Origin of the sequence: Streptomyces sp. NPDC093094 (genome assembly GCF_044754345.1) — a bacterium.
Lineage (GTDB): Bacteria > Actinomycetota > Actinomycetes > Streptomycetales > Streptomycetaceae > Streptomyces.
This window is the reverse complement of record NZ_JBIVOX010000007.1, coordinates 359,659-462,711: the sequence shown is the minus strand read 5'-3', so window position 1 is coordinate 462,711 and position 103,053 is coordinate 359,659. Positions and strand designations below refer to the sequence as shown.

Below are 103,053 nucleotides of genomic sequence, written 5' to 3'. Positions count from 1 at the left end.
GCTGCTTCTCCACCGCGCGCGCGGAACCGGCATGGGTCGCCTCCTCGATCCGGCGCTGGAGATCCGCGAGCTTGCCCGCGGTGGTGTGGATGTCGATCTCTTCCGGCTCGGACATCGGGATGCGGCTCCCTGCCTGCTCAAAAGGGGGGACGATTACTCATCCGTAGCGTAGTGGCGGCCCTACCGATCGGCAGTGCGGCGTACAACACACCTAGGGTGGCTTGCATGACGCCGCGAGATGCCTCAGACGACCGCTGGTCCGACCTCGACCGCCCGCCGCTGAACGGCGACGCCCTGCGCCGGGGACTCGTGAGAGAAGGAGGTCTGTGGCGCGGCATCGACGTGGTGCGCGCCACCGGGTCCACCAACTCCGACCTCGTCGCGCTCGCCGTCGCGGGCAAGGCGCAGGAGGGCGCCGTCCTCGTCGCCGAGGAGCAGAGCTCAGGGCGCGGCCGTCTGGACCGCCTGTGGACCGCGCCGCCCCGCTCCGGTCTGTTCTTCTCCGTGCTGCTGCGCCCCGCCGGGATCCCGGTGGCCCGCTGGGGCTGGCTGCCGCTGCTGACCGGAGTCGCCGTGGCGACGGGCCTGTCGCGGGCCGCCGGGGTCGACACGGCACTCAAGTGGCCCAACGACCTCCTGGTCACCGTCGGTGGTGAGGAGCGCAAGGCCGGCGGCATCCTCGCCGAGCGCGCGGGCGAGGACATGGTCGTCGTCGGCGTGGGCATCAACGTCACCCTGCGCCAGGACGAACTTCCCGTCCCCCAGGCGGGATCGCTCGCCCTGGCGGGCGCCACGTCCACCGACCGCGACCCGCTGCTGCGGGCCGTGCTGCGCTCCCTGGAGGAGTGGTACGGCCGCTGGCGCGAGGCCGGCGGCGATCCGGTGGCGTCCGGCCTCCAGGAGACGTACGCGGCGGGATGCGCCACGCTGGGACGAGCGGTCAGGGCCGAGCTCCCGGGCGACCGTTCGATCGTCGGTGAGGCAGTGGCGATCGACGGCGACGGCCGCCTCGTCCTGGCGACGGAGAACGGCGTACAGGAACCGGTGGGAGCAGGAGACATCGTGCACTTGAGGCCGGCCTGAGGGCAGGCACCCGAGGGCCGCGGGGCCGCGGCGACGTGCGGCCCCGCCGTGTGGGCGCGACCGGCCGCGCGCACCCCGCGGCCGACGGCCGGGGACGCGGCACGGCGAGGCCCCGCCCGGCCCGACCTGACGGAGTGGCGTGGCACACACCTGCCGTACAGTTGAGGCCGGTCGATACCTGACCGCGGCAGATCGGAAGGGCAGCAGGCGTGACCGTCGACGACACGGGCTCCGGTATGGGTGACCCAGCGCCCGACGGCATCGACAACGGCGAGGACCCGCTCGCGCTCCGCCTGGAAGGGCTCATCCTCGGCGCCGAGCGCCGCTACACCCCCTTCCAGGCCGCCCGCAGCGCCGGTGTCTCCATGGAACTGGCCTCCCGCTTCTGGCGGGCGATGGGCTTCGCGGACATCGGCCAGGCCAAGGCGCTCACCGAGGCGGACGTGCTGGCCCTGCGCCGGCTGGCGGGCCTCGTCGAGGCGGGCCTGCTCAGCGAGGCCATGGCCGTGCAGGTGGCCCGCTCCACCGGACAGACCACCGCCCGGCTGGCCGAGTGGCAGATCGACTCCTTCCTGGAGGGCCTCACCGAGCCGCCCGAGCCGGGCATGACCCGTACCGAGGTCACCTATCCCCTGGTCGAGCTGCTCCTGCCGGAGCTGGAGGAGTTCCTCGTCTACGTCTGGCGCCGTCAGCTCGCCGCCGCGACGGGCCGGGTCGTGCAGGCCGCCGACGACGAGGAGATGGTCGACCGCCGCCTCGCGGTCGGCTTCGCCGACCTGGTCGGCTTCACCCGGCTCACCCGCAGGCTGGAGGAGGAGGAGCTCGGCGAGCTGGTCGAGGCGTTCGAGACGACCGCCGCCGACCTGGTCGCCGCGCGCGGCGGACGGCTGATCAAGACCCTCGGCGACGAGGTCCTCTACGCCGCCGACGACGCGGGCACGGCCGCCGAGATCGCCCTGCGCCTGATCGAGACGATGGCCAACGACGAGACGATGCCGGAACTGCGGGTGGGCATCGCCTTCGGCACGGTCACCACTCGTATGGGCGATGTGTTCGGCACGACGGTCAACCTCGCCTCCCGGCTCACCTCCATAGCCCCCCGCGACGCCGTGCTCGTCGACAGTGCCTTCGCCGAGGAGCTGATCCGCACCGCCGAGGCCCCCGCCTCCGAGACGGAGGCCGCGGAGGCGGCGGCCGCCGCGGAGAAGGAGGGCGAGGAACCGCCCGTCTACCGCTTCGCCCTCCAGCCGATGTGGCAGCGCCCGGTCCGCGGCCTCGGCGTCGTGGAACCGTGGCTCCTCAACCGCCGGGACGGCATCCAGAACCCCTAGGAGTCCTGGGGTCCGTAGGTCCCTTAGGTCCCTTAGGTCCCTTAGGACCCGTAGGACCCGTAGAACTCCTAGGACCCGTAGAACTCCTAGGACCCGTAGGGCCGGCCCCTGGATCCGTCCGACGGATCCGAGTCCGAATCAGGTGTCCGGTGTCTGGTGTCCGGTGTCCGGTCCTAGTGTCTTCCGGACGCCCGCCCGCCCGGCTGGTCGTCCAGGACGCACAGGCCGATCACCGGCACGCACAGCCAGGGCGGTGGAGCCGGCCGGTCCGTGGCCGCGGGCGGCGCGGAGGGCTGGGGCGGTGCCGTGGTCGGGGCCGGCCGCGGGTCCGGTGCGCGCGGGCTCGGCGGCGGCGCCGGGGTCGTCTCCGTGCCGCGGGGCGCAGGCGAGTCCGGCGTCTGCGGGATGCCGGTGGCCGTCGGTGGTGCGGCTCCGGTCGCCGAGGCCGCCGGAACAGCCGCAGGGACGGACGGCGCGGGGACCGCGGACGTCGGCACCGGTGAGGCGTTCACCCCGCCGAGCGAGGCGCTCGTCCCGTCGAGCGGGGCACCCGCCTCGCCGAGCGGGGCGGTCGCCGAAGGGCCCGGCCGCGGGGAGCCGTCCACGGAGGCGGCCGGGTCGGTGGCCGGGTCGGTGCCGCGGTACGGGGTGATCCGCGGCTCCGCCTCCGCGGTGCCGATGCCGCCGATGCCCGATTCCGGCGTCAGCCGTACGAGGCTCAGCGCGCCGGCGGCCAGGGCGAGACCGCCCGCGGCGAGCAGCAGCCTGCGCGGGCGCGGACGCCGGTGCCGGCCCCGTGCGCGGATGCTTCTGCCCGTGCCGTCCGTCGTGCCGGTCGTCATCATGATCGCCTCCCCGATGTGCGCTCCCCCCCCCCGTGCGCCGTGGCGGGCACGCTATGCGCTTCGTCCGAGCCGGGTGGGGCAGTCGGGCGAACGTCACTCGAACGGGTGTCGGGGGTCAGGGGGTGATCATGCGGCGCCCCTTTTTTTCCGTCCGGGTCTGCTGCGATGATCGGGGCACTGTTGTTAACCCGCGTTAACCGGAGGGCGTTGCATGAGCGAGGAGCGGTACGGGGAGTTCGTGGCGGTACGGCGGCACGGGGACGGGGGGCATGTGGCCGAGCTGGCCCTGGACCGGCCCAAGGCCATGAACGCCGTGTCGACCGAGATGGCCCGCTCCGTCGCCGAGGCGTGCACGGCGCTGGGTGCGGACCGCGACGTCAGGACCGTCGTGCTGACCTCCACGCACGAGCGGGCCTTCTGCGTCGGGGCCGACCTGAAGGAGCGCAACTCCTTCACCGACGCCGAGCTGGTGCGCCAGCGTCCGGTCGCGCGCGGTGCCTACACCGGCGTCCTGGAGCTGCCGGTGCCGACGATCGCCGCGGTGCACGGCTTCGCCCTCGGCGGCGGCTTCGAACTGGCCCTGTCCTGCGATGTGATCGTGGCCGACGGCACGGCCGTGGTGGGACTGCCGGAGGTGTCCGTGGGGGTGATCCCCGGCGGTGGCGGCACCCAGCTGCTGCCCCGTCGCGTCGGTGCCGCCCGTGCCGCCGAGCTGATCTTCACGGCCCGTCGCGTCGAGGCGCCCGAGGCCAGGGAACTCGGCCTGATCGACGTCCTCGTCGACGAGGGCCGGGACCGCGAGGAGGCCCTCGCCCTCGCCTCCCGCATGGCCGCCAACTCCCCGGTCGGCCTCCGCGCGGCCAAGCGTGCCCTGCGCCTCGGGCACGGGCTGGACCTGAGGGCCGGCCTGGAGGTGGAGGACGCCGCCTGGCGCTCGGTGGCCTTCTCGGGGGACAGGGCGGAGGGCGTCCGGGCCTTCAACGAGAAGCGCAGGCCGCTGTGGCCGGGTGAGTGAGCGGGAGCCCGCAGGGGCCGGACATCTCCCACCTGTTCGCCACGCAAAAGCCCCATAACGCATGAAAGCTCCCTAGTCTGGAGCGATGGGCGAGGACGAGCGGCTGTCGGCGGTGGTCGCACTGGCGCAGGGCATGGCGGCGGCGCACACGCCACGCGAATCCTGGCGCGCGGCGGCACAGGGCGCCTGCCGCGCCCTGGACGGCCACTTCGCCGCGCTCTCCGTGTGGGAGCGGGATCTGGGCCGGCTGAAGGTCCTGGTGAACGTGGGGGAACGCGCGGCGGACGAGGCGGAGTTCCCCGGCGACGAGACCTACCCCGTCCACCAGTTCCCCGAGATCACCGAGTTCCTGCACGAGCGCTGGGCGGGCGGCGGTGGACCCAACGCCTGGGTGGAGACCGCGCAGGGCCCCGCCGCGGGCCGCCCCGGGTACGTCCACCAGCGTGTCGCGGCCCTGCGCCGCCGCGGCCGCGGCAGCTGTGTCGTCGCCCCGGTCGTGCTGCACGGGCGGGCGTGGGGCGAGCTGTACGTCGCCCGTGCCGCGGGGGCCGGGGTCTTCGGGCCGGCCGACGCCGAGTTCGCCACCGTGCTCGCGGCGGTCGTCGCCGCGGGCATCGCGCAGACCGAGCGGCTGGAGGAGGCCCGCCGGCTCGCCTTCACCGACGCGCTGACCGGGCTCGCCAACCGCCGGGCCGTCGACATGCGCCTGGACGAGGCGGTCGAGCGCCATCGCGCGGACGGCGTCGCCGTCAGCCTCGTCGTGTGCGACCTCAACGGGCTGAAGCGGGTCAACGACACCCAGGGCCACGCGGTCGGCGACCGTCTGCTGGAACGTTTCGGTTCGGTGCTGTCCCTGTGCGGGGCGATGCTGCCCGGCGCGCTGGCCGCACGGCTCGGCGGGGACGAGTTCTGTCTGCTCGTGGTCGGCCCGCCGGCCGACGACGTGGTCGAGGTCGCCGAGGAGCTGTGCCGCAGGGCCGCCGAGCTGGAGTTGGGCGACGGCGTCGCCTGCGGCGTGGCGTCCACCGCGGACCCCATCGGCCCGGTCCGCTCGGCCCGCCGGCTGTTCCGCCTGGCGGACGCCGCCCAGTACCGCGCCAAGGCGGTACGCGCCGCCAAGCCGGTGGTGGCCGGGCGCGAGGGCCCGGACGATCCCGTCGTACGGCTGGCCGACGAGCCGTCGAAGGAGACCGGCGCCGAACGCCGCCGCTTCCGCGGCCGTCACTGACCCGCGCACGGACCCGGTGTGACGGACTCGGTAAGGGGTGGACCGGGTGCCCACTGGTGACATCTTCGAATTCACTGCGTACGCTCCTGAATATGGATATGCACACTGTGGTGCTGGGGACGACCGGCACGACCGCGTCCGACGTTCTGGCCGTGGCGCGCGGCGGCGCCCGCGTCGAGCTCTCCGCGGAGGCGGTGGCGGCCCTCGCGGCGGCGCGCGAGATCGTGGAGGCGCTGGCCGCCAAGCCGGACCCCGTCTACGGCGTGAGCACCGGCTTCGGCGCCCTGGCCTCCCGGCACATCAGCCAGGAGCTGCGCACCCAGCTCCAGCGCAACATCGTCCGCTCCCACGCCGCCGGCATGGGCCCGCGCGTCGAGCGCGAGGTCGTGCGCGCGCTGATGTTCCTGCGCCTGAAGACCGTCTGCTCCGGTCACACCGGCGTCCGCCCCGAGGTCGCGCAGACCATGGCCGACCTGCTCAACGCCCGGATCACCCCGGTCGTGCACGAGTACGGCTCCCTCGGCTGCTCCGGCGACCTCGCCCCGCTGTCCCACTGCGCCCTGACCCTGATGGGCGAGGGCGACGCCGAGGGCCCGGACGGCACCGTCCGCCCGGCCGGCGAACTGCTCGCCGAGCACGGCATCGCCCCGGTCGAGCTGCGCGAGAAGGAGGGCCTCGCCCTCCTCAACGGCACCGACGGCATGCTCGGCATGCTGATCATGGCCCTCGCCGACCTCGACACCCTCTACAAGACGGCCGACGTCACCGCGGCCCTCTCCCTGGAGGCCCTGCTCGGCACCGACAAGGTCCTCGCGCCCGAGCTGCACGCCATCCGCCCGCACCCCGGCCAGGGCGACTCCGCCGCCAACATGCTGGCCGTGCTGGCGGGCTCCGGCCTCACCGGCCACCACCAGGACGACGCCCCGCGCGTCCAGGACGCCTACTCCGTGCGCTGCGCCCCGCAGGTCGCCGGGGCCGGCCGGGACACCCTCGCGCACGCCCGGCTGGTCGCCGAGCGCGAGCTGGCCTCGGCCGTCGACAACCCGGTGGTGCTGCCCGACGGCCGCGTCGAGTCCAACGGCAACTTCCACGGCGCGCCCGTCGCCTACGTCCTGGACTTCCTCGCCATCGCCGCCGCCGACCTGGCGTCCATCGCCGAGCGGCGCACCGACCGGCTGCTGGACAAGAACCGCAGCCACGGCCTGCCGCCGTTCCTGGCGGACGACGCCGGCGTCGACTCCGGCCTGATGATCGCCCAGTACACGCAGGCCGCGCTGGTCAGCGAGATGAAGCGGCTGGCCGTGCCGGCCTCGGCGGACTCCATCCCGTCCTCGGCGATGCAGGAGGACCATGTCTCCATGGGCTGGTCGGCCGCCCGCAAGCTGCGCACCGCCGTCGGCAACCTCACCCGTGTCCTCGCCGTGGAGCTCTACGCCGCCGCCCGCGCGGTCGAGCTGCGCGAGGGCCTGACCCCGGCGCCGGCGTCCCGCGCCGTCATCGACGCGGCCCGCGCGGCCGGCGTCGGCGGCCCCGGCCCGGACCGCTTCCTCGCGCCCGACCTGGAGGCGGCGCACGCGTTCGTCGCCGGCGGCGCCCTGGTCACGGCGGCGGAGACGGTCACGGGCCCGCTGCGCTAGCCCTGCCCGGACACACAGAAGGGCCCCGTCCGAGTCCTGGACGGGGCCCTTCGCGCAGCCGGTTACTTCAGCTTGCCGGCCTGGGCGTCGACGACCGCCGCGGGGACGGTGTAGTCCTTGCCGGAGATCATCGCGCCGAGGTTCATCGTGAAGTACGAGGCGACGATGTTGCCGTGGCGCACGACCTGGGTGTGGACCGTGGCGGTCTCACCCGTGGACGCGTCCATCTCGCCGGTCGTGGAGAAGGCGACCGCCTCGTCACCGGTGGCGCCGACGGTGTCCTCCGCGGTGACCTTCTTCATCTTGGCCGGCTCCTCGGAACCGTCCGCGATCTCGAAGCCGCCCGCGCAGTTCTCGACCGCGTCGGAGACGGCCTTGAACGCCTCCGTGGCGCCCTCGCCGTCGTACGACGACAGCGCCACCACCGTCACGTCGACGCTCATCGCGTCGGAGAGGGCGTCCGAGGTGTCGCCGCCGGTCAGGTCCTCCAGGGACTTGGAGGCGGTGTCGGTCGGCGACTTCTCCTGCGTGGCCATGGTGTTGGCCTCCGCCGGTGCGTCGGTGGGCGCCAGGCCGCTCATGACGTAGGCGATCGGCAGGCACTTGTCGTCGCCCTTGAGCTTGCTCTTCTCGGCGCCGAGCTCCTTGTCGACCGGCTCGACCTTGTAGCCCTTCACATCGCCCTGGGCGATCAGCAGCTTGCTCAGCTCGGACTTGCCCAGCGCCTTCGCGTCCGACTGCTCCGACGAACCGCCGCCGGACCGCTTCGACTTGCCCGAGCCGCTGTCCGAGCACCCCGTGAGGAGAGCCAGCGACAGAGCGCCCACGACAGCCGTGGCGCACAGCCGCGCCCCCGTTGATCTGTTCATGAGCGGACTATGAGCGTTTCGTCAAAGACACGTCAAGTTTGGGCATCTAGAACCCAAGTCGCTCCCGCCGCACGGAATACACCACGAAACCGGCGCCCAGCGCGAGGCAGAGCGTGCCGCCCGTGACGTACGGCGTGCTGTCGAAACTGCCGGTGTCGGCCAGCTCGGCGCCGTCCGCGGAGGTGCCCTCGGCGCTCGCGGAGACGGTCGCCCTGGCCTGCGTCGTCGAGGTCACCGGCTGCTGCGGTCTCGCCGTGGAGTCCCCGGTCGCGTTGGCGGACGGGACGAACCACAGCGCCCCCAGCAGGGTCGCTGCGGCGGTGGCGGTCAGCAACGGACGGCGAGCGGATGACACGGAATATCGATCCCCTTGAGGCACTGGCGAATTGGCCGTGGGTACCGATGCTAATGAAAGGCGCGGGTCGCGGGAAAGCCGTGGGCGGGCGGAGCCGTACGCTCGCGCCATGAGCACTCCAGAGACATCACGTTTTGTACGGCTTCGGGTGGAGCTCGTCCTTGAGGTGGACGACGCGGAGGCGGTGACCGGGGCGGCGCTGGCCCGCATCGCCGAGGACGACGAGATGCCCGGGACCGAGCGCGCCCACGCGGAGGATGCTGTGACGGAGGACACGGCGGAGGCTCTCGCCTACCTCGTGGACCCCTTCGACCTGGTGGGCGACGTGCCCGGGATCGAGCTCCAGCAGGCGTCCTGGAGCAGCGAGCTGATCGACTACGACCCCGATGCGCCGGACTGGGACCTCGGCGAGGATGATGACGGCGATGACGGCGATGACGGCGAGGACGGCGAGGAATCGCCGGTCCGCTGAGTCGGATCCGGGGAAAACGTGACCCTGGACGGCAACCGCCGTCCGGGGTTTCGTCGTCTCACGGGACGCACGGAACGACAGGAGCACCGGCCACGACCGCTGGACGTGGCGTGTCCCACACATGAGGGGCATGCGGAACGGGACGAACCGGTCGTAGCGTTGAAGGTCATTGGGTGGGAACTCTCGGGGTTCCGGGGATACGGCAACGATGGAGAAGCGTGTGATGACGAACAGTAAGCGGCGCAGGGGCCTGACGGTCGCGTCCGCACTGCTCGGCGGTGTTCTGGTGCTCTCGGCCTGCTCCGGCGGCGACGAGGCCAAGGCCGACGGGGGGAACGACACCTCGCAGGCCAAGGTCGACGAGGCGGCGGCCCAGAAGACGTCCGAGGCGCAGATCAAGATCACACCCAAGGACGGCACGGCCAACGCCTCCATCAACAACTCCGCCGCCGTCACCGTGAGCAAGGGCACGCTCACCGAGGTGGCGATGACCACCGCGGACGGCACGGCCGTCGCCGGCGAGATATCCGCCGACAAGACCAGCTGGAAGCCCAACGGCCAGCTGGAGCGCTCCACCACCTACAAGATCGCGGTGACCGCGAAGGACGCCGACGGCCGCGAGGCCCACGAGAACGCCTCCTTCACCACGGTGTCCCCGGACAACAGCTTCATCGGCTCCTTCACGCCGGAGGACGGCTCCACCGTCGGCGTCGGCATGCCTGTCTCGATCAACTTCGACAAGGCGATCACCAACAAGGCGGACGTCCAGAAGGGCATCACCGTCACCTCCAGCAGCGGCCAGGAGGTCGTCGGCCACTGGTTCAACGCCAACCGCCTCGACTTCCGCCCCGAGAGCTACTGGACGGAGAAGTCCACCGTCACCCTGAAGCTCGCGCTCGACGGTGTCGAGGGCGCCGACGGTGTCTTCGGCGTCCAGCAGAAGACGGTCACCTTCACGATCGGCCGCAACCAGGTGTCCATCGTCGACGCCAACACCAAGCAGATGAAGGTGACGCAGAACGGCAAGGTCGTCAAGACCATCCCGATCTCCGCCGGCTCGCCCGAGAACAAGACCTACGAGGGCCAGATGGTGATCTCCGAGAAGTTCAAGGAGACCCGCATGAACGGCGCCACGGTCGGCTTCACCGACGACGACGGCAAGGGCGAGTACGACATCAAGGACGTGCCGCACGCCATGCGCCTGACCACGTCCGGCACCTTCCTCCACGGCAACTACTGGGGCGACGACTCGGTCTTCGGCAACGTCAACACCAGCCACGGCTGTGTCGGTCTGAACGACACCAAGGGCGCCGACGACCCGAACACCGAGGCCGCGTGGTTCTACGACAACTCGATCGTCGGTGACGTGGTCGTCGTCCAGAACACCGGCGACAAGACCGTCTCGCCGGACAACGGCCTCAACGGCTGGAACCTGAGCTGGGCGGACTGGAAGGCCGGCTCCGCCGTCTGACCCTTCCTCGCGCACCCCGACCGATGCCGCCGCGCCCCGAGGCCCGGCGGCATCGGCGTGTCCGGCGGCATCGGCGTGTCCAGGGGCGTCGAGCGGGGTCCGGGGCCGGGCGCGGCGCGGTGGAGCGGGAGCGGTGCGGTGGAGCGGGGCTGCCGGGGAGCCCGTCCGCGGGAGAGCGCGGCTTCTCATGATCCTCTTATCCGGGCCTTATCCGTCCATCACGGTGCGTGCCTAGCTTGCGGCGCATGTTCTTCACCTACCTGAGGCGCGAGTTGCGCCGCCGCAGAAAGGCGGCCCTCGTCGTCGCCTCCGGCCTCGCGCTGGGCATCGCCCTCGTCATCGTGGTCACCTCCGTGTCGTCCGGCATGAGCAAGGCACAGGACAAGGTCCTCCAGTCGCTGTACGGGCTCGGCACCGACATGACGGTCACCAAGGCCGCCGCGGCCCAGACCGGCGAGCAGGGCGGCGGCCCCCGCTTCCGCTTCGACGCCCGCGACGACGACTCCGGCGAGGAGCAGAGCACCGACCGTGTCATGGTCCAGGGCTTCCAGACCCTCGCCTCCTCCACCGTCGGCAAGGTCGCGGACCAGGACGGCGTCGCGGACGCGGTCGGCGGACTCAGCCTCCAGGTCATCCGGATCAGCGGCGAGTTCACCCGCGGCCAGTTCCAGCAGCAGGAGGGCGGCGGCCAGGGCGGCGGCCCCGGCGCCGGGCAGCAGGCCCCGCAGGGCAGGGTGGAGGGCGGCGGAGCCGACTTCGGCGTCAACAACTTCTCCGTCTACGGCACCGACGTCACCGAGCCCGCCCTGGGCCCGCTGACGTCGTCCGAGATCACCAGCGGCCGCACCTTCAGGACCACCGAGACGAACGCGGCGGTGGCCGTGGCCGACTCGGCGTACGCCAAGGAGAAGAAGTACAAGGTCGGTTCGACCGTCACCGTCAAGGGCGTCAAGTACAAGGTGATCGGCATCGCGACCGCCGACAGCGGCGACGCCGCCGCCAACCTCTACATCCCGCTGAAGCAGGCCCAGACCCTCGCCGGCGCCAAGGACAAGGTCACCACGATCTACGTCAAGGCCACCGACTCCCAGCGGATCGACGCCGTGAAGTCGGCCGTCCGGAAGAACATCCCCGGCACGACGGTGACCACCTCCGCCGACCTCGCCGACACCGTCTCCGGCTCCCTGTCCACCGCCTCCGACCTCGCCACCAAGGTCGGCAGGTGGCTCTCCCTCGCGGTCCTCGTCGCCGCCTTCCTGGTCGCCGGCCTGCTCACCTCCTCCGCCGTCTCCCGCCGGGTCCGCGAGTTCGGCACCCTCAAGGCCCTCGGCTGGCGTTCGGGCCGGGTCACCGGCCAGGTCGTCGGCGAGGCCGTCGTCAACGGCCTCGTGGGCGGCGCGCTCGGCATCGCCCTCGGCCTGGCGGGCGCGTACGCCGTCACGGCCGCGAGTCCCACCCTCGAAGCCCGACTGGGCGGCACCGGCGGCGCGATGAGCGGCCCCGGAGGCGGCGGCCCCGGCTTCGCCGGCCCCGGCCGCCAGGCGGCGTCCAGGACCCTCGACGTGGCCCTCACGGCCCCGGTGAGCCTCACGACGATCGCCCTCGCGGTGGGCCTCGCCGTGGCCGGCGGCCTGGTCGCGGGCGCGTTCGGCGGCTGGCGCGCGTCGAGGCTCCGCCCGGCGGACGCGCTCCGGCGTGTCGAGTAGGGCCCGACCGCACGCAGTCAGGGGCGCGGGGAACTGCGCGACCAGCCACGACGATCCCGCAGACGAAGGAACGAAACGACATGTACGACCTCACAGCGGTGACGAAGCACTACACGCGGGGCAAGGAGACGATCCACGCCCTCAACGGCATCGACCTCACCATCGCCGACGGGGACCGCCTCGTCATCCAGGGCCCCACCGGCGGCGGCAAGTCCACCCTCCTGCAGATGCTCGGCGGCCTCGACCGCCCCAGTTCCGGCCAGGTGCTCCTGGACGGCACCGACCTCGCCGCCCTCCCCGAGGCGCGACTGACCCGCGTACGCAGCGAGAGCATCGGATTCGTCTTCCAGAGCTTCAACCTCATCCCCACCCTCACCGCCCAGGAGAACGTCGAGACGGCCCTCGTGCCGCTCGGCGTCAGGGCGAAGGACCGCCGGGAACGGGCCGCGGAGGCACTGCGGTCGGTCGGCCTCGGCGAGCGCCTCACGCATCTGCCGGCCGAGATGTCCGGAGGACAGCAGCAGCGGGTCGCCATCGCCCGGGCGCTGGTCAAGCGCCCCAAGGTGCTGCTCGCCGACGAACCCACGGGCAACCTCGACGAGTCCATGCGCGACGAGGTCATGGAGGTGCTGGAGACGATGTGGAAGGAGCACGGGCTGACCTTCGTGATGGTCACCCACGACTCGGCGATCGCCCGGCGTGCCCCACGGCTCGCGACCATCCGCAAGGGCGCGATCACGGTCACCGAGCGGGCCGTGTCCTGACATCGTTCCCGCCCGGCGCCTTTATGACGGAGTCGTGACGGAACCCCCGTTGAGACGGCTGATCACCCCCCGGCATACTTCATCCTCCGGGGGGTGTGCGCGCATGTGTGCGGGATGACCCCCGGCCGGGTGAAGCGGGGAATTCGCCCGGCATTCGATCTCCCAGGGGGAGTCTTGCGCAGACAAGTGAAGAAGGTCGGCGCGGCCACTGTCGCCGGCGCCGCAGCTGTGGCGCTGGCCGCGGGCCTGACCAGCCCGGCCTCGGCCGACGCGGAGTCGCAGACGCATGCCGCCGCCGCCAAGCTGACGGACCGTCACCGCATCACTCTGATCACGGGTGACCGCGTCACCGTCGACGCCAAGGGCCGTGTCGTCGGCCTCCAGCGCGCCGAGGGCCGCGAGAACATACCCGTGGCCGTACGCAAGTTCCAGGGCCACACTCTGGTCATCCCGGCCGACGCGGCCCGTCTGGTCGCCACCGGCAAGCTCGACCAGCGGCTGTTCGACGTCACCGAGCTGAACAAGGCCGCGACCCGCAAGTCCCAGAAGAAGGGGCTGAAGGTCATCGTCGGCTACAAGGGAGCCGCCACGGCCGCCAAGGCGGACGTCCGTGACGCAGGCACCCTGCGCCGCACCCTGCCCACGCTGAACGCCGACGCCGTACAGGCCGCCCGGGCCGACACCCCGCAGCTGTGGGACGCGGTCACCAACGGCGACAAGGCCGCCGCGGGCATCGCGCACGTCTGGCTCGACGGCACCCGCCGTGTCACGCTCGACAAGTCCACCAAGCAGATCGGCGCCCCCGTCGCCTGGGCCGCCGGCTACGACGGCAAGGGCGTCAAGATCGCCGTCCTGGACACCGGCGTGGACGCCACCCACCCGGACCTGAAGACCCAGGTGAAGGCGTCGAAGAACTTCACCGCGGCCGCGGACGCGTCCGACAGGTTCGGCCACGGCACGCACGTGGCCTCCATCGCGGCCGGCACCGGCGCCAAGTCGGGCGGCAAGTACAAGGGCGTGGCCCCGGGCGCGACCATCCTCAACGGCAAGGTCCTGGACGACACCGGCTCCGGTGACGACTCCGGCATCCTCGCCGGCATGGAGTGGGCCGCCGCCGAGGGCGCCGACGTCGTCAACCTCAGCCTCGGCGGCCCGGACGGACCCGGTGTCGACCCGCTGGAGGCGGCCGTCGACAAGCTGTCCGCGGAGAAGGGCATCCTCTTCGCGATCGCCGCCGGCAACTCCGGCCCGGAGACCGTCGGCTCGCCCGGTTCCGCGGACGCCGCGCTCACCGTCGGCGCCGTCGACGACACCGACGTGCTCGCCCCGTTCTCCTCGACCGGCCCGCGCGTCGGCGACGGCGCGATCAAGCCGGACGTCACCGCGCCCGGCGTGGACATCACCGCCGCGTCCGCCAAGGGCAGCGTCATCGAGCAGGAGGTCGGCGAGAACCCGGCCGGCTACCTGACCATCTCCGGTACCTCGATGGCCACCCCGCACGTCGCGGGCGCCGCCGCGATCCTGAAGCAGCAGCACCCGGACTGGAAGTACACCGAGATCAAGGGCGCCCTGACCGCCTCCACCAAGGGCGGCAAGTACACGGCGTTCCAGCAGGGCTCGGGCCGGATCCAGATCGACAAGGCCCTCAAGCAGACCGTGATCGCCGACCCGGTGTCGGTGAGCTTCGGCACCCAGAAGTGGCCGCACACCGACGACACGCCGGTCACCAAGCCGCTGACGTACCGCAACCTCGGCGACACCGACGTGACGCTGGCCCTGAAGGCCGTCGGCACCAACCCGGCGGGCGCCGCGGCCCCGGCCGGCTTCTTCAAGCTGGGCGCCACCACGGTGACCGTCCCCGCGCACGGCGAGGCGTCCGTCGACGTCACCGTCGACACCCGGCTGGGCGGCACCGCCGACGGCGCGTACTCCGCGTACGTGACCGCGACCGGTGGCGGCCAGAGCGTCCGTACGGCCGCCGCGGTCAACCGCGAGGTCGAGTCGTACGACGTGACCGTCAAGCACATCGCCAAGGACGGCACGCCGACGGGCTCGTACAGCACCGTCCTGTTCGGCTACGCCGGTCTCGCCGCGGGCCGCATGGTGGACGTCCCGCAGGCCGGGGCCGGTGTCACCACCGTCCGCGTGCCGAAGGGCACCTACGGTCTGGACGCCTGGATCGCCAAGGACTTCGTCACCTTCGAGGGCGGCATCGACTGGCTCGTCCAGCCGAAGCTGAGCGTCACCAGGAACACCACGGTGACGCTCGACGCCCGCACGGCGAAGCCGGCGGACATCACGGTTCCCGACACCGCGGCCAAGCCGCTGTCGGCGTCGGTCAACTACGCCTACGAAACCGGCCGCTTCGGCATCAGCTTCATGGCCCCCTCCTTCGCCGACCTGCGGCTCGCCCACGTGGGCCCGGCCGTCACGGGGCTGACCCAGACCTGGAGCGGCCAGTTCACCAAGGGCACGGCCACCGAGTGGAACGTGGCCCTGACCCAGACGGGCACCCAGATCGTCGGCGCCAAGGTCAAGCACTTCAAGGCCGCGGAACTCGCCACCGTGAAGAACATCCTCGCGGCGGCCACCCCCGGCAAGACCGGCGCGCTCGGCATCTACGGCCTGTTCCCCAGGGACTTCGTCATGGGTCTGCCGGTGGAGCAGAAGCTGCCCGGCACGCGCACCGTGCACCTCTCCACGGCCGGCGGCATCCAGTGGGGCGTCGACTTCGAGCAGTACGGCGGCGCCAAGGACCCCGACGGCTTCCCGATCCCCGAGGCGTTCTACACCTCGGACCTCCTGAAGACCTACCAGGCGGGCAAGTCCTACACGACCACCTTCAACAAGCCGGTCTTCGGCCCGCGCATCACGGCGGACTACGGCCTGTACCGCGACGGCAACAAGATCGGCGGACTGCTGCCGCTGTACGCCGACTCCGCGGGTCACCCCGGTTCCTCGGACTTCCTCTCCGCGGCCACGACCCTGTACCGCAACGGAGTCAAGGTCGGCGCGCACGACGACCCGCTGCTCGGTGAGAAGGAGTTCACGGTCCCGTCCACGGACGCCGAGTACCGCCTGACCACCTCGGTCAAGCGCAGCACCAGGGTCGCCGCCGCCTCCACCCGGATCGACGCCAGCTGGACCTTCCGCTCCAAGAAGCCCGCCGACCAGGTGGCCCTGCCGGCCTCCACCGCCGTGTTCGGCGCCAAGACCGGTTCGGACGGCCGTGTCGCGGCCGGTGTGAAGCAGACCGTCCCGGTCAGCGTCCTGGGCGCGGCGCGCGGCGCCAACCTCAAGTCGCTCGCGGTGTACGTGTCGTACGACTACGGCCAGACCTGGACCAAGGTCACCGTGACGAACGGCAAGATCTCCGTGAAGAACCCGGCGAAGAACAAGGGCATCTCGTTCCACGCCAAGATCACGGACAAGAAGAACAACAAGTCCACGCTGTCGATCTACAACGCGTACTACGGCAAGTGAGCCGGACCACGCGGGTTCTGTGAACCACCGGCTCCCCGAGCCATGAGCGGACGGCCTGCCGGAAGTGCTGCTTCCGGCAGGCCGTCCGTGTTTGTGTGGCCTCATGACCGCAGCCGTGACCGCCATGATCACCGCCGTCGTCGGTGTCCTCGGCACGCTCTTCGCGCCCGTCCTCGGCCAGCGGCTCACCGCCCGCGGGCGGGCCGAGGAGGCCGAACGGGACGCGCGGGAACGCCGGCTGACCGAGCGGCGCGAGGCGTACATCGCGATGAACCGCTCGGCCCGCCAGTTCCACACCCTCCTCAAGGACGCCCTGCACCGCGTCCGCGACGGCGTGTACACCGAGCAGGACCGCGATCATCTGGAGGAGGTCCGCCGCGAATACCGGGACCGGTACGCGGAGGCGCAGATGATCGTGCCCGAGCGGATCCTGGCGGCGTCCCGTGCCGTCAACCGGGTCCTCGCCGGGAGCGACACCGCGGTCAAACGCCTCGACCGGGGCCTGGCCCGGGAGGGCGAGGACCCCGAGAGCGCCCTCGCCGCGCTGAAGGACGCCGAACCGCTGCTCTCGGCGATGCGGCGGCTGATGCGCGAGGACCTGGGCGTGACCGACTGACTCAGCGGGGCGCGGTCGAGCCCCGGCCCGCACGGGTGGCGTCCGTGCCCCAGCTGGCCAGCAGCCGCAGCGCCTCGGCGGAGGCCGTGCCCGGCTCCGCGTGATACGTGACGAGGACCTGCTCCGCGTCGCCCGCGAGCCGGAACGACTCGAACCGCAGCGACAGCTCACCCACCAGCGGGTGCCGCAGCAGCTTCACCCCGTGGCTCTTCTCCTTGACGTCGTGCGTCGCCCACAGCCGCCGGAACTGCTCGCTCTTCACCGACAGCTCGCCCACCAGGGCAGACAGCCGGGGATCGTCCGGATGGCAGCCGGCGTCCATCCGCAGCTGGCACACGATGTCGATCGCCTTCTGCTCCCAGTCGAGGAACAGCTCGTGGTACCCGGGCTGCAGGAACACCAGCCGCGCCCAGTTGCGCTGCCCCGCCGGCAGCTCCGCCCAGTCCCCGAACAGGGCCGCCGCCATCCTGTTCCACGCCAGGACGTCCGTACGCCGCCCCACGACGTACGCCGGGACCGCGTCCAGGGTGTCCAGCAGCTGCTCCAGGGACGCCCGCACCTGCTGGGTGCGTCCCGCCGGCTTCTTCTTGTGCTGCTTGGGCTTGGCGAGATGCGTCAGATGCGCGTGCTCGGCGTCGGTCAGCCGCAGCGCACGCGCGATCGCGTCCAGCACCTCCGCGGACACATTGCGTCCGTTGCCCTGCTCCAGGCGCGTGTAGTACGCCACCGACACCCCGGCCAGCTGCGCCAGCTCCTCCCGCCGCAGCCCGGGCACCCTGCGGTGCCTGCCGTACTCGGGCAGGCCGACGTCCTGCGGCTTCAGCCGCGCGCGCCGGGTGCGGAGGAACTCGCTCAGCTCGGCCCTGCGGTCCAGGGCCGTGCCGGATTCGGGCTGGTCGTCCATGCTTCCAGTATTCCCGGGCGTACGCACACGAGCCTGACCTTGTCAGTGGTAGGCACGGCGGTCGTAGGCAGAGCGGTGGTCTGGGCGGCGGCCCCGGTCCGGGGCAGGCTGGTGCCCGTGCCCGGACGGAAGGCTGCCGGACACGGATCACTCGGCTAGGAGAAACCCGGCATGACCACTGTTGCTGCGTACGCCGCCCCCGCCGCCAAGGCTCCGCTGGAGCGCACCGTCATCGAGCGCCGCGAGGTCGGCGAGCACGACGTCCTGGTCGACATCAAGTACGCCGGCATCTGCCACTCCGACATCCACCAGGCCCGTGAGGGCTGGGGCGAGGCGATCTTCCCGATGGTCCCCGGCCACGAGATCGCGGGCGTCGTCTCCGCCGTCGGCCCGGGCGTGACCAGGTACGCGGTCGGCGACCGGGTGGGCGTCGGCTGCATGGTCGACTCCTGCCGCACGTGCGACAACTGCCGGGCCGGCCTGGAGCAGTACTGCACCGGCGGCGGCATGGTCGGCACGTACAACGCCCTCGACAGGAACGGCGAGCCCACCCTCGGCGGCTACTCCGAGAAGATCGTCGTCGACGAGAACTACGTCGTGCGCATCCCCGACGGGCTGAAGCTCGACGAGGCCGCGCCGCTGCTGTGCGCCGGCATCACCCTGTACTCCCCGCTGCGGCACTGGGGCGCCGGCCCCGGCAAGAAGGTCGCGATCCTCGGCATGGGCGGCCTCGGCCACATGGGCGTCAAGATCGCGCACGCGCTCGGCGCCGAGGTGACCGTGCTGTCGCAGTCGCTGCGCAAGAAGGAGGACGGCCTCAAGCTGGGCGCCGACCACTACTTCGCCACCGGTGACCCGAAGACCTTCGAGGAGCTGGCGGGCACCTTCGACCTGATCGTCTCGACGGTGTCGGCGCCGCTGGACCTCGGTGCCTACCTGGCGCTGCTGAAGACCGACGGCGCCCTGGTGAACGTCGGCGCCCCCGAGGAGCCGATCTCCCTCAACCTGTTCTCGGTCATCGGCAACCGCAAGACCCTCGCCGGCTCCATGATCGGCGGCATCGCCGAGACCCAGGAGATGCTCGACTTCTGCGCGGAGCACGGCTTCGGCGCCGAGATCGAGCTGATCCGTGCGGAGGAGATCAACGAGGCGTACGAGCGGGTGCTGGACAGCGACGTCCGCTACCGGTTCGTGATCGACACGTCGACGATCTGACCGGACGGCCCGGCCGGACGGCGTGATCCGCGGCGCACGGGACGTGATCCGGCGCGTACGACGTGACGAGGGCCCCCGGGCGCGCGGGTACGCGTGCCGGGGGCCTCGTCGTACCCCCCTCGTCGTACGCCGCGGGGAGGCGGCGGTCCTGCGCGCGGGGTAGGTCCCGAGTCGCAGGCGGATCCTCCCGGGGTCCCTGGTACGGGGAGAGGCCGCTGCCTAGCGTGGGAGGTGTCCGGGAGAGGTCCGGACGGCGCGGCTCACGAAGGAGCACGCCCGGGGGACCGGTGGCACGACCACCGAGGAAGGCTCGCAGGAGATGACCGTCCAGCTGAACCACACCATCGTCAGCGCCCGTGACAAGCAGGCGTCGGCCCGCTTCCTGGCCGACCTTCTCGGCCTGGAGGTGAGCCCCCGGTACGGCCCGTTCGTACCGGTCGAGATACCCAACGGCGTGACCCTCGACTACATGGACGTCCCCGGCGACGTCCACCCGCAGCACTACGCGTTCCTGGTGTCCGAGACCGAGTTCGACGCCATCTTCGCCCGCATCCGCAAGGCCGGTCTGACCTACTGGGCCGACCCGTTCCACACCCGCCCCGGCGAGATCAACACCAACGACGGCGGTCGCGGCACGTACTTCGAGGACCCCGACGGCCACAACCTGGAGATCCTCACCCGCCCGTACGGCAGCGGCGCCTGACCCGACGCGGCCGGTGCGGGTCCGGCTGAAGCCGCCGGGGCCCACCACGCGCCGTCGGCGCGTCCGCGCGTCCGCCGGAGGCCGGGCGGCCGTCGGCCCGGCCCCGGCAGGTGACCGGCCGGCCCGGACCGCCCGGCCCGGACCGCCCGGGGAGCCGTCGATCACGTACGTGGCGTCGGTGACAGCCGTGAGGCCGGGACGGCCGCCGCCGGTGAGGCCGCCCGACGGCGATCGGGTCCGCCCGATCGGGTCCGCCAGGGCGTTCCGGCCGCCGGAACCGGCCAGGACGCGCGCGCCGAGGGCAGAGGCGCGGCCCCGGGTGGAGCCGCAGCCTGCCCGTGGCCTTCTCCACCGCGACCGGGCCGGAGCACCACGCTCCCGCGCGCCCCGCGGCCGCTCAGTTCATCAGCGTCGCCGGCGTCCCGCCGTTCGCCTCGTAGCCCGCGACGGCGAGCGCGCGGTACACCGCGAACTCCGCGGCCGGGTCGGCGGACAGCGTCCAGGGCAGGGCGCCGACATGGCCGTCGACATGGACGAGCTGGCTCATCGCCTCGGACCAGCGCTCGGCGCGCACGAGGAAGAGGACGAGCAGGTGGCGGACGTGCGCCAGCATGGGGTCGTCGGCCCGCGCGGAGTGCACCGCGTGCAGGGCGCCGTGCATCGCCCTGGTGACGACCTCGCTCTGGTAGAAACCGGCGACCAGGTTGACCTCGGGCAGGTGCTCGAACACCGCGAACAGCGGCATCGCGGCCAGCAGCGACCCCTGCGGGGCCCGCGCGGCCGCCGCCTCGGCGAAGGAGTACGCCTGCTCGCGCGAACCGTGCCACTTCTCGCACCAGTAGTGCAGGGCCGCCAGGTGTGCGCCCATGTGCGCGGGCGCGCGGTCCAGGATCTTCAGCCAGAGCTGCTCGAACTCCTGCTGCGAGTAGCCGAGCCCGCGGGCCACGGACAGCTCGATGATGTACGGGACCGGGTCACCGGGGGAGAGCAGCGCGGCATCGCCGCAGGCCGCCTTCGCCTCCTCCATGACGATCCGGAAGTCGTCCGTGCCCGGCGTCGACGTACGCCACGCCTGCTGCACCAGGAACTCGGCGTGCACCGCGGCGCCGCCCGCGTCCTTGGGGGCCTCCGCGCGCCACACCCGCAGCCACTGACCGCCGGGGTTCTCACTGACCCCGCCCGGCCGCTGCTGGAGCTCCAGGGCCGCCGCTCCGGCGAACGCCTGCACCCGCTGCCAGCGCCGCTCGCCCTCCGTCTCGGTCCCCGCGAGCAGCTGGGCCGCCGCCCGGTGGTCCTGGGTGCGCTGCACCAGGTCCAGCACGTCCAGCAGGTCCTGGTCCGGGCCGGGCATGCGGACGTCCAGGTCCTCCTGCCGGACGAAGCCGTAGTTCGCGGGATCGGCGGCGTCCGGGTGCTGGGGGGACACCAGCTCGATGCCGCGCCGCCTGCGCATGACGAACGGGCCGAGCACGAAGCCCAGCATGAGCAGCGCCATCAGGACCCAGAGAATCTCCATGCCACAAGCGAACCAGACCGCGCCGACAATTGGCCAACCTGGACCCCGGCCTGTGGAAAACCCGCCCCGCCCGCCTGTGGAGAACCGGGGGTTTCCCCTTCGTCACCGGCGACGACCCCTGACTGCTTCCCTCTCGTCCGGCACCTGCCCGCCGGGCGCACTACGCTCGGTGCACATGAGCGACAGGCACATCAGTCAGCACTTCGAGACGCTCGCGATCCACGCGGGCAACACGGCCGACCCCCTGACCGGCGCGGTCGTCCCGCCGATCTACCAGGTGTCCACCTACAAGCAGGACGGCGTCGGCGGTCTGCGCGGCGGCTACGAGTACAGCCGCAGCGCCAACCCCACCAGGACCGCCCTGGAGGAGAACCTCGCGGCCCTGGAGGGCGGCCGCCGCGGCCTCGCGTTCGCGTCCGGACTGGCGGCCGAGGACTGCCTGTTGCGTACGCTGCTCAGCCCCGGCGACCACGTGGTGATCCCGAACGACGCCTACGGCGGCACGTTCCGGCTCTTCGCCAAGGTCGTCGCCCGCTGGGGCGTGGAGTGGTCGGTCGCCGACACCGGGAACCCGGCCGCCGTGCGCGCCGCGATCACCCCGAAGACCAAGGTCGTCTGGGTGGAGACGCCGTCCAACCCGCTGCTCGGCATCACCGACATCGCCGCCGTGGCGCAGGTCGCCCGGGAGGCCGGGGCGAAGCTCGTCGTCGACAACACCTTCGCCACGCCGTACCTCCAGCAGCCGCTGTCGCTCGGTGCCGACGTGGTGGTGCACTCCCTGACCAAGTACATGGGCGGCCACTCCGACGTGGTCGGCGGCGCCCTGGTCGCGGCCGACGAGGCGCTCGGCGAGGAGCTGGCGTACCACCAGAACGCGATGGGCGCGGTCGCCGGTCCCTTCGACTCCTGGCTGGTGCTGCGCGGCGCCAAGACGCTGTCGGTGCGCATGGACCGGCACAGCGAGAACGCCACCAGGATCGCCGACATGCTCACCCGGCACGCGCGCGTGACGAAGGTGCTCTACCCGGGTCTGCCCGAGCACCCCGGGCACGAGGTCGCGGCCAAGCAGATGCGGGCGTTCGGCGGCATGGTCTCCTTCCAGGTGGAGGGCGGCGAGGAGGCGGCCGTCGAGGTCTGCAACCGCGCCAGGATCTTCACCCTGGGCGAGTCGCTGGGCGGCGTGGAGTCGCTGATCGAGCACCCGGGCCGCATGACGCACGCCTCCGTGGTCGGCTCGGCTCTCGAGGTCCCCGGCGACCTCGTGCGCCTGTCCGTCGGCATCGAGAACGTGGAGGACCTCCTGGAGGACCTCCAGCAGGCGCTCGGCGGCTGACGGCTACCAGCCTGTCAGGGGTGGGGTCGTGTCCGACGGCGGCTCCACCCACGGCCGGGCCACCAGGGCCCAGACGACGAACACGACGGCCGCCGCGCACATCAGCAGCCACATCAGGCGCCGGGCGAGCATCTGCCTGCGCAGCAGACGGCCGCCGTGGCGCACGGCGTCCACGTACAGCTCGGGCGGCACCGGGGGCGGTGTCCGCTCCATGATCCGCCGGGCCGCGGCCTCCCGGTCGGCGCGGCTCATCCCGGTCCCCCCTCGTCCGGTCCTCCCCCGTCCGGTCCCTTCATCGGACCGCTCCTCTCCCGAGCGCCGCTGTCGTGCCGCCGGCCCGTGGCCGTCATGACGTCACCGCCTTCGTGGTGGCGGTGGCCGCCGGCGCGGGACCGCGCGGCGGATGCAGGAGGGTCGCCGTGGCCCGGTCGCAGAGGGCGCGGACGCGTTCCGTCGGCAGGCCCAGCAGGGCGGCGGCCTGTTCCTCCGCCACCCCCTCGTACAGCCGCAGGACGAGGACCAGGCGCTCCTGCGCGGTGAGCACGGCCAGCACGCTGCCGGGGTGCGGGCGGGCCCGGCCGAGGCCGCCGTACCGGTGCCAGGCCGCATGGGCGAAGCGGGTGGCGAGGTACTGGCGGGTGCGGGCGTAGGGGTCCTCTCCGCGCAGCCGGTCCCAGTCCGCGTACGTGTGCGCCAGGGCGTGGGTGAGCAGCCGCCGCGCGCGCGGGTTGTCGTCCGGGGTCTCCGCCGTCAGCAGGGTGGCGGTGTGCAGCAGCCGCCCCGAGGCACCCGCGACGAACGCCGCGAACTCCCTGTCCCGGCGGGCGCCCTGGTCCGCTTGCCGTTCTCGCACCGCGCCTCCCCCTGAGGGCGATCATGAGTATGAGGGCCCCGGCGGTGCGCGGCCGCCGCGAGGCGAACCCGCGTACGACGAGGCCCGGTCTCATATGAGGCCAGGGGTGCCCTTTCGGTCAAGAGCCGCGCAGCAGCCGTGTGGGACGGCCGTGGGGGGAGAGCGCCCCGGTACCCCGCGACCGGGGCCGGACCGGCCCGCGCGACGCGGCACGGCCGGTGGGAACCGGCCAGGTGCCCGGAGCAGGGGAGGACGGCGGGAGGACGCCCGGCGGATCGGGCGCGGCGTCCGGCCGGGAGACCCCGTGAGACCCCGGGGAGACCCCGGGAGCGCCGAGGACGTCGGGCGGTTCCGGGACGCGCCGCGGACGCCCGGCGGGCCCGGGACGCGCTCAGGACGCCGGGGCGGCCTCGGCGCCTGTCACCCCGTGGGCGGACATGCGCGCGGACAGGGCGTCGTTGAAGCGTGTGAGGAGCGTGCAGAACGCCTCGCGCTCCTGCGGGGCCCAGTCGTGCGTCAACTCGTCCATCAACTGACGCCGTGAGGAGCGCACTTCCTCCAGCCGTGACAGCCCGCGCGGGGACAGCTGGAGCACCACGGCCCGCCCGTCCTCGGGATGCGAGGTGCGCTTGACGAGTCCGCTGTCGACGAGCGGAGCCACCTGCCGGGTGACCGTCGACGAGTCGATCCCCATGCTCGCGGCGAGCGCCTTGACGCCCATCGGCCCCTCCTTGTCGAGCCGGTTGAGCAGCAGGTACGCGGCGCGGTCCATGGTGTTGCGCACCTGCCCGACCCCGCCGAGCCGGGTCTGTTCGGCACGGCGGGCGAACACCGCCACCTCGTGCTGCAGAGCATCGAGAAGACCGGTGTCACCGACGGTCGTCATGTCCATCGACATTCCAGGTGTTGTGGGCATGGCCGGAGGCTCACTTCATGAAGGGGCGGCTGAGTTGGGGGACAGAGTACGCGGATGGCGGACGGGCCGTACCGGCGCTGTCCAAACCGGTCTCGATGGTTGGTCACACCCGCTTCCGCGCAGTGTGAACTGCGAGACTTGAGGGATGAACCACCTCAAGGCCGCTCTCCTGCCGCCGGTCACCCTCGACGACGTGCGCGGCGCCCGGAAGATGCTCGCCGGGGTGGCGCGGGTGACCGCGATGGAGGGCAGCCGGCATCTCACACAGCTGGTGGGCGCGCCCGTCCACCTCAAATGCGAGAACCTCCAGCGGACCGGCTCCTTCAAGCTGCGCGGCGCCTACGTCCGCATCGCCGGTCTGCTGCCGGAGGAACGGGCCGCGGGGGTGGTCGCGGCGAGCGCCGGCAACCACGCGCAGGGCGTCGCCCTGGCCTCCTCGCTGCTGGGGGTGCGGTCGACGGTGTTCATGCCCAACGGCGCCCCGCTGCCCAAGATCAGCGCCACCCGGGACTACGGCGCCGAGGTGCGGCTGCACGGCCAGGTGGTCGACGAGACGCTCGCGGCGGCCGAGGAGTACGCCCGCGGGACGGGCGCGGTCTTCATCCACCCCTTCGACCACCCCGACGTCATCGCGGGTCAGGGAACCGTGGGTCTGGAGATCCTGGAACAGTGCCCCGAGGTGCGCACGATCGTCGTCGGGATCGGCGGCGGTGGTCTCGCGGCGGGCATCGGTGTCGCGGTGAAGGCGCTGCGGCCGGACGTGCGGATCGTCGGTGTGCAGGCCGAGGGCGCCGCCGCCTATCCGCCCTCGCTGGCGGCGGGGCGTCCCGTGGCGGTCGCGAGCCCGGCGACGATGGCCGACGGGATCCGGGTCGGGAGACCGGGCGACGTGCCGTTCTCGCTGGTCAGCGAGTATGTGGACGAGGTGCGCACGGTCAGCGAGGACGAGCTCGCCACGGCGCTGCTGCTGTGCCTGGAGCGGGCCAAGCTGGTGGTGGAGCCGGCCGGGGCCAGCCCGGTGGCGGCGCTGCTGGGTGACCCCGGCGCCTTCGAGGGCCCGGTGGTGGCGGTGCTGTCCGGCGGGAACGTCGATCCGGTGCTGCTCCAGCGGGTGCTGCGGCACGGCATGGCCGCACAGGGCCGCTACCTGGCCGTCCGGCTGCGGCTGACGGACCGGCCGGGGGCGCTGGCGACGCTGCTCGGGGTGCTGTCGGTGGCCGACGTCAACGTCCTCGACGTGGGCCACGTACGGACCGATCCGCGGCTCGGGCTCACGGAGGCGGAGGTGGACCTGCACCTGGAGACGAAGGGCCCCGCCCACTGCGCGGAGGTCGACCGCATCCTGCGCGAGGCCGGGTACACGGTCATCGACTGAGGCGTCCACGGGCGTCGGCCGAGGCGTTCACAGGCGTCGGCCGAGGCCGGCAATCCGGTCGTCACCCGTTCGGGGCATGTCCATTGAGAGACGCGATACATCGCGATACGGTGGGGTCGCGGCCGCACTCCGCCGGGCCCGGCGCATCGCCGGGTGCCGGGAGAAGCACGGTCCCAGGCTTCCGAAGAATCCCCGATGACGTGGAGACTCATATGCCAGGCGCCATTCACGCCGAAGGTCTGGTGAAGACCTTCGGCCAGGTAAGGGCACTGGACGGCGTCGACCTCGATGTCCCCGAGGGCACTGTCCTCGGCCTGCTCGGGCCCAACGGCGCGGGCAAGACCACGACGGTCCGCTGTCTGACGACACTGCTCCGCCCCGACAGCGGCCGCGCGGTCGTCGCCGGCCTCGACGTGCTGGAGCATCCCGACGAAGTCCGCCGGTCGATCGGCCTGTCCGGCCAGTTCGCGGCGGTCGACGAACTCCTCACCGGCCGCGAGAACCTCCAGATGGTCGGCCGGCTCTACCAGATGAGGGCCAGGGCCGCGAAGACGCGCGCGGAGGAGCTGCTCGACCAGTTCCACCTCACCGAGGCCGCCGACCGCACCGCCAAGACCTACTCCGGCGGTATGCGCCGCCGGCTCGACCTCGCCGCGGCCCTCGTCGTCTCCCCGCCCGTGATGTTCATGGACGAGCCGACGACCGGACTCGACCCGCGCAACCGCCAGCAGCTGTGGGAGGTCATCAAGCAGCTCGTCTCCGGCGGCACCACCCTGCTGCTGACCACGCAGTACCTGGAGGAGGCCGACCACCTCGCCCATGACATCGCGGTGGTCGACCAGGGCCGGGTCATCGCCCGCGGCACCTCCGACCAGCTCAAGGCCCGCACCGGCGGCGAGCGCGTGGAGGTCGTCGTCCACGACCGCGAGGACATGCCGGCGGCCTCCGAGGTGCTCACCGCCCTCGGCAAGGGAGACACCGACCGCGAGGAGCACACCCGCAGGCTCACCGTGCCCGTCACCGGCGGGGCCAAGCTGCTCGCCGAGATCATCCGCGAGCTCGACGTCCGCGGCATCGAGATCGACGACATCGGCCTGCGCCGCCCGACCCTCGACGACGTCTTCCTCTCCCTGACCGGCCACGCGGCCGAGAGCAAGCCGCAGGACGAGGAGGACGCCGGATCCGCCCCCGCCGACGCACGGACCCGCAGCCGCGTCCACGGAAAGGAGGACGGCCGATGAGCGCCGCCGCCGACGCCGCCCCCGTCACGGACCAGAACCCGGTCGTCCAGTCGGTCCGGGACTCGCTCGTCATCGCCAGGCGCAATCTGATCCGCATGAGCCGGATCCCCGAGATGATCATTTTCGGGCTGATCCAGCCGGTGATGTTCGTCGTCCTGTTCACGTACGTCTTCGGCGGCTCGATGAGCATCGGCGGCTCCACCGACCCGGACGTCTACAAGAACTTCCTGATGGCCGGCATCTTCGCGCAGACCGTCACCTTCGCCACCGCCGGAGCCGGCGCGGGCATCGCCGACGACATGCACAAGGGCCTGATCGACCGCTTCCGCTCGCTGCCCATGGCCCGCGGCGCGGTCCTGACCGGCCGGACCCTCGCCGATCTGGTGCAGACGTCGCTGACCCTGGTCGTCCTGGCCGGCGTCGCCCTCTTGGTGGGATGGCGCCCCGGCTATGCGGAGCCCACCGACTTCGGCAGGATCATGGGCGCCTTCGGGCTGCTGCTGCTCCTCGGCTACGCCTTCACCTGGATCGGCGCCCTGATCGGCCTGAGTGTCCGCACCCCCGAGGCGGCCACCTCCGGCGGACTGATCTGGCTGTTCCCGGTCACCTTCATCTCCAACGCGTTCGTGGACTCCTCGCAGATGGCGTCCTGGCTGCAGCCGATCGCCGAGTGGAACCCCTTCAGCGCCACCGTCCAGGCGTGCCGCACGCTCTTCGGGGACCCGGGCGTCTCACCGTCCGACGCGTGGCCGATGGCCCACCCCGTCTGGGCCTCGCTCATCTACTCGGTCCTGATCGTCGCGGTCTTCCGCACCCTCGCGGTCCGCAAGTACCGCTCGGCCGCGGCCTGACCGCACGGCGCCGGCCGTGCCGGGCCGTCCCGAAGGCGGCGAAGCTCCCGAGGGACGACGAAGCCCCCGGTGCCGGGAGGGCGCCGGGGGCTTCGCCGGAAAAACGGGGGACGGGCTCAGCTCTGGTACGGCACGGCCTTGAGGATGCGCACGGACGCCTTCCTGCCGTTGGGCAGCTCGTACTCGGCGTCCTCGCCGACCTTGTGGCCGATGACGCCGGAGCCGAGCGGCGACTGGGGCGAGTAGGTCTCGATGTCGGAGCTCGCGTACTCGCGGGAGGCGAGCAGGAAGCTCAGCGTGTCGTCCTCGTCACCGTCGAAGGCGATCGTCACGACCATGCCGGGGGCCACCGCGCCGTCCGCCGAAACCGGGGCCTCGCCCACCTTGGCGTTCTCCAGGAGCTGGGTCAGCTGGCGCACACGGAGCTCCTGCTTGCCCTGCTCCTCCTTGGCCGCGTGGTACCCGCCGTTCTCGCGCAGGTCGCCCTCCTCGCGCGCAGCGGCGATCTTGGCGGCGATCTCCGTGCGAGCAGGACCAGTAAGGTGCTCAAGCTCGCCCTTGAGCTTGTTGTACGCCTCCTGGGTCAGCCAGGTGACGTTCTCGCTGGTCTGGGTCACAGGTGCTCCTCGTCGGTACTGGGAATACAAAGCATCGCCCTACCCAGAAGAATGTTCCTTCAGGAGTGGGCGAAACCACGAGCCTAACAATTCAGGGGCGGAAGGGGGAGGACATAAGTCACTAAAATCCCTTCAACGCAGGTCAGCGCCGCATATTCCGAAGGGCTGGGGCAGCCCCCGGTTGACGTCAGTCCTCGTGGCAGCCGACCAGCTCGGCGGTGGTGCCGCGGGCCGTCGTACGGAGGGTGACGACCTCGTCGATCCGGGTGCCGGAACCCTCGAAACGGAAGTCCGCCCGCCCCACCTCGGCACCGTTCTCGGCCTGCGAGCGCACGGTGCAGTAGCCGCTGGTACCGGAATCCTTGCGGACCTCCAGATGCACGGCGACCCGGTCGCTCCCGGTCTGGAAGCTGATCACCTCGGCGCTGATGTCGGTGCCCGCCACATGGTGGTAGCCGAACCAGCCCACCACGGCGAGCAGAACGCCGCCGAGCACCGCGCCGACGACCTTGAGCGTGCGGTCGGTGCGCTCGTCCGAGGAACGGCCGTAACGGCCCTCGGGCAGTCGCGTACTCGCCGTACTCATGATCGTCCTCTCGGCAGTGCGGGACGGAGGTCCCGAAAGGGGCTCCGGTCCGGAGCCGGAATTATTCGCCCCCCGATTCGGTCACTATAGAAGCCGCCGTTCGCGCCCGGTCACGCCGGGCGCCGATTCGACTTGAGGATTGAGTCTTGACTGACCAGCTGCGACTGATGGCCGTGCACGCCCACCCCGACGACGAGTCGAGCAAGGGCGCGGCCACCATGGCCAAGTACGTGTCCGAGGGGGTGGACGTGCTGGTGGTGACCTGCACGGGCGGGGAGCGCGGGTCCATCCTCAACCCGAAGCTGCAGGGCGACACGTACATCGAGGAGCACATCCACGAGGTGCGCAAGAAGGAGATGGACGAGGCCCGCGAGATCCTCGGCGTCGACCAGGAGTGGCTCGGCTTCGTCGACTCCGGCCTGCCAGAGGGCGACCCGCTGCCGCCGCTGCCGGAGGGCTGCTTCGCCCTGGAGGACGTGAACACCGCGGCCGGTGAGCTGGTGCGCAAGATCCGTGCCTTCCGCCCGCAGGTGATCACCACCTACGACGAGAACGGCGGCTATCCGCACCCCGACCACATCATGACCCACAAGATCTCGATGGTGGCGTTCGAGGGCGCGGCGGACGCGGTGAGGTACCCCGAGGACGAGTTCGGCCCGGTGTTCCAGCCGCAGAAGCTGTACTACAACCAGGGCTTCAACCGGCCCCGGACCATGGCGCTGCACCAGGCGATGCTCGACCGCGGACTGGACTCCCCCTACGCCGAGTGGCTCAAGCGCTGGGACGACTCGGGCCACAAGGACCGCACCCTGACCACGCACATCCCCTGCGCCGACTACTTCGAGATCCGCGACAAGGCGCTCATCGCGCACGCGACGCAGATCGACCCCGACGGCGGCTGGTTCCGGGTGCCGATGGACGTCCAGAAGGAGGTCTGGCCGACGGAGGAGTACGAGCTCGCGAAGTCGCTCGTGGACACCTCCCTCCCCGAGGACGACCTCTTCGCGGGCATCCGCGACAATGCCTGACATGAGCGCAAGCCTGGCACTGACCCACCTCGTCCCCCTCGCCAAGGAACTCGACAAGGACAAGGTGACCCCCGGCGTCCTCGGCTTCATCGTGTTCGCGGTGATGGCCCTGGCCGTGTGGGGTCTGATGAAGTCGATGAACCGCCACATGGGCAAGGTCGACTTCGAGGAGACCCCGGACACGGACCAGGACAAGGCCGCCGCCTCCGGTCCGGGGAAGGCCGCGTCCGCCAAGGGCTGAGCCGCTCCGGCGGCACAGGCGCGGCCCGGCGGCACCGACGCGCGGCCCGGCGGCCCGGGGAGGGCCTGCGGCCACTTCCCGCAGGCCCTCCCCGGGTCGCCCCGTGCGCTGTCCGCCCGGCCGTCGCGCCGCGGCGCGCGGACGCCCGCTCTCAGGACGTCGCTTCCGCTGTCGCCACCCCCATCACCTCCCGGGCGTGGCGGTCCGGGACCATGCGCAGACGCCATGCCTGCCAGCCCGCCTCCAGGGTGACGCCGCGTTCCAGGAGCAGCTGGAACGCCTCCAGGAAGTCGCCTAGCTTGTCGTCGCGCAGCGGATGCGCGGTGCGGGCCAGCTGGGCCAGCTCCTCCTGGGCCACCGCCGTGCCCACCTCCACCCCGCCGGGGGCCGCGTAGGGCAGCAGGGTGCAGCGCAGGAAGCGGGCCCAGTCCTCGCCGCGGCGGTCGCCGTACCCGGCGAAGAGACCGATCGCCTCGTCGCACAGGGCGAGCGCCTGCGCGGTGCGGGCGTTGCCCGCGTCCACGACCGCCAGCTCCAGGCAGGTCCACGCCTCGCCGTGGGCGACGCCGATCCGCTGGAAGTCGGCACGGGCGTCGACCAGCAGCTGGCGGGCGAAGCCCGAGTTGCGCAGGGACCCCGTCTGCGCGGCCCGCTGGTCGCGGGTCACCCGCGCCGAATGGTGCCGGGCGCAGGCCAGGCCGTAGACGTCCCGCATACGGGAGAACATCGTGCGGGACCGTTCCAGCGACCGCACCGCCCGGTCCAGGTCGCCCGACTCCTCCAGCGCCTGCCCGAGGTGGTACAGCGTCCACGCCTCACCGCGGGCGTCCTCGTTCTCCCGGTGCAGCGCCTGCGCCCGCCGCAGTCCGTCCACCGCCTCGGAGGCGTCGCCCGCCACCAGCCGGGCCCGTGCCAGCTGGGTCAGCGCCCACGCCCCGCCCCGGGCGTCGCGTGTGCGGCCGTAGAGCTCCAGTGCCGACCGCAGCTCCGACTCCGCGCCCGGTACCTCGCCCAGCCGCAGCCGGAGCTGGCCGAGCTGGTAGTGGGCCCATGCCTCGCCGTGCACGGACTCGCCCGCGCGGTGCAGCTCCAGCGACCGGTTCAGCAGGTCCAGCGCCTCGGCCAGATGCGCGCGGTCGCGCTCCACCGCGGCCAGCGCGTGCATGGTCCAGGCCCGGTCGACGGCCAGCTGGGGCGCGGCCTGGAGATCCAGGGCCTCGCGCAGCTTCGCCGATGCCTCCGTCAGGTTGCCCTGATGGTGCAGGGTGATGCCGAGCGAGCACAGGGCGCGGGCCGCGCCCGCGTCGTGGTGCGCCTCGCGGTACAGGTCGACCACCGACGCCAGGGTCGTGCGCGCCCGGTCCAGTTCGCCGAGCTGCCGGGCGGCGATGCCCGTGCGCCACTGCACGGAGCGCATCAGCAGCCCCTGGTCCACGGCCTGCGCCAGTTCGCTGATCTCGCCCAGCCGGTACAGGTCGCCGCGCAGCAGGCAGTAGTCGCACAGCGCGCCCAGCAGGTTCAGCACGGCTCCCTGGTCCACGCCCTCGGCGTGCCGGAGCGTGGAGGTGATGAAGCTGGACTCGTCGTCCAGCCAGCGCAGCGCCTCGTCCAGCGAGGTGAAGCCGTGCGGTCCGAAGCGGTCCGAGCGGGTCGACATGTTGCCGTCGACCAGGCGCAGCACCGAGTCCGCCAGGTCGGCGTAGTTCACGATCAGCCGTTCCTGGGCCGCGGTGCGCTCGGCCGGGTCCTCCTCGTCGAGCAGCCGGGCGTGGGCGAAGGCCCGTACCAGGTCGTGCAGGCGGTAGCGGCTGCCGCGGACGTGGTCGATCAGGCCGGCCCGGGACAGCGCCGTCAGATGCCGGGTCGCCTCCGGCTCGTCCGTCGCGAGCAGCGACGCGGCGGCGGCGGCGCCGAGCGAGGCCCGCCCGGCCAGCGCGAGCCGCCGCAGCAGCCGCCGGGCGGTCTCCGGCTGGTCGGTGTAGCGCAGCCACAGTGCCCGCTCGACCGGCTCGACGGGCCCGTACGCCCCCAGGCCGGCGGCCAGCGCCTCCGGGGAGCGTGTGCCCGGCGACGAGCCCGCGATCCGCAGGGCCAGCGGCAGCCCGCCGCACAGCACCCGGATCCGCTCGGCCGTCTCCGTGTCGGGGACGTCCGCGTCGGGGCCGTCCGCGGGGGAGGCCGCGGCGCCCGTCCGCAGCAGCTCCTCCACGCCCTCCGCCTCCAGCGGCTCCACCGGCAGCCGATGCACCCACGCCGGGATGTCCGCGGGCAGCTCCAGCGGATGCCGCGAGGTGACCAGGACGAGGCTGTCGGAACGTTCCGGCACGAGGGTGCGGACCTGCTCCGGATCGGAGGCGTCGTCGAGGACGACGGTGACGGGCACGCCTGTCAGATGCTGGTGGTACAGCTCGCTCAGCCGCTTGACCTGCTGATCCGCGGACGACCGCTCCCGGAACAGCAGCTGCTCGCGGGGCGCGCCCAGCCGGTTCAGCAGATGCAGCAGAGCGTCCCGGGTGGGCAGCGGAGGCTCCTCCGCGGTGTCGCCGCGCAGGTCCACCAGACAGGCCCCGCGGAACTGGTCCCGCAGATCGTGCGCGGCTCTGACCGCCAGGGTCGTACGGCCGCTGCCGGAGGCCCCGTGGAGCACGACGACGGTCGGCCGGGTGCTGGTGTTCGCGCGGGCCGCCTGCACCCACTGCCGGATCTGCGCCAGCTGCTGCCGGCGGCCCGCGAACGGCCCCGAGGGCTCCGGCAGCTGCCCGAACGACTGCTCCAGCACACTGCGGCCCCGGGCCGCCGCGCTCTTGTCGGCGCCGAGCAGCTTGGGCCCGGCCTTCGCCGGACCGGTGGACGCCGCCAGCACCCGCTGCTGGTCGAGGAACGGCCGGATCCCGCGCACCTCCAGCGCGGTCAGCCACTGGAGCCGCAGCTGCTCGGGCCCGCCGGGCTGGCCGAGGGCACCCGCCTGCCGGTGCGCGGCCGGCAGATGGGAACCGGCCACCTTCACCACGGTCGCCGCCGCCCCGACCACCCCGACCGCCGCGCCCGCGCCGAGCGCGGTGCCGCCGCCGGTGCCGAGCGCCAGGTCCGCCACCACGGCCGCGCCCGCCGCGACGGCCGCCACCAGCAGCGGAGTCCCGCCGCCCTCCCGTGCGTACCGCTGCCCGAAGGTGAGCCGGCCGGCCTCGGACTCCTCCAGCGCCCGTGTGTACGCCGTGTACTCCTCGGCCGCCGCGCCCGCCATCTCGTCCAGCGCGGCCCGCGCCCGTGCCAGCAGCACCTTCCCGTCGCTGCGGCCGCCCGAGCGGCGGACCTCCTCCTCGACGGCCCGCGCCAACAGCCGCTCGGCCTCCGCCCGATGACCGTCCCTCATGTCATGTCCCCCTCCGGAAGCACCCGCTGTCGGCCCAAGTGTGCTGCGGACGGACCGCCGGGGCGAGGGGGCGATCGTTCTCCGGAGTCCTTGGCGGGCCCGTGAGCCGGCCGAAAAGAAACGTTCGCGCGACCGGCCGGCGGTGCGGCCGCCGTGTCCGCCGGCGAAATCGGCTCACGGTCGTGGCAGGCGGACCGGGCCCGCGGACGACGGCGGCGGGCGGCGCGCGCCGCCCGCCGGGGCGGTACGACGTGAGGCCGCGGCGGTGCGGCCACCTGGCCCCCGGTGCGCGGCCGCTGGGGCAGGATGGACCCATGCCGAACCGACTGGCCCAAGAGACGTCGCCCTATCTCCTCCAGCACGCCGACAACCCCGTCGACTGGTGGCCCTGGTCGGACGAGGCGTTCGAGGAGGCGCGCAGCAGCGGGAGACCCGTGCTGCTCAGCGTCGGCTACTCCAGCTGTCACTGGTGCCATGTGATGGCCCACGAGTCCTTCGAGGACCAGGAGACCGCCGACTACCTCAACGAGCACTTCGTGAGCGTGAAGGTCGACCGCGAGGAGCGGCCCGACGTCGACGCCGTCTACATGGAGGCCGTGCAGGCGGCGACCGGGCAGGGCGGCTGGCCGATGACGGTGTTCCTGACGGCCGAGGGGGAGCCGTTCTACTTCGGTACGTACTTCCCGCCGGCCCCCCGGCACGGGATGCCGTCCTTCCGGCAGGTGCTGGAGGGGGTGCGGCAGGCGTGGTCGGAGCGGCGGGACGAGGTCGCCGAGGTCGCCGGGAAGATCGTGCGGGACCTGGCCGGGCGGGAGTTCGCCCAGGGCGGCACCGAGGCGCCCGGCGAGCAGGAGCAGGCGCAGGCGCTGCTGGGGCTGACCCGGGAGTACGACCCGCAGCGCGGCGGGTTCGGCGGCGCGCCGAAGTTCCCGCCGTCCATGGTGCTGGAGTTCCTGCTGCGCCACCACGCGCGGACCGGTGCGCAGGGCGCCCTCCAGATGGCGCAGGACACCTGTGAGCGGATGGCGCGGGGCGGCATCTACGACCAGCTCGGCGGCGGCTTCGCGCGGTACTCGGTCGACCGGGACTGGATCGTGCCGCACTTCGAGAAGATGCTCTACGACAACGCCCTGCTCTGCCGTGTCTACACCCATCTGTGGCGGGCCACCGGCTCCGGGCTCGCGCGGCGGGTCGCGCTGGAGACCGCGGACTTCCTGGTGCGCGAACTGCGCACGCCCGAGGGCGGGTTCGCCTCGGCTCTCGACGCCGACAGCGACGACGGCACCGGCAGGCACGTCGAGGGCGCGTACTACGTGTGGACGCCCGCGCAGCTGCGCGAGGTGCTCCAGGACGACGCCGCGCTCGCCGCGCAGTACTTCGGTGTCACCGAGGAGGGCACCTTCGAGGAGGGCGCCTCCGTGCTGCAACTGCCGCAGCAGGAAGGCGTCTTCGACGCGGAGCGCCTCGCCTCGGTCAAGGAGCGGCTGCTCGCGGCCCGCGCGGGACGCGCCGCCCCGGGCCGGGACGACAAGATCGTCGCCGCCTGGAACGGGCTCGTGATCGCCGCGCTCGCCGAGACCGGCGCCTGCTTCGGCCGGCCGGACCTGGTGGACGCGGCGGTGGCCGCCGCCGACCTGCTCGTACGGGTCCACCTGGACGACCAGGGCCGCCTCGCCCGGACCAGCAAGGACGGCCGGGTCGGCGCGAACGCCGGTGTGCTGGAGGACTACGCCGACGTGGCCGAGGGCTTCCTGGCGCTGGCCTCGGTGACCGGTGAGGGCGTCTGGCTGGACTTCGCCGGGCTGCTGCTGGACCACGTGCTGACCCGGTTCGTCGACCCGGAGTCGGGGGCGCTGTACGACACGGCCGTGGACGCCGAGCGGCTGATCCGCAGGCCGCAGGACCCCACCGACAACGCGGCCCCCTCCGGCTGGACCGCCGCCGCGGGCGCCCTGCTGTCCTACGCCGCGCACACCGGGGCCGAGCCGCACCGGGCCGCCGCCGAGCGGGCGCTGGGCGTGGTGAAGGCGCTCGGGCCGCGGGTGCCGCGGTTCACCGGCTGGGGCCTCGCGGTCGCGGAGGCCCTGCTGGACGGGCCGCGCGAGGTCGCGGTGGTCGGGCCCGCGCTCGACGACCCGGCCGCCCGGGCCCTGCACCGCGCCGCCCTGCTGTCCACCGCGCCGGGCGCCGTGGTGGCGTACGGCCCGCCCGGCGGCGAGGAGTTCCCGCTGCTGGCCGACCGCACGCTGGTGGGGGGCGTTTCGACGGCGTACGTCTGCCGCGGCTTCGTCTGCGACCTGCCGGTGACCGACGAGACGGCCCTGCGGGAGAAGCTCACCCCCTGAGACCGCCGGGCACCGGCGGGCCGCCCCGCGGGAGAAGCTCTCTCCGGGGCCGCCGGGCGCGGCGGCGGGCCGCCCCGCCGCTCAGCCCCGTCGGGGCCGCAGGCTCAGCGCACCCTCCACGATCGCCTCCAGCTGGTCGTGGTGGGCGCCCTTCCAGTAGGCGCGGCCGCAGTCACGGCACTGCGCGAACACGTCGTACGTCCGGCGTGTGCCCTGCTCCAGGCGGTCGGCCAGTTCCTCCTTGGTCGCCTGCCGCAGCGGGCCGTTGCAGGCGGTGCAGCGGGTCCAGGGGCGCAGCTCGGGGTCGAACCGGTCGAGGACGTCCTGGAGCTGGTCCTCGGGGCGGGTGCTGTAGATGTAGGCGCCGGCCCACAGTTCCCGGCGGCGCAGCAGACCGCGGTCCCGGCTGAGCATGACCCGCCGTTCGGCGGCCGAGCGGGAGGCCAGCGCCGGGTCGCCGATGTCCGTCGACTCGTACGCGGTGTCCACACCGAGCAGCCGCAGCCGGCGGGCGAGAGTGCCGAGGTGCACGTCGAGCAGGAACCGCAGGGGAGCGCCCGGGACCTGCTGGGGACGGGCGACCGGGCGGACACTCACCGTCTCCCCGTCCTTCGGGATGTGCGCGACCGGGGTGTCGCGGCCGTCGACGACGAGTGCGCCGACCTCGGTGAGCGGCACCCCGAGGGACTCGACGACATGACCGAGCGTCGAGACCCCGTCGGTGCGCAGGGCGGTGGTGCCGCGGCGCCGGTCGTGCGGCACGAACAGGGCGAGTGCGGGCGCTATCTCGACGTGGATCTCGGGTGCGTTCACCTGATCAGCATGGCACGGGGGCCACGCGGGATCCTCAGGGTTTCACCGGCGGCAGGCCGTCGACGAGGACGTCCAGGGCGCGGTCGACGAGGCCGGTGAAGTCGTCCCGGTGGTCGTTCTCCGCCCAGTACAGGGAGGTCTCCATCAGCGCGCCGACCAGCGACATGGCGTAGACGCGGACCTCCAGGCCGTCGGGGTCGCGGCCGGTGCGCTCGCCGATGGCGGTGCAGAGCATGCGGCCGGTGACCGACATGCTCTCCATCATCCGCGAGCGCACCGCGGGCACCTGGACCATGAGGTGGGTGCGCAGCCGCGCCACCTCCTCGTCCTGCTCCACGCCGGTGCGGACGGCCTCCCGCATGACGTGCCGGACGGTCTCGGACCAGGGCTCGTCGGCGGGACGGGCGCGCAGTTCCTCCAGCAGCACCGGGTCGTACTCGTCGGTGAGGACGATGTCCTCCTTGGTGGGGAAGTAGCGGAAGACGGTCGACGGGGACACCTCGGCCCGCTCGGCGATCTGGTCGATCGTGGTGGCGTCGTAGCCCTGCTCGCCGATCAGCGCGTAGGTCGCCGTGCGGATCGCCTCACGGGTCCTGATCTTCTTGCGCTCGCGCAGGCCCGGCTGTGCGCGGTCGGCGGGGGAGGTGCTGTGTGCGGCCGTCATGCACGTCATTGTCGGGCATCGTCGCGGGGTGCGGCCAAGGCCGGTCCGGTGCCGCGTTCGGCGCTCCTGCCCGGCAGGAGGGCCGCGGCCGGCAGCGCGGCGAGCAGCGCGACGACCCCGTTGACCAGCAGAGCCAGGTCCATGCCGTGGACGTACGCGCTGCCGTCGGAGGACGTCAGGCCCGCGGAGCCCAGTTCGTCGGCGAGCAGGCTGCCCAGCAGCGCGATGCCGAGCGCGGCGCCGACCTGACGCAGTGTCGTCAGCAGCCCGGACCCGCTGCCGGCCCGGTCGGCGGGCAGGGTGCCGAGGGCGCCGGACATCGCGGGGGCGACCGCGAGTCCGAAGCCGGCTCCGGCCAGGGAGAGCCACAGCGCGGTGAAGCCGTAGCCGGACTCCACCGTCGTACGGCTGCCCAGGAGCGCGGCGAAGGCGAGGACCGCCATGCCGGCGGCGACCACGCCCCGTGCCCCGAACCGGGTGACGAGCGCGCCGCCGACGCCCATGACCGCGCGGGCGGCGATCACCCGGGGCACGTCGTCGGCGAGGGCGCCGAGGAGCTATCCGGCGAGGAAGATCCCGAGCCCGGTGATCAGCATGCGGCGCCGGCCGAACCGGTCGCCGAGCAGTCCGGCGGGGAGCATCAGCGCCGCGAAGACGACGACGTAGGCGTCCGCCGTCCACTGCGCCTCGCCGGTCGTGGCGCCGAGACCGGCGGCCATCGTCGGGAGCGCCACATTGAGGATCGTCATGTCGAAGCCGAGCGTGAGCATGCTCGCGACCAGCGCGCCCAGGGCCCACCAGCGGCGTGGATGAAGAGCAACCATGAAATGAAAGTAGCTGTCAAAAGATAGTTGCTGTCAATATTGAGGGGTGTCCGGGGTTCCGGGCGCACGGAAAAGGCCACGGCTCCGATGAGCCGTGGCCTGGCGGGAGGGGGCGGGGCGCGTCACGCGTGCTGGTACGCCACCAGCGAGATGCCGACGTAGTGCACGACGAACGCCGCGAGGGTGAAGGAGTGGAACACCTCGTGGAAGCCGAACCAGCGCGGCGAGGGGTTCGGGCGCTTGATGCCGTAGATCACGCCGCCGGCGCTGTAGAGCAGGCCGCCGACGACGACCAGGACGAGCACCGCGATGCCGCCCGCCCGCATGAAGTCGGGCAGGAAGAACACCGCCGCCCAGCCCATGGCGAGATAGCAGGGGGTGTAGAGCCAGCGCGGGGCGCCCACCCAGAACACCCGGAAGACGATCCCGGCCGCCGCCGCGGCCCAGATGCCCCACAGCAGCCACTGCCCCTTGGAGCCGGGCAGGAGCAGCAGGGTGAGCGGGGTGTAGGTGCCCGCGATGATCAGGAAGATGTTGGCGTGATCCAGCCTGCGCAGGACGCCGTCCATGCGCGGGCTCCAGTCGCCCCGGTGGTAGAGCGCGCTCACGCCGAACAGCAGGCAGGCGGTGAGGACGTAGATGCCGCAGGCGAGGCGGCCGCGCGGGGAGTCCGCCAGTGCGGTGAGCACCAGGCCCGCGACGAGCACGGCCGGGAACATGCCGAGATGCAGCCAGCCTCGGAGCCTGGGCTTGATCGGATGCAGGGACGGCGCGACGGAACCGCGGCCGGCGGCCGGCGTGTCCAGAGGCGCGTCGGTGGCGGACGCAGTCATACGCCGCATCGTACCTACGGGACCGTAAGTTACGGGTCGGCGTGGCGAGATGGCGGACGAAGAGTGGCCATCGTCTCACGAGCCCCGGCCGGTCGCCGCAGGTTGGGGGCCTCATCGGCGGTTCCGGCCGTGTCAAGGCAAAGAACTTTCCGGTGAACACCATGGGGACGCAAAAGAACGCCGTTACACGTGGCGATCCTCACTCCGCTCACCTGTGAGGCCCTCTGGACAGATGGGCGCGAACATCGGATGATCAAATGAGTGCGGTCGGCACCGGATGAGCAGCTACGAAGCATCCGGGTCGCGGCCCCCACGGGGCAGACAGGACAAAAAACCCTCACCTAGGAGCAATCGTGGCGCGAGACATCGCGGCTCCCTCCGTCGTCCCCACCAACCACCAGGAACTGGTCACCTGGGTCAACGAGATCGCCGAACTGACGCAGCCGGACAACGTGGTCTGGTGCGACGGATCCGAGGCCGAGTACGAGCGTCTCAGCGAGGAACTGGTCGCCAAGGGCACCTTCCGCAAGCTCGACCCGGTCAAGCGCCCGAACTCCTACTACGCGGCCTCCGACCCCACCGACGTGGCGCGTGTCGAGGACCGCACCTTCATCTGCTCCGAGCAGGAGCAGGACGCGGGCCCGACCAACCACTGGAAGGCCCCCGCCGAGATGCGGGAGATCTTCCAGGGGGAGAAAGGTCTCTTCCGCGGCTCGATGAAGGGCCGCACCATGTACGTCGTGCCCTTCTGCATGGGCCCCCTCGGTTCACCGCTGTCCGCGATCGGCGTCGAGATCACCGACTCCGCCTACGTCGCCGTCTCCATGCGCACCATGACCCGCATGGGACAGCCCGTCCTCGACGAGCTCGGCGACCAGGGCTTCTTCGTCAAGGCCGTCCACACCCTCGGCGCCCCCCTGGAGGAGGGCGAGCAGGACGTGCCGTGGCCGTGCAACAGCACCAAGTACATCTCGCACTTCCCCGAGACCCGTGAGATCTGGTCCTACGGCTCCGGCTACGGCGGCAACGCCCTGCTCGGCAAGAAGTGCTACGCCCTGCGCATCGCCTCCGTCATGGCCCGCGACGAGGGCTGGCTCGCCGAGCACATGCTCATCCTGAAGCTCACCCCGCCGCAGGGCGAGTCCAAGTACGTCGCCGCCGCCTTCCCGAGCGCCTGCGGCAAGACCAACCTCGCCATGCTGGAGCCCACGATCTCCGGCTGGACCGTCGAGACCATCGGCGACGACATCGCCTGGATGCGCTTCGGCGAGGACGGCCGCCTGTACGCCATCAACCCCGAGGCCGGCTTCTTCGGCGTCGCGCCCGGCACCGGCGAGCACACCAACGCCAACGCGATGAAGACCCTCTGGGGCAACTCCGTCTTCACCAACGTCGCCCTCACCGACGACAACGACATCTGGTGGGAGGGCATGACCGAGGAGACGCCCGCCCATCTGACGGACTGGAAGGGCAACGACTGGACGCCGGCCTCCGGCACCCCGGCCGCCCACCCCAACGCCCGCTTCACCGTCCCGGCCTCGCAGTGCCCGATCATCGCGCCCGAGTGGGAGGACCCCAAGGGCGTGCCGATCTCCGCGATCCTCTTCGGCGGCCGCCGCGCCACCGCCGTGCCGCTGGTGACCGAGTCCTTCGACTGGAACCACGGCGTCTTCCTCGGCGCCAACGTGGCCTCCGAGAAGACCGCCGCCGCCGAGGGCAAGGTCGGCGAGCTGCGCCGCGACCCGTTCGCCATGCTGCCCTTCTGCGGCTACAACATGGGCGACTACATGGGCCACTGGGTCGACGTGGCCAAGGGCAGGGACCAGTCCGAGCTGCCCAAGATCTACTACGTCAACTGGTTCCGCAAGAACGACGAGGGCAAGTTCGTCTGGCCCGGCTTCGGCGAGAACTCCCGCGTCCTGAAGTGGATCGTCGACCGCCTGGACGGCAGGGCCGAGGGCGTCGAGACCCCGATCGGCGTCCTGCCGACCAAGGCCGCGCTCGACACCGACGGCCTCGAACTGTCCGACTCCGACCTGGACTTCCTGCTCACCGTCGACAAGGACGTGTGGCGCGAGGAGGCCGCCCTGGTGCCCGAGCACCTCAACACCTTCGGCGACCACACGCCGAAGGAACTGTGGGACCAGTACCGCGCGCTCGTGGAGCGCCTGGGCTGACACCCACCCCACAATCCCCCGCGGCCGGCCCCGATGGGAGCCCTGACCAGTGATCGTCACGGCCGGCCGCGGGAGGCGGCACATCGTCACGAACCGTGGCCCCGCACAATGGCGTGCGGGGCCGTGCTGCCCCCCTCACCCGCCGGGATGGAAACCTGCGTCCGGTGAGGCCAACACCGCTCGTGGCGGCCGCCCATGGGTGCGAACGGCGCAACGCTGTCGCCCATGCGCACACCTCACGCACGACCGGCGCGGCGTCCCCACGGCGAACGCCGCCGCCGCTGTCTCCTGGCCCGCGCCGGGACCGTCGCGGCCACCGTCCTGGCCCTCGTCGTGACCCTCCCGGGCACCGCGGCCGCGGCACCCGGCGACCTGGATCCGGCCTTCAGCGGCGACGGCAGGGTGCTCACCGGCATCGCCGACGACGACCGGGCGGCCGATGTGGCGGTCCAGCCCGACGGGAAGATCGTCTCCGTCGGGTCCTCCGCCGACCTCTCCCTGCCGGAGAGCCGTTTCGCGCTCACCCGCCACCACCCCGACGGCACCCCGGACACGTCCTTCGGCGGCGACGGCACGGTGACCACCGCCGTCAACAACATGGACCCGGACCTCCAGTGGAGCGAGGCGCAAGCCGTCGCGCTCCAGCCCGACGGCAGGATCGTCGTGGCGGGCAGCAGCTGGCGCGGCTACGAGAACTGCTGCTGGTTCACCGTGGCCCGCTACAACACCGACGGCTCCCCGGACACGAGCTTCGGCGGCGGCGACGGCCGGGTGTTCACCGACTTCGGAGGCCCTGACGAGGCCCGTGACGTGGCGGTCCAGCCCGACGGCAGGATCGTGGCCGCGGGCTTCGCCGGCGGCGAGGTCGGAGTGGCCCGCTACAACGCCGACGGCTCCCCGGACACGGGCTTCGGCGGCGGCGACGGCAAGGTGACCACCGACCCGTCACCGGGGTCGCCCGAGGAGGGCGGCGACGGCCGCGCCCTGGCCCTCCAGCCCGACGGCAGGATCGTCGTCGGGGGCGAGGTGGGCACCACCGCCTTCGACTTCGCCCTTTTGCGCTACACCGCCGACGGCACCCTCGACACGAGCTTCGGCGGCGACGGCATCCAGCGCACCGACTTCGGCGCGTACGACGCCGTGGAGGCGCTGGCCGTCCAGCCCGACGGCAGGATCGTCGCCGCCGGCAGCAGCAACGACCGGATCGCGCTGGCCCGCTACACCGCCTCCGGCACCCCGGACACCGGCTTCGACGGCGACGGCCGGGTCCTCACCCCCGGCGGCGGCGCCCGGGACGTCGTGCTCCAGCCCGGCGACGGGCGGATCGTCGTCGCCGGCGGCAACGGCGACTTCTCGCTCCGCCGGTTCGGCACCGACGGCAGCCCCGACAGCGGCTTCGGCACGGCCGGTGCCGTCACCACCGACTTCGGCGGCTCCGACGCCGCCCACGGCGTGGCCCTCCAGTCCGACGGCAGGATCGTCGCCGCCGGACAGGGCGGACCGGACAGCGACTTCGCCCTGTCCCGCCACCAGGGCGGCAGCGCACCGCCGCCGCCCGCCGCCACCGACCTGGCGGTGACGAAGTCCGGTCCCGCCGCCGTCAGCATCGGTGACCGGGCCACCTACATGGTGCGGGTGACCAACACCGGCACGACGGCCTCCGCCACCGGCGTCTCCGTGTCCGACACCCTCACCGGCGTCGCCGTCTCGGTCGTCTCGGCGACCAGCACCCAGGGCACCTGTTCCACCACGGCCACCGCCGCCTCCTGCGCCCTGGGCACCCTCGCCCCCGGAGCCACCGCCACCGTCACGGTCGCCGCCGAGCCCCGCGCCACCGGCACCCTCACCGACCGGGCCACGGCCACCACCGCGCAGACCGACCCGAACCCCGGGAACAACACCGCCACGGCGAACACCACGGTCGACAACGCCCGCGGCTGCACCCGCATCGGCACCAGCGGAAACGACACCGTCACCGGCACCTCCGGCGCCGATGTGATCTGCTCCCTCGGCGGCGACGACACGGTCGGCGCAGGAAACGGCAACGACGCCGTCCACGGCGGCTTCGGAAACGACCGGCTCGACGGCGGCACCGGCAACGACACCCTCGACGGCGGCACCGGCAACGACATCCTGCTCGGCAACTCCGGCAACGACCGCCTCAGCACCGTCGACGGCATCTCCGCCAACGACACCGCCAACGGCGGCGCCGGCACGGACACCTGCACCACCGACACCGGCGACACCCGCGTCAGCTGTCCCTGACCCTCACCGGTCCCCGCCCCGGTCCTCCAGATACCGGGTGTGGGTCTCCTGGCGGCGGGACTCCGTCTCCCCGAGGTCCGCCGCCAGCTTCTCCGCCTCCCGCCGCAGCAGCCCCGTCTGCCGCTCCAGATGCCGCTCGGGCGGCTCCTGGCCCGGAGCGAGCCGATGCCACCACCGGGCCCGTACGAAGGTGTCGACGGCCTCCGGAACGTCCTGGCGCACCATCCGCGACAGCACATGCACGCCCTCGGGGTCACGGGCGAGCGCCTCCGCGACCCAGCCCGGCTCCAGCAGCGCCGCCAGCAGCCCCGTCAGCTCGTCGAGGCTTCCCGCGGCACCCGGCGGCAGCTCCACGTCCGCGAGACAGCGGCCCAGCCTCCCGAAGTCCTCACGCACCTCGTCCAGCCGGGCCGACGGATCGGGGAAGTCCGGCAGCGCCGGCCGCTCCGGCGGCGCGACCAGAGCCCCCGCCCCGTACAGCCCCGCCACGACGACCGGCCAGTACGCGCCCGCCAGCCCGGTGAACGTCAGCGCCAGCCCGGCCAGACCGCACACGCTGCCGGCGATGTTCTTCCGCGAGCCGAGATACTCACTGATAGCCACGGATCTCCTCGAAGGCGCCGTCCAGAGAGCCCTCCCGGCCGTCGAAGAGACGGCCGCCGGTCAGCTCGGCGATGTGCTCCAGCTCCCCGCGGTCGGAGTCGCCGAAGAGGACCGGGAACACCGGCGTCGCCCGCCGCTCGTCGTCCAGTCCGGCGTAGAAGGCGTCGAAGTCCCCGGCCGTCGCACCGGTGGTGTTCTCGCCGTCCGTCATCAGCACGACCGACGTGAACGTGTCCCGGCCGCCGCCCAGATGCTCGTACGCCTCCCGCAGCGACGTGAAGATCGCGGTGTCCCCGTCGGCGTCCAGCGCGTCGGTGTCCCGGCGGATCGCCTCCATGCCCTTGTCCGGGTCGGCGGGATCGACGACATGCGTGCGGACGCTCTTCACGTCCGACCCGAACGGCATCAGCGTGACCTCCTCACGCATCCGGAAGCCGCCGGTGAGCCCGGTCAGCGCCTTCTTCAGGCTCTCCAGCCGGTCGCCCTCCATCGAACCGGAGGTGTCCAGCACGTACACCGTGCGCGAGGGCCGGCGCAGTTCGTTCTCGTAGGAGTCGAGCAGTCCGTCGGCGACCGACCGGCTCCCCGGGAAGGGCAGTTCGCGCCGCCGGTCCGTCTCCAGGCCCGGCGCCGGGGCCACCCCCGGCACGACCGGACGGCGGTGGGTGCGGACGGTGATCTCGCGCTGGAGCTCCGGCGAGCGCAGCGCCTCGGCCAGCCGCCGCACGTCCTCGCGGGCCCCGGCCGTCGACGACGTCAGCGAGGACAGCGGGTAGTCGGCGGTGACGACGCCGTCGCGCGGGCGGATCACCGTCAGGCCCGGGGTGCCCTTCAGGACGGACTCGTAGTTGAGCAGGGCGTCCACGTCCCCGCGCCGCCGGTAGGCCGTGGCCAGCCAGCCCGAGGAACCCGACGTCAGCTTCTGCCCCCCGAAGAACTCCTTCAGCCGGGGCGCGGCCTTCGTGACATCGGCGTCCGTCAGCGCGGACTGCGCCCCGGACAGCGCGGAGGCCACCGAGACCAGCGTCGAGAAGCCGGAGTGGGAGCGCGCCGGGTCGGTCATGCCGTAGGTGAGCTTCCCCTCGGCGACGGCCCGCTCGACCTGCGCCCAGGTCACGTTCCCGGGCTTCCAGCCCAGTTCCCCGACGGTGGCCGGGCGCACGCCGACGGCGACCGGGCTGGACATCACCGGTGTCTCGGAGACCACCTCCCGGGCCGCTTCCGGGCGCAGCCGCAGACAGTCGTTCGACGACAGCCACAGCGCGTCGTACGCCCCCTTCGCCCTCCCGCGGGCCAGCAGGTCGACGGCGTCCAGCGTGCCCATGTAGGCGGGCCGCACGGTGATGCCGGTCTCCTCGCGGACCCGCTCCAGCACCGGCTCCATGTCGGCGAGTTCGCTGGAGGCGAGGACACGCAGGGTGCCGGGCCGGTACGCGGAGGTCTCCGCGGGGGAGTCCGCGCCCTCGGTGCAGCCGGTCAGCAGGGCGGCGGCGAGCGCGGCGGCGAGCGCGCGTCTCATCCGAGGCCCCCTTCCAGCGCGTTCTGCGAACGGCTGCGCTCCAGGTACGAGCCCGCGTGCCGGAGTTCGGCGGTGAGGTTCTCCACGGTCGCCGCCATCGCCTCGGTCGCCTGCACCTTGTAGGTGTCGATCGCGTCGAGCGTGCGGTAGATCTGCTGGAACGCGGTCCGCAGGGTCTCCGCGCCGACGGCCGGACCGGCGGCGATCCGCTGGATCTCCCCGCTCTGCGTGGCCAGCATCTCGGCGTTGGTGCGGATCAGGTCCTCGGTGGTGCCGCGCAGGGCGTCGACCTGCTCGACGACCTTCTTCTGGTTGTCGAGCGCGGAGGCCAGCATCACGGAGATCCGCAGCGCCGACACGGTCGTCGTGGCGGCCCGGTCGACACCCTTGATCAGCTCCTCGTTGTTGCGCCGTACGACGTCCATCGCCAGGTAGCCCTGGGCGCACACCGCGAGCTGGGTCAGCAGGTCCTGGTGCTTCTGCCGGACCGGGAACAGCACGTCCGCGCGCAGCGAGTCGGCCTCCTGGGGGTCGCCGACCGCGGCGATGTGCTGCTCGACCGCCGTGTCGAGGGACTCGGTCAGCACGACGTACTCCTGGAGCTTGCCCATGGTCTCCCACAGGCGCACCCGCTCGGTCTGCAGCGCGGCGTTGTCGCGGCGCAGTTCGTCCTGGCCGCCCCGCAGCGAGCCGACGATCCTGTTGAGGGTGCCCTGCGCGGAGGCGTACTCGGCGAGGTGGTCGCGCAGCCTGTTGCCGCCGGGCAGCCGGGAGAGGAACCTGCGGCCCTTGTCCGCGGGCAGATCGCGCGGGTCGAGGTCCTCGACGACGCGGCGCAGCTCGACGAGGGACCCGGCGACCTTCGCCGACGCGTCCCCGCCCTTGTCCGGCAGCGAGCGCACGGTCCGCTCCAGCATGCGGTTGGACTGCGCGGCCGCGGTGCGCATCTCCCCGGCGCCCAGGGCCGTGATCTCGCCGACCTTGCCGGCGAACTCGGGCGAGCGCGCGTCGAGCGCGGCGAGCCCCGAGACGTAGTCGGCGGCCCTGCGGGCCATGTCGTCGCGGACGCCGTCCTCGACGGGCACCAGCCCGCCGGCCTTCTGCCTGGGCACGGCCGCGACCGGCTCGGGCGGGGTGAGGGTGAGGGTGAAGTCGTCGTCGGTCATCTGCTGTCCCCCTGGCTCCGGGCCCGGCGTGCCATCTCGTGCAGCACCGCGGAGGTGGGCACGGGCGCCTGCCGGACGCCGGTCAGCTGCCGGTCGAGGTGGGCGGAGCGGCCGCCGGCGGCCGCGGTGAACTCGGCGGCCGCGCCCTGCGGCCGGAAACCGTGCTTCACCGCGAGACGGCGCAGGTCCTTGTCGCTGCCGAGCAGCTCGCCGACCGCCCGGCCGTCCTCGGTGAGCGGCACGACGGTGTGATCGCTGTTGACGGTGGTGTCCGGGTAGAGGACGACCAGATCGCCGGGGTCCTGCTGCTCGTGCAGCAGCGAGGCGACCTGCGACTCGTACACCAGCACCAGCGGGTTGCCGACCCCGCTGACGAAGTCCCGGAACGCCGCGTCGGAGCTGGACTGCTGGGCCCCCTGCACGCTGACGAGCTTGTGCAGCAGCGGGGCGGTGGCGTCGAGCGCGCGGTCGTCGGCGACGACCCGGCCGCCGTGGGCGACGTAGGAGGCGGCGGCGAGGTAGAGGGCGCCGGAGCTGGAGGTCTCGGGGTCGGTGCTGGCGATGTAGAGCGTGCCGCTCAGCTCGCCGTACCGGCCGGCTCCTTCGAGCTGCTGCCAGGTGCGGTCGTGCCCGGCCGCGTCGAGGTAGGTCTTCATCCGCAGCAGACCGCGGCCGCCGCCCTTGTCGAGGGAGGCGAGGCCGTTGGCGCCGAGCACCGTGGCGGCGCTGCGGTGGGCGACCACGACGAGGGGCGAGTAGAAGGGCCGGGGCAGCGGCTGCCGCACCCGGTGCTTCTCGGCCAGCTCGTCGGCGGGCGCCTTGCTGGACGGAAAGGCGAGGTCGTAGCCCTTCAGGTCCAGCCCTTCCATGGCCCAGGAGCCGGATGCCTCGGCCTTCACGGTGTAGCCCCGGGCGGCCAGGACCTTCACCACCTCCGGGTCGGCGAAGAACTCCGCCTTCTCCGACCCGATCACTGCGCGCACGGTCTTCGTTGCCGTGCCCCTGCCCTCACCGTCCTGCCCCGCGACGACGGCCACCGCCACACCGCCGACCAGCAGAACCGCGAGGACGATCCCCATGATTCGTCTCACGGGGTGGAGACTGCTCGCGGAACTCCAAGTTCCCGCCCGCCCCAGGTGAACGCGAGGTGTCGACCCCATCCCGGTATGCAACCGGACGCTTGCCCTCCGGAGTTCAGCCGCGCCCGTCCCCGTCGCCCGCCCTGCCGTACCGGCGGAACTCGGCGGTCGACACGTGCCAGGACCCGAACGGCACGGTGTCGCCACCACGGGATGCGGACGTCCGAAGGGGCGCGGGGAACCGTGCGAGCAGCCGCCTGCGGTCGGCGGAGATCCGCCGGCGGCGAGCCGCACGGCGGGAGTCCGCCCGGGTCTGGCGCCGTGCATGGCGCCCGGTCCGCGCGTCGCTGCGGGTGCGCGCGGACCGGGGCCGTGGAGGGGAGCCCCGGAGGGCTCAGGGAAGGGCCGGCTCGTGCAGGGCCTCGGTGTGGGCGTCCATCCGCTCCGCCGCGAGGATCGCGACGGCCGTGTCCGCGCGGGACGCGGCGACGACCAGGGCCCGGCCCGCGAGGGTGTGGGCCCGCCGGTGCAGGACGCCGGCCCCGCCCGTGGCGGCCGGGACCGCGCGGACCGGCACCGGGCCGCCGCGCAGCCGCGCGACCTGCTCGGCGAGCCGGGCCGCCGCCGTGTCCAGGTCGGCGGACGGGGTCAGGGCGCGCAGTTCGTCGGTGACGGCGAGCAGCGCGCCGAGGTGCCCCGAGAGCTGGATGTCCAGCTCCTCCTCGCGCGAGCGGTGGGGGAAGTCCGAGGACGTGCCGGCCACCGTGTGGACCGACTTGGTACGGATCGGTTCGTACATGGATGGCCTCCTGTGGTGACAGAAGCCATCCTAGCTTGGATCCAGTCTAAAGTTGAGCTGTTCCCGGGAAAGGGCCCGGAGCCCGGCTCACGGCTGGCCGTAGCCGTCCAGGAAGGTGCCGATCCTGCCGATCGCGTCCTGGAGGTCGCGGGTCGTGGGCAGGGTCACGACGCGGAAGTGGTCGGGCTCGGGCCAGTTGAAGCCGGTCCCCTGGACGACCATGATCTTCTCGCGGCGCAGCAGGTCCAGGACCATCTGCCGGTCGTCCTTGATCTTGTAGACCTTCGGATCCAGGCGCGGGAAGAGGTACAGCGCGCCCTTCGGCTTCACGCACGTCACGCCGGGGATCCGGGTGAGCATCTCGTGCGCGGTGTCCATCTGCTCCTTCAGACGTCCGCCGGGCAGGACCAGGTCGTTGATCGACTGCCGTCCGCTGAGCGCGGCGACCACGCCGTGCTGTCCCGGCATGTTCGCGCACAGGCGCATGTTCGCCAGGATCGTCAGGCCCTCGATGTAGGACTCGGCGTGGGCGCGCGGGCCCGAGACCGACATCCAGCCCACCCGGTAGCCGGCCACCCGGTACGCCTTCGACATGCCGTTGAACGTCAGGGTCAGCAGGTCGGGCGCGACGGACGCCGTGGGGACGTGGGTGGCGCCGTCGTAGAGGATCTTGTCGTAGATCTCGTCCGAGCAGACCAGCAGGTTGTGGCGGCGGGCGATGTCGGTGAGGCCCTCGACCATCGCCCGGTCGTAGACGGCGCCGGTCGGGTTGTTCGGGTTGATGATCACGATCGCCTTGGTGCGGTCGGTGACCTTGCGCTCGATGTCGGCGAGGTCCGGCATCCAGTCGGACTGCTCGTCGCAGCGGTAGTGCACGGCCGTACCGCCGGACAGGGACACCGCCGCCGTCCACAGCGGGTAGTCCGGCGCCGGGACCAGCACCTCGTCGCCGTCGTCCAGCAGGCCCTGCATCGCCATCACGATCAGCTCGGAGACGCCGTTGCCGATGAAGACGTGCTCGACGTCCGTCTCGATGCCGAGGGTCTGGTTGTGCATGACGACCGCGCGCCGCGCGGCGAGCAGGCCCTTGGCGTCGCCGTAGCCGTGGGCGCCGGAGACGTTGCGGAGGATGTCCTCCAGGATCTCCGGCGGGCACTCGAAACCGAAGGCCGCCGGGTTGCCGGTGTTCAGCTTGAGGATGCGGTGCCCCGCCGCCTCCAGCCGCATGGCCTCCTCGAGAACCGGACCCCGGATCTCGTAACAGACGTTGGCGAGCTTGGTCGACTGGATCACCTGCATGAAGGGAGCTTACGGCCCGGTATTGCTCCCCGGGCCGTGTTTTCCGACACGTGAGACGGATGGTTTGGGAGGGTATCGCCCTCGGCTGTCGCCGGGCGGCCGTAATCCCTACAATGCGCGGCCATGTCCGAGCACCGTCGATCCGGCCACGAGACGCACCCACATCCGGCCGGTGACGCCATGGGCGGGTACGGCGCGCAGGAGGCGCCCCGGGTGCCGCCGAACGTGTACCACCCGCACGCGGCGGGATCCGCCCCCGTCTACGACGCGTACCACGACCCGGCCGCCGCCCACGGCTGGCAGAACGCCTACGACGAGACGGCGCAGCTGCCCCGGGTGACGGAGCAGGGCGCGGACGTCCCGGCGGGGCGTGCCGCCGCCCGGCGCGGTGCGCGCAGGGCCGCCGCCCGCCGCGACCGCAGGATGGCCGCCGCCGGTGCCCTCGGGGTGCTGTCCCTGACCGCGCTCGTCGCCGGGTTCACCCTCGGCGGCTCCTCGGACGACGGCCCGGCGGACCGCCGCGACCGCACGGGCCCGACCGCGCCGGACGCCACGGACTCCGCGGGCTCCGCCGTCCCCGAGGCGGACGGCACCGCCGCGGAGAGCTCCCCGGCGTCCGACCCGCGGTCCCGCCCCCTGTCCGGCCCGCCGTCCGTCTCCCCTTCGGCGGCTTCCTCCTCGCCGGTCCCGGCCGCGTCCGCCCCGGCGGCGCCCGCCGGGACCCCGCGGCCCACCGTCCCGGCCACCACCGCCCCGCCCGCGGAGCCCACGGCCCCGGCGAGCACCCCGGGCGACTGGGGCGACTGGGGCGATGGGGACGGTGGCGGCGGCAAGCCGGGCCACGGGTACGGCAGGCCCAAGGGATCGGGTTAGACGGCGCCGGCCGCGGGGCGCCGGAGGGTCCGGCACCCCGCGGGGGCGGTCCCGGTGTCCCGTGTCCGCGGAGCGACCCCGGCCCCTGTAGTCGCATTCGGCCACTCGGGCCAGAAACGCCTCCTTGTCCCCTCATGCCCCTGCACTAACAATGCGCATGACAAGTACGGGGCGGCCGGAAGATCTCCGGCCGCTCACGTCCGTAGAGGGGACCCCACATGAACAAGCCTCTCCTCGCCGCGCTCGCCGCCCTGGTGATCACCGGGGCGGGCGCGGCACCCGCGGCCGCCGCCACGGAGTCGGAGACCGGGAGCGCGGCGCCCGCGATCCGGGCCGTGAACTTCGCCGGCACCGTGTCGCTGAGCAACTGCTCCGGCTCGGTGATCCGCATGCCCGACTCGGCCGACGACGACCCGGCCCTGGTGCTCAGCAACGGCCACTGTCTGGAGACCGGGTTCCCCGATCCCGGCGAGGTGATCGTGGACCAGGCGTCCAGCCGCTCCTTCGGCCTGCTGAACTCCGCCGGGACCCGGGTCGGCACCCTGCGCGCGAGCAAGATCGCCTACTCGACGATGACCGACACCGACGTGTCGGTCTACCAGCTCACCCGCACCTACGCGCAGATCCGCAGCACCTACGGGATCGAGGCGCTCACCCTGAACGACACCCACCCGGTCGCCGGCACCGCCATCAGCGTCGTCTCCGGCTACTGGAAGCGGATCTACAACTGCAACGTCGACGGGTTCGTCTACCGCATGCGGGAGGGCGGCTGGACCTGGAAGGACTCCGTCCGCTACACCTCCGCCTGCAACACCATCGGCGGCACGTCGGGCTCGCCCGTGGTCGACCGCGCCACCGGCCGGGTCGTCGCCGTCAACAACACCGGCAACGAGGACGGCCAGAGCTGCACGGACAACAACCCCTGCGAGATCGACGAGAGCGGAAAGGTCACCGTCCGCCAGGGCATCAACTACGCCCAGGAGACCTACCTCCTCGCCGCCTGCTTCGGCCTGGACAACAAGCTCGACCTCGGCGCGGCCGGATGCGCCCTGCCCAAGCCCTGACCTCCGGGCCCTGCCCAAGCCCTGCCCAAGCCCTGCCCAAGCCCTGCCCAAGCCCTGACCTCCGGGCCCTGACCTCCGGGCCCTGACCTCCGGGCCCTGACCTCCGGGCCCTGACCTCCGGGCCCTGACCTCCGGGCCCGGTGCCGGAGCCCGGCGCCGGAGCCCCGGCGCCGGGACTCCGGCCGGCCGCACGGGGTGCGGAGTGCCGGCCGCACAGAGGGCGGCGTTCCGGTCACACGGGTGTGCGGCGCACCGCCCGCCCCGCCAGCACGTCCGTGCGCCGTCCGTCCTCGACGACGAACCTTCCGTCGACGAGGACGTACGGAATGCCCGTCGGCAGGGCCCGCGGACGCCCGTAGGCGGAGCCCGCCGCGACGGTCGCCGGGTCGAACAGCACCAGATCGGCCCGGTACCCCTCGCGCACCAGCCCGCGGTCCGGCAGACGCAGCCGGGCCGCGGGCCGCGAGGTCAGATGCGCGACGCACTCCTCCAGCGACAGCACGCCCAGCTCACGGACGTACCGGCCGAGGTAGTGCGGGAACGTCCCGTACGCCCGCGGATGCGGCTTGGCGCCCCGCAGGATGCCGTCGGAGCCGCCGGTGTGCACCCGGTGGCGCATGACGGCGCGCACGTTCTCCTCGTGGCCGACGTGCTGGAGGATCGCCGGGCCCAGCCGGTCCTCCAGCAGCAGCCGCCGCGCCGTGGCCCAGGGCGCCTCGCCGCGCTCCCGCGCCGACTCCAGGACCGTACGGCCGACGTACGCGCCGAGCGCCGGATCGGTGACGCCGGAGATCTCGACCGTCCCCCACTCCACCGGCACCCCGTGACAGCCGTCCGAGCCGGTGACCTCCAGGTCGTGCCGGATCCGCTCGGCGGTCCCCTCGTCCGCGAGCCGCCGCAGCACGGCCTCGGGCCCGCCCTCGCCCGCCCAGCCCGGCAGCAGCGCCGCCAGCGTGGTGCTGCCGGACGTGTAGGGGTACGTGTCGAGGCTGATGTCGGCACCCGCGTCCAGCGCCTCGTCCAGCAGCGCGAGCAGTTCCGGCGCCCGGCCCCGGTTCACACCGAAGTTCATCGTGGCGTGCGCCAGGTGCAGCGCGCAGCCCGCCCGCCGGGACAGGTCCACCATCTCCGCGTACGCCTCCAGCGCGCCCGCGCCGTAGGAGCGGTGGTGCGGGCACCAGTAGCCGCCGTACGAGGCCACCACCCGGCACAGCTCGGTCAGTTCGGCCTCCCCGGCGTACATGCCGGGCGTGTACGTCAGCCCGGACGACAGCCCCACCGCGCCCTGTTCGAGCCCCTCGGCGACCAGCTGCCGCATCCGGTCCAGCTCCCGGGGCGTGGCCGGACGGTCCTCCCAGCCGACGACGAGCGCGCGCACGGTGCCCTGCGGGACCAGATAGGCCGCGTTGACGGCGATGCCGCGGTCGAGGCGGTCCAGGTACTCGCCGACCGACCGCCAGTCGAGGTCGAGGTCGTCGCCGTACCCGTTCCAGCCGGTGATCGCCCGCCGCACCTCCTCCAGCGTGCGGTCGTCGACCGGGGCGTAGGACAGCCCGTCCTGGCCGATCACCTCCAGCGTCACGCCCTGGGCGGCCTTGGCGCTGTGGTCGGGGTCGCGCAGCAGGGCGAGATCGCTGTGGGCGTGCATGTCGATGAAGCCGGGGGACAGCACGAGGCCCTCCGCGTCCAGCTCCCGCATCGCCGACGGCCGCTGGCAGCCCGCGGCCGCCGCCTCCTTGACGACGGACACGATCCGGCCGCCGTCGATCACGACGTCCGCCCGCCAGGAGGGCTCGCCGGAGCCGTCGACGACCTCGGCGTCACGGATGACCAGGTCCTCCACGGGGGCCTCCTCAGAAGAACGTACGGATGTAGTCGACGACCGTCCCGTCCGCCTCGGCCACCGGGATCAGCTGCCACTTGTCGAACACCGTGCACGGATGGGACAGGCCCAGGGCGACCCAGTCCCCGACCTCCACGTCCGCGGCGGACGACAGACGCAGCCAGGCGTGCTGGTCGGACAGGGCGACGACCTCCAGCTGGTCCGCCGGGTGCTCCGCCCCGTCCCGGCGCACCGCCTGGACGACCGGAAGGTCCAGGTCGTACGCCGCGTCCCGCTTGCCCGCGTTGACGAACGCCTGGTCGCGGGCCGGGCGCGAGACCACCTGCGTCCACAGCCGGAAGGCCGGTGCGAGCGCCCCCTCCCCGGGGACCCGGTTGAACGGCGTCAGCCTGCGGTAGTGCCCGTCGTCGTGCGAGACGTACGCGCCCGAGCGCAGCAGCTTCAGCACCGGCAGCGACAGTGCGGGGATCCCCGCGAACACGTCGGCCACCGCGTCGAACCAGGCGCTGCCGCCCGCGCTGACCACGATCTCGTCCGTACGGCCGAAGCGCCCCGCCCTGTCGAACTCCCCGGCCAGCGCCACCAGCCGGCGCAGCCACGCCCGCACCCGCTCCGGAGTGGCCTGCGGAACCTCGCCCTCGTACCCGGCGACGCCGGTCAGCCGCAGGGTCCGGGTGGCCGCCACCGCGTCCGCGACCGCCGCGCACTCCGCCTCCGTCCGCACCCCGGTGCGCGCGCCCTCGCCCGCCGCCAGCTCCACGACGACGTCCAGGGGGCGTGGTGCGCCCGCCTCCGTCAGCGCGGCGTCCATCAGCTCCACGCCGCGCACGGAGTCGACGTAGCAGACGAAGCGGAACGCGGGGTCGGCGGCCAGCTCCGCGGCGACCCACCTCAGCGCGGCGGGGTCGACCAGCTCGTTGGCCAGGAAGACCCGCTCGATCCCGAACGCCCTGGCCACGCGCACCTGGTGGGGCACGGCGAGGGTGATGCCCCATGCCCCGTGCTCGATCTGCCGCCGGAACAGCTGCGGCGCCATGGAGGTCTTGCCGTGCGGCGCGAAGGCGAGGCCGTGGCGGGCGGCGTACGTCTCCATGAGCCGCAGGTTGTGCTCCAGGCGCTCCGCGGACAGCGCGAGCACGGGCGTGGTGAAGCCGCCGGTGAAGAGGTTGCGGCGCTGGTCCGCCAGCTCGCCGACGGTGAGGCCGTCGGCGTCCGGGGGGAGGCCCTTGAAGCGGTGGTCCACGCGTTCCGCGGCCAGTCCGTCGAGCGACTCCATGTTCAAGGATCCTCCCTGATCAGGCATGTTGCATAATCTGCAATGACCGTTGCGTACAGCGCTTGCTGCTGTCTAACATCTCGGCCGACGCGGGGTCAACGGAACGTCCCGCGCGGCCCCGAGGAGCATCCGGCCATCGTGACTGCCACCGGACCCACCCCGGACGTCGTCGACGTCGTCGCGCTCGGCGAGTCCATGGTCACGTTCCTGCCCGCCCGTGTGGGACGGCTCGCCGACGTCCCGGAGTTCCTGCGGGGCATCGGCGGCGCCGAGTCCAACGTGGCCTGCGCACTGGCCGCCGCCGGGCACACGGCGAGGTGGGTCAGCCGGGTCGGGGCGGACGGGTTCGGGGACCATCTGGTGGAGACGGTCGCGGCGTACGGGGTCGACGTGTCGGCCGTGCGCAGGGATCCGGACCGGCCGACGGGGGTGTACTTCCGCACGGCGGGGGAGCGGGGCACCGAGGCGCACGAGGTGGCGTACTACCGGGCCGGGTCGGCGGCGTCCGCGATGTCCGTCGCGAACCTCGACCTGGACGCGGTGCGTTCCGCGCGGGTGCTGCACCTGTCGGGGATCACCGCCGCGCTGTCGGGGGAGTGCCTCGCCCTGCTGCGCGAGCTGACCGCTGCGCGCGCGGACCGCCCTCTGGTGTCGTTCGACGTCAACTACCGGCCCGGGCTGTGGCCCGACCCTGCGCGGACGGGGGTCCTGCTGGAGCTGGCCCGGGGCGCCGACATCGTGTTCGTGGGCGCCGACGAGGCGCGGGACGCCTGGGGCATGCCGGACACCGGGCCTCTGCTGTCCGCTCTGACGGGGCCCGCGCTGGTCGTCGTCAAGCAGGGGGCCGACGGGGCCACGGCCTACGGGCGGGAGGCCGGCGGGGTCACGGTCTGCGGGCGGGAGGCCGGCGGGGTCACGGTCTGCGGGCGGGAGGCCGGCGGCCGTCCGCCGGCCGCCGGACGCGGCGGGCCGGCCGCGCCCGCGCGGCGGACGCCGGGCGGAGAGCACGGCCCCGCGCCCCTGAGGGCGTCCGCGCCCGAGGTCGACGTCGTCGCCGCCGTCGGGGCCGGGGACGCCTTCGCCGCCGGGTTCCTCTCCGCCACCCTGCGGGGGCTGCCCGTGCGGGACCGGCTCCGGCACGGGCACCTCTGGGCCGCCGCCGTGCTCACCGAGGCCGGTGATCTCGCCGCGCCACCCGCACGAGGGCACGCCGACCGGCTGGCCGCCCTGGACGACGCCGCGTGGGGGAGACTGCGACTCGGCCCCGGCTGGACCCGAGCCGGAGAGGCCCTGGAGGAGGTACGCACGCCATGAGCCAGACCGTCGACCGGGCGCTCGGCATCCTGCCGCTGCTCGCGGAGGGCCCCGCCGACCTGGGACAGGTCGCCGACCGCCTGGGCGTCCACAAGAGCACCGCGCTGCGCCTGCTGCGCACCCTGCACGAGCACGGTCTGGTCTACCGCCAGTCCGACCAGCGCTACCGGCTCGGAGCCCGGCTCTTCGCCCTCGCCCAGGAGGCGATGGAGAACCTCGACATCCGCGAGATCGCCCACCCCCACCTCGTCCGCCTCAACGAGGAGTGCGGGCACACCGTCCACCTCGCCGTGTACGAGGAGAACGAGGTGCTCTACATCGACAAGGTCGAGAGCCGCTACCCGGTGCGCATGTACTCGCGGATCGGCAGGCCCGTCGCCATCACGGTCGCGGCGGTGGCGAAGCTGCTGCTCGCCGATCTGCCCGAGGCCGAGCGCCGTGCGGTCGCGGAGAAGCTCGACTATCCCCTGTACACGGCCCGTTCGACACCGAACGCCCCCGCCTTCCTCAAGGAGCTGGAGCGTGCGCGTGAACAGGGCTGGGCCACCGACCTCGGCGGCCACGAGGAGTCCATCAACTGTGTCGCCGCACCGGTCCGCGGCGCCGACGGCCGGGTCGTCGCGGCGCTGTCGGTGTCCGCGCCCAACGTCGTCGTCACCGCCGACGAACTCCTCGCCCTGCTCCCGCTGGTGCGCCGCACCGCAGACGCCGTCAGCGGCGAGTACTCCGGAAGAACACCAGTAAGGGACCCCGCATGACGGAAAAGACCGCCCTCACCCCCAGGACCCACACCACCCCGCCCGCGAAGTTCTCGCACGGTGTGAAGAAGGGCAACATCCTCCAGGTCGCCGGTCAGGTCGGCTTCCTGCCCGCCGAGGAGGGCAGGCCGCCCACCCCCGCGGGCCCCACCCTGCGCGAGCAGACCCTCCAGACCCTCGCCAACGTCGAGGCGATCCTGGAGGAGGGCGGCGCCTCCTGGGACGACGCGATGATGATCCGCGTCTATCTGACGGACGTGGACCACTTCGCGGAGATGAACGAGATCTACAACGCCTACTTCGAGGCCCGGGAGCTCACGGCCCCGCCCGCCGCGCGCACGACGGTCTACGTCGGCCTTCCCGCCGGACTGCTCATCGAGATCGACGCGCTCGCCGTCCTCGGCTGACGGCCGCCCGTCCCCCGTGCACCCCGTGCCGTGCGCGGCGCGGGGTGCACGACGGCGGCCGGGTCGGGCATCTTCGTATAACGAAAGCCGGGGTCGGCTGTGTACGACACAGGTTCGTCGACCATACTGCTGCGCTGTGGAGCAGCGCATTGGTTCGAGCAGTCAGCCCCTGGACGCCGGAGTGAACCCGGCGCACATCCCCGGGCTCACGGCCCCCGTGGCCAAGAAGCCGGAGGACGCCGGACCCGAGGCGGAGGACACGCCCGGCACCGAGGAGACCGGCACCCCGGTCGCCGAGGACACCGGCGGCGAGACCTCCCCGAAGGCGTCCGAGGCGGAGCCCGCGGAGCCCGAGAAGGACTCCGAGGAGCCCGAGAAGGCGTCCGGGGCCGGATCCGAGAAGGACTCCGGGGCCGGATCCGAGGAGGCGGAGGAACCCGCCTCCGGGGAGACGCCCGGCGACGGCCCCGTCTTCGAGGCCGCCGACCGGCGGGCGCGGATCGTCGCGGACGCCCGGGGGGTCCGGCTCACCCTGGACGACCAGGAGTGCGAGTTCCGCTGGGACGAGATCGGCGCGGTGGAGACGGAGACCGGCCGCTTCGGCAAGCGGTACACGGTCACCGTCCACACCCCCGACCGCCGCTGGTACCCGATCGAGATCGAGGCCAGGTCCCGCGCCCAGCACAAGGAATGGGACACCCTGCTGGACGCGGCCCTGGACGCCTACTTCGAGGAGTAGGCGCCGCGGGAGCGGCAGGTCCTAGCAGTACTGGGCCTGCTTGCCGATCGACCGGTACATGCAGTCCGCGTTCTCCAGGAGCTGCAGGACCGCGTCCCGGTTGCGGGAGGTCTCCCGCTCGATGACCTCGTCGGGCGGGTAGAACCCGCCGCCGCCGGACCGCGGGTACATCTCGAAGGTGTACCCGAAGATCTTGTGCGTGCCCCACAGGTAGTCGTCGATCGACCCGTCCGTGATGTACAGGTCGCTCGACTGCTCGGGCGTGTACCCGTTGCTGGCCGCCATCTTCTGCCCGACCGCGGCGAAGGCGTTGCGGTCGTCGGCGGTCATCCCGGTCGTGGTGTCGGAGTAGGTGTAGCCGAACGGCCACAGCACCAGCTCGCTGTACGTGTGGAAGTCGATGCCCGCCTTGATCTGCTGCACGCCCCCGACGACCCGGCTGCGCACGAAGTCGGAGACGACCTTCACCTCGGGCGCCGACTCGGCCGCCGGACCCCGGTAGGTCTCCGAGGAGGTGGAGCCGGAGGAGCCGCCGCAGCAGCCCCAGCGGAAGTTCCAGTTGCGGTTGAGGTCCGTACCGACGTACGAGGAACCGGAGTTGGGCTGACGGTTCTTGCGCCAGGAACGGTAGGAGCCGCTGGCGATGTCGTACTCGCCGCCGTCGGGGTTGAGGTCGGGCACGATCCAGATCTCACGGCTGTTCACCAGGCCGGTGACGCGTGAGTCGCTGCCGTAGCCCGCGCCGAGCTCGCGCAGCAGGTACAGCGCCATCTCCACCGTCAGATGCTCACGGGCGTGCTGGTGGTGAGTGAACAGCACCTCCGGCTCGGACTCGTCGGCGGCGACGTTGTCGCTGATCTTGACGGCCACGATGTCGCGGCCCTGATAGGACCTGCCGATGACGCGCTTGCTCATGATGCCCGGGTAGGCGGCGATCCGCTGGTCGATCTCCGCCGTCATCTCGGCGTAGTTGTGGTACCGCGAGTCCGCCGAGGGGAAGTCGTACAGCCGGACCTCGTCCGGGGAGGTCCGGGCGGAGGCGTCGGGCAGCGCCGTGACCCGGTAGCCCCTGGCCCGCAGGGTGCGGATCTGGTCCGCGCGGCCGGAGACGACCAGACCCTCCTCGTCGGCCGCGTCCACGCTCACCCCGGCCGCGGTGACGGCCGTGCGCTCGGCGGCGGTGCTGTTGTGGACGTGCACCTCGTACTGCCGGATGCCGTCGGCGGCCGGGACGGGTCTGCTCGCGCTGTCGGCGCTGGCGGAGGTCAGGTCCGCCGAGAGCGGGGCGGCGAGCGCGAGGGCGAGGACGGCGGCCAGCGCGGCCGTCCGTCCGGTGCCGCGGGCGCCCGGGCCGCGAATGCCAAGTCGCATGAAATCTCCTTGTTTCTCCGGGAGTTCCGGGATCTTCCGGAACGGGGGAGTGGAGCGTGGGGTGGTTCATCCGTGCGACGTGCGCGGACCCTCCGGGCGGCTGTGGGGTCCCGCCGGCGGGTCCGGGTGCGGGTTGTGGCGCTCATGGTGAGGGTGTGGCATGGGCAGGTCAATACCGCCCAGGCCGGATGGCCGGAAGCCGCGCCTGCGCCGGTCGGGCACATCGCGTGGAGATCCCGGCAGGCCCTCTTGCCCCGCCTGGACACCTGCGCTTTCTTGGCGTCCATGGCGGACACCACGGGACACCCCACGGAACCAGGCGTCGCACCCGCAACCAACCCCCCACCTCGCCGAGCGAGTTGGCGTCACATCGGCCCCGGCGTCGTCGTCGCCGCCACCGGTGTCGGCGCCGGCGACCTCGTCGCCACACTCATCGCCGGCAGCAGCTTCGGCTACACCCTTCTGTGGGCCGCGGTCGTCGGCTGTCTGGTGAAGATCTCCCTGGCCGAGGCGGCAGGCCGCTGGCATCTGTCCACCGGCCGGACCCTGTTCGACGGCTGGTCGAGCCTGGGCCGGTGGACCACCTGGTTCTTCGCCGTCTACGTCGTCGTCTGGGGCTTCGTCTACGGCGCGGCCGCGATGTCCTCCAGCGCGCTGCCGCTCCAGGCGATGTTCCCGGACGTGATGGACCTGAAGTGGTGGGCGGTCGCCTGCGGTCTGTCGGGCCTGGTGTTCGTCTGGTTCAACCGCTACGCCGTCTTCGAGAAGGTCATGACCGTCCTGGTCGGCGTCATGTTCGTGGTGACGGTCTACCTGGCGGTCCGGGTCACCCCCCACCTCCCGGAGGCTCTCGCCGGGCTGCTGCCCGTGCTGCCCGACGAGAAGGACTCCGTCCTCAACACCCTCGGCCTGATCGGCGGGGTCGGCGGCACCATCACGCTCGCCGCGTACGGCTACTGGGTCAACGCCAAGGGCTGGACCGACACCGGCTGGATGAAGGTCATGCGGTTCGACAACCGCGTCGCCTACGCCACCACCGGCGTCTTCGTGATCGCCATGCTGTTCGTCGGCGCCGAGCTGCTGCACTCCGCGAACGTGGCGATCGCGAGCGGCGACAAGGGCCTGATCCAGCTCGGCGACATCCTGGAGGCCGAGTACGGCTCCGCCACCGCCACGTTCTTCCTGATCGGCTTCTTCGCCACCTCGTACACGTCGCTGATCGGCGTCTGGCACGGCGTGAGCCTGATGTTCGCCGACTTCGTCGCCCGGCTGCGCCCCGGCACCGAGGCCCGCGGCGAGGCGGTGGCCTCCGGTGCCCGTGAGCGCTCCTGGCCCTTCCGGGCCTATCTGCTGTGGCTGACGTTCCCGCCGGTCGTCCTGCTCTTCCAGAACCAGCCGTTCCGCCTGATCATCGTCTACGGCGTGCTGGGCGCGGCCTTCCTGCCGTTCCTGGCGGGCACGCTCCTGTGGCTCCTGAACTCCGCCCGCACGCCGCGCGAGTGGCGCAACGGGCCGCTCAGCAACGCGATGCTCGCGCTCGCCGGGCTGCTCTTCCTGGTGCTGTGCGTGCAGCAGATCCGGGACCAGCCCTGGTCGGACTTCTTCTGACCGTCACGCGCACACCGGCGGCCGTCACGCACGCACGCACGGCCGTCACGCACGCACGGACGGCCGTCACGCACGCACGGACGAGGGCCGCCGCCCGGTCAGGGGAGCGGCGGCCCTCGCCCGCCACCCCTGCCCGGGTGGGGTGGGCAGGGACGGCAGGCCGTGCCGTACTACGGCAGGGCGTGGACGTGCGGCCCCACCGCGTTGGACCACGCGTTGCCCGCCGTGGCGTCCCAGTTGGTCGACCAGGTCATCGCGCCCCGCAGAGCGGGGTAGGTCCGCGACGGCTTGAACGAGCCGCAGTTGGTTCCCTTGGCGAGACAGTCCAGCGCGTTGTTCACCACGCTCGGCGAGACGTACCCGCTGCCCGCGCCCCGCGTCGAAGCCGGCAGGCCGAGGCCCACCTGGGACGGCGCCAGACCGCCCTCCAGCTGGATGCAGGCGAGGGCGGTGAGGAAGTCCACCGAACCCTGTGAGTACACCTTCCCGTCACAGCCCAGCATCGAACCACTGTTGTAGTACTGCATGTTGACGACCGTCAGGATGTCCTTCACGTTCAGCGCCGTCTGGAAGTACGCGTTGGACGTGGACTGCATGTCGATGGTCTGCGGGGCCATCGTGAGGATCAGCGACGGGCCCGCCTTCGCCGACAGCGAGCGCAGCGCCTGGGTCATGTAGGTGGCGTTGAGGCCGTTCTCCAGGTCGATGTCGACGCCGTCGAAGCCGTACGTCTGCATCAGGGAGTGGACCGAGTCGGCGAAGGCGGTCGCCGAGGCGGCGCTGTTGACGCCGACCGTGCCCTTCTCGCCGCCGACCGAGATGATCACCTTCTTGCCCGCGGCCTTCTTGGCGCGGATGTCGGCCTTGAACTGGTCGACGGTGTAGCCGCCGAGCCCGGCCGAGTCCAGGTTGAAGGTGACGGCACCCGGTGTGCTGGTGGCGTCGGCGAAGGCGACGGCGATGATGTCGTACTGGTTCGGCACGTCGGAGATCTTCTGGACGGTCGCGCCGTTGTTGAAGTTCTGCCAGTAGCCGGTCACCGCGTGCTTGGGGAGGTTGCCGCCGCCGCCCGGGTCCGTGGGCCCGGTCACGGCGGTCACGGCCGCCGACTTCGGCGACTCGCCGGCCGAGTTGGTCGCGGTGACCTGGAAGGAGTAGCTGGTGGAGGCGGCGAGCCCGGTCACGGTCGCGGAGGTGCCGGTGACCGCGGTGATCTTGTTGCCGTCGCGGTAGACGTTGTAGCCGGTCGCGCCGGAGACGGTGTTCCAGGCGAGGGACACCGACGTGGACGTCGTACCGGACACGCCCAGGCCGCCCGGGGCGCCCGGGACCGTCGGGCCGGGGTCGGTGCCCCCGCCGCCGTCGGGGCCGAGCACCGAGACGTCGTCGGCGAGATAGGCGGCCTGGCCGTACCAGCCGTGCAGATAGACGGTGACGGAGGTGGTGGAGGCGCCGGTGGTGAAGGTCGTCGACAGCTGCTTCCAGGAGGGCGCGTCGGGCGTCCACGTCGACACGTCGGTCGTGCCGGTGCCGGTCGCACCCAGATAGGTGTAGCCGCCCTGCACCCAGGCGCTCAGTGTGTACGTCGAGTTCGGCTTCACCGCGACGCTCTGGCTGCACCGGGCGTTGTCCTGCCCGGCCGGGGCGGCCCGCAGCGCGGCCGAGCCCCCGTGCACCGGGGAGGAGACGGTCGTGCCGCTGGACGCGCTGCACGTCCAGTTGGCGAGGCCCGACTCGAAGCCGGCGTTCCGCGCGTTGTTGACGTCGGCCGCGGACGCGTCGACGGCCGCGGTGAGGGACAGGGCGAGGGCTGCGGTGACGGCGCCGGCGAAGAGGCGGGTCCGTCGTCTCCGGCCGGGCGGAGCGGGCTGTGCGCGGTCCACTGGGGCCTCCGGTGGGGGAAGTGGGGTGGGGAAGAGAGACGGTGGCCACCGTTGGACGTCCAAGTTGGTCCAGACCAATCGGAGTTGTCAAGAGGTCCAGACCAACTCGCCCGCAGGAGTGCAAGTTGTTGGCGACTGCGCGCAACCTGACCCGTTTTGACGTGACTTGCGCGTCAGCAGTTCCACCGGAGCTCACCAAACGCTGTTCTCCGGTCACAGACCCGTGGGTAAAGTGCCGACGTAGTCACGCACTGAAGTCGTCCCGGCTCACCGGAGTGACACTCCGGAAGGCCGGCCGGCGGGGAATCGGGGAGCTGCGCGTGCCAACTGCCGTTGCCGTGACCAGTGCCGACCTGGCACTGCCGCCGCTGGACGAACGCACCGTGCCCGCGGCCGTCCTCGACGGCATCGACCGCGAACCGCTCGAACAGGCCGTGACCCGCCTGTCCGTCCTGGTCGAGCAGCACGGCCATGTGATCGTCGTCCACTCGCCGGGCGCCGATCCGGCCGTCGAACGGCGCCTGCGCACCGTCCGCTCCCTGCTGGAGAGCGACCGCATCGCCCTGTTCCGGCCCGAGCTGCCGCCCCTGGCCGTCGCCGTCCTCGCCCGCCAGCTGCGCCAGCTCGCCTCCTGCGACCTCGGCCCCGGCGTCCTCGCCTCCGCCGGGCGGCTGCTCACCCACTATCTCCACGCCGGCGCGGTCCTCGGCTCCGTCGCCAGGCTCGACCGGGTCCCCGTCACGCTCAAGGCCCACGCCAAGTCCTGGATGCCCGGGAGCCAGTTCGCCGTCGTCGCCCACCCCGAACCGCAGCTCGTGCGGATCGGCCCCGAGGCGTCCCTCGCCGGACCGGAGTTCGCGACCTCGATGCTGGTCGCCCGGGGCCAGCTCCCGTCCGACTGGGTCACCGGCACCCTCGCCCCCGCCTGGAACGCCCAGGGCCTGCGCGAGACCGGGCTGCCCGCCGAGTCCCCCCGCTGGTGGGGCACCGCCCGGCTGACCGAGTTCTGCAGCTTTCTGCCCGACCTGTCCGTCCTCTACCAGCTGGTCGCCTCGGTGCGGCAGAGCGTGTGCCACTGGTGCGGCCTCGACGTCATCGGCGACCGCTGTGTGTTCTGTTCCGCCGTCCCGCCCGCCTCGGAGAGCCGCATGCTCACCGGCTGACCCCTCGCCACCTTGCCCACCAACCCACCCCCATAGAGGTTGCTCGGTTCATGAACTCCCGTCAGCGCCGCGGCGTGATACTCCTGCTCCTGTCGGTCCTGGGCGCCCTGGCCGCCTTCGCCGGCGTGCTCTCCGTCGTCGACGACGTGAAGTCCAAGGTCGGCCCCGAGGTCGCCGCGTACGAGCTCAAGAGCGACGTGGAACCCTACACGGCCCTGAACCCGGCCCAGTTCAGGCGGATCAGCATGCCCGAACGCTGGCTCTCGGCCAACGCGGTCACCGACCTCGACGACATCCGGGGCAAGATCGCGGTCACCACCCTCAAGAAGGGCTCCCTGCTCCAGAGCGACATGGTCGCCGACCAGCCCGAGCTGAAGCCCGGCGAGCAGGAGGTCGCCATCATGATCGACGCCGCGACCGGGGTGGCCGGCAAGATCACACCCGGCTCCGCCGTCAACGTGTACGCCACCTTCGAGGGCGAGCGCGAGGGCGCCCCCGACCAGTCCCGGATCGTCGTCACCAACGCCCGCGTCCTCGACGTCGGAGAGCTCACCGCCCTGGAACCCGGTGCCGGCGACCGCTCCCGCCGCACCACCGAGGCCGTCCCCATCACGTTCGCGCTGTCCACCCTCGACGCCCAGCGTCTCACCTACGCCGAGTCCTTCGCCCAGCGGGTCCGCCTCGCCCTGGTCGCGCCCGGCACCGGCACCGCCGTCCCCGACAAGGACCGCACCTACGAACTCGCCCAGGACAAGTGAGAGGCCCGGCATGCCCACGAGGATCCTCCCGGCCGTCGGCGACGCGGACGCGGTCCGGTCCGTCACGACACTCCTCAGCCAGCTTCCCGACGCCGAACCCCTGGTCCCCGTCGTCGACTCCACCCAGCTCGTCGACACCCTCGCCCGCCTCGCGGCCGAGTCCGTCGACGAACTGCCCGAGGTCGTCGTCGTCCACGAACGCATCGGACCCGTACCGGCACTGGAGCTGATCCGCGAGGTCGCCCTGCGCTTCCCCGCCGTCGGCGTCATCCTCGTCACCACCGACGCCGGACCCGGCCTGTTCGCCGCCGCCATGGACTCCGGCGCCCGCGGCCTGGTCGCCCTCCCGCTGTCGTACGAGGAGCTCGCCGGCCGCGTCCAGGCCGTCGCCGCCTGGTCCGTCGGCGTACGCCGCCACCTCGGCCACGGCGCCGACGTGTTCTCCGGCGTCGGCGGCACCGTCGTCACCGTCAGCGGCGCCAAGGGCGGTGTCGGCACCACCCTCACCGCCGTCCAGATCGCCCTCGCCTCCCAGGCGTCCGGCCGTGGCACCGCCCTGGTCGACATGGACCTCCAGAGCGGCGACATCGCCGCCTACGTCGACGTCCAGTTCCGCCGCTCCGTCGCCGACCTCGCCGGCATCACCGACATATCCCCGCGCGTCCTCGCCGACGCCGTCTTCCGCCACGACACCGGCCTCGCCCTGCTCCTCGCCCCCGCCGAGGGCGAACGCGGCGAGGAGGTCACCGACCGCGCCGCCCGCCAGATCGTCAGCGCCCTGCGCTCCCGCTACGAGACCGTCGTCATCGACTGCGGCGCCCAGACCACCGGCGCCTCGGCCGCAGCCGTCGAGATGGCCGACACCGCCCTGCTCGTCACCACCCCCGACGTCATCGCCGTACGCGGCGCGAAACGGGTCGTGCGCATGTGGGACCGGCTCCAGATCCGCAAGGCGGAGGAGACCACCGTGGTCGTCAACCGCCACAGCCGCAGCACGGAGATCCAGCCGTCCCTCATCCGGAAGATCACCGGCACCGCCCTCGCCGGCACCTCCGTCCCCGCCAACTTCAAGGAGCTCCAGTCCGCCGTCGACGCCGGCCGCGTCCACGAACTCGACGCCAAGAGCCAGGTCCGCCAGGCCCTGTGGGCCCTCGCCGGCGAACTCGGCCTGGTCAAGGCCCAGGCCGGAACACAGAAGCACGGCCGGCTGCGAGGGGACCGGCGGCGCAAGGACGGTGCGGGATGAGGCGGCCCGGCCCTTCGGAGCGGGACTCGGGGCAGGTCACGATCGAGTTCCTCGGGATGACGCCGACGATCCTGATCACACTGGTCCTGATGTGGCAGTTCGTGCTGACGGGGTACACCTTCACGCTCGCGGCCGACGCGGCGGACGAGGCGGTGCGGGCGGGGACCGCGGCCTCTCGGGGAGAACGGCAGGGGGCGTGTCAGGCCGCGGGGCTGGAGAAGCTGCCCGACGCCTGGAGCGGCGAGATCACCTGCGGAGGCACCGGCTACGTCACCGCCGAGGTCAGGCTGGAGGTGCCGGTGCTCTTCCCGGGCTCGGTCGCCTTCCCCTTCGAGGTGACGGGCCACGCGGGCGCGGTCGAGGAGGAGACGGACTGAGATGCCGTACGACACCATGACCCGCGCCCGCGCCCGCGACCGAGGCCAGGTCGCCCTCGAATACCTCGGCTTCGTCCCCATCCTGATCCTCGTCGCGCTCGCCGGCGTCCAGGTCGGCCTCATCGCCTACGCCGGACAGCAGGCGGGGACGGCGGCGAGGGCGGGGGCACGCAGTGCCTCGCTCGGGCAGAGCGCGCAGGAAGGCTGCGCGCAGGCGGTCAGCGACTGGCTGTCGGTCGCCTGCACCGCTGCCCACGGCGACGACGAGGTGACGGTCACCGCCGTCGTCGACATTCCCGACTTCGGCTGGGACTTCGGCGAGGCCACCAAGTCCGCCACCATGCCGCTCGACCACACCGACGAGGAGTCCGGCCAGCCATGAGCCTCAGGGCACGCATCAACTCCCCCGAGGAGCACGCCGGCCGGGGCGAGGACGGCCATCTGGTCGCCTCCTACCGGGCCAAGCTGCTGGAGGAGATCGACCTCGCCGAGATGGGCTCCCTCGCCGCCGCGGAGCGCCGGGCGCGCCTGGAGCGGGTCCTCGGGCACATCATCAGCCGCGAGGGCCCGGTGCTGTCCACCGTCGAGCGCTCCCAGCTGATCCGCCGCGTCGTCGACGAGGCGCTCGGCCTCGGCATCCTGGAGCCGCTCCTGGAGGACGCCTCGATCACCGAGATCATGGTCAACGGCCCCGACGCGGTCTTCGTCGAACGCGGCGGCCGCGTGGAGCAGCTGCCCCTGCGGTTCGCCTCCCACGACCAGCTGATGCAGACCATCGAGCGGATCGTGTCCACCGTCAACCGGCGCGTGGACGAGTCCAACCCCATGGTCGACGCCCGGCTGCCCTCCGGGGAGCGCGTCAACGTCATCATCCCGCCGCTGTCCCTGACCGGCCCGATCCTCACCATCCGCCGCTTCCCGCGCTCCTTCACCCTCCAGGAACTGATCGGCTTCGGCTCGCTCGACGAGCACATGCTGTTCCTGCTCGCGGGCCTGGTGCAGGCCAAGTTCAACATCATCGTCTCGGGCGCCACCGGCACCGGCAAGACCACCATGCTCAACGCCCTGTCCGGCCTCATCCCCGACGGCGAACGCATCATCACCATCGAGGACTCCGCCGAGCTCCAGCTCCAGCAGGCCCACGTCATCCGCCTGGAGTCCCGCCCGCCCAACGTCGAGGGCAACGGCCACGTCACCATCCGCGACCTGGTGCGCAACTCCCTGCGCATGCGGCCCGACCGTATCGTCGTCGGCGAGGTCCGCGGCGGCGAGTCCCTCGACATGCTCCAGGCGATGTCCACCGGCCACGACGGCTCCCTGGCCACCGTGCACGCCAACAGCGCCGAGGATGCCCTCACCCGTCTGCAGACCCTCGCCTCCATGTCGGACGTGGAGATCCCCTTCGTCGCCCTGCACGACCAGATCAACAGCGCCGTCGACGTCCTCGTCCAGCTCACCCGGTTCGCCGACGGCGCCCGCCGCATCACCGAGATCGCGGTCCTCGACAGCCACGGCGGAGAGCCGTACCGCCTGGCCACCGTCGCCCGCTTCGACGCACAGCCCATGACCCCGGACGGCCGTGTCCACGGCGCCTTCCGCTGCTTCCCGCTCCCGCGCCGCACCGCCGACCGCCTCTACATGGCGGGCCAGCCCGTCCCCCAGGCGTACGGCGTGGCCCGGCACGCGGACCAGCTCGCCACCCGAGAAGCCAGGTAGGACCGCCCATGGAACTGCGCACCCTCGTCCAGCTCACCACCGGGCTGACCCTGCTCGCCTGCCTCCTCGCCGTCCTCGGCGTGCACACCTACGCGGCGGGCCGTGCCCAGCGCCGGGCCCTGGTCGACCGGCTCGCGCTGGAGGGCCCCACCGGCACACCCGGCCGACGCCGCCACTTCCGCGGACTGGACCGCCGTCTGCGCCGCACCCGGCTCGGCCGCCTGCTGGAACTGCGCCTGGCGTCCACCGGCCTGGACATCACCCCCGGGGAGTTCTTCGCCGCCATGACCACCGCGGTCGTCGCCCTCTGGCTGATCGGGCAGGCCGCCCTCGCCCCCTTCTTCGGCCCCATCGCGGGCGTCCTCGGCATCTGGGCGGCATGGCAGTTCCTCAACTGGCAGCGGCAGAAACGCATCGAGAAGTTCATCAACCAGCTCCCCGAGCTGGCGCGGATCCTCGCCAACGCCACCCAGGCCGGCCTCGCCCTCCGTACCGCCGTCGGCATGGCCGCCGAGGAACTGGAGGCACCCGCGGGCGAGGAACTGGCCAAGGTCGCCAACCAGCTGGCGATGGGCGCGGCCATGGACGACGCGCTCGGCGAACTCGCCGACCGGCTGCCCTCCCGCGAACTCGTCGTCCTCGTGACGACCCTGGTGCTCTCCAACCGGGCCGGCGGACAGGTGGTCGGCGCCCTGCGCAACCTCACCGAGACCCTGGAGGAGCGCAAGGAGACCCGCCGCGAGATCCGCACCCAGCTCTCCCAGGTCAGCATGACCTCGTACGCCGTCCCGCTCATGGGCGTCGGCGCGCTCTTCCTGATGAACGGCGTCAAGGACGGTGCCCTCGACCGCATGACCGGCTCCCCCGTCGGACAGGCATGCGTGATCATCGCGTTCGCGCTGTACGCCGTCGGCTTCGTCCTCATCCGCCGCCTGTCCCGCATCGACGTCTGAGGAGGCTGGGATGGCCTTGCTGCTCGCTCTGCTGATGGGTCTCAGTGTCTGGGGCGCCTTCGCCGGGATCCGCATGTACCGGGCGGACGCGAAACTGCCCGGGGACCTGGCCCTGGCCCTGGAGGTCGGCTCCACCCGCACCGGCGCCGTCGACTCCCTCGTCGACCGCATGGGCATGCGCTACGCCCCCGCCGTGCTGCGCCTGATGGGCCCCAAGCAGGCCGCCAGGTACCGCCGTAAGATCGACCTCGCGGGCAACCCGGGCGGCCTGACACTCGACCGCTACGCGGCCAGGCGTGCCGTGTACGGAGCCCTGGGCGCGGTGGGCGCCCTGGTGTTCCTGCTCCGGGGCGACTTCTTCGTGGCCCTGCTGCTACTGGCCTTCGGCGCCTTCTGGACGGAGGTCGGGATCTGGTCGGCGATCCGCGTCCGCAAGGACGTCATCGAACGGACCCTGCCCGACTTCCTCGACGTCCTCGCGGTCGTCGTCGGCGCGGGCCTCGGCTTCCGCCAGGCCCTGGACCGGGTCGCCTCCCGCTACGAGGGCCCCTGGGCCGACGAGATCCGCATCACCCTGCGCCAGATGGACCTCGGCATGAGCCGCCGCCAGGCTTTCACGGAACTGCGCCGGCGCAACGACTCCGAGCAGGTCGCCATGTTCGTGACCGCGCTCCAGCAGGGCGAGGAACTCGGCGCCCCGATCGTCGACACCCTGGTCGCCCTCGCCCGGGACATGCGCCGCACGGACGCCCAGAACGCCCGCCGCAAGGCCGCCCGGGCCGTGCCCAAGGCCACCATGATGATCACCACCTTCATGGTCCCGGCCACGATGCTGCTCCTCGGCGCCGGCCTGATCCTCGGCTCCGGCACCGACTTCGGCTCGGTCACGGGACGCTAGGGGGACCGGTGGCGACGACGACGATCGCGACGACGGACCGGCCCCGGTGGCGGCGGCCCGGCGCGGCGAGGACGGCAGCGGCGGCGCCGGCCGTGGCACCGCCCACGCCGCCGCTGCCCATCCAGGTCAACGCCGTCCAGGCCATGTGCCGCCAGGTCTTCGGCTTCCGGCTGGCCATGATCGCCGTGGCCGCCCCGGCGGCCCTGCTCAACGCGAGCCCCGGCCTGGGCGTACGCCTGGTGGGGGCCGCGGTGGTGGTCACCTTCATGGGCTCCTACGTCCTCTTCCGCGACTGGGAACGCTTCGGCCCGCTCCTGCTGCGCCACCCCTCCCTCCTGGTCCTGGACACGGTCCTCGGCGCGCTGCTCCTGGTCTCCGCGGGCCCGGACACCACGCTCGCCTACGTCAGCGTCTGCACGCCCCTGCTCGCCGGCATCGTCTACGGCTGGCGCGGCGCGGCCTTCTTCGCGTCCCTCCAGGGCCTGATCCTGCTGCTGGTCCACGCCGTGCTGGGGCCGGGCGAGGAGGTGGCCGAGTCCCTCCTCCTGCCGGGCCTGTGCGTCATCACGGGCGCCGTGGGCTCCACCCTGCGCAACCTGATGCTGCGGTTCGGCGCCGCGACCGAGGCGCTGTCGGCGACCCGGGCCCGCCTGGCGGTGACGGAGGCGGTCAGCGCGGAACGGGCCGGCCTCGCCCGGGAACTGCACGACTCGGTCGCCAAGACCCTGCACGGCGTCGCCCTGGCGGCGGAGGCCCTCTCCCGCACCGCGGCGGCCCCGGGCGCGGACCCCGCCGCGCTCGGCGCCCAGGCGGACCTGATCGCCCGGGCGGCCCGCAGGGCGGCGGCGGAGTCCAGGGACCTGCTGTCGGACCTGAGACGCGCGGCGGACGGCGAGGAACCCGCCGAGGTGTGTCTGACCGGGGAACTGGCCGCGCGCGTCGCCGACTTCGCCGCACGGTCGCCGCTGAGGGCGACCTACGAGGCGGACCTGCCCGCAGGACTGAAGGTCCCGCACACCAGGGCCCGCCACGTGGCGACGATCGTCACCGAGGCCCTCGACAACGCAGGCCGGCACGCCCGCGCGACCCGGGTCGGGGTGCGGGCCGAGGCGCGTGCCGGCGTCCTGCGCGTCACCGTCCGGGACGACGGCCGCGGACTGCCCCCCGGCACGACGCTCGACGCCCTCCGGCACTCGGGCCACTTCGGCCTGCTGGGCATGACCGAACGGGCGGCCTTCCTGGGCGGCGGCCTCCGCGTGGGCCCGGCCGGGGACGGGGACGCGGGGGGCACGGAGGTGTGTCTGGAGGTGCGCCTGGAGAAAGGGCCAAAGACCGGTCCGGAGCCGGGTCCTGCGACGGACCCCGCGGCGGGTCCGGAGGCGCCGGTCCCGCCGGCTCGACGAGGGGGGCGCAGCTGATGCCGGAACGGGTCCCGGTCCGGGTGGTCGTGGCCGACGACAACCCGGTCGTCCGCGCGGGCCTGACGGCCCTGCTCTCCGGCCGGGAGGACATCGAGGTGGTGGCCCAGGCCGCCGACGGCCACGAGGCGTGCGAGGCGGCCGCACGGCACCGCCCCGACGTGGTCCTCCTGGACGTCCGCATGCCCGGCCTGGACGGGCTCTCCGCCCTGCCCCGCCTCGTCCGCCACGCCCCGGTCCTGATGCTGACCTACAGCCGTGAGCCCGGGACCGTCCAGGAGGCCCTGCGCCACGGCGCCGTCGGCTACCTCGTCCACGGCGAGTTCACCCCGGACGAGCTCGTCGCCGCCGTACGGGACGTGCGCCGGGGGAGACCGCACTTCACGGCGAGCTCGGGAGCGGTGGTGCTGGCCAGGTTGCGAGAGGGTGCGACTGCAATGAGCGTAGAGGAATTAGCGGGCGAACAGCGGGAGTTTCCGCCTTATGTTCTTTCGCAAATGCAATCAGATGTGAGACAGTCGACGGCGGGGGGACGGCAGGGCCCCGACCACCACCTCAGCGCCCGGGAGGCCGAGATCATGGACCTCATCGCCTCCGGCATGACCAACCAGCAGATCGCCGCCGCCTGCTTCATCACGGAGAAGACGGTCAAGAACCACATCAACCGCATCTTCGCCAAACTGCACAGCACCACCCGAGGCGAGGCCACCGCCAAGTGGCTGGGCACCGACGCGCACCCCCGAGGAGGCACCCGATGAACCGGAGTTGGGCCCCCTCTTGGGCCCAGGGACCCTCTTCGCGCCCACCCGCACGGGGTACTGCTAGCCCTGACGACAGTGTTTCCGCTGCGGCGGGAGGGGAGCGCCATGCGCAACGACAAGGGTCAGACCGCGGTGGAGTACCTGGGAATCATCGCGGTGGTGGTGGCAATCGTGCTGGCGATCACGGGCACGGACATCGGGCAGTCGATCTACGACGCGATCACGGAACAGATCGCCGAGGTCACGGGTGGCTGACACGCCACCGCACATGCGGTGACGCCGGGCAGGCCTTCCCTATCTACATCACGGTGGTGGGGGGCCTGCTTTTTCTTGCGTTGGCCTACCTGGCGGTCGGCCAGGCCGGGGCGAGCCGAGGCGAGACCCAGACGGCCGCAGACGCGGCGGCTCTGGCCGCGGCACTGGAGGAGCGGGACCAGCTCGCCGACGCGTGGATCGCGAACATTCGTGAACCCGCGAAGTGGCTGGAGATCTTCGCCGGGCTGGCGCCGGGCTTGGAACCCTCGTGCGGGCGAGCCTACGAGCTCGCCGCCATGAACGATGCCACGGCGGATTGTGATCCGGACGGCCCGCTGCGTTTCACCGTGACTGTCGACGCGAACGAACCTGTCGGGGATTCCATCGTCCCGGGCACGGAGTCCTTCTACGCGGAGGCTGATGCCGCGGCCGTGATCGAGCCTCGCTGCACGTTCGATCCTCTGGGGGAGGGCGCCGAGGAGGAAGCGCTGCCGGAGCTCGTGTGCGGGGACGAGGGCGAGGTATGGGACCTCGACCCGGAGGATCTCGACGACCTTCCGAAACCCGAGGACCTTTTCGACGTCCATCTGGCTGACTGAGAAGCGAACGGCGAACGAGGGAGAAGGAAGCGAAGCCATGAGTATGCGGTTCACAACGAAGGCCCGCGGGGGGATGGTCGCACTGACCGTTGCGGCCGGACTGGCCCTCGGTGTGGCTGGTTGCGGTGGCGGAGGTGAGGACGACAAGAAGCCGGAGCGCTCAGCCTCGGCGTCCCGGGGATCCGACCCCCGACCGAGCACCCAAGAAGGAGACTCCGAGCAGCCACTCGCCGAATTGAAGGGAGCGGACGGACTGCTTCTGCAGATCACCTCCGCCGCTCGCGACAGTGGTGGGTTCGTCACCGTGAACGGAAATCTGAAGAACGACGGTGCCAAGAGCGTTGTGGTGCCTGCCGCACTCAGCGGCAACGAGACGGAGATCGTCCGGAACGGACGGTCGCTCGGCGGCGCCACCCTTGTCGATTCCAAGGGCAAAAAGCGGTACTACGTACTGCGTGACACCGACGGGCGCCCGCTGACGACCACCGGTTTCTCCATGATCAAGTCTGGCGAGACGGTGGCTGTCTTCATGCAGTTCCCCGCACCCCCCACCGACACCACCGAAGTCACCTTCCAGCTCCCCACCTTCGCCTCCGCCCCCATCCAGATCTCCGGATGAGGCCCTCCATGACCCCCACACGCCTCACCCTGACCCTCACCGCGACGACGCTGCTCCTGCTGACCGGGACCACCGCGTACGCCGACGACCCCAGTGTGCCGCCGGGGACCGAGCCGACGGCTGCCGCTCCGGTGGACGTCGACGGCAACGACCCGGACCTGAAGCTCCCCGAGGGAGCGACCCTGGCCGAGCCGAAGGTGCTGGACATCAAGCAGGTCGTCGAGGACGAGAGCGGCGACGAACGCCGTGAGGACACCAACGCGGACGTGAAGTTCGCCCTCCAGGCCGAGGTGCTGTTCGGCAAGGACAGCGCGCGGCTCGGCGCGGAGGCGAGGGCGCGCATCGCGGCGATCGCGCAGGAGATCCGGGCCCAGAACGCCACCAGGATCCGCGTCTTCGGCTTCACCGACGACCTGGGCTCCTCCGCCCACGGCGACGTCCTGTCCAAGCAGCGCGCCAACGCCGTCCACGACGTCCTGGACGACGCCCTCGACGATCCCGGCGTCACCTTCGAGGTCCGCGGCTACGGCGAGCAGTACCCCATCGCCTCCAACGCCACCGAGGCCAGCCGCAGGAAGAACCGCCGGGTGGAGATCTCCTTCCCGCGCGGGACCTGACCGCGGCACGGCCGGCCCCGGGTCAGGGGGCCGCCGTCTCCACCTCGACCTCCGTGCCCGCCCGCAGGCCCCACGTGCGCATGCTGCCCGCCGCGGCCTCCAGGACGTGGCGGGCCCGGAGACGGGGAAGGCCCAGACGGTTGGGAGGCATGGTGCGCAGGGCCAGGATCCTGAGGTTCCGGTCCAGGTAGGCGACGTCGATCGGGATGCGCATGCCGAAGGTGTGGATGCTGCCGGCGGGGGAGAGGAGCAGAGCCCCCGTCACCTCGTCCCGGCCCAGGAGGCCCTTGGTGCGGGCCCGGTAGGACGTCGCTATCTCCAGGGGGATCGGCGGCGGCGCGGCCCCTGCCGGTTCCGCCCCTCTCACCACCGTCAGCCGTCCCGGCCCGTCCCGCCAGCCGCCCCGGCCCCGGCCCTGGTCTCGGCCCATGTCGGTCCCCTCCCCGTACCGCGGATCATGCCGTGCCCCCCGACAACGTAAAGGAGTTGTCCCGCTCCCGGGGGCCGGATAGGAAGGCCGCATGACTGAACTGGGTGCCGTCTTCCGTCCTCAGCTTCCGCCCGAGCGGCTCCGGGAGGTGGTGCGGGTCGCCGAGGGCAGCGGGCTGGAGCAGCTCTGGCTGTGGGAGGACTGCTTCCTGGAGGGCGGTGTCTCCACCGCGGCCGCCGCGCTGGCGTGGAGCGAGCGGCTGCGGGTGGGGGTCGGTCTGCTGCCGGTGCCGCTGCGGAACGTGGCGGTCACCGCGATGGAGGCCGCCTCGCTGTACCGGATGTTCCCCGGCCGGGCGACCGTCGGTGTGGGGCACGGGGTGCAGGACTGGATGGAGCAGGTGGGAGCCCGGGCCGAGTCGCCGCTGACCTTGCTGCGCGAGCACCTCGACGCGCTGCGGGCGCTGCTGCGCGGGGAGCGGGTGACCCGGCGGGGCCGGTACGTCCGGCTGGACGGTGTGGCGCTGGACTGGCCGCCCGCACAGGCCGGCGACGTGTTCTGCGGCGCCACCGGGCCGCGTACGCTGCGGCTCTCCGGCGAGGCGGCCGACGGCACGATCCTGCACGCGGGGACGTCGCCGGAACGGGTGCGTGAGGCGCGGCGGCTCGTCGACGAGGGGCGGGCGGCGGCCGGGCGCAGCGATCCGCACCGGCTGGTGGTCTATCTGGTCGCCGCCACCGGGGCCGACGCCCGGGACCGGCTGCACGCCGAGCTGGTGGCGGAGGGCGTCGCCGATGTGCCCGGGCTCGGGGCCGCGGGTGAGGCCGAGGCCGTCGCGGAGGCCGTCCTGCGGTTCGTGGAGGCCGGCGCGGACTCCGTCGTGCTGCAGCCCACGGCCGGGGAGAAGGACCCGGAGGGCTTCGTCCGGTTCGTCGCCGAACAGGTGCGGCCGCTGGTGCCGTGAACCGGTGCCGTGAACCGGTGCCGTGAGCGGGCGCCGCGGGCGTGCCGCGAGGGGCGTGCCGGGCCCCGAAAACGGGCGGCGTCCCCGCGGGGTCTGCTGGCATCCTCGCGGTATGCAGCCACGTACGTTCGAGGAACTCGTCGCCGAGGGCGCCTCCGTGCCCACCGAGGGCTGGGACTTCTCCTGGTTCGCGGGGCGTGCCGGCGAGGCGCGGCCCTCGTGGGGGTACGCCGTCTCGCTGGCCGGGCGGCTGGCCGCGGCCGACGCGGCGCTGGACGTCCAGACGGGCGGCGGCGAGGTGCTGGACTTCGCCCTGGGGCGTGCCGGGAGGACGCCCGCGCGGATCGCGGCGACCGAGGGCTGGCCTCCGAACGTCGCGAAGGCCGGCGCCCTGCTGGGCCGGCGCGGTGTCGTGGTGGCCGCCTCGGACGAGGACGCCCCGCTGCCCTTCGCGGACGGCACGTTCGACCTGGTCTCCAGCCGGCACCCCGTGACGCCGCACTGGGCCGAGATCGCGCGGGTGCTGGCACCCGGAGGCACGTACTTCGCCCAGCACGTCGGCCCCGGCAGCGTCTTCGAGCTGGTCGAGTTCTTCCTGGGGCCGCTGCCGCAGGAGGTGCGCCGTGCCCGCGATCCCGAACGTGAGCGCGCCGGGGCCGAGGCGGCCGGGCTGGAGGTCGTGGACCTGAGGGCCGAGCGGCTGCGGGTCGAGTTCCACGACATCGCCGCCGTCGTGCACTTCCTGCGCAAGGTCGTGTGGATGGTGCCCGGCTTCACCGTCGAGGCGTACGAGCCCCGGCTGAGGGAGCTGCACGAGCGGATCGCGGCAAAGGGGCCGTTCGTCGCCCACAGCAGCCGTCATCTGTTCGACGTACGGCGGCCGAAGGGCTGATCGCCGCGGCCTCTGCCGGGCGAACGGGTGGAATGGCCGGGAAGCGCCGTCAGGCGGAGCGATGCGCCCCGCTTTGCAGAAGGGCCGTCATATCCACTGCAAATGGGGCAAGTGGCTCATGTGTGCCCCTCTGGCCCCATCGTTCACACCTTTTCCACATCGTTACCGCGACCAGGTCGCTTTGGATCACGGATCTCACGTAAGTTCAGACCAAGGTAATTCGCGTGAGCAAAGCTGCGCGTGGGGCGCCGCGCAGCGGAGGGGGCTGCGCGGTGCCCTGCCCCATCAGGCTCGTCAAATGCGTGCACGGGGTTCGGTTAGCCCGTCGGAGGGACCTGGCCTCCCCTGTGCCGCCGCTGTGTTCCGGCCATGAACGGCCTGTGAACCAGGCATTCCGGGGCCACTGAGGCGTTGTCGTCCGATTCCGGAGAGTAATTGCGGCATGCCGATGCACGCAGCATCACTTACGAAGGGTTATGGTGGAAACCCCCCCTCGGGCCGGTCCGTCTCCCCCCCACGGACCGGCCCGTTTTTCATTGCCTCGCGGCACCCCGGGGGGAGCGTCCCCAAGGGGCGCGGGGCCGCGTCGGCCCACGGCTGCCGCCCGGGCGCGGCCGGCCGGGCGCGGCGGCGAGCCGCGCATCCGAACAGAAACCACCACCCGCGGTGGGCGTCATCACCCACCCGCACACCCCGGTCGACAGCGGGGGTAGGCTGCGGCCCGCGGGGACCGCATCCGCACAGGAGGGGCTGACATCACGTGAACCTGCGCGACAAGCTGCGCGGCCTGCTCGTCAGGCTGTACACGCGCCGGGTGGAGGGTCACCTGGACCACGCTCAGGTGCCCAAGCACATCGGCGTGATCATGGACGGCAACCGCCGCTGGGCGAAGGCCGCCGGCTCCACCACCGTGCACGGTCATCGCGCCGGTGCCGACAAGATCGAGGAGTTCCTCGGCTGGTGCACCGAGGCCGACGTCGAGGTCGTCACCTTCTGGATGCTGTCCACCGACAACTTCACCAGGCCCGAGGAGGAGCTCGTCCCCCTCCTCGGCATCATCGAGGGCGTCGTGCGCACCCTCGCCGCCGACGGCCGCTGGCGGGTCCACCATGTCGGCACGCTCGATCTGCTGCCGGCCGGGATGCAGCGCACGCTCAAGGAGGCCGAGGAGGCCACCGCGCACGTCGACGGGATACTGGTCAACGTCGCCATCGGCTACGGCGGACGCCAGGAGATCGCCGACGCGGTCCGCTCGATGCTGCTCGACGCGGGCGACAAGGGCACCTCGCTGGAGGAGCTCGCCGAGGCCGTCGACGTCGACATGATCGGCCGCCACCTCTACACCGGCGCCCAGCCCGACCCCGACCTCGTCATCCGCACCAGCGGCGAGCAGCGGCTGTCAGGTTTCATGCTCTGGCAGACGGCTCACTCGGAGTACTACTTCTGCGAGGTCTTCTGGCCGGCCTTCCGCAAGGTCGACTTCCTTCGGGCCCTGCGCGACTACGCGGCGCGTCACCGGCGTTACGGCGGCTGACGGCGGACGTACCTCCGCGAGTGCGGACGTACCTCACGTAACGAGGAGTTCACCGGTCCGCCGTCATATGCCCTGGCATGGCGGCGGGTGTTCGAGGGCATAAGCCAAGCAGGCCGACACCCGAACCACGGGTGTCGGATCTCAGCGGACGGCACGAGTCCGTCCGCCCGGGAGGCCCTTTGCACCAGCCCCACCGTGCGTCCACTGCACGGAAGCAGCCGCGGAGGTCCGGTTCTCGGCCCGCGGCGCGCGAGGGTCGTCGACCGGTCCAGCTCCACCTCGTCGCTCCCCGACCTCATCCGAGGGGGTACGTCCTTCCGTGGTGACCAGCGCAAAGCGCCACAAGTCAGACCGGCGCACCTATGTTCTCGACACCAGCGTCCTGCTGGCCGACCCCAATGCCCTCAGCCGCTTCGACGAGCACGAGGTCGTGCTCCCCGTCGTCGTGGTCACGGAGCTGGAGGCCAAGCGGCACCATCCCGAACTCGGCTACTTCGCCCGTCAGGCGCTGCGCCTGCTGGACGACTACCGCGTGCGGTACGGCCGTCTCGACGCCCCGATCCCCACGGGCGATCTGGGCGGGACGCTCCGTGTCGAGCTCAATCACTCGGACCCCAGCGTGCTGCCCAGCGGCTACCGCCTGGGGGACAACGACTCCCGCATCCTCGCGGTCGCCCGCAATCTGCAGGCCGAGGGGTTCGACGTCACCGTCGTGTCGAAGGACCTGCCGCTCCGGATCAAGGCGTCCTCCGTGGGACTCCAGGCCGAGGAGTACCGGGCCGAACTGGCCATCACGGACAATTCCGGCTGGACCGGGATGTCCGAAGTGACCCTGCCGGCCGAGCAGGTGGACATCCTCTTCGAGGAAGGACACGTGTACGCCCCCGAGGTGGCCGATCTGCCCGTGCACACCGGACTGACCATCCAGTCCGAGCGCGGCAAGGCGCTCGGCCGGGTGACGGCCGAGGGCAATGTCCGTCTGGTGCGCGGGGACCGGGAGGTCTTCGGCATCCACGGCCGCAGCGCGGAGCAGCGCATCGCGCTCGATCTGCTCCTCGACCCGGACATCGGGATCGTCTCCATGGGCGGCCGGGCCGGCACCGGCAAGTCGGCACTCGCGCTGTGCGCGGGGCTGGAGGCCGTGCTGGAGCGCCGGCAGCACCAGAAGGTGATGGTCTTCCGTCCGCTGTACGCGGTCGGCGGGCAGGAGCTCGGCTATCTGCCGGGCACCGAGGCGGAGAAGATGAGCCCGTGGGCCCAGGCCGTCTTCGACACGCTGTCGGCGGTCACCGGCCGCGAGGTCATCGAGGAGATCACCGCGCGCGGGATGCTGGAGGTCCTGCCGCTCACCCATATCCGCGGCCGCTCGCTGCACGACGCGTTCGTGATCGTGGACGAGGCGCAGTCCCTGGAGAGGAACGTCCTGCTCACCGTTCTGTCCCGGATCGGCGCCAATTCCCGGGTGGTTCTCACCCATGACGTGGCACAGCGGGACAATCTGCGCGTCGGCCGCTACGACGGTGTCGTCGCCGTGGTGGAGAAACTGAAGGGGCATCCGCTCTTCGCGCATGTCACCCTGACCCGGTCCGAAAGGTCCCAGATCGCCGCACTTGTGACGGAAATGCTGGAGGACACCCAAATCTGAGCCGTGTGAGGCCGGTTGGCGCCGTCCCGTAAAGGCCGAGAGCCTAGCGGGGCGGCGCCTTCCTGTGTGCGTGTTCGATGAAATCCCTGGGGGTGAAAGGGATGTGAGCTTTCACACGCAACTCAGAATTGCCTTGCGCCGTTCGGTTACGGCAGAGTCTCACTCCTGTCAGGCCCCGCATACGGCACACGTGTACCCCCAGCGGTGCACAACAACTGAAGCAACACGTCAACTTCATAGCGCCGCCGTATGCCGCCCGAGCACCACGCGGCGCTCCCCTTGCGGGAGTTGCCCACCGGGTCCGTGCCTCCCGTGACCCGGTAGTGGGGAGGCCAGCGCCAGGGGCACGATTGCGTCCGCCAGGGTCACCGAAGCGGGCGCTGCTGGAAGGAAACCGTGTGAGCCGGATTTCGGTCCGGGGATTCGCAGTGGCTTCGGCCACCGCGGTCACCGCTGTCGGAAGCGTCGTCGGCGTTGCCTCGGGCAGCACCGCGCAGAACAACGACGCCGAGGCGACGGCAGCCGGCGCGACGCTTCTCGCGGACATCCCCGCGGGCCAGCAGGCCGAGGTGCAGACCGCGTCCCTGACGCAGCAGGCCGACGCCCAGGCCATCGCCGCGGACTTCACCGCCAAGAAGGACGCCGAGGAATCGGCCCGCAAGGCCGCCGCCTCGACCGCGGTCGCCAAGAAGGAAGCGGCCGTCAAGGCCGCCGAGGAGGCCGAGGCCGCCAAGGAGCGCGAGGAGGCGGAGAAGCTCGCCGCCAGCCGCAGCGAGGCCCGTGCCGACGCCACCACCTTCGCCGTCCAGAGCTCGTACTCCGTCTCGCAGATCCAGTCGATGGCGCGGCAGATGGTGCCGGGCGACCAGTGGACCTGCTTCAGCAACATCGTGGACCACGAGTCGAGCTGGAACTACCAGGCGGTGAACCCCTCCTCCGGCGCGTACGGCCTCTTCCAGGCCCTGCCCGGCTCCAAGATGTCCTCGGTCGGCGCCGACTGGCAGACCAACCCGGCCACCCAGATCCAGTGGGGCCTCAACTACATGAACGAGCGCTACGGCAGCCCGTGCGGCGCCTGGTCGTTCTGGCAGGCCAATCACTGGTACTGAGTCACCGGGCTCGCGCGAGCCCGTTCTCTCAACCCCGGAAAGCCCCTCCCCGTCTTCACGGAGAGGGGCTTTCGCCCTGTACGGTCTGACACGACGACTCCAGGGGGGAGTGGTGGGGAAGGACGGGGGAAGAGGACGGATCATGTCGCGAGTGCCTGGATGGCTCGACCGGATCGGCAGCGGACTGACCGAGATGGGACAGCGGTTGGACGAGCGCCGCGCGGAGGTGGAGCAGGAGCACACCGAGCCGGGGCGCGGGATCCATGACGCCCCCGAGAAGTCGCCGGCTCCTTCCGTCCCTCCGCCCGTCGTGGTGCCACGCCCCGACGACCCCTCACAGGCCGTCCCCTGGGGGGTCCGGGTCGCCGCCGAGGCCGGCTGGCGTCTGCTGGTGCTGGCCGGCACCGTCTGGGTGCTCATGCGGGTCATCAGCGCGGTCCAGCTGGTGGTGCTCGCGTTCGTCGCCGCGCTGCTGATGACCGCGCTGCTCCAGCCCACCGTGGCCATGCTGCGCCGGCACGGCGTACCGCGAGGCCCGGCCACCGCGCTCACCGCGGTCCTCGGCTTCGTCGTCATGGGCCTGATCGGCTGGTTCGTGACCTGGCAGGTCATGGAGAACATCGACGACCTCTCCGACCAGGTCCAGGACGGCATCGACGAACTGCGCCGCTGGCTGCTCGACAGCCCCTTCCACGTCACCGACAAGCAGATCAACGAGATCGCCAAGAACCTGCGGGAGGCGATCGGCGCCAACACCGACCAGATCACCTCGGCCGGTCTGGAAGGTGTCACGGTCGTCGTCGAGGCGCTCACCGGCATCCTGCTGGCCGTCTTCTCGACGCTGTTCCTGCTCTACGACGGCCGGCGCATCTGGGAGTGGACCCTGAAGCTGGTCCCGGCCGCGGCCCGGCCGGGTGTCGCGGGGGCGGGGCCGCGGGCCTGGCGGACACTGACGGCGTATGTGCGGGGCACCCTGGTGGTCGCCCTCATCGACGCGATCTTCATCGGCCTCGGCATCTACTTCCTCGATGTGCCGATGGCCGTGCCGCTGGCGGTGTTCATCTTCCTGTTCGCCTTCATCCCGCTGGTCGGCGCGGTGATCTCCGGCGCGCTGGCCGTGGTGGTCGCGCTGGTGACCCAGGGCGTGTTCACGGCCGTGATGACGCTGGTGGTGGTGCTGGCGGTGCAGCAGATCGAGGGCCACATCCTGCAGCCGTTCATCCTGGGCCGGGCGGTGCGGGTGCATCCGCTCGCGGTCGTGCTCTCGGTCGCCGCGGGCGGCATGATCGCCGGCATCGGCGGCGCGGTGGTCGCGGTCCCGCTGGTCGCGGTGACCAACACGGTGGTCGGCTATCTGCGGGCGTACACCCAGGAGGCGGCACTGCGGACGGCCCCCGAACCCCGCGGTGCCACAGCCCTGGACGCGGCTCCGGTCCGGCCGCCCGTCGCGGAACCGGAGGGCCCCGCCCACCCGGAGGGCTGAGCGGGGCCCGGTCCCGTCGGCCGACTCCCGGCCCTGTCGGCCGTGCCGTCGGTCCGGTCGCCCGTCCAGGAGACGGAGAAGCCCCGCCCACCCGGAGGGTGGACGGGGCCTCGTGGAACAGCGGTCACCCGGCGGCGGGGGCCGCCTCCGTGTCCGCCGCGGTCACTCCGCGGCGAGAACCGCTTCCGTGTCGAGGGTGACGCCGACGGCCTGGACCACCGAAGCGATCTTGAATGCCTCCTGGATCGCCTCGCGCTCCACGCCCGCCTTGCGCAGCACCTGCTCGTGCGAGTCCAGGCACATGCCGCAGCCGTTGATGGCGGAGACGGCGAAGGACCACAGCTCGAAGTCGACCTTGTCGACGCCGGGGTTGCCGATGACGTTCATCCGCAGACCGGCGCGCAGGTTCCCGTACTCGTGGTCCGAGAGCAGGTGGCGCGTCCGGTAGAAGACGTTGTTCATCGCCATGATCGCGGCGGCGGCCTTGGCGGCCTGGTACGCCTCGGGCTTCAGGTTCTCCTTGGCCTCGGGCTCCAGCTCACGCAGCACGATCGGGGAGCGGGAGGCGATGGCGGTGGCCAGCACCGTGCCCCACAGCTGCTGCGCGGGCAGGTCCGAGTTGCCGATGACCGAGCCCAGGTTGAGCTTCAGGTCCTTGGCGTAGTCCGGTATCCGGGACTTGAGGGAGTCGAGGGACATGCCTCACTCACCGGCCAGCAGCGCGACCGGGTCGAGGGTGTTCTCGCCCTTGGTCCAGTTGCACGGGCACAGCTCGTCGGTCTGCAGGGCGTCCAGGACCCGCAGGACCTCCTTGGGGTTACGGCCGACGGAGCCGGCGGTCACCATGGAGAACTGGATCTCGTTGTTCTGGTCGACGATGAACACGGCGCGCTTGGCGAAGCCGTCCTCGCCCTCGATGCCCAGGTCGCGCATCAGCTCGTGCTTGGAGTCGGCCATCATCGGGAACGGCAGGTCGCGCAGGTCGTCGTGGTCCTTGCGCCAGGCGTGGTGGACGAACTCCGAGTCACCGGAGAAGCCGAGGACCTGGGCGTCACGGTCGGCGAACTCCTCGTTCAGCTTGCCGAAGGCGGCGATCTCCGTCGGGCACACGAAGGTGAAGTCCTTGGGCCACGCGAAGACGATCTTCCACTTGCCCTCGTAGGTCTTGTGGTCGATCGTCTCGAACTCCTGGCCCTTCTCCAGCGAGACGCAGGCGGTCAGTTCGAACTCGGGGAACTTGTCACCGACAGTGAGCACGCGCTCTCCTTGCAGCGAGGAAGCACCCTTTTTGGGGGCGTTTCCCATGGGTTGGACGCTGATGATGTTGGCACAGGCGGCATTGATTGCAGAAATAGCTACACTCGGACGTGTTGATCGGAGGTGGTTATCAGTGACGGTGAGTGTCGCCGGGGCCAAGAGGCGCCAGCCGAGCCTGTCCCAGCTGCGGGCCTTCGCCGCCGTGGCCGAGCATCTGCACTTCCGGGACGCGGCCGCCGCCATCGGCATGAGCCAGCCCGCCCTGTCCGGTGCCGTCTCCGCGCTGGAGGAGGTCCTCGGTGTCGTCCTCGTCGAGCGTACGACGCGCAAGGTGCTGCTCACGCCCGCCGGGGAACGCCTCGCGATCCGTGCCAAGGCCGTCCTCGCCGAGGTCGGCGCGCTGCTGGAGGAGGCCGAGGCGGTGCGCGCCCCCTTCACCGGGGCGCTGCGGCTCGGGGTCATCCCCACCGTCGCGCCCTATCTGCTGCCGACCGTGCTGCGCCTCGTCCACGAGCGCTATCCGCACCTCGACCTCCAGGTCCACGAGGAACAGACCGCGAGCCTCGTCGAGGGCCTGAACACCGGCCGGCTGGACCTGCTGCTCCTCGCGGTGCCGCTGGGGGTGCCCGGGGTCGTCGAACTTCCCCTGTTCGACGAGGACTTCGTGCTGGTCACGCCGCTGGACCACGGGCTCGGCGGCCGTGAGGGCATCCCGCGCGAGGTGCTGAAGGAGCTGAACCTGCTCCTGCTGGACGAGGGGCACTGCCTGCGCGACCAGGCCCTCGACATCTGCCGGGAGGCCGGCCGCGAGGACGCCGACGTCACCACCACCGCGGCCGGACTGTCCACCCTGGTCCAGCTGGTGGCCGGCGGACTGGGCTGCACGCTGCTGCCGCGTACGGCGGTGAAGGTGGAGACCAGCCGCAGCAACCAGCTCCTCACCGGCTCCTTCGCCGAACCGGCCCCCACCCGCAGGGTCGCCCTGGCGATGCGGACGGGGGCGGCCCGGGGGGCGGAGTACGAGGAGCTGGCCGCGGCCCTGCGCGAGGCGCTGCGCCCGCTGCCCGTACGGGTGCTGGGGGCGGCTCCGTCCGCGTCGGCGCCGTAGGGGGTGCGGTTGTCCTGCGGGTGCCGGCCGTCGGGGCCGGTCGCGCAGTTCCCCGCGCCCCTCGGGCGGGCACTGTGTCCGTGGGCTTTCGGACCTCGGGGCCGGTCGCGCAGTTCCCCGCGCCCCTGGAGGGGACCCTTCGGGTCACTCCGTCCGCAGGCCCTCCGGCCGCATCAGCCTGACCAGGGGAGGCAGGCTCAGCAGGGTCACCGCCACGACCACGGCACCGCCGATGCCGGTCATCGCGAGGACGCTCGGCCAGTCCACCCGTACCGCCGTGTCGGTCATCCGCAGGAGCACCGCGCCGAGGGCCAGCCCCACCGCGCAGGCCAGGGCCAGGCCCAGTGCTATCGGCAGGGCCGTCTGCCACAGGACCGACAGGCCGAGCGTGCGGCGGCGGGTGCCGAAGGCGACCAGGGCGGACAGCAGGTTCCGGCGCTCGCGGAGCTGTTCCAGCTGGGAGACCAGCAGGCTCGCGCCGATCAGCGCCAGCACGCAGGAGGCGCCGACGAACAGTCCGTTCCGGATGGAGTCGAAGCGCTCCGAACGCTCGACGGACTGCCACGTCCAGGCCGTCGAGTACGGGTCGACCGCCGCGGCGGTGTTGCGGACCAGCTCCTCCGCGTCCGGCACGGACCGGTCAAGACCGAGGTAGACCCGGCCGACCAGCGCGGGGAGGGCGGCCTTCGGCAGCGCGCTCGGGGTGGCCAGGAAGCCGCCCCACTCGTTGCCGCTCAGGCCCTTGTCGGCCTCTGCCCGCTTCATCCCCTTCGGCAGCGTCCAGGCGACCTGGCGGGAGGGCGGGCCGCCGTCGTAGGTCTTCGGGTCGATGTACAGCTCGCGTCCCGTCCGGGCCAGCTTCGGGGTCTCCGTGTCGTACTCGGCGCCGTGCACCGCGAAGACGTCGCCCTCACGGCACGACGGCAGCTTCGCCACCTGGCGCAGGGTCGCGCAGTCGGCCACCGTCAGAGCGGTCGTCACCTCCGGGTCCTTCGCCCGGTCCCCGACGTTGCCGTCGGACAGGGAGTGGACCGTCCGCACGCCCTTCGTGCGCCGGAACCGCTCCGCGGCCGGGTCCGGTTCCGTCCCGGCGGGGAGGTCCACCTGCATCTGGACGCGGGCCACGTCGGTGCCGGTCGGGGTCTCGTAGTCGCTCTCCACGCCCGCGAACAGCATCTGGAGCGCGATGGCGCCGGCGACCGCGACCGCGATGCCGTTGACCGTACGGGCGGCCGTGCCGCCGCTCAGCTGGAGCCGTCGCACGGCCAGCTGCCAGGACACCGAACCGGCGCCCATACGGGCGACGACCGCCTCCACGACCCACGGCAGCAGGGCCGTGATCCCCACGAGCAGCAGCATCACGCCGCCGATGACGAGGTACTGGTTGAAGTCGCCGTTGTCGCGGCCCTGGCCGATCATCGGCACGAGCATCCCCAGACCGGCCAGCGGCACCAGCAGCCGCCACCACAGCCGGCGCCGGGCGGGCTTGGCCGTGCGCACCACGCCGAGCGGCTCGATCACCACACCGCGCAGCGCGAACAGGGTCACCAGCACCGCGGCGGCGGGCACCGCGAGGGCCACCAGCGCGGCCAGCGCCGGGGAGGGGTCGAGGTCGCCGGGGAACACGCTCACCCCGAACACCTCGAAGGAGCCCACGATCTGACGGCCGGCCAGGAAGAAGCCCGCGCCGAACAGCACGCCCAGCGCGGCCCCCGCGAGGGCCTCGCCCGCCGCGACCCGCCGGGTCATGGCGCCGTCGGAGCCCACCAGCCGCAGCGCCGCGAGCCGCCGGTCGCGCCGCTCGCCGCCGAACCGTACGGCCGCGGCGATGAACACGGCCACCGGCATCAGCAGTGCCACCAGCATGACCAGGACCAGCAGCAGGAGCACCGGGTCCAGCGGCTCGGAGGGGAACGGGTCCGGGTCGCCGAACCGCTCGACCCGGTTCACGGTGTTCTCGCTGGTCGCGATGCGCTCGGCGAGCCCGTCGGCGCCCCGGTAGAAGAGCAGTTCGGAGGGGCCGATCAGGCCCGCCCGCCCGACGGTCCCGGTGATCCGGCCTGGCAGCCGCTCACGCAGCAGGGCGCCCTCGTCGGAGTTCAGCAGCCGCTCCAGCGCGGGCGAGACCACCAGCTCACCGTCTCCGGGGAAGGCACTCAGCCCCGGCGGCAGCGGCGCGCGCGGCCCCTCCGGCTCCAGCGCCCGGCCCCGGACCTCCTCGTCGCGGAAGTAGGTCGACACGTCGGCGACGAGGGCGGTGGCGTCGGACCTGGCCGGCTTCTCCGGGGAGTACAGCGAGTCCGACCGCGCGGAACCCCGGTCGTCACGGGCGTCGAGCGCGTTCGGGATCGCGGTGGTGATCAGCAGCAGCGCCACACCGAGGCCGACGCCGACGGCGGTCAGCAGCGCCCGCACCCAGCCGCCGCGCCCGGTGAAGGCGAACCGGGTTCCCATGCCCAGGTCGCGCGTCCACTGGCGGACGTTCATACGGCGCGCTCCATGTCCCGGGACCTGCCGTCGCGGACGACGATCTCACGGTCGGAGTAGGCGGCGACCCGGGCTTCGTGGGTGACCAGGACGACGGCCGCGTTGGTCGACCGGGCCGCCTCCGTCAGCAGCTCCATCACCCGCTCGCCGTTGAGGGAGTCCAGCGCGCCGGTCGGCTCGTCGGCGAACAGCACCCGCGGGCCGGTGACCAGGGCGCGGGCCACCGCCACGCGCTGCCCCTGGCCGCCGGAGACCTCGCCGGGCCGCTGCCCGGCCAGGTCGTCGACCTCCAGGCGCTGCATCCAGGTCAGCGCGGTGCGTTCGGCGTCCTTGCGGGCCACGCCGTTCAGCCGCAGCGGCAGGGCGACGTTCTCCACGCAGGTCAGTTCGGGCACGAGCTGGCCGAACTGGAAGACGAACCCGAACTCCGAGCGGCGCAGCCGGCTGCGGCCGGCGTCGCTCATGGTCGCCATCTCGTGTCCGTCGTAGAGGATCGAGCCGGAGTCGGGCGTGACGATCCCGGCGAGACAGTGCAGCAGGGTCGACTTGCCGGAGCCGGAGGGGCCCATCACGGCGACGACCTCGCCCGCGTGGATGGAGAACTCGGCGCCGTCCAGCGCCGTGGTGGGGCCGTACGCCTTGCGCAGCCCCTCGGCCGCGAGCAGGGAACCGGGGGGAGGGGTCATGCGGTCACCGCCTGGGCGAGTTTGTCGAGGCGCGCGGCGGTCAGTTCCAGCCACCGCAGGTCGGCCTCCAGATGGAAGAGCGCGTGGTCGCAGATCAGCTGGTCGGCGAGGTCGCCGCCGCGCTTGCGTTCGGTGAGCATGCGCATCATCCGCAGATGCTCGGCGCGCTGGGTGTCGAGGATGTCGGCGGCGTCGCGGTGGGTGAGCAGCGCGAGGACGACCTTGGTGTAGAGCGTCGACTGGAGGTACGGCTCGGGCTTCTCCGGGGTGGCGAGCCACCGGGCGACGTCGGTGACCCCGGCGTCGGTGATCGCGTACCGCTTGCGCTCGGGGCCGCCGCCGGGCTCGATGCCGTCGACTTCGACGAGCCCGTTCTTCAGCAGCCGGGACATCGTCGAGTAGACCTGGCCGTAGTGCAGAGGCCGGTCCTGACCGAACTTCGCGTCGAAGGCGCGCTTGAGGTCGTAGCCGTGTCGCGGGCCGGACTCCAGCAGGCCGAGAAGAGTGTGACCGATGGACATGGCAGCACTCTACACACCGTGTATACGCCGCATGTATACGTGAAGTGCACAGTGGCTGCCGGGGTGGCGGTCGGCCCAGGTGGGGGCCGTTTGTCACGGTTCTGCTACTGGGGATCCCGCGGCCGGCCCCGGCGGGGGATCGGTCCGGCGTCACCGGGCAGCCGGCCGGCCTCCGCGAGGGCGCGCCGCAGCAGGAACTCGATCTGCGCGTTGGCGGACCGCAGTTCGTCCGACGCCCACCGGGCGAGCGCGTCGTACACGGACGGGTCCAGCCGCAGCAGCACCTGCTTGCGCTGCTGCGGCCGCCGCTGAGGGGCCGGGCCCTCGGAGGGGGTGCTCACTGGTAGAGGGTCCCGGTGTTGAGGACCGGCTGGGCCGAGCGGTCCCCGCACAGCACCACCATCAGGTTCGACACCATCGCCGCCTTCCGTTCGGTGTCCAGCTCCACGATGTCCTGCTCCTCCAGGCGCGCGACGGCCGCCTCGACCATGCCGACCGCGCCGTCCACGATCTGCCGGCGGGCCGCGACGACCGCTCCGGCCTGCTGCCGCTGGAGCATCGCGGAGGCGATCTCGGGAGCGTACGCGAGATGCGTGAAGCGTGACTCCACGATCTGCACCCCGGCCGCCTCCACGCGTGCGTGCAGCTCGACGGCGAGCTTCTCGGTGATCTCCTCGGCGTTGCCGCGCAGCGACAGGCCGTCCTCGTCGTGGGCGTCGTAGGGGTACTCGATCGCGATGTGCCGCACGGCCGCCTCGGTCTGCGTGGAGACGAACTCGATGTAGTCGTCCACCTCGAAGCTGGCCTGCGCGGTGTCCTCGACCTTCCACACCACGACCGCGGCCAGTTCGATCGGGTTGCCGTAGGCGTCGTTCACCTTCAGCACGGCGGTCTCGTGGTTGCGGACCCGGGTGGAGATCTTCGTGCGCGAGGTGAACGGGTTCACCCAGCGCAGGCCGTCCTGGCGGATGGTGCCCCGGTAGCGGCCGAAGAGCTGGACGACCCGGGCCTCGCCGGGCGCGACCGTGTTCAGCCCGCACAGGGCGAGGAACGCCGCGAGGACGACCAGCGACCCGGCGACGGTCAGCGTGGCCTTGGCCGCCGTCGAGGCGAGGACGGCCCCGGTGACGATCAGGCCGGCCCCGCCCAGCACCCCGAGCAGTCCGAGCAGCAGGGCCAGCCCGCCGCCGATGCTGTTGGCGGCGAACTCTCTCACCCGCGGCTCGGGCATCTCGGGTACGTCGGCGGTGACCGATGAGGCGACTGCGGACATGGGTGGTCCCCCGTTTCTCGCACGGCAGCCGCCTGCCGGCAGCCGCTCGTCCTAGCTCAATGCTTATTAAGTGATATCACTTTACGCCGTCACGGCAACCCTGTGCACCTCTCGTACGTCGGTTCCCATGGGGTGGGTGCTCATTGTCACGTCCGTAAAAGACCGGATCGGGCGGACTTGGCCACATACACCGGTGTTAGCTTTCTGAGCTGACCTGAGCCGAGAACGTGTGCGACACCTGAGAGCGAAGCGGAGCAGAAGGACTGATGGGACGAGCGGAAGAGAGACGGGCGCGGCAGCGCGGTGGCGGCCGCGCGGCGCAGGGGCGTCGCCGTTCGTCGGACGCGGCGAACAGCACCGGCGGCATACGCCGGTTCTTCACCTGGAGGAAGATCCTCGGCACGTTCCTGGGCCTGTGCCTGCTCGGCATCGGCGCCTTCATCGTGCTGTACCTGGCCGTGGACGTGCCCAAGGGCAACCTCGCCGCCCAGCGCCAGAGCAACATCTACAAGTTCGGCGACGGCACCATGCTCGCCCGCGACGGCGAGGTCAACCGCGAGATCGTGGACCTCGCCAAGGTCCCCGAGCCGGTCCAGAAGACCTTCGTCGCCGCCGAGAACAAGAGCTTCTACCACGACTCCGGCATCGACCTGAAGGGCACCGCCCGCGGTCTGCTCAACACCGTGACCGGCAAGGGCAAGCAGGGCGGCTCCACGATCACCCAGCAGTACGTCAAGAACTACTACCTGACCCAGGAACAGACGGTCACCCGCAAGTTCAAGGAGCTGGTGATCTCCCTCAAGGTCGACCGCCAGCTCACCAAGGACGACATCCTCGCGGGCTACATCAACACCAGCTACTACGGCCGCGGCGCCTACGGCATCCAGGCCGCGGCCCAGGCCTACTACCGCGTCGACGCCGAGGAGCTCAGCGTCGCGCAGGGCGCCTATCTCGCCGCTCTGCTCCAGGCACCCAGCCAGTACGACTGGGCCGTCGCCTCGGACACCAGCAAGCGCCTGGTGAAGAACCGCTGGAACTACGTCCTGGACAACATGGTCGAGGAGGACTGGCTCGACCGGTCCGAGCGGGCCCCCATGAAGTTCCCGGTGCCGAAGGAGCCCAAGGGCGCCCCCGGCATGGAGGGCCAGAAGGGCTACCTCGTCGAGCTGGCCAACCGGCAGCTGGAGGACCGGCTGATGGCCGAGGAGGGCATCACCCGCTCCGAGGCGGCCGCCCAGGTCGACCAGCAGGGCTGGACCATCACCCTCAACATCGACCCCAAGAAGCAGGCCGCGCTGGAGAAGGCCGTCAAGGCCGAGCTGCTCTCCGAGCTCGACCCCAAGGAGCGCAAGGTCGACGCCGACGTCCAGCCGGGCGCGGTCTCCGTCGACCCGAGGACCGGCAAGATCGTCGCCCTCTACGGCGGCCGCGACTACTTCAAGCACTACCTCAGCAACGCGACCCGCCGCGACTACCAGCCCGCCTCCACCTTCAAGCCGGTCATCCTGGCCGCCGCCTTCGAGGAGGGCGCGAAGACCCAGGACGGCGACCCCATCACGGCGAAGACGCTCTACGACGGCGACAGCCGCCGCCCCGCCGAGGACGACGGCCGCGAGGTCGGCTTCGCCCCGCCCAACGAGGACGACGTCGACTACGGGCCCATCAGCGTCCAGACCGCGATGAACAAGTCCGTCAACTCGGTGTTCGCGCAGATGGGTGTCGACGTCGGCATGGACACCGTCATGGCCACGGCCAGGAAGCTCGGCATGGACACCGAGGGCATGCAGGCCGTGCCCGCCCAGACCCTCGGCTCCATGGGCGCGAGTCCCCTGGAGATGGCCGGCATCTACGCCACCCTCGCCAACCACGGCAAGCAGGTCACCCCGACCATCATCAAGTCGGCGGAGAAGAAGGGCCGCACGGTCGAGATCCCCGACCCGATCGGCGACCAGGTCATCAGCCGCAGCGCCGCCGACGGCGTCACCTCCGTCCTGACCGGCGTGGTCGACGACGGCACCGCCCAGCGCTCGGTCCGCGACAACCCCCTGCGCGACGGCCAGCAGGTCGCCGGCAAGACCGGCACCTCCGACAACAACAAGTCCGCCTGGTTCACCGGCTTCACCCCGAGGCTCGTCACCTCCGTCGGACTGTTCGGCGAGGACGACAAGCCCCCGCACAAGCAGATCCCGATGTACGAGGCCGGCGGCGAGGACCGCGTCAACGGCGGCGGCTTCCCCGCGCGGATCTGGGCCGCCTACACCTTCGGCGTCATGAACAAGGTCACCGAGTTCGACCTGGACACCGACCAGGGCGCGGCGGTCGAGCCCGACTGGACGCCGACGACGACACCGTCCTCGACGCCCACCGAGAGCCCGAGCGAGACGCCCACGACCGAGGCGCCGACCACGAAGCCGCCGACGACCCGGCCCCCGACGACCGAGGCCCCGACCGAGGAGCCGACGACCGAACCCCCGACCGAGACCCCCACGGAGACCCCGACGGAGACGCCGACGGTGACCCCGACGGAGGACATCCCGGAGGACCCGGCCGAGCCGGGGATCCTGGACCGGTGAACACGAAGGAGCCCGGCGATCAGATCGCCGGGCTCCTTCGTGTTCCTCCCGCGGAGGGGGCCGTCACCCCTGGTTGAGCTCGAACCACACGACCTTGCCCGTGCTCAGCCGGGTCGCCCCCCATCTGCGGGCCAGCTTGTTGACCAGATACAGCCCGCGCCCGCCCTCGTCCGTCGCCCGGGCCTGCCGCAGCCGAGGCAGCTGCGGCACGTCGTCCCCGACCTCGCAGCGCAGCACGTCCGTCCGCAGCAGCCGCAGGGTCACCGGCCGCGAGGCGTAGCGCACCGCGTTGGTGACGACCTCGCTCACCAGCAGCTCCACCGAGTCGGTGAGCTCCTCCAGCCCCCACCGCGCCAGCGCACTGCGGGCCAGCCTGCGGGCACGGCCCGGCGCGGCGTCCTCCGGCTCCAGGAACCAGTACGCCACATCACTCGGCGCGATCCCGTCGAACCGCGCCGCGAGCAGCGCGATGTCGTCGTCCCGGTCGCCCGGCCCCAGCATGTCCAGCACCTCGTCGCACAGTGCCTCCAGCGGCGGCGGATGATCCGGCCCGGTCAGCTGCGCGGTCGCGGCCAGCCGCTCACGCAGCTGTTCTATGCCGGTCCACACGTCCCGCAGCCGCGACTCCACCAGCCCGTCGGTGTACAGCAGCAGCGTCGCCCCGGCGGGCGCGTCCAGCTCCACCGCCTCGAAGTCGACACCGCCCACCCCGATCGGCGCCCCCGGCGGCACCCGCAGCACCTCGGCCCGGCCGCCCAGATGCAGCAGCACCGGCGGCGGATGCCCGGCGTTGGCGATCGTGATCCGGTGGGAGACCGGGTCGTACACCGCGTACAGACAGGTCGCCATCCGGTCCGTGCCGAGCCGCTGCGCCTGCTCGTCGAGATGGTGCAGCACCTCCTGCGGCGGCAGATCCAGCCCCGCGAGGGTCTGCGCGGTCGTCCGCAGCTGGCCCATGATCGCCGCCGAGGTCATGGAATGGCCCATGACGTCACCGACGACCAGCGCCACCCGCGAGCCCGGCAGCGGGATCGCGTCGTACCAGTCGCCGCCCACCCGCGCGGTCTCGGCCGCCGGCAGATAGCGGGACGCCAGCCGTACGCCCGTGGGACGGGGCAGCGTCTCCGGCAGCATCGTGCGCTGGAGCTCGTCGGCGATGTACGCCTCCCGCCCGTACAGCACCGCCTTGTCGATGCCGAGCGCGCTGTGCGTGGCGAGCTGCGCGGCCACCAGCAGGTCGTCCGCCTCGAACGGGATCCGTTCCGGCCGGCGCAGGAACACGGCCGCGCCGATCACCCGGCGCCGGCCGCGCAGCGGGGCGAGGATCGCCCGGCGCCCGCCGGGCACGATCGACTCACCCTCCTCGCCGAGCAGTTCGGGCAGCGCGGCACGCGCGGCGGGCGCGTCCGCGAACACCGGCCGCACCCCGCGCAGCACCTCGGCGAGCGCGCCGCCGGGACGCACCTCGCACAGCTCGGCGGTCACCGAGGACAGCTCGGCCGGTTCCGGTGCCTGCGCGGGCAGGAAGCCGCCGTCGGTGTCCCGCTCCTCCGGGATCCGGTCGGTACGCCGCAGCCGCAGGACGACCGGCCCCGTGGGCCGCTCGTCGCCGACCGGCAGCGGGTCGCGCAGGTACACCAGGATGGCGTCCGCGAACGTCGGCACCGTCGCCCGGCACAGCCCCATCACGATCTCGTCGAGGTCGATGCCGCGGGCGATCCGCCGGGTCGCCGCGCCCACGAAGCGCAGCCGGTCCCCGTCCCGCCGCATCGGCGTGGGACGGCTGCCGGGCACACCCTGGCCGCTGCGCCGCTCCTGCCCGCCCGGGGCACGCCCCGCGGGCCCCTCCTGGCCGGTGCCCGGCTGGGCCGGGATCGCCTCGGGAGCGGGCCGCGGGCGATGGGTGCCCGGCTCCGCCGCGGCCGGCTGCGAATGCTCCGGGCCGCTGTCGCCGGGCGTCACGGACGTGTCCGCCGGGGTCTCGCCCGCCCGGCCCTGCGGCGGTAACGCGGGACCGGCCGCACGGCCCGTCGCCGGGGTGTGCAGGAGCGCCCCGCGGGGGTCCGCGGGGTCGACGCCCGCCTGGGGGCGTTCATAGGAGGTGGGGTTCTCCGTCACGCGTGTGAAATCCATCCGTCCGGGGCTGCGCGCCGCGCGTGCAGTTCGTCCCGCAGAAATCCCGATACCCGGAATACGTGCCCCAGGAACGGAGTCCCCGCGTGGTCAGAGACTGTGCCTGTGTCACCGGCGGACCAGCCGCGGTCCGCACGGGTGTTGCCGTCGTACACCTCGCTCACGCCCTGCCGCCCCTCGGTGACATCCGGTCAGACTCGCTCCGCGCTCCAGAAGTTGCCTCCGTGCGCCCTTGCGGAGGACGATCCTACGTTTCGTGCCCGGGGGCGCATCAAGGGTCTCATGAGGACACGTGCGCGGGCGTACGGTCCCAGTCGTCCGGCAGTGACGGTACCCCCCAGGAGGGATCCGGACGCCAGTTCTGCCAGCCGTCACCGAACGGCGGCCCCCAGGCGCGGATCGCCTCCACCGCGTCCTGCCCCGCCGCCCGCACCCGTCCGGCCAGCGCCGCGTCGACCAGGCCGTCGCGCTGGGCCTGCGCGAACTCGTCCTCGTCCCGCCAGCTCCAGCTGCGGTCCGGCTCGACGGAGATGTCCAGGAAATGGTCCTCGGAGTCCACGCCGCCGTGCCAACGGGCCAGCGGCTCCTCCAGATTGACGTACCAGTTCTTGAACCGCCAGCCCGGCTCCCAGAACAGCCACACCGACCACGGCCGGCCCGGCTGCGCCAGTTTCAGCACGCCCGTGCCGAACCAGCGGTCGCGCTGCACCGTGCGCGGCCGGGTGTAGCGCGACTCCAGCGGTTCCTCGTGCACCGGAGTGCCGTCGGCGAGCACCGGCTTCACGCACTCGGTGCCGGGCGCCAGCCACACGGCGAGCAGTTCCTCGTCGTCGCGCACCACGGTCACGGGGCGCGCGATGTGGAACCGCTCTCCGGCGTTCTCCCGGTAGCGCCACAGGATCCGGCTCCCGGGCGCCCAGTGGGCCGTCGGACCGTCCGTCTCGTGTCTCACCGCTCCACCGTCTGCCATGTACAGATATTAGGTGTCACCGTGGTACGACGCCGCCGTGCGTCCCATGGTTCACCTGCGGGACACACGGGCGGAACACACGGGCCTACGGCCGGGTCATGCGCAGGACGTCCAGCGCCTCGTCGAGCTGCTCCAGGGTGAGGTCGCCCCGGTCGACGTACCCGCCCTCCAGCACCACCTGACGGATGGTCTTGCGCTGCGCGAGCGACTCCTTGGCGACCTTCGCGGCCTCCTCGTAGCCGATGTACCTGTTCAGCGGCGTCACCACCGACGGCGAGGACTCGGCGTACTCCCGGGCGCGTTCGCGGTGGGCGGTGATGCCGTCGACCGTGCGGTCGGCGAGCAGCCGGGAGACGTTGGCGAGAAGCCGTACGGACTCCAGGACGTTGCGGGCGATCACCGGCAGCATGACGTTGAGCTCGAAGTTCCCGGCGGCGCCGGCCGCGGCGACGGCGGCGTCGTTCCCGGTGACCTGCGCGGCGACCATCAGCACGGCCTCGGGGACGACCGGGTTGACCTTGCCCGGCATGATCGAGGACCCAGGCTGGAGGTCGGGCAGGGAGATCTCGGCGAGGCCGGTGCGCGGGCCGGACGCCATCCAGCGCAGATCGTTGGCGATCTTCGTCAGGCCGACGGCGACGGTGCGCAGCTGCCCGCTGGTCTCGACGATCCCGTCCCGGGCGCCCTGGGCCTCGAAGTGGTCGCGTGCCTCGGTCAGCGGCAGTCCGGTGGTCCGGGCGACCTCCTCGATGACGGCCGCGGAGAAGCCGGGCGGGGTGTTGATGCCGGTGCCGACCGCGGTCCCGCCGAGCGGGAGTTCGGCGAGCCGGGGCAGGGACGCGGTCAGCCGCTCGACGCCGTACCGCATCTGGGCGGCGTACCCGCCGAACTCCTGGCCCAGCGTCACGGGCGTGGCGTCCATCAGATGCGTACGGCCGGACTTGACCACGTCGGCGAACTCCTCGGACTTGCGCTCCAGGGCGGCGGCGAGGTGTTCCAGGGCCGGGATCAGGTCGCGGGTGACGGCGGCGGTGGCGGCGATGTGGAGGGAGGAGGGGAAGACGTCGTTGGACGACTGCGAGGCGTTGACGTGGTCGTTGGGATGCACGGGCCGGCCGAGGCGCTCGCTCGCGAGCGTGGCGACGACCTCGTTGGTGTTCATGTTCGACGAGGTCCCCGACCCGGTCTGGAACACGTCCACCGGGAAGTGCTCGTCCCAGCGGCCCTCGGCGACCTCCGCCGCGGCCTCCTGGATCGCCGCCGCGATGTCCTCGTCGAGCACGCCGAGACGGGCGTTGACCTTGGCGGCCGCTCCCTTGATCCGGGCGAGCGCCTCGATGTGCGCGCGCTCGATGCGCTGCCCGGAGACCGGGAAGTTCTCGATCGCGCGCTGGGTCTGGGCCCGCCACTTCGCGTGCGCGGGGACCCGCACCTCACCCATCGAGTCGTGCTCGATGCGATAGCCCTGCTCCTCGTCGGCCACTGCCGATCACCTCCACCTGTCACAGCGTCCGGGACGTGACAGGTGTTCCCCCGGGGCGGAGTCCCGTCACGGGGGAACAGGGGCGAGGGGGAGCGGTCTTCCGGCCGGAGGCACCGTCACCCCGGGCCGGCCCGGACGTGAAGGCCGGTGCAGGAGCCGGATCCCGGAGGAAGCCGTCCGGCCCGTCCGTCCGACGGCACCGGCTGCCCGTCCGGCGTCCGAGGGCGAGGCGTCCGGACCGAAAGGGGCCCGTGGCGGCGGCTGCGGGACCCGTCTCCCGCCGCCCCCGGCGCACCAGGCCCGCGAGGTGAGGGCCGGCTCCGGCACGGGATCCTGGAAGAAGCCGTCCGACTTGTCCGCCGGGCGGCACCGCTCAGCCCGTCCGGTGTTCGAGGACGAGGCTCTTCGGGGCGGAGCCCCAGCGGGGTCGAAGGGGCGGAGCCCCTCGGGACGGGACGGGCAGGTGCGGCGGGGGCGAGAAGCATCCCCGCCGCACCCGAGAACTGCGCCGGCCAGGGCCCGCGCACGGGGGCCGAGGTGAGGGTCGGCTCCGGCACGGGATCCTGGAAGAAGCCGTTCGACTTGTCCGCCGGGCGGCACCGCTCAGCCCGTCCGGCGTTCGAGGACGAGGCTCTTCGGGGCGGAGCCCCAGCGGGGTCGAAGGGGCGGAGCCCCTCGGGACGGGACGGGCAGGTGCGGCGGGGGCGAGAAGCATCCCCGCCGCACCCGAGGAACTACGCGAGCCCGGGGCCCCGCACGGGGATCGAGGTGAAGGTCGGCGCCGGCGCGGGATCCTGGAAGAAGTCGTTGCCCTTGTCGTCGACGACGACGAAGGCCGGGAAGTCCTCGACCTCGATCTTCCAGACGGCCTCCATGCCGAGCTCCTCGTACTCGACGACCTCGACCTTCTTGATGCAGTCCTGGGCGAGACGGGCCGCGGGGCCGCCGATGGAGCCGAGGTAGAAGCCGCCGTGCGTGCCGCACGCGTCGGTGACCTGCTTGCTGCGGTTGCCCTTGGCGAGCATCACCTTGGAGCCGCCCGCGGCCTGGAACTGCTCGACGTAGGAGTCCATGCGGCCGGCCGTCGTGGGACCGAAGGAGCCGGAGGCGTAGCCCTCGGGCGTCTTCGCCGGGCCCGCGTAGTAGACCGGGTGGTCCTTCAGGTACTGCGGCATGTCCTCGCCCGCGTCCAGCCGCTCCTTGATCTTGGCGTGCGCGATGTCACGGGCCACGACCAGCGGACCGGTCAGGGAGAGCCGGGTCTTGACCGGGTACCGGGTCAGCTCGGCGAGGATCGTCTCCATCGGCTGGTTCAGGTCGATCTTCACCACGTCGGAGTCCTCGTCGAGGTGCTCGTCCGTGGTGTCCGGCAGGAAGCGCGCCGGGTCGGTCTCCAGCTGCTCCAGGAACACACCCTCGGCAGTGATCTTGGCGACGGCCTGGCGGTCGGCCGAGCAGGACACGGCGATCGCGACCGGGCAGGAGGCGCCGTGGCGCGGCAGCCGGATCACCCGGACGTCGTGGCAGAAGTACTTGCCGCCGAACTGCGCGCCGATGCCGATCTTCTGGGTGAGCTCGAAGACCTTCTCCTCCAGCTCCTTGTCCCGGAAACCGTGCCCGAGCGGCGAGCCCTCGGCGGGGATCTCGTCGAGGTAGTGCGCGGAGGCGTACTTCGCGGTCTTCAGCGCGTACTCGGCGGAGGTGCCGCCGACGACGATGGCCAGGTGGTACGGCGGGCAGGCGGCCGTGCCGAGCGAACGGATCTTCTCCTCCAGGAACTTCATCATGGAGGACTCGTTCAGGACGGCCTTCGTCTCCTGGTAGAGGAAGCTCTTGTTGGCCGAGCCGCCGCCCTTGGCCATGAACAGGAACTTGTAGGCGCCGCCGTCGGCGGCGTACAGCTCGATCTGGGCCGGCAGGTTGGAGCCGGTGTTCTTCTCCTCCCACATGGTGAGCGGAGCCATCTGCGAGTAGCGCAGGTTGAGGTTCAGGTAGGCGTCGTAGATGCCGCGGCTGAGGGCCGCCTCGTCGCCGCCCTCGGTCAGCACGTTCTGCCCGCGCTTGCCCATGACGATCGCCGTGCCGGTGTCCTGGCACATCGGCAGCACGCCCGCCGCCGCGATGTTCGCGTTCTTCAGCAGGTCCAGCGCGACGAACTTGTCGTTGCTCGACGCCTCGGGGTCGTCGATGATCCGGCGCAGCTGGGCGAGGTGGGCCGGGCGCAGGTAGTGCTGGATGTCGTGGATCGCCTCTTCGGCCAGCTTGCGCAGCGCCTCGGGCTCGACCTTGAGGAACGTCCGTCCGTCGGCCTCGAAGGTGGAGACACCCTCGGAGGTCACCAGCCGGTAGGGGGTGGTGTCCTCGCCCATGGGGAGCAGATCGGTGTACTCGAACTCAGGCATCGGTGCCCATTCCTCACTCGACAGACGGCGGCCGGCCTCCATTGGCGGGCGCCCACCAGCGTAGAACCTCCCGAGGACGACCGGCTTGTGAGGTAAGGCTCAGTCGGGGGTGTCGCGATCTATCGTGTTTCGGTACGCTGCTGCCGTGGACCTTCAGAAGCAGACCGCACCCACGCCCGCAGCCGAGCTGCGCTGCTCCGACGCCGACCGGGACCGGGTCGCCGACATCCTGCGCGAGGCGCTGGCCGAGGGCCGGCTGACCGCCGACGAGCACGCCGAGCGCGTGGAGGGCGTCCTGGCCGCGCGGACGGTCGGTGAGCTGGAGGTCTTCATCAGGGACCTGCCCGCGGCGCACGCGCACCGCGCCGGCCCCTACGCCGCCCCGCACCGCCCCACGGCCGGCGCGATCCCCGCCGACCCCGACGACAACGTGGTCGCGGTCTTCGCCGCCGCCGTCCGCAAGGGCCGCTGGCGCGCGGGCCGCCGCATCCACGCCTACGCGGTCTTCGGCAGCGTGGAGATCGACCTGAGCGAGGCGCTCTTCGAGTACCAGCAGGTCGTGATCAAGGCGTTCTCGGTGTTCGGCAGCGTCGAGATCCGTGTCCCGGAGAACGTGTCGCTGCGCGGTACCGGCGGCGGCGTCCTCGGCGCGTTCGAGGTGACCCCGCAGGACGCGGACGACCCGCGGGCGCCGGTCGTCTTCGTGGACGGCTGGGCGGTGCTCGGCAGCGTGGAGGCCAGACCCCGGCGCGGCAGGCTCGTCGCGGACATCCTCGACCGGGTCCAGCACAAGGCCGACCGGAGTCTGCGCAAGCACCTCGGTCATTGACGCGCGCCGAGGCGTCGTCCGCGGCGGTCGGGAACTCCTCGCATAGGCACGCGCACAGCGGGTAGACCTTGCTGCATCGTCTCTCGCTCGCGAAGCCGTCGTCAGGAGTAGACCGTGCTGCAACCGCCGCATTCGTCCCTGCAGGTAGCTGCCGTTCCGGCCCAGCGGGGGCCAGTGCGGGACAGGGACCAAGACGCCCCCTGGCACACCGAGGCGGTGTGCCGGCGCGACGAGGCCGGCCTGTTCTTCGCGCCCTCCAAGGAACCCACCGCCGCCCGGCTCTCCCGTGAGGAGGCGGCCAAGCGCGTCTGCGCCCGCTGTCCGGTCATGGTCGAGTGCCGCGAGCACGCCCTTCTCCAGCCCGAGCCCTACGGCGTGTGGGGCGGCCTCACCGCCGCCGAACGCCGGGTGGTCCTCGCCCGGCGCCGCCGCCGCGAGGTGGAGCTGAAGAAGGCCGCGAGGACGACGGCCCGCATAGCGCAGGCGGGCTGACCGGCACAGGCAAGGGAAAAGGGGCGCCCCCTCCGCACAGGGGGCGCCCCTTTTCCGGTGCTGCGGGGGTGATGCGCCGCTGCCGGCGTCACACCCCCACGGCGCTACTTGGCCCGGTCGAAGTCGATCGCGCTGTAGGCCCGCAGCTTGCTCAGCCGGTGCTCCGAGTCGATCCGGCGCACGGTGCCCGACTTCGACCGCATCACGATCGAGTCGGTCGTGGCCGTCTCCGACCGGTACCGCACACCCCGCAGCAGCTCACCGTCGGTGATGCCGGTCGCCACGAAGAACACGTTCTCGCCGGTGACGAGGTCCTCCGTCGTCAGCACCCGGTCCAGGTCGTGGCCCGCGTCGATCGCCCGCTGCCGCTCCTCGTCGTCCTTGGGCCACAGCTTGCCCTGGATCGTGCCGCCCAGGCACTTCACGGCACAGGCCGAGATGATGCCCTCCGGCGTGCCGCCGATGCCGAGCAGCAGGTCCACACCGGTGCCCTCGCGCAGCGCCAGGATCGACCCGGCCACGTCGCCGTCGGTGATCAGCTTTATGCGCGCCCCGGTGTCCCGGATCTCCTTGATGAGGCCCTGGTGCCGCGGGCGGTCCAGGATGACGACGGTGACGTCCTCCGGCGTGCCCCGCTTGGCCTTGGCGACCCGGCGGATGTTGACCTCGACGGGCGCGTTGATGTCGACGAACTCGGCCGCCTCGGGGCCGGTGACCAGCTTGTCCATGTAGAACACGGCGGAGGGGTCGAACATCGCGCCCCGCTCGGTGGCCGCGAGGACGGCGATGGCGTTCGGCATGCCCTTGGCCGTCAGCGTGGTGCCGTCGATCGGGTCGACGGCGATGTCGACCTCGGGGCCCGTCCCGTCACCGACGCGCTCCCCGTTGAAGAGCATCGGGGCCTCGTCCTTCTCGCCCTCACCGATGACGACGACGCCGTTCATCGAGACGGTGGAGACGAGGGTCCGCATGGCGCGCACCGCGGCACCGTCGGCGCCGTTCTTGTCGCCGCGCCCCACCCAGCGGCCCGCGGCCATCGCGGCGGCTTCGGTCACACGGACCAGTTCGAGGGCGAGGTTCCGGTCGGGAGCCTCGGAGGGGACGTCCAGCTCGGACGGCAAATGATGATGCTCGGTCATCGGAGCGCACCTTTCTGATACGACGACGGCCGGATGAGGGTTCTGTTCGAGACTCTATCGTCAGACCGACAGACTGAGCAGGGGGCCCCACGGATGAGCGGAGGGGGGTACCTGCGACCATAGGGGGCGTGGCAGGCACGTACGGCAAGCAGAAGACGGCCCGGGACATGATTCTGTCCCTGGGCCTCATCGTCCTCGCGGCATTGGTCGTCTACCTCTTCATCCCGCACGACGACCGCGAACCCGACCTCCAGCGCGTCGACTACCGGGTGGAGCTGCTGACGGCACGCCGCGCGGCCGCGTACCCCGTGGCGGCCCCCGAGGGTCTGCCGAACACCTGGAAGGCCACGTCGGTGCGCTTCCGCGGCGACCAGAACGACGCCTGGCACCTGGGCTTCCACGACCCCGACGGCGAGTACGTGGCGGTCGAGCAGTCCACCGAGAGCCCGGCCGTCTTCATCGACAAGGCCAGCCAGGGCGCCCGGGAGAGCGGGACCACCGACGAGATCGGCGGCCGCACCTGGGTCCGCTGGACCGGCGGCCGCTACGACGCGCTGGTCCTCACGGGAGAGAACGGCGCGACCACGGTGGTCACCGGCACCGCCCCCTTCGCCCGTCTCACCGAGATGGCGCAGGCCCTCAAGCTGGACTGACCCCGGCGCGTCCGTACCGGCCCCGGCGGAGCGACTTCCGGAGGTCGTGTCCGTCGCACGCACCCGCGCACATGACAGGAGGCCCCCGGCACGCCGCCGGGGGCCTCCTCGTCCGTCCGGGACGGCGGTCAGGGACGCCCGTCGTCCCCGGTGTCCTCGCCGGAGCCCTCCTCCGTGGCCAGCGCCGCGTCCAGCCGGGCCCGGGCGCCCTCCAGCCAGCCCCGGCACACCTTCGCCAGCTCCTCGCCGCGCTCCCACAGCGCGAGCGACTCCTCCAGCGTCGTACCGCCCGCCTCCAGGCGCCGTACGACCTCGATCAGCTCGTCACGCGCCTGCTCGTAGCCGAGCGCCTCGTCCACCTTGCCGGTCATCCGCCCACCCTAGACATCGCGGCGGCCGTCGCCGCCGCCATCGACATGTACAGAGAACTCCCCCTCGGCCACCCGGGCGCGCAGGCCCTC

General features: G+C 72.2%; 93 protein-coding genes and 1 pseudogene (1 of these 94 only partly in view). 54 read left to right on the top strand and 40 right to left on the bottom strand.

Annotation, left to right across the window (positions count from 1 at the left end; genetic code table 11):
* Window positions 1-225 precede the first annotated feature (225 nt).
* Together ACIQGV_RS18170 and ACIQGV_RS18165 are read left to right on the top strand one after the other, a co-directional pair.
* A complete protein-coding gene (locus tag ACIQGV_RS18170) occupies window positions 226-1,083 on the top strand; it encodes a biotin--[acetyl-CoA-carboxylase] ligase (protein ID WP_402495843.1) in 858 nt (285 codons plus the stop codon).
* A 209-nt stretch (window positions 1,084-1,292) separates the two neighbouring features.
* The gene (locus tag ACIQGV_RS18165) at window positions 1,293-2,414 is read left to right on the top strand and encodes an adenylate/guanylate cyclase domain-containing protein (protein WP_402495841.1); all 1,122 of its coding nucleotides are present in this window, start codon (window positions 1,293-1,295) and stop codon (window positions 2,412-2,414) included.
* 173 nt (window positions 2,415-2,587) lie between these two features.
* On the opposite strand, the gene ACIQGV_RS18160 is transcribed toward ACIQGV_RS18165, so the two are convergent.
* Window positions 2,588-3,259, bottom strand: coding sequence for a hypothetical protein (locus ACIQGV_RS18160; RefSeq protein WP_402495840.1), 672 nt, complete (start codon window positions 3,257-3,259; stop codon window positions 2,588-2,590).
* Between the two features lie 211 nt (window positions 3,260-3,470).
* On the opposite strand from ACIQGV_RS18160, the gene ACIQGV_RS18155 reads away from it, so the two are divergent.
* The 3 genes from ACIQGV_RS18155 to hutH all read left to right on the top strand — a co-directional run bounded on the left by ACIQGV_RS18155 (window position 3,471) and on the right by hutH (window position 7,139).
* Window positions 3,471-4,274: an enoyl-CoA hydratase/isomerase family protein gene (locus ACIQGV_RS18155; RefSeq protein WP_402495838.1), complete on the top strand. Its 804-nt coding sequence runs from the start codon at window positions 3,471-3,473 to the stop codon at window positions 4,272-4,274.
* 85 nt (window positions 4,275-4,359) lie between these two features.
* Window positions 4,360-5,502 (top strand): diguanylate cyclase domain-containing protein, encoded by a 1,143-nt coding sequence (locus ACIQGV_RS18150; protein ID WP_402495836.1) that lies wholly within the window; start codon window positions 4,360-4,362, stop codon window positions 5,500-5,502.
* Window positions 5,503-5,600: 98 nt separating this feature from the next.
* The gene (hutH, locus tag ACIQGV_RS18145) at window positions 5,601-7,139 is read left to right on the top strand and encodes a histidine ammonia-lyase (protein WP_402495874.1); all 1,539 of its coding nucleotides are present in this window, start codon (window positions 5,601-5,603) and stop codon (window positions 7,137-7,139) included.
* 62 nt (window positions 7,140-7,201) lie between these two features.
* On the opposite strand, the gene ACIQGV_RS18140 is transcribed toward hutH, so the two are convergent.
* Entirely contained in the window at window positions 7,202-8,008 is an 807-nt protein-coding gene (locus ACIQGV_RS18140) for a hypothetical protein (protein ID WP_402495834.1), read from the bottom strand.
* Window positions 8,009-8,054: 46 nt separating this feature from the next.
* Window positions 8,055-8,363 carry a hypothetical protein gene (locus ACIQGV_RS18135; RefSeq protein ID WP_402495833.1) on the bottom strand — a complete coding sequence of 103 codons (309 nt, stop codon included), beginning with the start codon at window positions 8,361-8,363 and terminating at the stop codon, window positions 8,055-8,057.
* Window positions 8,364-8,472: 109 nt separating this feature from the next.
* Between ACIQGV_RS18135 and ACIQGV_RS18130 the strand changes: the two genes are divergently transcribed.
* From ACIQGV_RS18130 to ACIQGV_RS18105, 6 genes are all read left to right on the top strand, one after another.
* Window positions 8,473-8,835, top strand: a complete 363-nt coding sequence (locus ACIQGV_RS18130) for a hypothetical protein (protein ID WP_402495831.1) — start codon at window positions 8,473-8,475, stop codon at window positions 8,833-8,835.
* Window positions 8,836-9,043: 208 nt separating this feature from the next.
* A complete protein-coding gene (locus ACIQGV_RS18125) occupies window positions 9,044-10,306 on the top strand; it encodes an Ig-like domain-containing protein (RefSeq protein WP_402495828.1) in 1,263 nt (420 codons plus the stop codon).
* A gap of 245 nt (window positions 10,307-10,551) precedes the next feature.
* Window positions 10,552-12,012 carry an ABC transporter permease gene (locus ACIQGV_RS18120; RefSeq protein WP_402495827.1) on the top strand — a complete coding sequence of 487 codons (1,461 nt, stop codon included), beginning with the start codon at window positions 10,552-10,554 and terminating at the stop codon, window positions 12,010-12,012.
* An 80-nt stretch (window positions 12,013-12,092) separates the two neighbouring features.
* Complete coding sequence (locus ACIQGV_RS18115) at window positions 12,093-12,776, top strand: ABC transporter ATP-binding protein (protein ID WP_402495824.1); 684 nt, start codon at window positions 12,093-12,095, stop codon at window positions 12,774-12,776.
* Between the two features lie 186 nt (window positions 12,777-12,962).
* A complete protein-coding gene (locus ACIQGV_RS18110) occupies window positions 12,963-16,259 on the top strand; it encodes a S8 family peptidase (RefSeq protein WP_402495873.1) in 3,297 nt (1,098 codons plus the stop codon).
* A 103-nt stretch (window positions 16,260-16,362) separates the two neighbouring features.
* Window positions 16,363-16,875, top strand: coding sequence for a hypothetical protein (locus tag ACIQGV_RS18105; RefSeq protein WP_402495823.1), 513 nt, complete (start codon window positions 16,363-16,365; stop codon window positions 16,873-16,875).
* 1 nt (window position 16,876) lies between these two features.
* Here the strand turns inward: ACIQGV_RS18105 and ACIQGV_RS18100 are convergent, their stop codons facing one another.
* Window positions 16,877-17,779: a helix-turn-helix domain-containing protein gene (locus tag ACIQGV_RS18100; RefSeq protein ID WP_402495820.1), complete on the bottom strand. Its 903-nt coding sequence runs from the start codon at window positions 17,777-17,779 to the stop codon at window positions 16,877-16,879.
* A gap of 171 nt (window positions 17,780-17,950) precedes the next feature.
* Here ACIQGV_RS18100 and ACIQGV_RS18095 point away from each other — a divergent pair, with 171 nt between their 5' ends.
* Both ACIQGV_RS18095 and ACIQGV_RS18090 read left to right on the top strand, forming a co-directional pair.
* A complete protein-coding gene (locus tag ACIQGV_RS18095) occupies window positions 17,951-18,994 on the top strand; it encodes an NAD(P)-dependent alcohol dehydrogenase (protein WP_402495818.1) in 1,044 nt (347 codons plus the stop codon).
* 319 nt (window positions 18,995-19,313) lie between these two features.
* Window positions 19,314-19,697 carry a VOC family protein gene (locus ACIQGV_RS18090; RefSeq protein WP_402495816.1) on the top strand — a complete coding sequence of 128 codons (384 nt, stop codon included), beginning with the start codon at window positions 19,314-19,316 and terminating at the stop codon, window positions 19,695-19,697.
* 397 nt (window positions 19,698-20,094) lie between these two features.
* On the opposite strand, the gene ACIQGV_RS18085 is transcribed toward ACIQGV_RS18090, so the two are convergent.
* Window positions 20,095-21,213 carry a hypothetical protein gene (locus ACIQGV_RS18085; protein WP_402495814.1) on the bottom strand — a complete coding sequence of 373 codons (1,119 nt, stop codon included), beginning with the start codon at window positions 21,211-21,213 and terminating at the stop codon, window positions 20,095-20,097.
* Window positions 21,214-21,388: 175 nt separating this feature from the next.
* On the opposite strand from ACIQGV_RS18085, the gene ACIQGV_RS18080 reads away from it, so the two are divergent.
* Window positions 21,389-22,546: a cystathionine gamma-synthase gene (locus tag ACIQGV_RS18080; protein WP_402495812.1), complete on the top strand. Its 1,158-nt coding sequence runs from the start codon at window positions 21,389-21,391 to the stop codon at window positions 22,544-22,546.
* Between the two features lie 3 nt (window positions 22,547-22,549).
* On the opposite strand, the gene ACIQGV_RS18075 is transcribed toward ACIQGV_RS18080, so the two are convergent.
* From ACIQGV_RS18075 to ACIQGV_RS18065, 3 genes are all read right to left on the bottom strand, one after another.
* The gene (locus ACIQGV_RS18075) at window positions 22,550-22,798 is read right to left on the bottom strand and encodes a hypothetical protein (protein ID WP_402495811.1); all 249 of its coding nucleotides are present in this window, start codon (window positions 22,796-22,798) and stop codon (window positions 22,550-22,552) included.
* Window positions 22,799-22,892: 94 nt separating this feature from the next.
* Window positions 22,893-23,399 carry a sigma factor-like helix-turn-helix DNA-binding protein gene (locus ACIQGV_RS18070; protein ID WP_402495808.1) on the bottom strand — a complete coding sequence of 169 codons (507 nt, stop codon included), beginning with the start codon at window positions 23,397-23,399 and terminating at the stop codon, window positions 22,893-22,895.
* A gap of 391 nt (window positions 23,400-23,790) precedes the next feature.
* Window positions 23,791-24,297 (bottom strand): MarR family winged helix-turn-helix transcriptional regulator, encoded by a 507-nt coding sequence (locus ACIQGV_RS18065; RefSeq protein WP_402495872.1) that lies wholly within the window; start codon window positions 24,295-24,297, stop codon window positions 23,791-23,793.
* Window positions 24,298-24,460: 163 nt separating this feature from the next.
* On the opposite strand from ACIQGV_RS18065, the gene ilvA reads away from it, so the two are divergent.
* The 3 genes from ilvA (at window position 24,461) to ACIQGV_RS18050 (ending at window position 27,782) form a co-directional block, all read left to right on the top strand.
* Complete coding sequence (gene ilvA, locus ACIQGV_RS18060) at window positions 24,461-25,690, top strand: threonine ammonia-lyase (protein WP_402495806.1); 1,230 nt, start codon at window positions 24,461-24,463, stop codon at window positions 25,688-25,690.
* Window positions 25,691-25,902: 212 nt separating this feature from the next.
* Window positions 25,903-26,931 (top strand): ATP-binding cassette domain-containing protein, encoded by a 1,029-nt coding sequence (locus ACIQGV_RS18055; protein ID WP_402495804.1) that lies wholly within the window; start codon window positions 25,903-25,905, stop codon window positions 26,929-26,931.
* Complete coding sequence (locus ACIQGV_RS18050; protein ID WP_402495802.1) at window positions 26,928-27,782, top strand: ABC transporter permease; 855 nt, start codon at window positions 26,928-26,930, stop codon at window positions 27,780-27,782. The genes ACIQGV_RS18055 and ACIQGV_RS18050 overlap by 4 nt, the downstream gene beginning before the upstream one ends.
* Window positions 27,783-27,898: 116 nt before the next feature.
* Here ACIQGV_RS18050 and greA read toward each other — a convergent pair whose 3' ends face one another.
* On the bottom strand, window positions 27,899-28,399 hold the full coding sequence (gene greA / locus ACIQGV_RS18045) for a transcription elongation factor GreA (protein WP_402495800.1): 501 nt from the start codon (window positions 28,397-28,399) through the stop codon (window positions 27,899-27,901).
* Between the two features lie 187 nt (window positions 28,400-28,586).
* The gene (locus ACIQGV_RS18040) at window positions 28,587-28,985 is read right to left on the bottom strand and encodes a DUF4307 domain-containing protein (RefSeq protein ID WP_402495799.1); all 399 of its coding nucleotides are present in this window, start codon (window positions 28,983-28,985) and stop codon (window positions 28,587-28,589) included.
* 146 nt (window positions 28,986-29,131) lie between these two features.
* Here ACIQGV_RS18040 and mca point away from each other — a divergent pair, with 146 nt between their 5' ends.
* Window positions 29,132-30,013, top strand: coding sequence for a mycothiol conjugate amidase Mca (mca, locus tag ACIQGV_RS18035; protein WP_402495795.1), 882 nt, complete (start codon window positions 29,132-29,134; stop codon window positions 30,011-30,013).
* A gap of 1 nt (window position 30,014) precedes the next feature.
* The gene (locus tag ACIQGV_RS18030; RefSeq protein ID WP_402495792.1) at window positions 30,015-30,254 is read left to right on the top strand and encodes a hypothetical protein; all 240 of its coding nucleotides are present in this window, start codon (window positions 30,015-30,017) and stop codon (window positions 30,252-30,254) included.
* A 151-nt stretch (window positions 30,255-30,405) separates the two neighbouring features.
* Here the strand turns inward: ACIQGV_RS18030 and ACIQGV_RS18025 are convergent, their stop codons facing one another.
* Window positions 30,406-33,627, bottom strand: coding sequence for a tetratricopeptide repeat protein (locus ACIQGV_RS18025; RefSeq protein ID WP_402495789.1), 3,222 nt, complete (start codon window positions 33,625-33,627; stop codon window positions 30,406-30,408).
* A gap of 314 nt (window positions 33,628-33,941) precedes the next feature.
* Here ACIQGV_RS18025 and ACIQGV_RS18020 point away from each other — a divergent pair, with 314 nt between their 5' ends.
* On the top strand, window positions 33,942-35,972 hold the full coding sequence (locus ACIQGV_RS18020; RefSeq protein ID WP_402495787.1) for a thioredoxin domain-containing protein: 2,031 nt from the start codon (window positions 33,942-33,944) through the stop codon (window positions 35,970-35,972).
* An 81-nt stretch (window positions 35,973-36,053) separates the two neighbouring features.
* Here ACIQGV_RS18020 and ACIQGV_RS18015 read toward each other — a convergent pair whose 3' ends face one another.
* From ACIQGV_RS18015 to ACIQGV_RS18000, 4 genes and pseudogenes are all read right to left on the bottom strand, one after another.
* The gene (locus ACIQGV_RS18015) at window positions 36,054-36,785 is read right to left on the bottom strand and encodes a Mut7-C RNAse domain-containing protein (protein ID WP_402495784.1); all 732 of its coding nucleotides are present in this window, start codon (window positions 36,783-36,785) and stop codon (window positions 36,054-36,056) included.
* Window positions 36,786-36,819: 34 nt separating this feature from the next.
* On the bottom strand, window positions 36,820-37,458 hold the full coding sequence (locus ACIQGV_RS18010) for a TetR/AcrR family transcriptional regulator (protein ID WP_402495781.1): 639 nt from the start codon (window positions 37,456-37,458) through the stop codon (window positions 36,820-36,822).
* A pseudogene (locus tag ACIQGV_RS18005) lies at window positions 37,455-38,273 on the bottom strand (MFS transporter). The gene ACIQGV_RS18010 and the pseudogene ACIQGV_RS18005 overlap by 4 nt, the downstream one beginning before the upstream one ends.
* 122 nt (window positions 38,274-38,395) lie before the next feature.
* Window positions 38,396-39,106, bottom strand: a complete 711-nt coding sequence (locus ACIQGV_RS18000; protein WP_402495779.1) for a hemolysin III family protein — start codon at window positions 39,104-39,106, stop codon at window positions 38,396-38,398.
* A 353-nt stretch (window positions 39,107-39,459) separates the two neighbouring features.
* Between ACIQGV_RS18000 and ACIQGV_RS17995 the strand changes: the two genes are divergently transcribed.
* Window positions 39,460-41,283 carry a phosphoenolpyruvate carboxykinase (GTP) gene (locus ACIQGV_RS17995; RefSeq protein ID WP_402495777.1) on the top strand — a complete coding sequence of 608 codons (1,824 nt, stop codon included), beginning with the start codon at window positions 39,460-39,462 and terminating at the stop codon, window positions 41,281-41,283.
* A gap of 225 nt (window positions 41,284-41,508) precedes the next feature.
* Window positions 41,509-43,548 carry a calcium-binding protein gene (locus tag ACIQGV_RS17990; protein WP_402495774.1) on the top strand — a complete coding sequence of 680 codons (2,040 nt, stop codon included), beginning with the start codon at window positions 41,509-41,511 and terminating at the stop codon, window positions 43,546-43,548.
* 3 nt (window positions 43,549-43,551) lie between these two features.
* Here ACIQGV_RS17990 and ACIQGV_RS17985 read toward each other — a convergent pair whose 3' ends face one another.
* The 6 genes from ACIQGV_RS17985 to ACIQGV_RS17960 all read right to left on the bottom strand — a co-directional run bounded on the left by ACIQGV_RS17985 (window position 43,552) and on the right by ACIQGV_RS17960 (window position 50,013).
* On the bottom strand, window positions 43,552-44,151 hold the full coding sequence (locus ACIQGV_RS17985) for a hypothetical protein (protein WP_402495771.1): 600 nt from the start codon (window positions 44,149-44,151) through the stop codon (window positions 43,552-43,554).
* Window positions 44,138-45,670, bottom strand: a complete 1,533-nt coding sequence (locus ACIQGV_RS17980; protein ID WP_402495769.1) for a substrate-binding domain-containing protein — start codon at window positions 45,668-45,670, stop codon at window positions 44,138-44,140. The genes ACIQGV_RS17985 and ACIQGV_RS17980 overlap by 14 nt, the downstream gene beginning before the upstream one ends.
* Window positions 45,667-46,836: a toxic anion resistance protein gene (locus ACIQGV_RS17975; protein WP_402495767.1), complete on the bottom strand. Its 1,170-nt coding sequence runs from the start codon at window positions 46,834-46,836 to the stop codon at window positions 45,667-45,669. The genes ACIQGV_RS17980 and ACIQGV_RS17975 overlap by 4 nt, the downstream gene beginning before the upstream one ends.
* Window positions 46,833-47,927 carry a substrate-binding domain-containing protein gene (locus ACIQGV_RS17970; RefSeq protein ID WP_402495764.1) on the bottom strand — a complete coding sequence of 365 codons (1,095 nt, stop codon included), beginning with the start codon at window positions 47,925-47,927 and terminating at the stop codon, window positions 46,833-46,835. The genes ACIQGV_RS17975 and ACIQGV_RS17970 overlap by 4 nt, the downstream gene beginning before the upstream one ends.
* A gap of 382 nt (window positions 47,928-48,309) precedes the next feature.
* Entirely contained in the window at window positions 48,310-48,714 is a 405-nt protein-coding gene (locus ACIQGV_RS17965) for a hypothetical protein (protein WP_402495762.1), read from the bottom strand.
* Between the two features lie 87 nt (window positions 48,715-48,801).
* Window positions 48,802-50,013, bottom strand: coding sequence for a pyridoxal phosphate-dependent aminotransferase (locus tag ACIQGV_RS17960; RefSeq protein WP_402495760.1), 1,212 nt, complete (start codon window positions 50,011-50,013; stop codon window positions 48,802-48,804).
* Between the two features lie 123 nt (window positions 50,014-50,136).
* Between ACIQGV_RS17960 and ACIQGV_RS17955 the strand changes: the two genes are divergently transcribed.
* Window positions 50,137-50,886, top strand: a complete 750-nt coding sequence (locus ACIQGV_RS17955; RefSeq protein ID WP_402495758.1) for a hypothetical protein — start codon at window positions 50,137-50,139, stop codon at window positions 50,884-50,886.
* Between the two features lie 218 nt (window positions 50,887-51,104).
* Entirely contained in the window at window positions 51,105-51,950 is an 846-nt protein-coding gene (locus tag ACIQGV_RS17950; protein WP_402495756.1) for a serine protease, read from the top strand.
* 232 nt (window positions 51,951-52,182) lie between these two features.
* Here ACIQGV_RS17950 and ACIQGV_RS17945 read toward each other — a convergent pair whose 3' ends face one another.
* The gene (locus ACIQGV_RS17945) at window positions 52,183-53,793 is read right to left on the bottom strand and encodes an amidohydrolase family protein (protein WP_402495754.1); all 1,611 of its coding nucleotides are present in this window, start codon (window positions 53,791-53,793) and stop codon (window positions 52,183-52,185) included.
* A gap of 10 nt (window positions 53,794-53,803) precedes the next feature.
* Window positions 53,804-55,069 carry an amino acid deaminase gene (locus ACIQGV_RS17940; RefSeq protein ID WP_402495752.1) on the bottom strand — a complete coding sequence of 422 codons (1,266 nt, stop codon included), beginning with the start codon at window positions 55,067-55,069 and terminating at the stop codon, window positions 53,804-53,806.
* Between the two features lie 138 nt (window positions 55,070-55,207).
* On the opposite strand from ACIQGV_RS17940, the gene ACIQGV_RS17935 reads away from it, so the two are divergent.
* From ACIQGV_RS17935 to ACIQGV_RS17920, 4 genes are all read left to right on the top strand, one after another.
* On the top strand, window positions 55,208-56,383 hold the full coding sequence (locus ACIQGV_RS17935) for a sugar kinase (RefSeq protein ID WP_402495750.1): 1,176 nt from the start codon (window positions 55,208-55,210) through the stop codon (window positions 56,381-56,383).
* Window positions 56,380-57,141: an IclR family transcriptional regulator gene (locus ACIQGV_RS17930; protein WP_402495747.1), complete on the top strand. Its 762-nt coding sequence runs from the start codon at window positions 56,380-56,382 to the stop codon at window positions 57,139-57,141. The genes ACIQGV_RS17935 and ACIQGV_RS17930 overlap by 4 nt, the downstream gene beginning before the upstream one ends.
* Window positions 57,138-57,548 (top strand): RidA family protein, encoded by a 411-nt coding sequence (locus ACIQGV_RS17925; protein ID WP_402495745.1) that lies wholly within the window; start codon window positions 57,138-57,140, stop codon window positions 57,546-57,548. Before ACIQGV_RS17930 ends, ACIQGV_RS17925 begins: the two co-directional genes overlap by 4 nt.
* 136 nt (window positions 57,549-57,684) lie before the next feature.
* A complete protein-coding gene (locus ACIQGV_RS17920; protein ID WP_402495744.1) occupies window positions 57,685-58,287 on the top strand; it encodes a hypothetical protein in 603 nt (200 codons plus the stop codon).
* Window positions 58,288-58,308: 21 nt separating this feature from the next.
* Here the strand turns inward: ACIQGV_RS17920 and ACIQGV_RS17915 are convergent, their stop codons facing one another.
* Window positions 58,309-59,658, bottom strand: a complete 1,350-nt coding sequence (locus ACIQGV_RS17915; protein WP_402495742.1) for a M14 family metallopeptidase — start codon at window positions 59,656-59,658, stop codon at window positions 58,309-58,311.
* Window positions 59,659-59,943: 285 nt separating this feature from the next.
* Between ACIQGV_RS17915 and ACIQGV_RS17910 the strand changes: the two genes are divergently transcribed.
* Window positions 59,944-61,266, top strand: coding sequence for an Nramp family divalent metal transporter (locus ACIQGV_RS17910; RefSeq protein ID WP_402495740.1), 1,323 nt, complete (start codon window positions 59,944-59,946; stop codon window positions 61,264-61,266).
* Window positions 61,267-61,436: 170 nt separating this feature from the next.
* Here the strand turns inward: ACIQGV_RS17910 and ACIQGV_RS17905 are convergent, their stop codons facing one another.
* A complete protein-coding gene (locus ACIQGV_RS17905) occupies window positions 61,437-63,149 on the bottom strand; it encodes a chitinase (protein WP_402495738.1) in 1,713 nt (570 codons plus the stop codon).
* A gap of 320 nt (window positions 63,150-63,469) precedes the next feature.
* Between ACIQGV_RS17905 and ACIQGV_RS17900 the strand changes: the two genes are divergently transcribed.
* The 14 genes from ACIQGV_RS17900 to ACIQGV_RS17835 are packed head-to-tail and all read left to right on the top strand — an operon-like array spanning window position 63,470 to window position 74,529.
* Window positions 63,470-64,312 carry a hypothetical protein gene (locus ACIQGV_RS17900; RefSeq protein WP_402495736.1) on the top strand — a complete coding sequence of 281 codons (843 nt, stop codon included), beginning with the start codon at window positions 63,470-63,472 and terminating at the stop codon, window positions 64,310-64,312.
* A 50-nt stretch (window positions 64,313-64,362) separates the two neighbouring features.
* Window positions 64,363-65,070, top strand: coding sequence for a Flp pilus assembly protein CpaB (cpaB, locus tag ACIQGV_RS17895; RefSeq protein ID WP_402495734.1), 708 nt, complete (start codon window positions 64,363-64,365; stop codon window positions 65,068-65,070).
* A 10-nt stretch (window positions 65,071-65,080) separates the two neighbouring features.
* A complete protein-coding gene (locus ACIQGV_RS17890) occupies window positions 65,081-66,316 on the top strand; it encodes a CpaE family protein (protein ID WP_402495731.1) in 1,236 nt (411 codons plus the stop codon).
* On the top strand, window positions 66,313-66,693 hold the full coding sequence (locus ACIQGV_RS17885) for a pilus assembly protein (protein WP_402495730.1): 381 nt from the start codon (window positions 66,313-66,315) through the stop codon (window positions 66,691-66,693). Before ACIQGV_RS17890 ends, ACIQGV_RS17885 begins: the two co-directional genes overlap by 4 nt.
* A 1-nt stretch (window position 66,694) precedes the next feature.
* Window positions 66,695-67,075 carry a TadE/TadG family type IV pilus assembly protein gene (locus ACIQGV_RS17880; protein ID WP_402495727.1) on the top strand — a complete coding sequence of 127 codons (381 nt, stop codon included), beginning with the start codon at window positions 66,695-66,697 and terminating at the stop codon, window positions 67,073-67,075.
* Window positions 67,072-68,409, top strand: coding sequence for a CpaF family protein (locus tag ACIQGV_RS17875; protein ID WP_402495725.1), 1,338 nt, complete (start codon window positions 67,072-67,074; stop codon window positions 68,407-68,409). Before ACIQGV_RS17880 ends, ACIQGV_RS17875 begins: the two co-directional genes overlap by 4 nt.
* Before the next feature lie 8 nt (window positions 68,410-68,417).
* Window positions 68,418-69,362, top strand: coding sequence for a type II secretion system F family protein (locus ACIQGV_RS17870; protein WP_402495723.1), 945 nt, complete (start codon window positions 68,418-68,420; stop codon window positions 69,360-69,362).
* A 10-nt stretch (window positions 69,363-69,372) separates the two neighbouring features.
* Window positions 69,373-70,260: a DUF5936 domain-containing protein gene (locus ACIQGV_RS17865; RefSeq protein WP_402495720.1), complete on the top strand. Its 888-nt coding sequence runs from the start codon at window positions 69,373-69,375 to the stop codon at window positions 70,258-70,260.
* An 8-nt stretch (window positions 70,261-70,268) separates the two neighbouring features.
* Window positions 70,269-71,678: a sensor histidine kinase gene (locus ACIQGV_RS17860; RefSeq protein WP_402495718.1), complete on the top strand. Its 1,410-nt coding sequence runs from the start codon at window positions 70,269-70,271 to the stop codon at window positions 71,676-71,678.
* Window positions 71,678-72,436 carry a response regulator gene (locus tag ACIQGV_RS17855; RefSeq protein WP_402495715.1) on the top strand — a complete coding sequence of 253 codons (759 nt, stop codon included), beginning with the start codon at window positions 71,678-71,680 and terminating at the stop codon, window positions 72,434-72,436. The genes ACIQGV_RS17860 and ACIQGV_RS17855 overlap by 1 nt, the downstream gene beginning before the upstream one ends.
* A gap of 60 nt (window positions 72,437-72,496) precedes the next feature.
* On the top strand, window positions 72,497-72,694 hold the full coding sequence (locus tag ACIQGV_RS17850) for a Flp family type IVb pilin (RefSeq protein WP_402495870.1): 198 nt from the start codon (window positions 72,497-72,499) through the stop codon (window positions 72,692-72,694).
* Window positions 72,691-73,293 (top strand): pilus assembly protein TadG-related protein, encoded by a 603-nt coding sequence (locus ACIQGV_RS17845; RefSeq protein ID WP_402495868.1) that lies wholly within the window; start codon window positions 72,691-72,693, stop codon window positions 73,291-73,293. Before ACIQGV_RS17850 ends, ACIQGV_RS17845 begins: the two co-directional genes overlap by 4 nt.
* 37 nt (window positions 73,294-73,330) lie before the next feature.
* Window positions 73,331-73,912, top strand: coding sequence for a hypothetical protein (locus ACIQGV_RS17840; RefSeq protein ID WP_402495713.1), 582 nt, complete (start codon window positions 73,331-73,333; stop codon window positions 73,910-73,912).
* An 8-nt stretch (window positions 73,913-73,920) separates the two neighbouring features.
* A complete protein-coding gene (locus tag ACIQGV_RS17835) occupies window positions 73,921-74,529 on the top strand; it encodes an OmpA family protein (protein ID WP_402495710.1) in 609 nt (202 codons plus the stop codon).
* A 22-nt stretch (window positions 74,530-74,551) separates the two neighbouring features.
* Here the strand turns inward: ACIQGV_RS17835 and ACIQGV_RS17830 are convergent, their stop codons facing one another.
* A complete protein-coding gene (locus ACIQGV_RS17830) occupies window positions 74,552-74,959 on the bottom strand; it encodes a DUF192 domain-containing protein (RefSeq protein ID WP_402495707.1) in 408 nt (135 codons plus the stop codon).
* A gap of 91 nt (window positions 74,960-75,050) precedes the next feature.
* Between ACIQGV_RS17830 and ACIQGV_RS17825 the strand changes: the two genes are divergently transcribed.
* From ACIQGV_RS17825 to ACIQGV_RS17800, 6 genes are all read left to right on the top strand, one after another.
* A complete protein-coding gene (locus tag ACIQGV_RS17825; RefSeq protein WP_402495705.1) occupies window positions 75,051-75,923 on the top strand; it encodes an LLM class flavin-dependent oxidoreductase in 873 nt (290 codons plus the stop codon).
* 112 nt (window positions 75,924-76,035) lie between these two features.
* Window positions 76,036-76,815 carry a methyltransferase domain-containing protein gene (locus ACIQGV_RS17820; RefSeq protein ID WP_402495702.1) on the top strand — a complete coding sequence of 260 codons (780 nt, stop codon included), beginning with the start codon at window positions 76,036-76,038 and terminating at the stop codon, window positions 76,813-76,815.
* Window positions 76,816-77,575: 760 nt separating this feature from the next.
* Window positions 77,576-78,349, top strand: a complete 774-nt coding sequence (locus ACIQGV_RS17815) for an isoprenyl transferase (RefSeq protein ID WP_402495700.1) — start codon at window positions 77,576-77,578, stop codon at window positions 78,347-78,349.
* Between the two features lie 319 nt (window positions 78,350-78,668).
* Entirely contained in the window at window positions 78,669-79,994 is a 1,326-nt protein-coding gene (locus ACIQGV_RS17810; protein WP_402495698.1) for a PhoH family protein, read from the top strand.
* A gap of 398 nt (window positions 79,995-80,392) precedes the next feature.
* On the top strand, window positions 80,393-81,103 hold the full coding sequence (locus ACIQGV_RS17805; RefSeq protein ID WP_402495695.1) for a transglycosylase SLT domain-containing protein: 711 nt from the start codon (window positions 80,393-80,395) through the stop codon (window positions 81,101-81,103).
* Window positions 81,104-81,245: 142 nt separating this feature from the next.
* Window positions 81,246-82,586, top strand: coding sequence for an AI-2E family transporter (locus ACIQGV_RS17800; protein ID WP_402495693.1), 1,341 nt, complete (start codon window positions 81,246-81,248; stop codon window positions 82,584-82,586).
* A gap of 162 nt (window positions 82,587-82,748) precedes the next feature.
* On the opposite strand, the gene ACIQGV_RS17795 is transcribed toward ACIQGV_RS17800, so the two are convergent.
* Together ACIQGV_RS17795 and ACIQGV_RS17790 are read right to left on the bottom strand one after the other, a co-directional pair.
* Window positions 82,749-83,285 carry an alkyl hydroperoxide reductase gene (locus ACIQGV_RS17795; RefSeq protein WP_402495690.1) on the bottom strand — a complete coding sequence of 179 codons (537 nt, stop codon included), beginning with the start codon at window positions 83,283-83,285 and terminating at the stop codon, window positions 82,749-82,751.
* Window positions 83,286-83,288: 3 nt separating this feature from the next.
* Window positions 83,289-83,843, bottom strand: coding sequence for a peroxiredoxin (locus tag ACIQGV_RS17790; RefSeq protein WP_402495687.1), 555 nt, complete (start codon window positions 83,841-83,843; stop codon window positions 83,289-83,291).
* Window positions 83,844-83,976: 133 nt separating this feature from the next.
* Here ACIQGV_RS17790 and ACIQGV_RS17785 point away from each other — a divergent pair, with 133 nt between their 5' ends.
* Window positions 83,977-84,951, top strand: a complete 975-nt coding sequence (locus ACIQGV_RS17785; protein ID WP_402495685.1) for a LysR substrate-binding domain-containing protein — start codon at window positions 83,977-83,979, stop codon at window positions 84,949-84,951.
* Window positions 84,952-85,095: 144 nt separating this feature from the next.
* Here ACIQGV_RS17785 and ACIQGV_RS17780 read toward each other — a convergent pair whose 3' ends face one another.
* The 5 genes from ACIQGV_RS17780 to ACIQGV_RS17760 all read right to left on the bottom strand — a co-directional run bounded on the left by ACIQGV_RS17780 (window position 85,096) and on the right by ACIQGV_RS17760 (window position 89,918).
* The gene (locus tag ACIQGV_RS17780; RefSeq protein ID WP_402495682.1) at window positions 85,096-87,438 is read right to left on the bottom strand and encodes an ABC transporter permease; all 2,343 of its coding nucleotides are present in this window, start codon (window positions 87,436-87,438) and stop codon (window positions 85,096-85,098) included.
* On the bottom strand, window positions 87,435-88,124 hold the full coding sequence (locus ACIQGV_RS17775; protein WP_402495680.1) for an ABC transporter ATP-binding protein: 690 nt from the start codon (window positions 88,122-88,124) through the stop codon (window positions 87,435-87,437). The genes ACIQGV_RS17780 and ACIQGV_RS17775 overlap by 4 nt, the downstream gene beginning before the upstream one ends.
* Complete coding sequence (locus ACIQGV_RS17770; RefSeq protein WP_402495678.1) at window positions 88,121-88,645, bottom strand: PadR family transcriptional regulator; 525 nt, start codon at window positions 88,643-88,645, stop codon at window positions 88,121-88,123. The genes ACIQGV_RS17775 and ACIQGV_RS17770 overlap by 4 nt, the downstream gene beginning before the upstream one ends.
* A 104-nt stretch (window positions 88,646-88,749) precedes the next feature.
* The gene (locus ACIQGV_RS17765; RefSeq protein ID WP_402495676.1) at window positions 88,750-89,037 is read right to left on the bottom strand and encodes a hypothetical protein; all 288 of its coding nucleotides are present in this window, start codon (window positions 89,035-89,037) and stop codon (window positions 88,750-88,752) included.
* Window positions 88,983-89,918: an SPFH domain-containing protein gene (locus tag ACIQGV_RS17760; protein ID WP_402495673.1), complete on the bottom strand. Its 936-nt coding sequence runs from the start codon at window positions 89,916-89,918 to the stop codon at window positions 88,983-88,985. Before ACIQGV_RS17760 ends, ACIQGV_RS17765 begins: the two co-directional genes overlap by 55 nt.
* A 266-nt stretch (window positions 89,919-90,184) precedes the next feature.
* On the opposite strand from ACIQGV_RS17760, the gene ACIQGV_RS17755 reads away from it, so the two are divergent.
* Window positions 90,185-92,491 carry a transglycosylase domain-containing protein gene (locus tag ACIQGV_RS17755; protein ID WP_402495670.1) on the top strand — a complete coding sequence of 769 codons (2,307 nt, stop codon included), beginning with the start codon at window positions 90,185-90,187 and terminating at the stop codon, window positions 92,489-92,491.
* A 63-nt stretch (window positions 92,492-92,554) separates the two neighbouring features.
* Here the strand turns inward: ACIQGV_RS17755 and ACIQGV_RS17750 are convergent, their stop codons facing one another.
* The 4 genes from ACIQGV_RS17750 to ACIQGV_RS17735 all read right to left on the bottom strand — a co-directional run bounded on the left by ACIQGV_RS17750 (window position 92,555) and on the right by ACIQGV_RS17735 (window position 99,479).
* A complete protein-coding gene (locus ACIQGV_RS17750) occupies window positions 92,555-94,624 on the bottom strand; it encodes a SpoIIE family protein phosphatase (protein ID WP_402495667.1) in 2,070 nt (689 codons plus the stop codon).
* 280 nt (window positions 94,625-94,904) lie between these two features.
* Window positions 94,905-95,594, bottom strand: a complete 690-nt coding sequence (locus tag ACIQGV_RS17745; RefSeq protein WP_402495664.1) for a DUF402 domain-containing protein — start codon at window positions 95,592-95,594, stop codon at window positions 94,905-94,907.
* An 85-nt stretch (window positions 95,595-95,679) separates the two neighbouring features.
* Window positions 95,680-97,077: a class II fumarate hydratase gene (locus tag ACIQGV_RS17740; RefSeq protein ID WP_402495662.1), complete on the bottom strand. Its 1,398-nt coding sequence runs from the start codon at window positions 97,075-97,077 to the stop codon at window positions 95,680-95,682.
* A gap of 734 nt (window positions 97,078-97,811) precedes the next feature.
* The gene (locus ACIQGV_RS17735) at window positions 97,812-99,479 is read right to left on the bottom strand and encodes a fumarate hydratase (RefSeq protein WP_402495660.1); all 1,668 of its coding nucleotides are present in this window, start codon (window positions 99,477-99,479) and stop codon (window positions 97,812-97,814) included.
* A gap of 145 nt (window positions 99,480-99,624) precedes the next feature.
* Between ACIQGV_RS17735 and ACIQGV_RS17730 the strand changes: the two genes are divergently transcribed.
* Together ACIQGV_RS17730 and ACIQGV_RS17725 are read left to right on the top strand one after the other, a co-directional pair.
* Window positions 99,625-100,308, top strand: a complete 684-nt coding sequence (locus tag ACIQGV_RS17730) for a DUF1707 domain-containing protein (RefSeq protein ID WP_402495658.1) — start codon at window positions 99,625-99,627, stop codon at window positions 100,306-100,308.
* Between the two features lie 114 nt (window positions 100,309-100,422).
* Entirely contained in the window at window positions 100,423-100,800 is a 378-nt protein-coding gene (locus ACIQGV_RS17725; protein WP_402495655.1) for a WhiB family transcriptional regulator, read from the top strand.
* A gap of 104 nt (window positions 100,801-100,904) precedes the next feature.
* On the opposite strand, the gene glpX is transcribed toward ACIQGV_RS17725, so the two are convergent.
* A complete protein-coding gene (glpX, locus tag ACIQGV_RS17720; protein WP_402495653.1) occupies window positions 100,905-101,939 on the bottom strand; it encodes a class II fructose-bisphosphatase in 1,035 nt (344 codons plus the stop codon).
* Between the two features lie 128 nt (window positions 101,940-102,067).
* Here glpX and ACIQGV_RS17715 point away from each other — a divergent pair, with 128 nt between their 5' ends.
* Window positions 102,068-102,592, top strand: a complete 525-nt coding sequence (locus tag ACIQGV_RS17715; RefSeq protein ID WP_402495650.1) for a DUF4245 domain-containing protein — start codon at window positions 102,068-102,070, stop codon at window positions 102,590-102,592.
* A 128-nt stretch (window positions 102,593-102,720) separates the two neighbouring features.
* Here the strand turns inward: ACIQGV_RS17715 and ACIQGV_RS17710 are convergent, their stop codons facing one another.
* Window positions 102,721-102,963: an exodeoxyribonuclease VII small subunit gene (locus ACIQGV_RS17710; protein WP_402495648.1), complete on the bottom strand. Its 243-nt coding sequence runs from the start codon at window positions 102,961-102,963 to the stop codon at window positions 102,721-102,723.
* 9 nt (window positions 102,964-102,972) lie between these two features.
* On the bottom strand, window positions 102,973-103,053 hold the 3' end of the coding sequence (xseA, locus tag ACIQGV_RS17705) for an exodeoxyribonuclease VII large subunit (RefSeq protein ID WP_402495646.1). It continues 1,152 nt past the right edge of the window; only the last 81 of its 1,233 coding nucleotides appear in the window; its start codon lies off the right edge, out of view; the stop codon is at window positions 102,973-102,975.

Coding starts and splice junctions, on each gene's coding strand:
- ACIQGV_RS17980 (WP_402495769.1), bottom strand. CDS start 45,670: ATGAGACGCGCGCTCGCCGCCGCGCTCGCCGCCGCCCTGCTGACCGGC.
- ACIQGV_RS17885 (WP_402495730.1), top strand. CDS start 66,313: ATGAGGCGGCCCGGCCCTTCGGAGCGGGACTCGGGGCAGGTCACGATC.
- ACIQGV_RS18030 (WP_402495792.1), top strand. CDS start 30,015: ATGAGCGCAAGCCTGGCACTGACCCACCTCGTCCCCCTCGCCAAGGAA.
- cpaB (WP_402495734.1), top strand. CDS start 64,363: ATGAACTCCCGTCAGCGCCGCGGCGTGATACTCCTGCTCCTGTCGGTC.
- ACIQGV_RS18000 (WP_402495779.1), bottom strand. CDS start 39,106: ATGACTGCGTCCGCCACCGACGCGCCTCTGGACACGCCGGCCGCCGGC.
- ACIQGV_RS17780 (WP_402495682.1), bottom strand. CDS start 87,438: ATGAACGTCCGCCAGTGGACGCGCGACCTGGGCATGGGAACCCGGTTC.
- ACIQGV_RS17840 (WP_402495713.1), top strand. CDS start 73,331: ATGAGTATGCGGTTCACAACGAAGGCCCGCGGGGGGATGGTCGCACTG.
- ACIQGV_RS17870 (WP_402495723.1), top strand. CDS start 68,418: ATGGAACTGCGCACCCTCGTCCAGCTCACCACCGGGCTGACCCTGCTC.
- ACIQGV_RS18075 (WP_402495811.1), bottom strand. CDS start 22,798: ATGAGCCGCGCCGACCGGGAGGCCGCGGCCCGGCGGATCATGGAGCGG.
- ACIQGV_RS17950 (WP_402495756.1), top strand. CDS start 51,105: ATGAACAAGCCTCTCCTCGCCGCGCTCGCCGCCCTGGTGATCACCGGG.
- ACIQGV_RS17910 (WP_402495740.1), top strand. CDS start 59,944: ATGGCGGACACCACGGGACACCCCACGGAACCAGGCGTCGCACCCGCA.
- ACIQGV_RS17710 (WP_402495648.1), bottom strand. CDS start 102,963: ATGACCGGCAAGGTGGACGAGGCGCTCGGCTACGAGCAGGCGCGTGAC.
- ACIQGV_RS18055 (WP_402495804.1), top strand. CDS start 25,903: ATGCCAGGCGCCATTCACGCCGAAGGTCTGGTGAAGACCTTCGGCCAG.
- ACIQGV_RS17880 (WP_402495727.1), top strand. CDS start 66,695: ATGCCGTACGACACCATGACCCGCGCCCGCGCCCGCGACCGAGGCCAG.
- ACIQGV_RS17940 (WP_402495752.1), bottom strand. CDS start 55,069: ATGGAGTCGCTCGACGGACTGGCCGCGGAACGCGTGGACCACCGCTTC.
- ACIQGV_RS17825 (WP_402495705.1), top strand. CDS start 75,051: ATGACTGAACTGGGTGCCGTCTTCCGTCCTCAGCTTCCGCCCGAGCGG.
- ACIQGV_RS18130 (WP_402495831.1), top strand. CDS start 8,473: ATGAGCACTCCAGAGACATCACGTTTTGTACGGCTTCGGGTGGAGCTC.
- ACIQGV_RS17890 (WP_402495731.1), top strand. CDS start 65,081: ATGCCCACGAGGATCCTCCCGGCCGTCGGCGACGCGGACGCGGTCCGG.
- ACIQGV_RS17930 (WP_402495747.1), top strand. CDS start 56,380: ATGAGCCAGACCGTCGACCGGGCGCTCGGCATCCTGCCGCTGCTCGCG.
- ACIQGV_RS18020 (WP_402495787.1), top strand. CDS start 33,942: ATGCCGAACCGACTGGCCCAAGAGACGTCGCCCTATCTCCTCCAGCAC.
- hutH (WP_402495874.1), top strand. CDS start 5,601: ATGCACACTGTGGTGCTGGGGACGACCGGCACGACCGCGTCCGACGTT.
- ACIQGV_RS18160 (WP_402495840.1), bottom strand. CDS start 3,259: ATGATGACGACCGGCACGACGGACGGCACGGGCAGAAGCATCCGCGCA.
- ACIQGV_RS18155 (WP_402495838.1), top strand. CDS start 3,471: ATGAGCGAGGAGCGGTACGGGGAGTTCGTGGCGGTACGGCGGCACGGG.
- ACIQGV_RS17955 (WP_402495758.1), top strand. CDS start 50,137: ATGTCCGAGCACCGTCGATCCGGCCACGAGACGCACCCACATCCGGCC.
- ACIQGV_RS17800 (WP_402495693.1), top strand. CDS start 81,246: ATGTCGCGAGTGCCTGGATGGCTCGACCGGATCGGCAGCGGACTGACC.
- ACIQGV_RS17775 (WP_402495680.1), bottom strand. CDS start 88,124: ATGACCCCTCCCCCCGGTTCCCTGCTCGCGGCCGAGGGGCTGCGCAAG.
- ACIQGV_RS17760 (WP_402495673.1), bottom strand. CDS start 89,918: ATGTCCGCAGTCGCCTCATCGGTCACCGCCGACGTACCCGAGATGCCC.
- ACIQGV_RS18090 (WP_402495816.1), top strand. CDS start 19,314: ATGACCGTCCAGCTGAACCACACCATCGTCAGCGCCCGTGACAAGCAG.
- ACIQGV_RS18140 (WP_402495834.1), bottom strand. CDS start 8,008: ATGAACAGATCAACGGGGGCGCGGCTGTGCGCCACGGCTGTCGTGGGC.
- ACIQGV_RS17770 (WP_402495678.1), bottom strand. CDS start 88,645: ATGTCCATCGGTCACACTCTTCTCGGCCTGCTGGAGTCCGGCCCGCGA.
- ACIQGV_RS18095 (WP_402495818.1), top strand. CDS start 17,951: ATGACCACTGTTGCTGCGTACGCCGCCCCCGCCGCCAAGGCTCCGCTG.
- ACIQGV_RS18100 (WP_402495820.1), bottom strand. CDS start 17,779: ATGGACGACCAGCCCGAATCCGGCACGGCCCTGGACCGCAGGGCCGAG.
- ACIQGV_RS17750 (WP_402495667.1), bottom strand. CDS start 94,624: ATGGATTTCACACGCGTGACGGAGAACCCCACCTCCTATGAACGCCCC.
- ACIQGV_RS17965 (WP_402495762.1), bottom strand. CDS start 48,714: ATGTACGAACCGATCCGTACCAAGTCGGTCCACACGGTGGCCGGCACG.
- ACIQGV_RS17990 (WP_402495774.1), top strand. CDS start 41,509: ATGCGCACACCTCACGCACGACCGGCGCGGCGTCCCCACGGCGAACGC.
- ACIQGV_RS17820 (WP_402495702.1), top strand. CDS start 76,036: ATGCAGCCACGTACGTTCGAGGAACTCGTCGCCGAGGGCGCCTCCGTG.
- ACIQGV_RS17835 (WP_402495710.1), top strand. CDS start 73,921: ATGACCCCCACACGCCTCACCCTGACCCTCACCGCGACGACGCTGCTC.
- ACIQGV_RS18050 (WP_402495802.1), top strand. CDS start 26,928: ATGAGCGCCGCCGCCGACGCCGCCCCCGTCACGGACCAGAACCCGGTC.
- ACIQGV_RS17755 (WP_402495670.1), top strand. CDS start 90,185: ATGGGACGAGCGGAAGAGAGACGGGCGCGGCAGCGCGGTGGCGGCCGC.
- ACIQGV_RS17795 (WP_402495690.1), bottom strand. CDS start 83,285: ATGTCCCTCGACTCCCTCAAGTCCCGGATACCGGACTACGCCAAGGAC.
- ACIQGV_RS17960 (WP_402495760.1), bottom strand. CDS start 50,013: ATGCAGGTGATCCAGTCGACCAAGCTCGCCAACGTCTGTTACGAGATC.
- ACIQGV_RS17915 (WP_402495742.1), bottom strand. CDS start 59,658: ATGCGACTTGGCATTCGCGGCCCGGGCGCCCGCGGCACCGGACGGACG.
- ACIQGV_RS17925 (WP_402495745.1), top strand. CDS start 57,138: ATGACGGAAAAGACCGCCCTCACCCCCAGGACCCACACCACCCCGCCC.
- ACIQGV_RS18120 (WP_402495827.1), top strand. CDS start 10,552: ATGTTCTTCACCTACCTGAGGCGCGAGTTGCGCCGCCGCAGAAAGGCG.
- ACIQGV_RS17830 (WP_402495707.1), bottom strand. CDS start 74,959: ATGGGCCGAGACCAGGGCCGGGGCCGGGGCGGCTGGCGGGACGGGCCG.
- ACIQGV_RS17865 (WP_402495720.1), top strand. CDS start 69,373: ATGGCCTTGCTGCTCGCTCTGCTGATGGGTCTCAGTGTCTGGGGCGCC.
- ACIQGV_RS17735 (WP_402495660.1), bottom strand. CDS start 99,479: ATGCCTGAGTTCGAGTACACCGATCTGCTCCCCATGGGCGAGGACACC.
- ACIQGV_RS18040 (WP_402495799.1), bottom strand. CDS start 28,985: ATGAGTACGGCGAGTACGCGACTGCCCGAGGGCCGTTACGGCCGTTCC.
- glpX (WP_402495653.1), bottom strand. CDS start 101,939: ATGACCGAGCATCATCATTTGCCGTCCGAGCTGGACGTCCCCTCCGAG.
- ACIQGV_RS17855 (WP_402495715.1), top strand. CDS start 71,678: ATGCCGGAACGGGTCCCGGTCCGGGTGGTCGTGGCCGACGACAACCCG.
- ACIQGV_RS17975 (WP_402495767.1), bottom strand. CDS start 46,836: ATGACCGACGACGACTTCACCCTCACCCTCACCCCGCCCGAGCCGGTC.
- ACIQGV_RS18150 (WP_402495836.1), top strand. CDS start 4,360: ATGGGCGAGGACGAGCGGCTGTCGGCGGTGGTCGCACTGGCGCAGGGC.
- ACIQGV_RS18085 (WP_402495814.1), bottom strand. CDS start 21,213: ATGGAGATTCTCTGGGTCCTGATGGCGCTGCTCATGCTGGGCTTCGTG.
- ACIQGV_RS18080 (WP_402495812.1), top strand. CDS start 21,389: ATGAGCGACAGGCACATCAGTCAGCACTTCGAGACGCTCGCGATCCAC.
- ACIQGV_RS18105 (WP_402495823.1), top strand. CDS start 16,363: ATGACCGCAGCCGTGACCGCCATGATCACCGCCGTCGTCGGTGTCCTC.
- ACIQGV_RS17875 (WP_402495725.1), top strand. CDS start 67,072: ATGAGCCTCAGGGCACGCATCAACTCCCCCGAGGAGCACGCCGGCCGG.
- ACIQGV_RS18125 (WP_402495828.1), top strand. CDS start 9,044: ATGGAGAAGCGTGTGATGACGAACAGTAAGCGGCGCAGGGGCCTGACG.
- ACIQGV_RS18025 (WP_402495789.1), bottom strand. CDS start 33,627: ATGAGGGACGGTCATCGGGCGGAGGCCGAGCGGCTGTTGGCGCGGGCC.
- ACIQGV_RS18065 (WP_402495872.1), bottom strand. CDS start 24,297: ATGTCGATGGACATGACGACCGTCGGTGACACCGGTCTTCTCGATGCT.
- ACIQGV_RS18115 (WP_402495824.1), top strand. CDS start 12,093: ATGTACGACCTCACAGCGGTGACGAAGCACTACACGCGGGGCAAGGAG.
- ilvA (WP_402495806.1), top strand. CDS start 24,461: ATGAACCACCTCAAGGCCGCTCTCCTGCCGCCGGTCACCCTCGACGAC.
- ACIQGV_RS18170 (WP_402495843.1), top strand. CDS start 226: ATGACGCCGCGAGATGCCTCAGACGACCGCTGGTCCGACCTCGACCGC.
- ACIQGV_RS17745 (WP_402495664.1), bottom strand. CDS start 95,594: ATGGCAGACGGTGGAGCGGTGAGACACGAGACGGACGGTCCGACGGCC.
- ACIQGV_RS18010 (WP_402495781.1), bottom strand. CDS start 37,458: ATGACGTGCATGACGGCCGCACACAGCACCTCCCCCGCCGACCGCGCA.